The organism is Phycisphaerae bacterium, from assembly GCA_024102815.1.
Classification (GTDB): Bacteria; Planctomycetota; Phycisphaerae; order UBA1845; family UBA1845; genus JAGFJJ01.
The window spans coordinates 1-96,607 of the sequence record JAGFJJ010000007.1; the positions used below are offsets into that span (position 1 = coordinate 1).

Consider the following 96,607-nt stretch of genomic DNA (forward strand, 5'->3'; position numbering starts at 1 on the left):
AGGCACAGCGGAGGAGTTGGAGCGGCGTCGCCTGCGAGCCATGACGCTGCTGGACAAAGGAATGCCCGGTGTCGAGGTGGCCGAGGTCCTCGGCGTGACCCCGGGGGCCGTGTCCCAGTGGAAAAAGAAGTACCGGCGTGCCGGGCCGGACGCCTTGAAAGCCAAGCCGAATGTCGGCCCGAAATCCAAGTTGACGGACAGGCAACGCCAGCAACTCGGGCAGCTGCTGCTCCAGGGCGCCCGGACGCACGGCTACCGCACCGAACTATGGACGCTGAAACGCATCGGCGAACTGATCGAGCGGCACTTCGGCGTGACCTACGAGGCCTCCGCGGTGTGGCGTGTACTGCGGCGCATGGGCTGGTCCTGCCAGAAGCCCGAGCGCCGGGCCCGGGAGCGCGACGACGAGGCCATTGCCCAATGGCGGGCGAAGGACTGGCCGCGTATAAAAAAACGCCCGAAGAAGCGGCCGAACCGTGGTATTTCTGGATGAAACCGGCTTCATGTTGCAGCCGGTGGTGCGTCGCACCTGGGCCCCGGAGGGGCAGACGCCCATCCACTACAGCTGGGACCGGCGGGATCGATTGTCGGTCATCTCGGCGATCACGGTCTCGCCGACGCGGCGCCATCTGGGACTCTACTTCGACGTTCACGACCACAACATCGATACGGACACCTTCGAATCGTTCGTACGCTGGCTGCGACATCAGGTTCGCTGCGGAATCGTCCTGGTCGTGGATCGCTGGTCCGTCCATCGATCGGGCGTACGGCGACTCCTGGACCGGTTCGGTTCCAAAGTCCAGGTCGAGTGGCTTCCGCCCTACGCCCCCGAGCTCAACCCGGTGGAACAGGTCTGGTCGCATACGAAGTACGCCGATCTGGCCAACTACATTCCGGACGATGCCGGCGCCCTGGCCGAGGAAGTCATCGACTCCCTCGACCAAGCCGGCAAGAGCCAGAGTCTGCTGCACTCGTTCTTCCATCACGCGAAACTCAGACTGTGAGACATTTATTTGTCGAATCAAAGATCAATAGAAAGGGCACGTTTGACAGATGGATGAATTCCGGGGTCGATAAATGAGCCCACATTCGTGTGATCTCGATCTTCCCGGAATAAATCACAGGGTGTTCTCATTGGGCCTACTGCGAATGCGATCTCCGCCAGGATCCGTGCGGTTTCGCCTGAGCGCCAGGTGTCGTCGGCGCCCTTATTGTGGGCGCGAATTGTCCCCACGCGCCAAAGCCAAAACGACAACAGGATGAGGCTGGGCAATGGCACCAGGAGGAAGAAGCGTAGTCGAATCCGCATCTTGTTATCCATAACACACTCGAAAGTCGCAATTGCACAGGCCAATATACTCACTTACGCCAACGTGCATCGGTTGGTTCGTCTTCCCATCACGTTCCCAAATTGCGGGGAGAATGTAGCATTGTAGGGTGCGTCCCCTGACGCACCTCTTGCTCGATCGTTGCCCGTTTGCGACTGCCTACGGCTGGGTTAGGATGCTTTATCGTCATGCCAGAATACCGGCGAGCTTTCGTGCCCGGCGGCACGTTTTTCTTCACCGTCGTGACCTACGAGCGGCGGCCGATCCTGACTTCCGACGATGCCCTGGAGACGTTGCGGCAGGCATTTGATTGGACCCGCGTCATTCGGCCTTTCACCGTCGAAGCCATCGTCATCCTGCCCGACCACCTGCATTGCATCTGGACGTTGCCGGCCAACGATGCCGACTTCGCCGTCCGCTGGCGCTCCATCAAGAGCCGGTTTACCCGCAACATTGTATCTAAGATCGACGCAAGAAGTGAATCGCCAAGTCGGGTGGCCCGCCGCGAACGACCCGTCTGGCAACGTCGATATTGGGAACACAACGTGCGTGACGAGAGGGATTTTCGACGTCACGTCGAGTACATCCACGCTAACCCGGTCCGCCACGGGTTGGGCCTGCGCGCACGCCTGGCCCCATTCGAGCTTTGGGCGATGGGTGACCGATGGAATGTTCGAATCCGATTGGTGCTGTTCGTGTGATGGCCGGGCGCTTCCGAAGATCGAAGTCGTCCGTGACATGGATCGGTTCGGAGAATGATGTTGCGAGCACAAGAGGTGCGTCAGGGGACGCACCCTACGTCAATATCCCTTCGCGGCAATCGGCATGCGGCGGCCGGTGCCGAAGGCGCGGCTGGTGACCTTCAGTCCCACGGCCGATTGTTTGCGCTTGTACTCGTTGCGATCGACCATGCGGCCGATGCGCTCCACAAGCTGCCGATCAAAGCCGGCGGCGACGATTTCGTCCAATGATTCCTCGCGCTCCACGAGACGCTCCAGCACGGTGTCGAGCACGTCGTAGGGCGGGAGCGTGTCCTGGTCGGTCTGATCGGCTTTGAGCTCGGCCGAGGGTGGCTTGGTGATGGTCCGCCGAGGGATGAGGTCCCGACCGGCCGCGCGGTTCATCTCCTCCGCCAGCTTGTACACCATGGTCTTGGGCACATCGCTGATGACGGCCAGTCCCCCGCACATATCGCCGTAGAGCGTGCAATATCCCACGGCCAGTTCGCTCTTGTTGCCCGTGGTGAGCAGCAGCCAGTTGAACTTGTTGGAGAGGGCCATGAGCAGGTTGCCGCGCAGACGGGCCTGCACGTTCTCCTCGGTGACGTCGGATTCGCGCCCGGCGAAGAGCGGGGCGAGGGTGCGCTCCAGGGATTGATGGGCTTCCTCGATGGGCAGCACGCGGTAGTCGATGCCGAGGGATTCGCTCAAGCGGCGGGCGTCCTCCAGGCTGTGGTCGCTGCTGTAGCGCGAGGGCAGCGCCACGCCGTGGACGCGATCGGCGCCGAGTGCTTCCACGGCCAGCGCCGCGGTGACGGCCGAGTCGATCCCGCCGGAGAGGCCCAGGACGACCTCGCGGAAGCCGCACTTGCTGACGTAGTCGCGAATGCCGAGGACCAGGCCGCGGTGGACGCTGGCGACAGGCTCGGGGTAGGGGCACGCGGACTGCGGCTGGGGGTGGTCCAGGTCGACGACGCGGAAGTCCTCGACGAACGCGGGGGCGCGGTCGAGCACCCGGCCCTGGGCGTCGAGCACGAGGCTGGCGCCGTCGAAGAGGAGGTCGTCGTTGCCGCCGACGAGGTTGACGTAGACGAGCGGGAGAGCGTGCTCGCGAACCTGCTCGGAGAAGAGGCGCTCGCGACGGGCCTGCACGCCGATGCGAAACGGCGAGCCGGAGATGTTCACGAGCAACTGGGCGCCGGCGCGGCGGGTCATCTCGATGGGGTCGAGGCCGTAGACCTTGCGGCCTTCGTACTGCTGGTCGTTCCACAGATCCTCGCAGATGGTGAGGCCGACGGCGACGGTCGCACCGGATGGGGTTTTGACGGGGACCACGACGGGTCGGTCGCCGGTGTCGAAGTAGCGGGCCTCGTCGAATACGTCGTAGGTGGGCAGGAGCATCTTGGCGTAGGTTGCGACAATTTGTCCATCGGCGCAGAGGGCGGCGGCGTTGCGGATGCCCTTGCCCTCGCCGTTGGGTCCGGGCTGAACGAAGCCGAGGATGGCGGTGATGCCGTGGGTGGCTGCGGCGACCTGTCGCACGCCCTGGACGTTTTTCTCGACCAGCCCCCGGCGGAGGACGAGGTCCTTGGGCGGGTAGCCGAATGCGGCGAGCTCGGGGAATACGACCAGGGCGGCGCCGGCCTGCTTCGCCTTTTCGACGCCTGCGATCATCTTGCGGACGTTGCCGTCGATGTCCCCCACGGTGGTGTCAATCTGGGCAACGGCGATTTTCATGGGCGAGCTCGTTCGGTTCCAGAAACGAACAGGGCATCGGCACGTACGGTAGCGCCCAGCATTGTAGTGGGAATGGACAGAAACCCCAGATGGTGGGTTCCGTGGCTGGCGAGAGCAGGCGATTCGGGTCGAGCGTCAAGGCGGGAGAAAATGAACGAGGCCAGCGGTGCTCCTCCACGTTCGGGCCGGAGAGAGGAGAATGAGGTGGAAAAGCTTGGGTACCCGCTGGCCCCGTGTCCGTTGTGGCAACCGTCGCAGCAAGAGCTGCGCTCCTGGCATTCGGGCCGGAGAGAGAAGCGCCAGGAAGCGCCTAAGCAGCCCCGCAGGCAATTGCCACGCCTGTTAGAACCACCGACGAGCTGATTTGCCGACGCAGAATCACCGGGCGAAACCACCCTGCGGTATCTATCGGCCCAATCGATTGCGTCCCCGAGACCAGCCCGTCCGGTCGGTTACGTTTGTTCCCTAAACCAACTGGCATTTCGGGTGCCAATCCGGGACAGTATTCCGGTCGGATAAGACCCGGGCGTCTGCCAGCCCCAGCCGCTGGAGTGGTTGGGCAGTAAGCCGGTAGCGAGCGGCCGGCAGGTCGTCGGTGATCCCCCCCGGACGGCCTGCACATGCGGGTTTGTGCGATCCCGCCCACCGATGCGCCGGTTTCCACAAGTTCCGCCGGGAGATGCTCGGCTTCGGGTGCGGCGGTTTGCCGCAGATTGAGATCGCAGCGGCGCGGGATGCAGCGCCTGTACCGCGGGCTGTAGTTCTCGGTTCCGAGAGCGTCGTTCTCAACAATGGGTTTTCGTTCGCGCGGAATTCGCACGTGGCGGGGGCTTTCTTGAGGCAATGTCCGAGAACCGGCCGAGGAGGCGACGGGCGATAACGGTGTGAGTTGACCGGCCGGCCCGTTTCGCGTAAACGATTGAAAGTAGTATGCACGTCTCACCCGACTCGGGCTTTGGGTAAAAGAGGAAAGCGGCACGTCATGCGCTATCTTTTCGGCAAGCTTCCGTTCGACGGGTCGATCTTCTGGAAGGTGCTCGTTGCTGTCTTCGCCCTGGTCGCTATTGCCTGGTTTCTCGTGCTCCGCTTTACCGAGTACACGATGACCGGGGCCGACTACGGCGGTTCGTTCATTTGCAGCATCATTTTCGCCTACTGGGTGCACCTCTGGCTCCTGCCCATGGAGCACGCCGAATACGACGACGAGGACGAGTTCGGTTCAGAGAGCGACGAAAGACTTAACTCGTAACGGACACCGCGGGGCGATCTGAGGCGGCGTATTCTCAGGGTCCGTCCGGGGACGGAACCGGTGCGGGAAGTTCCCCTCCCGCTGATTCGCCCGTGGGGCGGTCCACGCTTGATCGATGGAGGCTCCGCCGATCCGCGTCAAACATCGCCACAATTAGCAGCATCGGCAGGAGGGGCACGCGGAAGCGCGGATCGAGCTGGGGAACTGTCCCGGCCAGGAGCGCGCAAGTTACGGCGAGCGGGAAGTACACCGCGGAACCGGACCACCGTCCGCGCAGCATCTGCACGACGATGACGATGACCAGTATTGCAAACGGGGCGCTCACGGCCGCATAGCGCAGACGACCCGCGGCATTTCCGGTCGCGGGACGAATGGCCAGACCCAAGGGAAAGGTCAACAGTTCTCCCGCGCGCGTCAGGTAGCACGTCAGGGTCGACCAGGGATGGGCGAGCAGTTCCTCCCGCCCGATGTCCCAAAGCGCGTCGGAGACAACGAAGTCATTCACGCCGGTACGGTTCCCCTGGGCGAGATTGCGCCAGGAGAGCGACTCGAGCGTTTCCTCGGGCAGGAAACTGAGCCGGCGGCGCAAACGGCGGTCGATTTCCTCCCATGCGGAATGGGGCCGATCGGCGAAGTCCGGGTTGAGGGACGTCTCGATGTACCGGTCGGCGGATCGCCCCTGCCGCCAGAGCATCACCTCCGTGGCCTTGAAATAGGCCATGACGATGCCGCTTTGGTGCGTCAGCGCAAACTGTCCGGCAACGTGCAGGTTTCGGGCGCACCAGGCGCCCGGAATCACGGCCGAGGAAAACGCCAGGCCCAGGGCTGCAGGCAGCGCCCAATCCCGGCGATGTCGCCGAACGGAGCGGCGCAGGTCGATCATCGCTGCCGCCGCGATGCCCATCAGAAGCACCACCGGCAGCAGGAGCGCCAGTGGACGGACCAGGACGGTCGTGCCGCAGAGCAATCCAAGGACGATGAAATCAGCAACGCGGCGCGAGCGCAACGCGCGGTCCCACGCCAGCCAGGTCAGAAGCACGAGCGCCGTGAACAGTGTCGTCGCCAGAAGCCATGTCGAGTAATAGAGACGATACGGGGCGAAGAGGAACAATGTCGTAGCGATCAGGGCGCGGCGCGTTCCCAGATGGCGGCGTGCGATCAGGAGAAACAGAGTCACACCTGCGGCTGCGAGCACCTGCTGAACGAGCAGGAGCGCGAGGGGAGAATCACCCACGAGCAGTAGGCACGCGGCCAGGAAGAGGGGATAGCCGGGTGTGCGCCAGGTGTCGGGGGCGAAGGGCGCGTTCTCGGCTTGGCTGAACGTGCCGTGATGGGCCAAGTTCACCGCCAGCCGGTAATACTCCTTCGCGTCCAGGGAAGCGAAGGCATAGCCGTCCGGTTTGCCGGTGCGCAAGGTGACGGCGATCAGGACGCAGCCCTGAACGAGCAGGGCGGCGATGGCGATGGCCAGAGTCGTGCGTCGAGGAAGTGACATGGCATGACAGTTTAGCGGGGGGCGGGGAGGTACGCATGCTTTCCCGGTGTGCGCGTGGGTTCGCGCCGGGAGGAGAAGATGGCGGCCGCAGCCCGCCCTACTTGCGTTCCAATCGGTGCATCGAGATGCACCCTACGATCACCCATCGGTGCATGGAGATGCACCCTTTGGGCGAATTACAGCAGCCCGCGTTCGGAGAGCATGCGGAGGTATCCCGGCGCTGGATCGGGGTAGGCTCCGGGCTCCGGCAGATTCCATTTCTCGAACAAGCGGCGATTGTCCTCGGCGCCGCGATCGAGGTCTCCCAACTTCCGCTCGTCGTGGTGTTCCTCGTGACGGATAAGCGCCCGCCGGCACCCGATGACCCTGAGATTCTCTCGGAGCTGAAGGGTCAGCGAGAGGTCGGGATCGAACCCGAAGAAATAGAAGCGCTCGTCGGCAAATCCGATGCGCTCGAGGAGGCTGCGGCGGAGCAGGCCGAAGTTGGCGTAGGGGTACCCGCGCACATGGCACAGCTCGAAGGACTCTCCTTCGTGCTCGACGCGATCGAGGACGTTGCGCGGGTTGTGCCAGTTGTGGTAGAAAGCGACCATACCGAGCTCGGGCAGGTCGGGACGCCGAATCATGGTCAGGGCCGCCTCGACCGCGCCCGGCAGCGGCCAGGCGTCGTCGTTGAGCCACATGACGAACGTTCCCCGCGCCGCTCGAAAGCCCTTGTTAAAGGCCCGCACGGCCCCCTCGCGCTCGGGTTCGAGAATGACCGCCAAGTCGGGCTGGGCGGCCAGCCAGTCCCGGGTGCCGTCCCGGGAGTCACCATCGACGACAACGATTTCCTTGTCCACCGACACGTTGCCGCGGGTTTGCTCCACGGAGCGGATGAGGCGATCGCGCCGGTTGCACGTGGGTATAACAATGGAGACAACGGGATCGGCCGACATGCTCAAATGACCTGCCGTGGTTATAGTAAATGATCGGCTTGGTGCATCGCACGACCCGCCGAAGGGACTATTCATGCAACCGGCTCGATTTCCGGCAATTGCTCTTATCGGCGCTTGGACGGCCTGCACTGCGGCGGACTTCTCCGCCGCACGGGCTCAGACGCCCGAGGAAGCTCCTTCTGCAAGCAGGTCGGCCGAGCGGGCTGACCGGGAAGGGCGAGCGGAGGCCGGGCGGTCCGCGGGGGATTCCGACGCGGACGCCGGACTCTGGCCTTCGCCCAAGCTGACGCGCCTGATGCTCACGCGCTGGGCCGACGACATCAGCGAGCAGTATGATCTCGATGCCGACCAGCGGACGGAAGTTCGCGAGATGGTCATTGATCGCTGGGGCTCCTTTCTGGAAGAGCACCGGGCCACGATCCGCCCGCTGCTGAACGAATATCTCGAACTGCGGATGGAGATCGAGCCACCGCCGAAGGAAAAGGTCCAGGATTGGGCCAAGCGGGCAATGCCGGTGTTCGAACAATTCCGCGAGCAGATTTCGGAAGGGTCCGGCGATTTCCGCAAGGTGCTCACGCCGATGCAGCGGGTGAAGTTCGAGGTGGACGCTTTGCAGTTCAACGTGGGGCTGACGTTCGCGGAGAAGCAACTTCGCGACTACGCCTCGGGCGAATTCAAGCCCGAGGATTTCTGGATCCCGCATGGTGAGCGCTTTCGCCGGGAGCGGTCGGAGCGGCGGCGAGAGGAGCGTGAGGAGTTTGCCGAGGCTGTGCAGAAGGCGCAGGCGGAGACTCCGCCACCCGATCAGATCGAGCTGGAGCTGGCCCGCTGGGACGAGTACGTGGCAACGTTCATTCGTGAACATCAACTTGATGAAGGGCAGCGCACGACCGTGCTGAGCATTCTCAGCGAGCTGAAGCGTCGGGCGCTCGATCACCGCGACCGGCGTAAGGACGAGATTGTCGAGTTGGAGCGGCGGATCGCCGCGGGTTCGGACAGTGAACCCGAGCGGGAAGAACTGAAACGGCGGCTCGTGGAACTCTACGGGCCGATCGACGCCCTTTTTGCCGAACTCCAGGAGCGCCTGCGGGCCGTACTCACCGCGGAGCAGCGGGCGAAGGAACAGGAAGCCAAGGCCGCTCCGGCATCCGAGTCCCTGCCACCGCCGGGCTGACATTCACAAAGAATGCAGTCTGTATCATTCGCGCCGCAAGAGCGATCGGTCGACGTGGCCAGTTGCGGGGGGCAAATCTATAACCCCTGCAGCGACGTCATTCGATTGCACGCTCAGGGGATCACGATGATTCAGATACGGCGAAGCGGCGACCGCGGTCATTTTGATCACGGCTGGCTGGACACCTACCACACGTTTTCATTCGCGGCGTACCACGATCCGCGGCATATGGGCTTCCGGACGCTGCGGGTGATGAATGAAGACCGCGTGCGCGGCGGGGCGGGATTCGGCGAGCACGGCCACCGCGACATGGAGATCATCACGTACGTTCTGGAGGGGGCGCTCGCCCATCGCGACAGCATGGGCAACGGGACGACGATTCGCGCGGGTGAAGTACAGCGGATGAGGGCCGGGCGCGGGGTGGTACACGCGGAGTTCAATGCGTCGGAGTCCGAGCCGGTCCACTTTTTCCAGATCTGGATAACACCGGACAGGCTCGGGCTTGATCCCGGATACGAACAACGCGGATTCGATCGGGCCGCGAAGCTCGATCGCTGGGCGCTGATCGCTTCGGCGGACGGCAGGGACGGCTCGCTGTCCATCGCGCAGGATGTTTCGCTTGAGGCGGCCATCCTGTCTCCAGGGAAAATCCTGTCCCGCCCGTTGCGCGCCGGGCGGCACGCGTGGGTGCAGGTCGCCGTGGGGAGAATCCATCTGAACGGCGAAGCGCTCGAGGCCGGGGACGGCGCGGCCGTGAGCGACGAGCATACGCTGGAACTGAGGGACGGCGGGGACAACGAGTCCGAAATCCTGTTGTTCGATCTTGCTTAGACGGAATTGTCCATATTGGTTAACATAGCAAACCACGCGGACGCGCGGTCCATCTAAACGAAGGGAGCTGACGATCATGGCGGGAAACAGCAAGCACGTGAAGTTTGCAACGAAGAACGACATACCGGAGTCGAATCGCGAGAAGCTCGTCGAGCTGCTCAACGCGCGGCTGGCTGATCTGCTCGACCTGCAGACGCAGGCCAAGCAGGCGCACTGGAACGTCAAGGGGCCGAATTTCATCGCCCTGCACGAGCTGTTCGACGAGGTGTCGGACGGCCTGCGCGGATACGTGGACGACGTGGCCGAGCGTGCGGTCCAGCTTGGCGGCGTGGCGATGGGTACGGCGCGGCTTGCCGCCAAGAGCAGCACGCTGAGCGAGTATCCGGCGGACATCGCGGACGGAGCGGCGCACGTGCGGGCACTGTCCGACGCCATGGCGCTGTGCGGCAAGCATGTACGCGCCGCCATCGACGCGTCCGACGAATTCGGCGACAAGGACACGGCCGATCTGTTTACGGAAATATCGCGGGGGCTCGACAAGCACCTGTGGTTCGTCGAGGCGCACTTGCAGAGCGGAAAGTGATTACGGAAACCGCCGAAGGGCTCTTCTGGAGTGGGCCCGGATAGTCCGAGCAGTGCATATGGAGCCCGGATCGGGAAGAGAATCTCGGTCCGGGCTCCTTGCGTACGTACGTCCGCGCAAGCTGTAGCCTGCGGCTCGCCACCGAAAGATGTTATCCGCGGACGATCCAGCGGAGCATCTGCTTCACGTCGGCGCCCTTGCCCTGCATGAGAATACCCACGCGGAAGATGCGTCCCGCCGCCAGCACGAAAAGCAGCGTGGTCATGATCACCAGCACCAGGCCCAGCAGCGGCTGCCAGATGGGAACGCCCGGTGGCACGGCCTGCCGCATGGGCATCAAGAACGGCGTGGCGGTGGGAATCAGGGACATCACCACGGCGAAGGAAGCCGTCGGCTCCTTCACCACATTGACCCAGACGAACAGCGGCATCATCACCACGAGCATGACCGGCGTGATGAGGCTCTGCGACTCGCGGATGTCGGTGACGGCCGCGCCGACGGCGGCGAACATCGAGCCGAACATGAGCACGGCCATGGCCTGGTACACGAGGAACCACCAGAGCTGCTGGGCGGGGAAGAACTGCTCGTAGCCGGCGTAGCGAATGGCGAAGAATCCGCCAAGGAGGTAGATGGTCGAGATGGTCAGGGCGACGCCGACCATGCCGATCAGCTTCCCGAGCATGAGCTGGAACGGCGGCACGGAGCCGAGGAGCACCTCGGCGATCCGTTGCATCTTCTCCTCGAGCACGCTGTTGACCAGCGGCGTGGCCCCGACCATGACGACCATGAGCATGAGCATCATCATGCCCATGGGCACGAGGAAATTGGCCAGCTCGTTGGCCCTTTCGGCCTTGACGATTTCGCCTTTCTCGTTGACCGAGAGGAGCCCGAGATTATCCACGCGGACAGGCTTCGTGGCCTGCGCGACCGTCTGGGGATTGAGCCCGAGGCGGTCGAAACGGTTTGCCTGAACAGCGTTGTTGACGACCGGAACGAGCCACTCAAGCAGGTCCTCGTACGTCGGGCTGTTGGAGTGGTAATCGATTCGGGCGCCGGCCATCGCGGGTACGCCGGCACCTTCGGCCGATTTGCCGTCGTCCTTCGCCGGCGACAGGTTCGTGGGTATTACCACGAACGCGAAATATTTGCCCTCGCGAACGGCCGCGGAGAGATCGACGAGTTGGCGATCCTCATCGTCGGCCGGGGCGATCTTTTCGAACAGAAACTTCGGCTTGGTCTGCTTGCGCTCGCCGCCCTCCCCCGGGTCCGAAAAGATCCGGTTTTCGTTGCGCTCGTTGGCGGCAGCGGCGACGGCGTCGAACAGCCATCCCGTGTGATCGACAACCGCCACCTTCCGGGTGGTCGTGTCCACGCGATCCTTGAGAAGGAACTGAAAGGCGAGGCTCCCGCCGAAGAGAACGGGCATAAGCACCAGGGAGATAATGAAGGCCTTGGTGCGAACGGCCGCCTGATACTCTCGAACGGCGACGACGATGGTCTTACGCATGGATCACCTCCTGCTGGCGGTCGCGGCGCGTGGCTTCCTCCGACTCCGGTCCGGCGATACGGACGAAGATGTCGTTCAGCGACGGTTTGCACAGCTCGAAATGGAGCACGCGACCGCGTCGCATCAATTCCGATAGGACTTCCTGCGTATCCGTGTCCGGGTGAATCCGCAATTCCTGGAGTCGCCCGAAATCGGTGACCCGTTCCACGCCGGGTATCTCGTCGAGCTCGCCGGAGAATTCCGCGAGGCGCACGCGCACGGTGTCCTGGCCGTATCGGTCCTGGATGGACTCCAGCGTACCGTCGAGGACTTTCTCGCCCTTGAAGATCATGAAGATGAAGTCGCACATGCGTTCGGCGACGGCCATGTCATGCGTGGAGAAGATGATCGTGGTCCCCTGCTTGCGGAGATCGAGCACGGCCTGGCGAAGTACTTCCATGTTTACGGGATCGAGCCCGGAGAAGGGTTCGTCGAGAATTACCAGTTCGGGATCGGCGATCACCGCGGAGATGAACTGGATTTTCTGGGCCATGCCCTTGGACAGGGTTTCCACCTTCTTGTCGGCCCAGTCGGAAAGACCCATGCACTCCAGCCAGGAATCGACCGGCCGGCGGAAGTCGCGAATGCCCTTCAGCTCGGCGTAGAAGCGGAGGATGTCGCGGACCTTCATTTTCTTGTACAGCCCGCGCTCTTCGGGAAGATAGCCGATGCGGTCGCTGGCGGCGGCATGGCGCTCCTCCCCGAAAATGCGGATGGGGCCGCTCCGGGCGTCGGCGTAGTAGATGCCCATGATCATGCGCAGCGTCGTGGTCTTGCCCGAACCGTTGGGGCCGATGAATCCGTAAATGGATCCTTCTGGCACAACCAGCGACAGGTCGTTGACCGCGATGTGGCGGCCGAACGTCTTGGTAACGTGCTCCAGCTCGATCACGTTCATGGGGAGTTCATCCGATTTGAAGCCGCAGGTTCGGCGGAGACGCGATTGGCCGCCCGACGACTGTCGATGTTACATTCCGAACATGAGCGACTCAATGCGCGCGGCGCGCGATCCTGTCGGAAGGCGTCCGCGTACGTCGCGGCAATCCGACGTTTGGTGACAGATTGTTGTCTCTTTCGGGGTTGCGGGGCACGATTTCCGCAACTGGAGGTTTGGAGGGACCGGGCGACGGGCTATTGTTCGAAGGGCGGACTTCCCAGAAAAAAAGGGCAAGACCCGCAGGCCTTGCCCTCTTCATTTTCTGATCGTGTACCCAACGTCGGCTAGGCGACGAGCTCCTTTCCGCGCTTGGTCAGCGCCGCGGCCATGATCGCCTGGTCCACGTCGTTGGTCAGCTTGCCCGCCCAAATCAGGCCGGCCTGCCGCAACTCCTCGAGCCACTGCGTCATGTGATCGCCACACTCTTCGACGTTGTATCCGGAGTGATCCGCAACCTGGCGGCAGAGCTCGAATTCAGTGAGAGGTCCGCCCCGCAAGCGGCGAAGGATAATCAACTGATGTTGCCTGAGGGCTTCCGTCGCTTCAATCATGCGTTGTCCCTCCAGTCGGACTTCCTCGACCGATCGCACGAAAGAGCGACCCGGCCGATGCCCGCGTCCGCTTCGCGAGCGTTGGATTCTAGGATCATTCCATAACGGACTTCAAGGGCTTCTGCGGGCGCGGACAAACTTCGACTTATCGACCCGCCTGATTTTTCCGACAGACCCGATCCGCCGCCTCATCAACGGAGACGTAAACAGGTTTCGCGGCTGAATTTGCCGGCTTGTCCGGATACGCGCCGCCGCTACACTTCGACTGAGCGTGATGTAACCCCGAACGAGACCCTGCGTCCCATACTCGGACGATTCATAACCATGAGCCAACCGAATCTGAACATTCACGTAACCAACGATCCGGTCTACATGCAAAACGGAATGGTCGTTTCGCTTCGCGAAAACGGACCTTGCTGGATCGTCGATCCGGGCCTGCCGCCGCAGGCCGAGCAGATGATCGAGCACATCGAGGCACGGAAACTTGTTCCCCAGGCCGTCGTGCTCACCCACGCCCATGCCGACCATATCGCCGGCATCGATGACGTCCGCGAATCACTGGGTTCGCTGCCCGTCTACCTTGCCCGGCCGGAGTGGGCGGCACTGACCGATCCCATGGAAAACCTGTCCGGCCTGATGGGTCCGGGTCTGGTCACCAACGTTACCGACCCGTGTGACCTCGCCCCCGGCGACACACTCGAACTCGACGGCACGAAGTGGCAGGTTTTTGACACATCCGGGCATTCTCCCGGAGGGCGAAGTCTGTACTGTGCGGCGCTCGGCGTGGTTATCGTGGGCGACGCCCTATTCGCGGGCAGCGTGGGGCGCGTCGACTTTCCCCACAGCGACGGTGAGAAGCTCATGCGTAACATCCGAGAAAACTTGATGACGCTCCCGGACGAAACGCGGGTACTCAGCGGGCACGGACCGGCCACGACCATCGGACGCGAGCGGCGAAGTAACCCATTCGTGCTTCATGGGATTTGATGCCGCCGGGATCCCGGCGGTTGCGGAACGCTTGCGCGACGCCTACGGATGCGGTTGATTGTTCAGCTCATCGACGTCGCGCGAGATTCGCTCCGCCAGCGGTGTGATCGCACGAGAAACGGAGGTGGACATGTCCAGCGAACGATCAAACTGCTCGCCGAAAACCACGTAGATCCAGATGCGCTTCGGAAGCGCTTGAAGCGTTTGGGCGAGTTCCAGTCCCTGGGCGATGCCGATGGAATGCGAATCACCGGACGTTTTGCGCCGCAGCCGCTGCGCGTCCCGGGGATACATCAACCTGAGGAAGGAACCAGACGGATGTGCGTTGTCCGCCGGCGCCGCATCGATGAGCACCAGCAGGTCCGCCGACGCGAAGCTCCCGTCGGCCAGGTCCGTTCCCGGTGATTCGGAGAGGCGTACGTCAGCTTGCGGCAAGGCGTGATCAGCAATGAGTTCGGCGACGCGCAGACCGGCCTGGTCGTCGCCCATCGACCACCGCCCGCAGCCGAGGATGCACACCGCGGGCGGCACGGGAACTACTCCCACTCGATGTCCAGAAAATGCGTAGCGCAGGAGATGCACGGGTCGTAGGCCCGCACGAGCATTTCCAGGCGAAGCGTCATTTCCTCCCGGGTCATGCCCGATTCCAGCAGTTGCGGCACCATGACGCGCATGTCCGCCTCGATGTTGGCGAGGTTCTGGCCGGTGGGAATGATGAGGTTGGCGTTCACGATCTTGCCGTCGCGGTCCAGTTCGTACTCGTGGAAGAGAATGCCGCGAGGAACATCGGCCGATCCCACGCCGAGACCGAAGCGACTCGGCTCGACGAGCGGCTCGTCATGCAGCCCGCGTGTGAGGAGTTCGTCGATCAGCTCAATGGAGTGTTCGGTGCAATGCACGCACTCGACGAGCTGTGCCGTGTTGTTGTGGAACGGGTTTGTGCAGATCGGCTTGATGCCCAGTGCGGCCGCAACCTCCTTCGCATTGGGATGCAGTTGGTCAAAGTTGTTGTTGAACCGCGCCAGCGATCCCACCATGTACGCGGGAGCGTTGGGCGACTTGCAGTGCTTGGCGGCGGAGTGCTGCACCACGTCTTCGATCACCCGGCGGCGATACTCGCTGACCTCGGTCGGCTCGGGCTGAAGGTTGGAGTAGAGCTTCCCGTCGTAGAACGCATATTCCGATCCGTCCATCACCTTGAGTGACAGAAACTCCATGTCGCGGCGGAAGTCGGGAATCGGCAGGCAGGAGTACAACTGCGCCATTTCACCCAGGTCACTGCGCGATTCCTCCAGTCGCCGCTTGAGGGCGACGAGTTCCTCGGGTCTGGGCACGTGGGTGAAGCCGCCCGCGTGGCACGCGACGGGGTGAATGTGCCGTCCGCCGACGGCCCCGCAAATGTCGTTGGCCAGGCGTTTGAGCTTCAGCGCCCGCTTGACCACGTCGGGATGCGTCGAGGCGAGTGGAATGACCGACCCGGCACCGAAGAAATCCGGCACGGCCAGGAAGCAGACGTGAAGCACGTGGCTCTGCAATTGCTCGCCGTTAAAGAGCAGCTTACGGAGCAGGACGGTCTGTTCGGTGGGGACGATGCCCGTCGCCGCCTCGATCGCCTTGACCGAGGCCGTGGTGTGACCCACGGAGCAAATGCCGCACACGCGGCAGGTGATGTGCGGCGCCTCGTACCACCGCCGCCCGCGCAGGAAGGCCTCGAAGAAGCGCGGACTCTCGACGATCTGAAGCTCGAGTTGCGTGATCGCGCCGTCACTGACGCGGACGACGATATTGCCGTGCCCCTCGACCCGGGTCACGTGCTTGACGTCGATGGTGACGTTCTTGACGGCCGCCCGACGGGGCGGCGCGCCGTCCGAACTCTTCGGCTTGTTCTGCTGTTTCACGTCGGCCATGATTGCCTTCCATCGACAGGAGAATGTGTCAACAAACGCCCGTCGTCTACTTCAAGGACCAATGTTGCAGAGCAGTGTCACACGCAAGGTCCGGTGCGCGAGAGGACGCACCTACGGCAGCTTTGCCTCCTGATACGCACCGAACAGCCGCAGGTCGGCCATCACGTCGTCCAGCGAGACGTTGTACTGCTCGCGCAAATTGACGCCCGCGGCGCGGACGGCCTCCTCCGTGACGATCCCGCGGCAGCCTTCGCACTTGGATCCGAAACTGGGGCAGATCGCGTCGCAACCGGCACGGGTCACCGGCCCAAGGCAGATCACGCCCTTTTCATACAGGCAGAGATTGCCCTTCCGCTTGCACTCCACGCAGACGGCATACTCGGGCAGGCGGAACGTCCGCCCGGCCAGCGTCAACTTGACGAATTCCAGGAATTCTTCCTTGATCATCGGGCAGCCGGGTAACTCGAAGTCCACCTTGACCACGGCCGAGAGCGGACGGGCGGGGATCGTGGGGAACCACCCCGCACGGTTGCCGTAGACATAGCTGCGGTAGTCGGCCTCGTTCTGGTAGTTCTTGAGCGTGTTGAGCCCGCCGAGGCAGGCGCACGCCCCGATGGCGACGAGCACCTTGCAGTGCTCGCGGAAGAGTCGGGCCTCTTTTTCGTCCTCCGGCGTGGAGACCGCCCCATCGACGAAACCGATGTCGATGTCCCAGCTTCGCTCGGTCATGCCTTCGCGGAAGTTCACAATCTCCACCGCGCCGAGGATATCGAGCAGCTCGTTTTCCAGTTCGAGGATCGCCAGCGAGCAGCCCTCGCAACTGGTCAGCGAGAAAATGCCGATCTTGGGTTTCATTCGATCGCCTCCCGGAGGGCCTTCAGCTCTCCGTAGCGGAACACCGGACCCTCTAGGCAGACGTAGACGTTGTTCGCCTGGCAATGTCCGCACTTGCCCACGCCGCATTTCATCCGCCGCTCCAGGGAGCAGAAGACGTTCTTCTGGGGAACGCGCCGGGCAAGCACCTCCAGCACGACGAATTTGAACATGATCGGCGGGCCGACGATGACCACCATGGTCTCAAGCGGATCGATGGGCGGCAGCTCTCCGAACAACGTCGTCACCACGCCGCTACGTCCCCGCCACTGCTCGTCGGGGCGATCCACCGTCATGTGGAAGTTGACGTCGGGCGACTCCCGCCAGATCGTCAGATCGTTGCGGAACAGCAGCTCCGCCGGCGAGCGCGCCCCGTAAAGCAGATGAAACGCCCCGAAGCGGCTGCGCTCGTCGAGGATGTACTGAATCAGCGACCGGACCGGAGCCAGCCCCAACCCACCGGCAACGATGAGCACGTCCCGCCCGTGCATGTCATGCACGTCGAACCCGTGCCCCAGCGGCCCGCGAATGCCGATCGTGTCGCCCTTCTTGAGGCCGTGGATATGGCCGGTTACCTCGCCCACGCGGCGGACGCAGAGCTCAAAGTAGTCGCCACGTGTCGGGGAGGAGCAGATCGAAATGGGGCATTCGCCGATTCCCAGCAGGGACATCTGCACAAACTGCCCGGGGCCGTGCCCCAGCGGCTCGCCGCTGGACAGGCGGAAGCGATAGAGATTCTCCAGATCCGTCAGTTTCTCGACCGCGACAACTTCCGCGGGCTGCGGCTCGTACAGCGTGCGGGCATGTTCCAGCGGTGCGGGAGCGATTGCGGTCATGTTATCCCTCCTCCGCAAGCTGATTGTAGATTTCCACCGAGTTGATCTTGGCGGTGCATGCTCGATCGCACCGCGCGCATCCCACGCAGCCCGGTATCCCCTCGCGTTCCAGGATCCACTTCCCCTTTCGGTAAATCCGATGTCGCAGGCGCGATGCCGCCTGCGGGCGGAAGTTGTGACCCCCCGCCACCGTCGCGAACTCGCGCAACTGGCACCCGTCCCACTCTCGAACGCGCTGACCGGAGGAAAGGGTCAGGTCCAGCTTGTCAAACGTGTTGAAACAGAAACACGTGGGACAACTGAGATTGCAGCTTCCGCAGGAGTAGCAGCGGCGGGCGGTCGCCTCCCAGAGAAGGGAGTCGTAGCTGCGATCCAGCAAGGCGGGCAGACCATCGACATCGAACGGGATGCGCCGCTGAAACGCCGCCCGTTTCTGGGCGCGGTAACGCTCAAATGCGCGCTCGTCTTCGACCGTCGGACGATCTCCGGCTTGCGCGTACAGCAGGAACTCCCGGCCGGCGTCCGTCCCGAATTTGATCCCGTAGCGCATATCCTCAGAGGCGCCATTGGCGCTGAGGGGATAGCACATCAGATCGAACCCCTCGTTGGCCTCGTTGGATTTCATGTCCTCGCAGAACACGCCGGCGGTGCACTCGGCGGGACAATCCACGCCGATGATGAAGAGCTGTCGGCGCCGCGCCAGATAATGATCGTCGCGATGGCTGTGCGAGAAGACCTGGTCAAGGAGGCGAATGGCGTTGATATCGCAGGGATGGACGCCGATCAGCGCCGTCGGTCGCTCGTCTAGCAGCGGCTTTGTGCGGAACGAACCGTTGTTCCGCTCAAACATGAACAGTTCTTCGCGTGCGGGAAACAGCACCTTCTTGGGGCTGTACACGCAGTAGTTGAATTCGAGGTCGATCTCCCGCGCCTTGGCCACCGGCTCATAAAAAAACCGTTCGCCGCGGCGAACGGGCCCGATGATGCGCCGCGTACGCGCCAGTTCGTCGACGAGTTCCACGAGTCGGCCGCGGGTGATGATGCGGTCCAGCATGGCTGCTCAACTCCTGTCTGCTCTGCTGTTGCCGGAGACGAACCTCGGCCTGATCCGCGCTGATCGCGTGGCGCGTATTCGCGCCGTGTCCCGCTCGGGTTCGTGGCGTGGAAACGTGACGATGAACTCCGAACCCTCCCCCACCGTGGAGCGGACTTCAATGCTCCCGTCGGCCTGTTCGACAACTTCGCGCACGATCGCCAGCCCCAAACCGGAACCCGGTATTCCCGCGGCCAGAGCCAGGTTTCCCCGCCGGAACGAATCGAAGATGTCGTCCGCCGATTCCTCTGCAATTCCCATTCCAGTGTCTTTTACCGAGACCGATATCGTGTCGGCGTCGCAATAACTGCGCACCTCCACCGAACCCCCTTCCGGCGTGTACTTAATGGCATTATCAATTAAGTTGCCGATACAATCGCGCAGGTCCCGTTCCGCCACGGCCGCCAGCGCCCCACGACAGCCTGCCGAGGTCACCGTGAGCTGAATCTTCCGGGCCGACGCCAACTCGCCGTACCGTTTCACGACTTCACCCACAACCGCCGGGATTTCCGTCGTGGAAGCGGTGTGTTCGGACGGATCGGCCTCCTGAATCCGTGCCAGGGTCAGAAGTTCCGTCACCTGCACGATCGCCTCGCGGCAGCGATTGACGATCCGTCCCACCGTTTCATCAATCCGGTTTGGCGGAACGACATGGTCGCGGATCAGCCGGGCCAGCATCTCGATGCCTGTCAGCGGACTCTTGAGCTGATGAGCCGCCGTCTGCATGAACCGCGAGCGGCGCGCCTGGAGGTCCCGGATTGCATTCTGGCTGTGTTGCAGGGCTAGATTCATCTGGTGCTGCTCGCGCTCCTGCTGATCGAGGCGCAGGGAGATCTGAAGCGTGAAGTACAGGGTGCCGAAGACACCGGCCGCGAGGACCACCACCCCCGCCGCCACGAGTGTCCAGTTCCTGTGGGCCGTTCCGGTCTCCGGGAGCGTGAGGAACGGATAATGCGGCTGAATCCAGCCGGCGACCTCGCCGAATCCAATCACACTGTACAGAAAGATGGCCCAGCACCCCTGCAGGAGCGCCTGTCGCGGACGGAGCAACAGTGCCGCAATGAGCATGTGAAACAAATAGAACACGGCCATCGGGTTCTCGATGCCACCCGAGTAGCGGAGGATGACCGTGAGAATCAACAGATCGATGGTCATCTGCAGTGCGGCAAAGCGCTCGACACTGCGTTCCCTGCCTTCGGTTACGTCTTCCTCCCCTTCGATGTTTCGCAGGATGCCCCGGCCCATGATGGTCCAGATGACGTTGGCGACAGCCAAGGCCCCCACACAACCCATGACTTGGGGGGGCCTGGCCCCGGTGGGGAATAGGAAGCGTTCCACGAGGAGAACGGCCATCACGGCGAATGCGATGACCCAGCGCAGGCGGATGAACCAGTGATGGCGCACCATCGCCAGCAGGACGCGCACACGAAACGTAGTGCGCGGGATGCGCAGACTGGAAGCAGGTGGCAGAGAGTCCATGTGAGGCCCGGACCGTCAGGATCGGCTGGCCGTGGAGGATTTGCCCAGTGTTTCCTTCACAGCCGAAAGTACCACTTCAGAGGTTAACGGCTTGTCCAGGAATTTCTCGACCGGAACGTAGTCGCTGCCCAACTCCCGGGCATAGTCCATGCCCATCGTGGCCCCGATCGAGGAGATCATGATAATGGGTATTCGCGACCGTCGCTCGTCGCGGCGCAGTTCATAGGCCAGATGGAATCCCTCGGAAGGGGATGCCAGCATGATGTCCAGCAGTATGAGATCGGGCGGATCGCGCTCAATCGCGGCCATGCCTTCCGGGCCCGTGGCGCAACAGGTCAGGCGATAGCCGACGGGCTCGAGCATCATGGTCAGCGCTTCCCGAACGTCGGGATCGTCATCGATCACCAATATGTGTTCCTGGGCCATTTTGGATCATCTCCCGGGCTTTTCAGCGGATGCGTCACGTCTGACGCGAAACTCGCGCACAATGCAGGCGCCACGTATAGCATACCGCCGACGAACTCGCTTGCATCCTTCGTGCCACTTTGTCCGGGCTCGGGGCGGAAACACGCAGTCGACCGTACGATCACCCGTGCCTCCAACCGGCCCCGGCCGGAAAAATCGAAGCCCGCGAAGGCGGGTCGGAGTCATCCTCGGGGAGGTGATTGAAGACGTTACCGCCCTTCCCCTCCAGCAGGAGGCTCTGACGACCTCCGCATGAAGCGCTCGGCCGTCGGCAAAAATCGTGTCAATTCGTTCAGGCCTCAGGGTTCCGTGGCAGTGAAATTTTCGCACATGAACCATTGAATCCGACTCAAACCGTGCACGCCACTGCCGTTCAACTGGCACTGCAAGCGATCGCCTCCCGCTTGGAATCCGACCGCAACTCTGAGCGGCGACTGAGGACTTCTTTGTCCCTGCTGGTGCCACATATGTTGCACCGGGGTTAGTACTCCACTGAGGTCTGCACGTACGCGTGCGCCTGAGATGCCATGAACATCCCGCACCTGCAACGAAGACGACAGTCAATACGGATCGATGGAGGAGAGCGACTTCCCAACAGTATTCTTGCCCAATAACAACAATTGTAATATGCTGTTCACTGGTTCATACCTATGATCCTCATGGTCTCGGGGCGCGCTGAGACCGAGGGTCTTGGTTCAGACGGGGCAAAGAGGCTTAGTATTTGTGTTCCAACCCGCTCTTGGGAGTGGGCTAAGAGGGCGTGTTTCGTAACCACCACCGCAGGAGAATAACAGATTATGGCCAAGGGAAAATTCAAATGTCCCATGTGTGATCGGAGTTTCTCGATGGCAGCGCATCTCGCCCGCCATCAGAGCACGACGCACGGGACGAGAACAAAGAAGGCCGGGCGCCCCGCGGGGCGCGGCGCGGCGTCTCGTGGATGGCCTGCCGGTCGATTGAGCTACGCGGAAGGCAATGGTGCCGCACAACTCCGTCAAGCCATGCAGAACTATTATGACGAGCTCAATGCCCGTCGTGATGCCATCGAGCACGAAATAACCAACATCGCCACCGCGATGCAGTCGATCGGCGGTACGGCAGCGGCTGCGCCGGCCAGGCGTGGACCGGGTCGTCCACCGGGTCGCCCCGCTGCGGCAGGCCGAGGTGGTCGTGCCGGTTCTCTGCGCGAGTACGTTGTCGGCGTCTTGAAGAGCAGTCCTGAACCGATGAGTCCTCGGGACATCGCCGGCGCCGTCCAGAAATCCGGCTACAAGACCAAGGCGAAGGATCTCACCAAGGCGGTGAGCAACCTTCTCCCACATCTCAGCGGGATCAAGAAGGTCGGGTTCGGCAAGTACAAGATGTAGTCGCCTGTCGGCGGTTCGCCAAGCCGTCGCATTCGGCATATAACGCGGGCGTGGGATAGCACGGTGGATGCCCCAATGGTGGGCGGACCGGGCTGTCCGACGCCCGTCTTGCCAGAGGGGCGGCGTTCACCGCTTGAGTGGTCTTCTGCTTGAAACCAGCCGATCCGGAGACAACTTATGGCACCCCCGCAACCCACGACTCCGCCCGAGGATCCCAACGCCTACCGCGCCAGGATGATCGAGCAGCTCGGCGGCCGCGATCCGATCACGGTGTTCTCCGAAACCGCGCACGCACTGGGACAACTGGTCAGCCGCTTTCCTGCCCGGCATTTCCATCGGCGTCCGTTTCCCGGCAAGTGGACGCCCTGCGAAGTTCTGGGCCACCTGGTCGACGTGGAATGGACGCTGGGGTATCGCACGCGGCTCATTCTCTGTCAGGACCGGCCGCGCATCCCCAGCATGGACCAGGAGCAATGGGCTTCAGGGCAGCGGCATGCCGAGCGTGAACCGACGGAACTCCTCGCCGAGTTCCGTGCGCTGCGCGGCATTAATCTCCGCCTCTGGCGATCGCTCACCGATCGCGACCTGGATCGTACGGGTAATCACGAAGAGCGGGGCCTGGAGTCGCTTCGGGACATTCTGCAAATGTACGCCGCGCATGATCTTTCCCACATCGACCAGCTGACGCGCTATCTCGAAGCTGCGCAAGAGGACTGAGTCGTCCACGAGGGCGCCCCGCTCGATCTTGCCCCCGCGCGCGAACTCGCCGACAATCTGATGAACCCAAGCCGACGCCCCGGCCACCGGCAAACCGGGGCGGCTTTCTTTCACCCAAGGCACGACATTGACCCGGCAATCTCAGCACACCGCGCCGCGCGAGACCGCCGCCGGATCCGCGGCACTCGAGTCGTCGCATTCCAGAGACGCAGCGGTCGGTGTCCTTTACGGCGCCGCCAGCTATGCGTGGTGGGGGCTGGTCCCCATCTACTTCAAGGCCGTTGCTCATGTGCCCGCCTTGGAGGTGCTTGCCTTTCGCGTCATGGGCGCCGTGGTGCTGCTGGGTCTGCTCATGGCCGCCTACCGCCGCTGGCCCGAGGTTCGCGGGCTGCTCATGCATCGTCGCACGATGCTCGCGCTCTTCGCCACGACCGTCCTGATTGCCACCAATTGGTTGACGTTCATCTGGTCGGTGGCTCACAACGTGGTCATGCAGGCCAGTCTCGGGTACTTCATCAACCCGCTGGTCAACGTGCTGCTGGGATTCGTTTTCCTGGGAGAGAGGCTGCGCCGGTGGCAGACGGTCAGCGTGATCCTGGCGACAGCCGGCGTGTCCTATCTGACGTGGGCGCACGGGGGGCCCCCGGGAATCGCCCTGATTCTCGCCTTCAGCTTCGGTCTTTACGGGCTCCTGCGCAAGACCGTCCGGGTCGATGCGCTCGTCGGGCTGACCGTGGAGACCTGCCTGCTCACACCGATCGCTTTGGGCTATCTGGCGGCGGTGGCCTGGTCGGGAACGATGGCCTTCGGGCACGAGGGCACCGGCACTGATATACTCCTTCTTTCCGCCGGAATCATCACCGCGGTGCCGCTCCTGTGGTTTACCAATGCGGCCCGCCGGCTACGCCTGGCCACGATCGGGTTCCTCCAGTACATCGCGCCAACCATGCAATTCCTGCTGGCGGTTCTGGCGTTCGGCGAGCCTTTCACGCACGATCAACTCATCAGCTTCGCACTGATCTGGAGCGCGCTCGCTATCTACTCGGCCGACACGCTGGCCTGGTCGCGTAAACTCAGCCGCCTGCGAAAATCGGCGACATGACGAATTCCGACATCCGGACTTGAACGGTTCCCCCTTTCCAGCGCAATCCGCGCCACGTGCCGACGAATCCACACGCCGGCCACTTTTCGCGGATGGGTTATGTCACTACGCTCCAACGCTGTTGATGTTGGGTTACTACGTTTTTTGGCTCGGAGTACTCACCATGCGTATTGCTCTGCTCATCGTCTCTGTGTTCCTGGCTTCTGCGTTTACGCCGGCGAGGGCGGGAGATACACACCCGTTCTCCGTTCATGACATGGTCGCCATGCAGCGGATTTCCGATCACCAGGTCTCTCCCGACGGTCGCCACGTCGCGTTCGTGCTCCGCACGACCGACCTCGAAGCCAACCGAGGCCGGCCCGACATCTGGCTGGTGGACGTGGATGGGACCAATCTCCGGCAACTCACCACCGATCCCGAAAGTGACTGGAACCCGCGCTGGTCTCCGGACGGCGCGGACATCTATTTCCTTTCGACCCGATCGGGTTCGGCCCAAGTCCACCGGATTCCTCTGGCGGGTGGTGAAGCGCGACAGATCACCAGTCTTCCGCTCGATGTGGGGATGGTCGCCGCATCACCCAACGGAAACCAACTGGCTATTTCTCTCGATGTCTACCCGGGGTTGTCCGTCAAGGAAACCGTCGCGCGACGCGACGAGATTACCTCGCGCAAGGCCACGGGGCGCGTCTACGATCAACTCTTCATTCGTCACTGGGACGAATGGAAGGATGGCCGTCGTTCGCATGTCTTCGTCATTCCCACTGACGGCAGCGGCGAACCGATGGACATCATGAAAGACATGAACGCCGACTGCCCGACCAAACCCTTCGGCGGCCCGGAGGACATGACCTTCACACCCGACGGCAAGTCGGTCGTTTTTTCCGCCCGCGACGTCGGCCGCACGGAGGCTTGGTCCACGGATTTCGACCTGTACGTCGCTCCGATCGACGGCTCGGCCGCGCCGCGCTGTCTCACCACTGATAACGAAGCCGTCGACACACAACCCGTGTTCTCTCCCGACGGCAAGACACTCGCTTACCTCGCCATGACGCGTCCGGGCTATGAAGCCGATCGCTTGCGTATCGTCCTGATGTCCTGGCCAGACGGTGCGAAACGCACGCTCACGGAGGACTGGGACCATTCTCCGCGATCGATCGCCTGGTCATCCGACAGCAAGGACATCTATGCCACCGCCGACCACCTCGGTCAGCATGCCCTGTTTGCCATCGATGCAAAGACGGGCGCTGCCCGCACGATCGTCGGGGAAGGCTCCGTCTACGGCGTCGCCTCCGCCGGGGATCGCATCGTATACGGGTTGCATCACTTGCGCTCGCCGGTGGAGCTGTACACCGTCCGCGGTGACGGCTCGGGCGTGAAGAAAATTACGGACATCAATGCGGAGCGGCTCGCGGCAGCGCGCATGGGCGAGCCGGAGCAGTTCACGTTCAAGGGCTGGAACGACGAGACCGTCTACGCCTACATCGTAAAGCCGGTGGACTTCGATCCCGGCCGGAAGTACCCGGTCGCCTTTCTGATTCACGGCGGACCGCAGGGATCATTCGGCAACGACTTCCACTATCGTTGGAACCCGCAGGCCTACGCCGGGGCCGGGTACGCCGCCGTCATGGTCGACTTCCACGGCTCGACCGGGTACGGCCAGGCCTTCTGCGACTCCATTCGCGGTGACTGGGGTGGCAAGCCGCTCGTTGATCTTCAAAAGGGCCTCGATGCGGCGCTGAAGAAGTACAATTGGATGGACGCCGATCGCGTTTCGGCGCTAGGCGCATCGTATGGCGGCTACATGATCAACTGGATCGCAGGCAACTGGCCGGATCGCTTCCGCTGCCTCGTCAGCCACGACGGCAATCTCGACGAGCGATTCGCCTACTACGACACTGAAGAGCTATGGTTCCCCGAGTGGGACCACATGGGCACCCCTTGGGACAATCCGGAGGGCTATAAGAAGCATAACCCGATCAACTTCGTCAAGAACTGGCAGACGCCCATGCTGGTCATTCACGGCGCCCGGGATTTCCGCGTGGTCGAGACGCAGGGCACGGCCACGTTCACGGCCCTCCAGCGCCGCGGCATCCCCAGCAAGTTCCTCTACTTCCCCGACGAAAACCACTGGGTCCTCAAACCGGCCAACAGCATCCTCTGGCACGAGACGGTGCTGGGCTGGCTGGATGAATGGACGAAGAAATAGGCGGAAGCGCGGCCGAGTCCGGAACAGCAACTTGTCCTTCCGCGCGTTCTGCGGCTAAACTGCCTGCGCTGGAAATGCGCAGCCACTTCAACCAAAGGCCGGAGACATGTCGTGTCAACGCAACACCCACGGGACGAGACCCAATCCCTGCGCCCCGACATTGCTTCAGCAGATGCAACGCTGAGCCTTCCTCAGGGGAACAGTCTCCCCAGCGCGCTCCCCGCGCAGATTGGCCAGTACCGCATCGTCCGGGCGATCGCCTCGGGCGGGATGGGCACGGTCTACGAGGCCGAGCAGCAGAGCCCCAAGCGGACCGTGGCCCTCAAGGTCATCCGTCACGGGCTGACCACGCCCGCATTGTTGCGACGTTTCGAGCTCGAATCGCAGGTCCTTGGGCGTTTGCAGCATCCCGGCATCGCCCAGATCTACGAGGCCGGATTCGCGGAGACCGAGTCCGGCACGCAGCCGTTTTTCGCCATGGAGTACGTTCGCGGGGAAGACCTGCGGAAGTACGTCAACCGCACCAACCTCAGCACTCGCCAGCGGCTCGACCTCATCGCCCGCATCTGCGACGCCGTCCACCACGCGCACCAGAAGGGCGTGATCCACCGCGATCTCAAGCCCGGCAACATCCTCGTGGATGCTTCAGGGCAGCCGAAGATCCTCGACTTCGGCGTGGCTCGGGCCACCGACTCGGACATGCAGGTCACGACCATGCAGACCGATGTCGGGCAGCTCATCGGCACAATTCAATACATGTCCCCCGAGCAGGTCGCGGCCGATCCCAACCAGCTCGACACCCGCAGCGACGTCTACTCGCTCGGCGTGATCGCCTTCGAGATCCTCACCGGCCGGCCGCCGTATGACCTCAAGAACAAGATGATCCACGAGGCGGCACGGATCATCCGCGAGGAAGAACTGACCCGCCTGAGCACCTTCAACCGCACGCTGCGCGGCGACGTCGAGACCATCGTCGGCAGGGCTCTCGAAAAGGAGAAGGAACGCCGCTACCCCTCGGCCGCGGGCCTGGCGGAAGACATCCGCCGCTACCTCGCCGATGAACCCATCCTCGCGAGGCCGCCCAGCGCCATCTACCAGCTCCAGAAATTCGCCAAGCGGAACAAAGCTCTGGCGACCGGTCTGGCCATCGCCATGGCCGCCCTGCTGGTGGGCATGTTTACGAGCACCGCACTCTACCTCCGCGCCGAGAACGCCCGCCGAAGCGAGCAGGAACAGCGCGAACGCGCTGAGAAAACGGCCAAGGAGCTCGAGGTAGTCACCGAGTTTCAACAGTCCATGCTGACCGGCATCGACGCCGAAGCGATGGGTCGCCGGATCGTCAATGCCCAGCGTGCCGAGATTCGCACGTCGATGGAAAATGAGCGCGCCGATGCGGCACAAATCGAAGCGGCCCTCGCTTCGTTTGACAAGTCTGTCAAAGGGATGAACGCAACAGACTTGGCCCTGAAGGTTGTAGATGAGAACGTTCTGGCCCGGGCAGTGGAAACCATCGACGAACAGTTCGCCGAACAGCCGATTACCCGTGCCTCCCTGCAACAAGTGGTCGCGGATACCTATCAGTTTCTCGGCCTTCATGATCCCGCCATACCCTTACAGGAGGCAGCCCTGCACACCCGTCGACGGGAGCTTGGCGACCGTCATCCGGACACGCTGACCTCGGTCAGCGCCTTGGGCGCCCTGCTCAAAGCGATGGGCAAACTTGACGAAGCCGAGACGTATCACCGGGAGGCGATGGTAGGCCGGCGCCGGACACTCGGCGAAGGCCATCCTAGCACGATCACTTCCATAACAAATATGGGCTCTCTGCTAAGCCAGATGGGCAAGTACTCGGAAGCTGAGCCGTACTACAAGGAGGCCCTGGAGGCTAGCCGCCATGTGCTGGGCAACGATCATCCAAGGACGCTTCTTTCGATCAACAACATGGGAAGCCTCCTGTTTCGTATGGGCAAGTACACTGAGGCCGAGCCGCTCTTGCGCGAAGCTGTTGAAGGAAGGCGCCGCGTACTGGGCAACGACCACCCACACACCATGATTTCGATCAACAACCTGGGTGGGCTACTCGCCAGGATGGGCAAGTTCGCCGAGGCCGAACCATACTTGCAGGAGACACTCGATGGCAGCCGCCGGGAGCTTGGCGACTATCACCCGAGCACACTGACTCTGGTCAATAATATGGGCTTCCTTTTCAAGAGGATGGGGCGGCTCGCCGATGCGGAGCTCTATTTCCGCAAGGCGCTGGAAGGCCGCCGACAGACCCTTGGCGATGCCCATCCAAGTACGCTTAACACGGTTAACAACATGGGCGCCCTGCTCAGCCAAATGGGCAAGGACAGTCAGGCCGAGCCGTACTACCGCGAGGCGCTGGACGGGTTTCGCCGTGTGCTTGGTGATGACCATCCGCAGACGCTGGAATCGACCACCAGCATGGCTACCTGGCTCACTAAAATGACCCGGTTTGCCGAGGCAGAGCCCCTCCTCCGCGAGGCGCTAAACCACTGCCGCCGGAAGTATGGAGACGACAACCCCCGCACGACAGAGGTCGTCAACCACTTAATCATGCTCTACGACGCCTGGCACGCCGCCGAGCCGGACCAAGGCTACGACGCCGAGGCCGCCGAGTGGCGGGCCAAACTGGAAGAGGTGGAAGCGAGTACAGACTCCGAATCAACTGAGGAGCCGTAACGTAGTCTCCGCGCCAGCGGATCAGCTTTGACGAAATGGCCGACCCCGCTACGGCGTCTGCCCGTACCTCTTGCGGAGCACGTCGCGCAGGCGGGCGGCTTCCTCGAAGTGTTCCATATCCAGCGCCTGGCGCAGGGCGCGCCGCGTCGCCAGCAGGGAATCTTCGGGAATCTGGTCGGCCAGTTCCTTGACGAGGTTGCGCAGCATGCGCAGTTCCTCGCTCTTGCGCATCGCCTCGTCGTCGCCGCGCTCTTCGTAATGGGCCTGGATGTTGAGGATACCGCGTTTGACGTGGGCGAGAGCGCTGGTCGGCTCGCCTTCCTGGAGGGCCTGATAGGCCTGAGCCCGGGCATTCATCATCATCACATAAGGCCGGTACCGTTCGAGGCACTCGCGGTCGTCGCGTTCCGCCCCGTAGTCCCGGCAGAGGTCGAATATGCACAGCGTATGCGCCGTGTCGCGGGCCACGGACTCGAACTCCTCGAGCACGAACAGCGCCACGTAGCGCCGGTAATAGACCGACGCCTCGTCGCGCAGGGCGCGACACTCGCGCGTGGACAATTCAAACTCACCCTGCCCATTGCCGTTGCCGTTTTCGCTCTCCTTGGGAAGTCGCCGCAGGTGGTAATCCACCAGCGACGGACAACCGTGGGGACGAACGCCGTCCGGCCGGCCCTCCGCCTCCATCTGGAGGACGCCGAGCTCGACGCGCATCTGGATGCGAATCTCCCCGTCCGCGCCGAGGATCTTCCGCACGGAGATCTGGTCCGGGTCGTAGGGCCATTCGCGCAGCGTGGTTTTCAGGTCGACGTACGACATAGCATCGGGCCATTGGGGGGAATTCGAAGCTCGGACCCTGGGGCAGGCCGTCGCTCCTTACCCGATGGAGTTTACGATTCCGATGCGCTCGCTCGTCGCCGGGGAGTTCCCGCAGACCGCGCGGATTCGACCCCGATAATCACGCCGCGCGAATCGCTCCGCGGGTGGTCGTATGCGCAGCGTTCGCGCCGTCCGATAACGCGATTGGTGGTCCGTGGATTGGCGGTGGTGTGGTGAGAGACAAGAGGCGGGGGGCGGCGCTGTTCGGTCGCCATGAATCCGGCGTGTTAGCCGAGGACGTTCAGCAGTTTCTCGGCGGTGCCGTTGATGCGCTCCGGTGTTTCGTAGGTGCCGGCCTGGATGGACTCGCGAATGGCGTTGACCCGCGCCTGCCGGAAAGTGGACTTGTCGAGCGATTCGGCAAGCTCGCGTCCGGCACTGGAGATTTCGACGCGATCACCGGACGCTTCGGATGGCGAAGCGGTTCCGCGGGCTTCCGGCGGCAAGTGCCGCATGGGATACGTCGGCGGAGGAAGGAAGCTCAAACTGTTGCTCACGATCTCGTACATGGCTCCGGTCCTTAGATTCTCACAACGATGACGCTGTCCGGTAATTCAGCCCCGACCGCCCCTTCATTGCTTGCCTGCGCGCGAAAAAAGCGAGCGGTCGAATCCGCCCCCCGTGGTTCATCCTCCGTGAATCGTGGGGTGGTTTAACGGCTGACAGCACTGGCAAGCCGCCCGATCCTCCGGCAGAGTGCCAAGCCTTGAAGTTATCAGTCGTAGTATCGTCCCGGTGGTGTTCGGCGCTTGAAGGATTATGCCTCCGCCCGACAAAAACTCACAGCACCCACAAGATGTACGAGAAGGGTAACAATTGCTTCACAATATCTCGCGTCATATCTGACGGACCTCTGACATTCGAAGCCTGTCAGAAAACCAACACTCAAATAAATGAAGCGTAATTAGGGCCGATAATAACCGCCGTTTCCGCGCTGGGAGTGCCGACGACTTCCGGCGCGCATACGGTTGAGGACGGCCGGTAACGCGCGCCGTTCGCTTCGAAACCGCACACCATCATTGGCTGGCATCATCGGCCTGGAGTGTCACTTTGGTTGTTTCCGAGCGCCCGTCGCGAACGTAGGTAACGGTCACTTCGTCACCGATCTCGTGGCGCTCCAGCGCGTCATACAGATCGTCCATCGTGCGGATGACCCGGTCATCGATCTTGGTGATGACATCACCGAGTTGAGCGATGCGGCCGCGCCGGTTGACGACGGTTCCGCGCAATCCGGCCTTGTCGGCCGCGGAACCCTTGGGAACGCTGGCGACGAACGGCCCCGGAAGGTCGAGTCGCCGGGAAAGCCAGTCGCCGGCGAGCTCCACGCCCAAGGCCGGTCGGATCACCCGGCCGTAACGGATCAACTGCGGAACAATACGATTGACCGTATCCACCGGGACCGCAAATCCCACTCCGGCGCTCGCGCCCGACGGACTGGCGATCTGCGTATTCACGCCGATCAGGCGCCCGTGGCTGTCCAGCAGCGGCCCGCCGGAATTGCCGGGATTGATGGCCGCGTCCGTCTGAATCACGTCGTGGATCTTTCGACCCTCGAGAATCATCGAATCGATTTCGCGGTTCAGCGCGCTGACGATGCCCGTGGTCAGCGTCTGGTCCCACCCGAACGGATTGCCAATGGCGAAGACCTTCTGGCCAACCTGCAAGTCGTTCGACATTCCCACCTTGATGGGCGTCAGCTTCTCCCCGGGAGCGTCGATCTTCACGACCGCGATATCCTTGTCGCGCTCGAATCCGACGACCTTTGCCGACCAGGTGGACTGATCGGCCAGCCGCACCTCCAGTTCTTCAGCGCCGGCGATCACGTGGAAGTTGGTCACGACGTAACCGTTCTCGTCCCAGATGAAACCCGAACCCGTTCCCTGAGGAATGCGGAAGACGTCGAAGCTGAACATCGGCCGGACATAATCGATGTTCGATATGTACACGACGGATGGTGACGCCTCGCGGAACAGGTTGATGTTAGCCTGCTCTTCCGGGAAAAGATCACCGCGCGGAGCGATGGGGCGAGGCTCGGCCGTGGCAGAGTGGACCCGCGAGCCGCGCAGTTGCCCGAGGACGGACCACGCCGCGAGAAAAACGAGTACCCAGACGCCGATCATCGTCCCCCACGTCGGACCTCTGCGAATCGACTCCGAACGAAATGTCACAGCCGATCGCTCCTGGTCTTGGGGCGTATTGGTCATCGGTACATCTCCCGTTCGTTTGCGAAGCCGTCCGTTGGATGCTCGCCCAAATCGTTCAAACCAACCTATCCGACTTCTTTGCGTATTCCACCCGGAGCAGCAAGTTCCAACAAGAAGGACGAAGCCCTTTCCGATTCGACGTCGTTCCCGCTCGTCGAATTGAACCCGCTCCGCTCTCCCTATACCATGCCGCCCGGATAACACGTTTGTAAGGAGATGTATCAATGTTCCCCATGTTCCTGGCCCAGGAAGCGGCGACCGGTGAAGCGGCGAAGAGTCCACTCCAGAATCCCACGCTCGACGGGTTGCGCGAATACGGCATTTACCTGCTCGAGGCGTACGGACCCAAGGTCCTTCAGGCCTTGGCTGTACTGATCGTCGGTTGGATCGCCTCCCGCATCATCCGCGGAGCGGTACGCCGCCTCATGGTCCGCGCAAAAGTGGATGCCACGCTCACGGGCTTTATCGCCCACCTCGCTTACATGTTGCTCCTCGCTCTGGTTGTGGTCACGGCGCTTCAGCAACTCGGCGTTCAGTCCACGTCCTTTGTCGCGATCATCGGCGCGGCCGGTCTGGCGGTTGGTTTCGCCCTGCAAGGATCGCTGGCCAACTTCGCCGCCGGCGTCATGCTTATTTTCTTCCGACCCTTCCGCGTGGGCGACTACATCCAGGCCGGTGGCATCGGCGCCACGGTGGAGGAAATCCAGATCTTCGCCACGACTTTTCGAACGCCCGACAACGTCAGGGTCATTGTGCCCAACTCCAGCATCACCAACGGCGTGATCACGAATTACTCGGCCAACCCTACGCGGCGCATTGACCTCGAGTTCGGCATCGGCTACGGCGATGACACGACCAAGGCCAAGGCCATCATCGAGGACATCCTCGCCAAGGACGCCCGCATCCTGAAGGACCCCGCGCCGACGGTCGCCGTTGCCGCGCTGGCCGACAGCAGCGTGAACATCGTCTGCCGCCCATGGGTAAATTCGCCGGAATACTGGGCGGTCCGATTCGACTTGCTGGAGACGGTCAAGCGGGCGTTTGACGACAACGGGATCACCATTCCGTTCCCGCAGCGCGACGTGCACGTGCATCAGGTGGCATAATGATCCCGCTCGCGCGATAGGCGGTACTTGCGCGGCACGATAAGGCCTAATCAAGCATCGCGTCGGCTTCGATCTCGATGAGCCAGTCGGGGTCGATAAAGCCCGAAACCTGTGCGAAGGTGCTGGCAGGGCGAACGTCGCGGAAGAACTCGCCGTGAACCTGCCCGACTGCTTTCCAGTCCTCGATGCGCGTCAGCAGGATTCGTGTCCGGTAGACATGGCGCAAATCCGCGTCCAATTCCCGAAGGGCGCTTCCAATGATGTCCAGGCACCGTCGCGCCTGAATCACCACGTCGCCCACGCCGACTGTTCGCCCTGCGGCATCGAGCGGGGCCGTTCCCGTAACAGCGATCATGTTCCCCGTACGGACAGCCCGGCAGATGCCGAACGCCGCCTCATAGGGCGATCCCGTGAACACGTGCTTTCGATGGTCCACAGGAGTCTGCCTTCAGTCGACGGAAATGGTGCGCTGGTATCCCTGCCCGGGGCTCTTCCACGCCTCGAAAACCTTCATGGCGTCCTCGGCGTCATCGCTGGCATAAACAATGGCCGTGTCCCCAAGGGTGAGGATGTCGCGGTCGTTGAGCAGGGTCTCCTCGGTCAACTTCTGGCCGTTCAGGAGGACGCCGTTCTTGCTCTGGTAGTCGATCGCAAAATGGCGGCCTTGTCCGGCGTCGTGGCGGACTTGCAGGTGCATTCGCGAGAGCTTGGGATCGGTAATCTGAAACGTGCAGCGGGCATCCCGGCCGACCATGGCCAGGTTGCAGCCGGCCAGCGAGAACTTCTGACCCTTACCCGGTCCGTCCGTCACGAAGAGCGTCGCCATGCCGGACTCCTCCCTCCCCCTTGTCCATGGCCTGGGCCAAGTCGCTCAGGCTGGAGCGGCAAGGCAACGATTTGGTGCGAGGCGGTCCCCCCGGCAGTCAGACCACACTACGCCGCGCTGGATTCGAACCAGCAACCTTCGGTTCCGTAGACCGATGCTCTATCCAATTGAGCTAGCGGCGCAACCCGGACCCGCCGGGTTCAGCCGGGCGGGTCCGCACGAACCGCACATGATAGGCCCCCGTCCGGCGGGAGCAAGGGTCCGGCACCCAGATCGATGAGGAACACGCCCGTATCTCACGCCAATCCGAAGAACGCCTGCGTGTTGGCCGTCATCTGCTCCGCAAGGGCTTCGAGCGATTCGCCGCGAAGCTCCGCCAGGAAGCGGGCGGTATGGGCCAAGAACGAAGGCTCGTTCGGCTTGCGCCCGCGCACCGGCTCCGGCGAAAGATACGGCGCATCCGTCTCGACCATCAGCCGGTCCGCCGGATACGTCCGCGCCACCTCCTGCGTCTCCTTCGATTTGCGAAACGTCACCGTGCCGGTGAACGAAACTCGCCAACCGTGCGCGCCGATCAGGTCTGCCTCCGCCGGGCCGCCTCCGAAGCAGTGAAACACGACGCGCCGGCCGGAGTAGCCTTCGTCAATCAGAATGGCGATCGTGTCGTCGAGCGCCTCCCGGCTGTGGATGATAATCGGGCGATCCAGCGGCAGCGCCCGTCGAAGCTGTTCGGCGAAGACCCGCTTTTGCACGGCGCGCTCCGCGAAGTCGTAGTGGTAGTCCAGGCCCATCTCGCCGAAGGCCACGATGGGCTCGTCCCGCCACAAGCGGGCGAGTTCCTCCAGGTCGGCGTCGGACACCTTGCCGGCCCCGTGCGGATGAATTCCCGCGGCGACCCGAACCACGTCAGGATATTTCCGAGCCAGACTCAGCGCAGCCGCCGCATCCGCCAGGTCCGTGGCCACGCTGATGATCCGCTCCACGCCAGCTTCCGCGGCGCGGGCGAGCACCGCCTCTAGCTGCTCCGAAAGCTCCGCGTAGGTCAGGTGGCAATGCGAATCGATGAGGTTCATGATGATTGGGGAGTGCCGCAATGATGGCACAGTTTGTTGATCGGGCGCCCCCGACCGGCATTACTCCCCACGGCGATACGCGTCCGGGAAATGCTCGATGACGGGCTTGCCGCCCGGGGGCCAGAGTACCAGCACGAGATCGAAACGACAGGGAACCGAGAGCAACCGGCGGTGGGCAAGGAACCAGCGGGCGGTGCGCTCCACCCGAAGCCACTTCTGCCGCGAGACGGTTTCATCCAGCGGCTGATGCTCTTCGGAGGCTCGTGTCTTGACTTCCACGAAGACGACGTTGTCGCCGTCGAGCGTGATCAGGTCGATTTCGCCGGCCGGGCAATGGAAATTCCGGGCCAAGACGCGATGCCCGCGCTCGGCGAGATACCGCCGGGCACGGCGCTCGCCACGACGCCCGAGGCGCAGATGTGGCGGACTACGCCGAAGCCGCAGCCAATTCAGGCTCGCGAGTCTTGCTCTTACTGACGCGAAGTTCACGCAGTCGCCGTGCCTTGCCGATGCGGTGCCGCAGGTAGTACAGCTTTGCCCGCCGCACTTTGCCGCGACGCTTGACCACCACGTCCACGACGTTCGGTGAGTGAACCAGGAAAGTCCGCTCCACGCCCTCGTCGCCGACGAACCGCCGAACCGTGAACGCTTCGTTCACGCCCGTGCTGCGGCGGGCGATGACCACGCCGGTGAACGTCTGAAGACGCTCCTTGTCGCCCTCCCGGATACGACAGCGAACGTCGACCGTATCGCCGATGTGAAACGTCGGTACACTCGACTTGAAGAACTTCTGTTCGACGATCTTGATCAGTGGCGAGGACATGCCCGAAAACTCCGCAATGCTAAACCGGCCGCTACGTCCGCCCGCTGACTTCCCGCATGGCGGAGATACCCAATCGCTCGCCCTCGATCGCACTCCCGCGATGGGCTCGCTGTAAACCCAATGCTCAACCGCCGATCCGATCGGCGTGCCCTAGTCCTCCGACTCGGCGTGTCCGCGTAACAGGTCGGGACGCCGCTCCGCCGTGATCCGCCGGGCCTGCTCTTCGCGCCAGGCGGCAACCGCCTGATGATCACCCGAAAGCAGAATCTCCGGAACGGTCATGCCCCGGAACTCGCGCGGCCGCGTGTACTGCGGATACTCCAGCATACCCATCGAGAACGAATCGCATCCCGCGGATTCGTCGTCTCCCAGGGCGCCCGGAAGCAGCCGGACGATCGCGTCAACGAGCACCATCGCGGCCGGCTCACCACCGGAGAGAACATAGTCTCCGATGGAAATCTCGCGGGAGCCGAGGCCCTCGTGGATACGCTCGTCGAACCCCTCGTAGTGCCCGCACAGAAACACCAGCCACGTTTCCCGGGCCAGGGTCTCAACGATCGACTGTGTGAGCGGTTCGCCTCGCGGACTGAGCAGTACGCGCGTCGACGTCTCCGCCCTACTGCCCTCGATGTGCTCCACGGCCTCGAAAACCGGACCGCACATCATCACCATTCCCGGGCCGCCGCCAAACGGGCGATCGTCCACGGTGCGGTGTTTGTCATGGGTGAAGTCGCGGATGTTGGTACAACCGATCGACACGAGCCCGGCTCGCCGGGCCCGACCCACGATGCTTGACTCCAGAAACGGTTCAAAAACCTCGGGAAACAGCGTGAGGATATCGATGCGCATTCCGCGCCGTCCCCGGCGCTACGATGCGCGCCCGGCCGCGCCGATCCCGTGCTTCGAAAGGAGATCGCGCACCGTTTCGCTCGGTTGAGCGCCCACGCTCAGCCAGTAGGCCACGCGCTCGCGATCGCAACTGAATTCCTGCTCGTTGCTTTCGCGGCGCGGGTCATAATGACCGAGTTCCTCGATCACGACGCTGTCCCGCGATCGGCGACGATCGACGGCGACCACCCGGTAGACCGGCACGAAACGCCGGCCGATTCGCTTGAGACGTAACCTCACAGCCACGAACGTCCTCCTGCCCGCGCCGCCTCGGCGCTTCCTATCCCTGCCACGCTGGCCAGAGTCGGGCAAGTATAGCGGAGAGCGCGGGTTCGGCAAGCCCCGCCGTGTCAGCGATCGGGCTTGGGATTTCACTCAGAAAAAGAAAGCACCGCTCGCCCGAAGGCGAAACGGTGCTTTCCGGAGGGGAAAGAAGCCAGGTAAAACGTACTGCTTAAACCGACCCCTTTATGATGTTTTCATCGGCGACATGGTTCCAAGACCTCGTCGCCAAGCGTTCTATCGTCGAACTTCCTGGGGCAACTTTTGTCGATCCTGAATTATTCTACGCACCATGTCCGAAAAGTCGCCTGTTACGCTCATTGTTACCGGACGAACGACAAATATCAACACCGGGAATAGCCGCAGGATTCACAGCTGATGCAGCCCTCCTTGTATCGGAGCGGCTGGCGGCATTCTGGGCAGACCACTTTGAACTGCGCCTCTTGTCCGGGCGCGCCGAGCGCATCGATCCGGTGCAGGGCTGAAGATAAAGTAGAAACTGATGAACGCGCCATTGTCTTTATCGCCCCCTCGCTCTGTGTTCCACGCAGCTTCGGGTCCGATGCGTTCACCCCTTTATTTCCGTTGCCGTTGCCGTGACCGTTTCCGTTCCCGTTGCCGCCGTTGCCCTCGTGCCCCGGCTTCTTGGGCGTGGGCGAGGACAGTTCGGCTTCACCAAGGAGCAGGGCTCGCAATCCGCGGTCTTCTTTGACCTTCAGGTAGCGCTTCAAAGCCCGGGCAAGACCATCACCCAGGCTCATGATTTTGCCCTCCTTGGTCTGTACCTGGAGGCTCGACCCGATCGAATGCAGCTGGCGGACCACGTGAATCAGGCTCCCGCCGGAACGCAGCCAGAGGCTGATAAGCCGGCAGATGGCCTCGAGATCACTGTTGGCCAGATCGCCACCCTTCCCGAGCTGGGCGAACACCTCCAACTCGCGCTCCGTGCGCGGATCGACGGTGATGTTGATATGCATGTTACCGAAAGGCGTAAGTTGCCGGACGCGCACGCTGCTTTGAATCTCGGGCAGGATGGCCGGCTCGAGTTCCTTGGGTGCCTCCGCCACGGCGGTCGCCTTCTGCTTGGCATGAGTCGCATCGCTGCTCTTGAGGGCCATGGGCTGGTGTTGTCGGCATCCGTTTCGGTACACGGTCACGCCCTTGCACTGCAATTCGTAGGCGAGGCGATAGATCTCATCCACCTGCTCGATACTGGCCTCTTCGGGAAAATTGATGGTCTTGGAGATGGAGGCATCGCAATGCCGCTGGAAACCGGCCTGCATGCGCATATGCCAGACGGGGGCGATGTCGTGCGCGCAGACGAACACGCGCTTCACTTCATCGGGAATGCCGTCCGCGCGGGCGAGGGTGCCGTCCGTGGCAATGCGCTCCATCAACCCCTCGCTCAAGAAGCCACGGTCACGCGCCACCTGCTCGAAGATCGGATTGATCTCGATCATCGGGGCCGCGCCCTCATCTTGCCCGCGCAATACGTTGCGGAAATACGCCAGGCTGTAGAGCGGCTCGATGCCGCCGGAACAGCCGGCAATGATGCTGATGGTGCCCGTCGGTGCCACGGTCGTGCACGTGGCGTTACGCATCGGGCGGTGGAACTTCGTGTCGTAAATGCTGCCCTTCCAGTTGGGGAACGATCCCCGCTCCCGCGCCAGTAGCTCGCTGTAGGCGTGCGATTCGTCATTGACGAACTGCATGAACCGCTCGCCCCAGGCCACGCCCTCCTCGCTGTTGTAAGGGACGTCCAGAAGATACAGGGCATCGGCAAATCCCATGATGCCTAAGCCGATCTTGCGATTGCCCTTGCAGATCGCGTCAATCTGTGGGAGGGGATAGCGGTTCGCGTCGATGACGTTGTCCAGGAAACGAACGCTCTCCTGAATCGTTTCCCGCAGGCCGTCCCAGTCCACCGCGGCTGATCCGTCTTCACCGCGGTGAACGAACAGGGCCAGGTTGACGCTGCCGAGATTGCACGCCTCGAATGGAAGCAGCGGCTGTTCCCCGCAGGGATTGGTCGCCTCGATGCGGCCGATGTGCGGCGTGGGATTGTCCTCGTTGATGCGGTCGATGAACACTACGCCCGGTTCGCCCGTCCGGTGGGCGTTGCGGACGATGAAGTCCCAGATGTCGCGCATCGTGTAGAACTCGCCCTCTGGCGCCGGTTCACCCGGCCGCAATTCCACCAGCGAGCGAATGTCGTACTCCCAGATCTTCAGCTCGCGCGGAAGCAGATAGGTGCGGCCGGTGCGCGGATTGCGCACGACGTGCGGCCCGTCGGGGTCGGTCTTGAAGGACTCCATCCAGGCGTCCGTGACTTTGACCGAGATGTTGTAATTCGTGAATTGAGAAAGATCCTCCTTGGCATGGAGGAACTTGAGAATGTCGGGATGATCGATGTACATCATCCCCATGTTGGCGCCACGGCGGAAAGCACCTTGTTGAATGGCATTGGTCGCCTCGCTGAACGCCCGCCAGAAGGAGATCGGGCCGCTCGTTGTTCCACCGGAACTCTTGATGTAGTCGCCGGTGGGGCGCAGCTCGTCGAAGGCGAAGCCCGTTCCACCCCCGGCCTTTTGAATCAGCGCGGTGTACTTGATTGCATCGAAGATCTCATCAATGCTGTCGCCGACGGGAAGCACGAAACAGGCGCTGAGCATGCCCATTTCACGCCCCGCGTTCATCAGCGTCGGGCTGTTGGGCATGAACCGCCGACTTGTCATCAGCGCATAAAAACGGTCTTCCCATTCGCTGCGAACGACCGGATCGGCGTCGTAGCTCAACTCGGCGTCGGCGATGGCCTTGGCCACGCGACGAAACAAGTCCTGCGGTGATTCCACGCACCGCCCCTGCTCATCCTTTTTCAGGTATCGCGCCTTGAGAACACGCTCCGCGTTGGGCGAGAACGCTACCGTCGCTCCGTGACCCGTCCGTCCAGGTTCCTTCCCGTTGGCCCGTACCATGTGATCTCATTCCCAAAAGTCGGCCCTGCTTGACCGAGATTATGGCGAAAACATACCCCCGGACCGCGCGCACGGCCGTTCCTTGGCACTTCAGAATCCGGGTTTAATTCGTTTGCCCCGATCCCCTGGCAAACCGCCGATCCGACCGGCCAGCGGCACATCCGATAACCGGTCCTGGTCCGCCCGGCGGGATGAAAAAGGAAGTTGCTGGCTCAAATCGGCAACCTGAAATCTACTCCACGAATGGTGTTCCGTCAAATAAAAACGCCAAGATATTGTATGCTCTTCTTCGGCATCCACTTGGGTTTCCGGTAACATTTTTCTTGCGCTAACCTTACCGCTGCAACGACCCCGAATTCACATTGCGAATTCTCCCGCCGCCCGCAAAGAAGCCCCCTAACATATTACGAATATCGAATGCCGCTGGCCCAAGAAAAATCGGTACCGATATGGGGGCATTTTGACGCAGGATCGGGCGAGAACGCTCTTGGAGCCGTCGCATTCCTGCTTTCATCTCGCGACAGCGGACTGATTGCAATTTGCGATGAATACAGTATCCTGCGGCGGCCGCGCCGGTCGATCCCCGGGGGCAGGAGGCTCCACCATGGGAAAAGCACGTCGGGGGCGAGCTCTGTTCGACCTCCTGGATCAGGAGCAGTCGGACGCAGCGGAAAAACTGAAGATTCCGGGCTGGTTTGATGGACACCGAACCGAGCGCGAGGCGCCCATCCGCATGGATCGGGAACGGGGCGCCTCAACTCGTGGCGCTGACGACGAGGGCGACGAGACAGCCCCGTTGATCGAATTTGACGGCGGATACGTGCGGCTCACCCTTTCGAGCCTGTTTGCTGCGGCCGCGGCATTTGCTTTGCTGGCGGTCCTGACGACGGTTTTTCAGGCCGGTCGGCACATGGGCTACCAGGCCGGTGCCCGCCGGGGCTTTGAGGAAGGGCGGGTTGCCGCGTTGCCGGATGGCGGTGACGAGATGGCAGCCGCCAGGAGCCAGGTGCCGGCGACGCATCTGATCGCGGCCTTGGCTCCGGAGGGCTCCAGTTCGGCGGGGGCACCGAATAGAGCCAGCGAAGCTGAGCCGGCGCTCGAGACCGCGGGGGCAACGTCGGCGTCCGGCCAGTGGGTACGAGATCACACGTACATCGTTGTCCAGGAGTTCCGCCCCGACCGGCAGCAGGATGTGGAGCCCGCCCGAGCGTTTCTGGAGGAGCGGGGCATCGGAACATCCCCGGTGACCTTCGATTCGGGGCGGATCCAGCTCATCACACGGACCGGGTTCGACCGCTCGGATGATGGGGGTCGGCGCCAGGCGGATGAGTTGCTTCAGCGGGTTCGTACCCTCGGTTCGGAGTATTACGCCTCAGGCGGCGGGTACAAGCTGGAAGGGTACTTCAAGACGTTAAAAGAAGACCATTGGTAATCGAAGCGGAGTAGGTCAGGATGTCGCTGGACAAGTCTCTCAGATCCAAGAACATGCTCGTGCGGCACCGGAATGTACTCACCCGGGCTGAGCGAATCGAAGTGCTGAAGGAAACCGGTCGCTGGTCGGAGGATTCGACGGCCCTTCACCTGCCCAAGGTGGGTCACCGCAAGGCGGCGGTGGGCAAGAAGACCAAGACCAAAGCCGCGGAGGGTGAAGGCGAGGCCAAGAAAGAGGCCTGATCCTCTGCCCCGCGGATTGGCTCCGGCGACGCCCATCGCCGATTGGAATGGTTCCAGTCGTATCAGGTCGCAATGAGCATTCATTCAGCTAAGCGGTCGAGCCGCCGGGATATGATCCACGGCGGCTCTTTGTTTGCGCATACCTGGAGGTAGCACCATGAACACGGAGCGGTTCGTCGCGGATCGCGTGAAACACATTGGCGCGTCCGGCATCCGCCGGGTGTTTGATCTCGGAGCCCAGCTCAAGGACCCCATCAATCTCTCCATCGGACAGCCCGATTTCCCTGTCCCCGCCGCAGCCAAAGACGCCATGATTTCCGCCATCCGCGCCGACCACAACGGGTACACGGTGACGCGCGGACTGCCGGCCTTGCGCCAGCGCATCGCGGGGCTGCTCAAGGAGGAACTCGGCTGGGAAGCCGACGTCTTCGTCACTTCGGGCGTTTCCGGCGGTCTCCTGTTGAGCATGCTGGCGTGCGTCAACCCGGGCGACGAGGTTATCTTTGGAGACCCTTGCTTCGTTTCCTACCCTTATCACGTCAGCCTGGCCGGCGGCGTCCCGGTACCGGTCGAGCTCTACGACGATTTCGGGCTGCATCCGGAACGCATCGCAAAAGCCATTACCTCGCGGACGAAGGTGCTGCTGTTGTGTTCACCGTCGAACCCCACGGGCGTGGTCTACCAGGAGGACGCCCTGCGGGAAGTGGTCCGGCTGGCGGAGCGGCACGACCTGCTGATCGTCATGGACGAGATCTACCACATGCTCTGCTACGACGGCCCGAGTCCGTGCCCGGTGCGATTGGCGCCGGACCGGACCCTTCTGCTTCGCGGGTTTGCCAAGTCCTACGCGATGACGGGGCTTCGGGTGGGATATGCAGCCGGACCGGAGCGGATTATCTCCGAGATGGCCAAGCTCCAGCAGTACACCTTCGTCTGCGCCCCCCATCCCGTTCAATACGGAGCCCTGGCAGCCCTGGATGTGGACATGAGCGAGCACGTGAAGTCGTACAAGGCGAAGCGCGATCTGGTGTGCCGGGAATTGAGCGGCTTCTTCGAGTTTGCACGGCCCTCCGGGGGTTTCTACGTCTTCCCGAAGGCGCCGACGAGATACCCGTCAGCGACGGCTTTCGTTGAAGAAGCAATCAAGCGGAACGTGCTGATTATTCCGGGAGAGGCGTTCAGCCGCAGGGATACCCATTTCCGCATCAGCTACGCGGCGCCGGACGAAAAAATCCGCCAGGGCTGCGCTGTCCTGCGCGCACTGGCGGAGGAGTCGTGAGATCTTGCGGCTCCAGGATCAGCCTGTGGGCGTCGCCTGCCCGGTGAGCAGGGCGAGGATGAGCTGAACCAGAAGCGGCAGAATGCTGTTGAGGATCGAGGAGATAAACAGGTTGATCATATGTCGATGCTCCCGGGGAACCGACTCCAAAGCGGTTGCCTGACACGCGACGTTGCGCCTCGACAACCGCAACTGATGTTCGGCGATCGGCTCGGGTTTCCTTTAGCGCAAGAAAATACCCGCCGAAGCGGGTATTTTTAAAAAGTGCGGCAATCACCTACTCTCGCCCGGAGACTACCATCGGCCGTGCAGGCTTAACGGCCGTGTTCGGAATGGGAACGGGTGTATCCCTGCACGTATCGTCACCGCAGCGGAAAGAATACGGAGGCCCTCGGTTTTGTCAAGCCCCCTTCTGGCACGGGAAATCGCCACAGGACGCTAACCGCCGGCGTCCGGCGGCACCTCGGCCAGGCGGAATTCGACGGGGACGGGGGGGTCGGCAAGGGTCAGGTTCGCGGGCAGTATGAATTCCGGCGTCCAGGCGCGGAAATCGCCGGGTTTCTCGAGTTCCGCTTCCTTGAGCTGAATCAGCCCGAAGGCCTTGGTCTCTCCGCGTTCGAGCTTGAGCACGTCCTCGGGCGGACCGGAGACGCGGATCGTCTGGGCGACGAGGTTGATCGGCGCCCCGTCACGGCCCACCGGTTGAAGGGGGCGCTTCAGCCCGGCGAAGCTGACCACCAGCTTGATGGGCACGGTCGGAATCTCCTTGACAACGCGCTGGTCCGCAACGATGGCCGTCCCCTCGAGCACGGGAGGCTCCACGGTTGCCCCGGGTCCAAACCGGCTGGCGTCAATGGGCACAGGAAACTCGATGCGTTTGCCGACCACGACGTCGCTTTTTTTGAGCTGTCTTTCGATTTCATCGCTCAAGTCGATGGCCGGTCTGCCGGCCTCCTGGACGATGCGATTCAGGGCCGACTCCCGCAAGCGGACTTCGACATTGGATCGATTGAGCTGCGGAGGCTGGTCGTAGTTCAAGCGCAATCGGCCCAGGGTCAACTCGAACGGCTGACGGACCCATCGATCCACCGTCAAGGGGACACTGGCGGGCGTGATCGCTCCGACATTCAGTCGGGGGTCTTCGCGCCATTGGGTCTGGATTTCGCGGCGGAGAAGTTCCTTGTTGTCGAGGGTAAGTTCCCCAGCACCGACGGGGCGATCGACGACGGGAACCCGCAGTTTGAGGGTCTCCCGGCTTGCAAGATCTTCGACAACCTTGCGGGGGCCGGCGATTTCCATCTCCACGTAGGCCTGTTCCGCCGGGGGGGGTATTTCCATGACCAAGTCGGGATTGCCCCGCGGGTACGGCTCGACGCGCACGCGCAGGTTCCGGGTGTCGTTGACCAGGCTGTCCGCCGTTGCCCAGATTAGCAGGGTCAGCACGGCGGTCATGCTAAGCAGTTTGACTTGCTCCATCGGAGGCAACTCCCGTCGGTGAGCGCCGCGCGAACCACCGGCGCCGCTTGGAGACCCGCGCCGCGGCGGGCGCTGTCAGCTCCTTGCGGAGAAACTCCCGGAGCGTTTCGGCGCTGAGCCCGCGTCGCAGCCGGCCACGATTGGCCACCGAGATCGTCCCCGTCTCCTCGGAAACGATGATCACGACGGCCTCGGCTTCGTGACTCATGCCCAGCCCGGCGCGATGGCGGCTGCCCAGCGTGCGGTCCACTTCTCCCGACTCGGCGAGCGGAAACTGACATCCGGCGGCGACAATTCGCCCCTGGTGGATGATCACCCCGAGGTCGTGAAGGCTCGTGCCGGGCCAGAAGATGGTCTCGAGCAACTCCGTGGAAACTTCGGCGTCGAGACGCACCCCGGTATCGACCAGCGCCCCCACCTCTCCGGTGCGGTCAAGGGCGATCAGCGCCCCGATCTTTTTCTTGCTCATGCGCTCGCAGGCCAGAACGATGGGTTCGATGGTCGCCTCGGTGCGCCCCACCCAGTGCTGAAGCCAGCCCACATCGCCCACCCGAAGGAGCATGCGGCGCAGCTCCACCTGGAACGCGACCAGCGCAACGAGAAAGACGCTTACGATGAAGTACGGGTAAAGGACCTTGATCCGCTCAGAATCGAAGTTCTCCGCGAGGAGCCAGACGATCGCGAAACTCACCGCCAGAATAAGCAGCACCGCCCGCACGAGCCGTGCGCCGCGTGTCCCGTGAAAGAAGCGCAGCACGGTGTAGACGGCCGCGCCGATCAGGAACCACTCGAGCAGCGTAAGCCAGGGACGATAGGCGATCTGTTCAAAGAAGGACCGCAGGGGTGCGAGGAAATTGGATTGCGCAAGCAGCGCATCGAGCTTCACGGAGACTTCCCGCGGTGGTTGAAGGCGACCGATTGCCGGACGCATCGTCCACCGAACATTAAGACATGCGCCGGGCGGCCGGCGTTGGTTTCGGCGGCTGCTCTCAAATTCCCGCCGCGTGACCCATCATATCGGCCAAGACCCTGTGAATTCCGCCCGTTTGCCGCCCGCAGCAGCGCGAGTATACGACCCGTGATCGAGGGACGCAAACGTCGTGGCAGTACTGGAAACCGCATACGATGGTAGCATCGACCGTTTGTCACGGACGACTTGCGTCGTGACGACATCGCGACAAATCGGGCGCCGCCAGATTGCAGGGTGAGTCATCCCCGTTTCGGTTGCGTGCGCGCCCTCCAGCGGGTCATGATGGTTGGCGCGACGCGGCGGGGTGTGCCGGAAAAGTTCTTGCCTCGGGGCGTGCGGCACCTTACAATAACCGAACTTCGTAGGCGAGCGGTTGCCGGAGTTCTTTGAGAGGAGCGTGAGTCGTGTCGAATTCGGATTGCATGCCGCAGGACGGCGTATCGGACCATCACAAGAAGCTCGAGCCATTCGTGGGAACCTTCAAAGCGCAGGTGAAGCTGTGGATGGGCCCGGGCGATCCCATGGTCAGCACCGGCGTGATGACCAACTCCTGGGTCCTGGGCGGACGTTTCCTCAAGCAGGATTACCGCGGCGACCAGCAGGGTCAGCCCATGCCCCCCTTCGAGGGACACGGCTACTGGGGCTTCAACAACACAACGGGAAAGTACGAGGGATTCTGGATCGACAACGCCTCGACCATGATGCAAACGGAAGTGGGGGCGATCGAATCGTCGGGTAAGGTCTGGACGATGGTCGGCGAGATGACCAATCCACAAACCAAGCAACCCTTGAGCAAACGCTCGGTCATCACGCTGCACGATGATGACCATCACGATCTGGAGATGTACTTCTCCGGCCCGGACGGAAAGGAGTCCAAGGCCATGGAGATCAAATACGAACGCGCGTAGGTGAATGCGGAATGGCGTATCGGCACCCGGTATACCGCCGATTTTGAACTTGAATGGAAATGCGCGGGCGAGAAGATCATCGGGCGTAGCGGGACCAGTCGTCCTTGGACTGTCTGATTGGCTGGCCGCATTCCGGGCAGTTCCCAGATGTGTTCCCGGTAAGGTCGTAATCACATTGCGAGCAGAATCCGCGCCGGCAGATCGGCTCCATCCTCCGAGAAATGATAAAGGCGCATGCCATGTAAGTGAGGACGCATAGAATGATCAGGGCAAGGTCCACCCTGATCGGTTGAAGTGCGCCTAGAAGGAAGCAAATCAGGACACCAGCCAGGAAGGCGATCGCCAGGGCCAAACAGAAACGTCGCGGGCGTCGGAAACATATTCCGATGGCCGGCGCGGACAGAAGTCCGAAGAAGGCGCCGATGACCGCAGTAGAAAGGTTAACATAGGGCAGGCCTAAAGGGAACAGCCGGCCCGTGTCGCCCACCAAAAAACCCACTCCCATCCCGTAAAGAAAGGCGTTGGCGTACTCGGCGCAGAACGGGATATTGAGCAATCCTGCCACGAACGACCGGCGTGCGATCCTTTGGCTGAGTGCAGGCATGAAGCGAAGTCTCCCGCCACATGAACGTCGTTATCACTCGGTGGGCGTACCAGAGAGCCTGTCGAGGACACGAGGCGGAATCGGCGTCCCGCATTCGGGACACCTGCCGGAGACATTGCCGCGAAGATTATACGAACATTTCGGGCATCGCAGGCTCTCTCGAATTGCGGAGAACTGGGTAAATGTATACCCGCAAGTGGTGCAAGGATACCGCACGGGTAGTTCTGCTGCAGCAAACGCACGGCGGACCTTCAGGATCAAGCCATTCTGCAGCGAGCACAGGAAGTTGGGCAAGGTTCGCACCCTCCGCACATCTTCTCGCGAATTGCACTTCGGGCAGGTAGGCCGGTCTGGGTTCATTGTGGGCTTCTCACTGGCCGCCGGGCGGCCCACCGTCTTGGCGGTTGGGAAGCAATACTTGCAGCGAGCAAATCATGCCACCATTCCGGAGAGATAGGCCACCAGGCCGTTGCCCCAGTTTACCCTGCGGCGGCTGAATCCGTGATTCCGGATTCAGGTTGCGAACCGGAGAGCAGGTTTTCGTACAGTCGCATGTGCTGCTCGACGCTGCGACGAACGCCGAAAATCTCGTACGCCTGTCCGCGGGCGGTCTCGCGAATGCTACGCTGGGCGGCGCTGTCCAGAATGAGTCGAGCGGCGGGCACCGCCGCGGATTCATGGCTGGGGCGCTTGAAGAGCAGGCCGTTGACCTTGGCGACGACGAGCTCGGTGACGGCGTAGTCGGCCACGGCCACCACGGCTGCGCCCGCCCCGAACGCCCACGCCACGGCGGTCATGGAGGCATCATCTTCGGGTGCCACGACCATGACATCCGCCAGCGCGAAGGCCACTTCGGCGGGAACGTCGTCACCCATAAAGATCGGTCGGCACAGGGCGGGCATGTTCCCGGCGAGCCGGCGGATGCGTCGGGTCTCCGGAGAATCGCCCGGAAGAATGAATCGGATACCCTCGCGCACGGCCGCCGCAAAGCAGGCCGCGAGGAACGCCTCACGCTGTCCGCCGCGCGGCACCGCCGGGACCGGCGCGGTCACAATGAGCTCGTTCGGCGACAATCCGAAGCACTCGCGGGGCCGTTCCCGGCGGGCACGATTGAGCAGGTTGAAGTCGACGCCGGGTCGAATCACGACGCAGCGGTCGTCGGGAACGCCACCCTCGACCAGTCGCCGCCGGACCATCTCCGCGGCGCATGCGAAAGCCGTCCGGCCCGATTGTGCGATGGTGCGCAGCAGATTCCGCTCGCGGGCGTCGATACGCGGATCGAATCGTTCCACCACGATGGGGCGATCCCCGGACGATCGCGCCGCCATCGCCGGGCGCGTTCCCCAGGCGTGGATGACATCAGCATGGCAATCGGTCGCCGCCCGGGCGACGAAGGGCGCCGCCAGGACGGGCCACCCGGCAAGCGCGGGTATCGTGCGAATCGGACCATCGAACTGATGGCGAAACGACTCGGCAGCGGGCCCGATGGAGATCACGCAATGACGGATTCGGGCTTGTTGAGCGTGATCGAGAAGCTGCCGCAGGGCGAGACGCTGTTCCCAGCTCGCGGAGGCATCCAGCACGTGCAGCACGGAGATCATTGCTGGGGACGCTCAAAGTCGCCGAGTCGGTGGTCATAGAACAGCTTGGCGATGTTCTCAGCCAAGTTGCGGGCGAGCTCCTCGGCGATGGCCTTGCGCGTCTTGAGCCGCGCGACGGTGGATCCGTCCAGCGAGGCGGTGATCACGCGGCCTTCGGGACTTTCCGGCCAGAGGCGGACCTTCGTGCGATCGCGCTCCTCCTTGGCGTTAATCACCTTCACCGAAACGCTGACATAGGCCGCGGCGGTGATGTCGGAAAACTCCTCTTCGGCGAGATAATCGCGGATTTGCAGCCACAGCACTTCAGTCGCGTCGGCCATGCGACCAATCTCCCGAGCGCCGCGCTTCTCAAAGTCAGGTTCTTCCTGGCGCAGCCGGTCGAGCGTCGAGGGCGGAATGACGCGCTGGGCCGCCTTGCGTCGCAGAAGCTCCTGGCCCAGTTCCTCGGTCAGGAAGGGTATCATCGGAGGATAATTGACGCGCGAGGTGGGATCATCGACGAGAACGAGCACGGGCTGATCCGTGAGCGTGTACTCCGCCTTGATTTTCTCTCCGCGACCGAACCCGGAGAGGAACAGAAGCTTCCCGCCGGTGTAGCCGCAGCCTGAAATGCACACGGCCGGAAGAATGCACAACGGTAGCAGGATCGCGGCGACACGCCGTACAACGGGCATGGACAGGCATTCGCGGCCGGTCATCGGATCTCAACCGTGTAGTTGTAGAACTTTCGCGCGACCATGTCGGCAAACGTCCGGTAGGTCATTTCGCGCACCAGCGGAGCGTTGGTGGCGCTGAGCACTACCGGCTGGCCCTCCGGATAGACCGCCTCGACCGGTGCGAGTTCGTAGCGATCGGCCGCGCCCGCGCCAGGACGAATATCGTACACGGCAACGGAGGCCCCGATGCGCCCCTGAAGAAATTGAGGCTGTCGCGGATCGCGAATCTGAAAAGCGATGACTTCGAGATAAAGCACGAAATCGGCATTGAACTGGCGGCCGACGGTCCGCGGATCGACGGCCACACCGGGATCGCGGCGCACGAAATCCTCCACCTCGCGGGCGTTGACCAAGTCGATCCGCTGATTGCGGGAACCGAATTCCGTGGTGAGCTTTTCCGTAACGTAGGACGCGAGCTCAAATCGGGCGTAAGGATAGTCGAAGAGCACAGCCGGGTCGGTCCAGACCAGCACGGCGACCCGGCTTCCGGGAAGCTTGTCGAACTCGGCCGTAACTTCCTTCTTGTGCTCCCCCACGAACACAAGCGGTGTCAGCCAGTTACAGCCGGAAGCGGCAACGGCCACGACGAGAACCACCAACGTGAGCGTTCGCATACCTCCGACTCCGCGACGGTAACTCAGGCGCCGCCTTCACCGTTCAGGACCAACATGGCAATCTTGACGCCCCAGCCCAGAAGGATCAACGCAACGATCAGCATGGGAACCAGGTCCCAGCGGGTCAGCCACAAGGGCAATCTGGGTGCGCGTCCCGTAACCAGCGCGCGGGCCGCCATGAGGACGGACGCAAGCGTCGCCAAGGCCAGGATCGCGCCCGCCGGTTGCGCGCCCAAGGCGGAGAGCAAATGTCCCCGCACGACGTGGGCAAATGCCGTGGTCATGCCGCAGGTCGGGCAGGGATGACCCGTGAGCACGACCATGCTGCACGGGGGCAATCCGAACTGGCGATGTGTGCCCATGCCGCTCGGGTCGGGGCGAACCGCCGCCGCGAGGGATAGGATTGCGGCGCCCCCGGCGAGAACGAGCGCCGCCACGAATCTCGTCCGCGTGGAGTCCGCCGAAGACGGCAGGACCAGGGCTCGGGCTTCCAGGCTGCATCGATCGGACGAGGGTTTGCGCTGCATGAGGGTTGCATCGCCCTGAGGGTCGGTTTGGCGCGGCGCCACCGGCACGAAAATTCGAGGATAGAAGGGCGACGGGCGCTGTCAAGCATGGGTGGCATTCCTTGACCGGGATCGAGTGCGTCATCGACGCTCGGCGGCGAATCGATTGAAACAGCCAGCCGCCGGAGAAGATGCGTGTTTCGGCGGTACGTCAATTGCTAGGGCACTGGGGAGCACTATAATCCGGGTCCCGTGCGCGACCGGCGGTGTCGCTCGGATGCCTTGCGGGGAGAGGCTGGGCTCGCCCACGAAGACGTTGGAGGTGTATCTCGTGTCGGACAGTTCCACGGCCTCGGTTTCCTTCGGACAGAAGTACTACTTCCTGATTCGCAGACTCCACTCGCTCACGGGGATCATCCCGATCGGCTTCTTCCTGATCTTCCATCTCGTGAGCAACAGCATGGTGCTGGCTCCGTCCGAGCCGCCGGGCGCGGAGTTCCAGCGGCAGGTGGAACGAATTCACGAGCTCGGGGCGCTGGTCGTCCCCCTGGAAGTCACCTTCATCTTTCTTCCGCTGCTGTTCCATGGAATACTGGGGATCCAGATCTGGCTGACCGGCAAATCGAACACGCAGTATTACGGCTACGGCGCGAATGTCCGCTATACGCTCCAGCGCGTCACGGGCATCATCGCGTTCGTCTTCATTTTCTACCACGTGTGGCAGATGCACTGGCTGGGCAAGCCGCTGGGCGGCGGGGTGTTTGATGCGCACGAGGCGGCCTCCACGACAGCGGGAGCGATTCAATCCGCCTGGTGGGTCGCCCCGTTCTACTTCGTGGGCATCCTTTGCGCGGTGTACCACTTCGCCAACGGCATCTGGACGGCGCTGATCACCTGGGGCGTTACCATTCGGCCCGCGTCGCAGCGGGTATCGGGATACATTTGCGCCACGATCGGCATTCTTCTGGGAGCCGTCGGACTGGGCGCGCTGGGCGGGTTCGTCACGTTCAAGACGTCGGACGACCATCGACCGACGTCGGTCGCCACGCAGGAGGTAAGTGCCACGCAGTCGTCGTTGGTGGATCATCCGGCAGCGCAGAGGACATCCACTCCGTAGGCAGGATCGAGGCGGAAGCCCGGTATCAGCAACGAGCGAAACAGGGTTTCATTCGAGAATCAGGTGAGCATCATGGCCAAGAAGCATGTAGTCGTCGTCGGCGGAGGGCTGGGAGGCCTGGCGGCCACGATGAAGTTGGCGGAGCAGGGTATCCACGTTTACCTGCTCAGCCTGGTTCCAGTGAAGCGCTCGCATAGCGTGTGCGCCCAGGGAGGGATCAACTCGGTCAACGACCTCACCCGCCAGCAGGGCGACACGGAGTGGCTGCACTTCGACGACTCGGTCTACGGCGGCGACTTCCTTCAGCATCAGCCGCCGGTCAAGGAGATGTGCGACTGGGCCCCCAGGGTCATCGATCTGCTCGATCGTCTGGGCGTTCCCTTCAACCGCACGGCCGAGGGGCTCCGCGATCAGCGGCGCTTCGGCGGAACCTTGTATAAGCGAACGGCTTTCGCCGGGGCCACGACCGGGCAGCAGCTTATCTACGCGCTGGACGAGCAGGTCCGCCGCTGGGAAACGGAGGGGCTGGTCGAGAAGTTCGAGTATTGGGATTTCCTCGGACCGATCCTCGACGACAACGGCGTATGCCGCGGCGTCGTCGCCCAGGACATGTTCAGCATGGAGATCCGCTCGTTCGCGGCCGATGCCGTGGTCATGGCCACCGGCGGGTGCGGGTTGATTTACGGCCGCAGCACGATGTCCATGATCTGCACGGGCGGCGCGGCCGGTCGCGTCTATCGGGCGGGCGTCAAGTACGCCAACGGCGAGTTCATCCAGGTCCATCCCACGGCAATCCCCGGGACGGACAAGCTCCGCTTGATGAGCGAGAGCGCCCGCGGCGAAGGCGGCCGAGTCTGGGTGCCGCGCAAGCCGCAGGACAACCGCGATCCCACCAGCATTCCCGCGAGTGAACGATACTATTTCCTCGAAGAGCGTTATCCGAAGTATGGCAACCTCGTTCCGCGTGACATCGCCACGCGGGAGATTTTCGACGTTTGCGTGAATCACGGGTTGAGCGTGGAGAAAGAGCGGCTTTGCGTCTATCTCGACGTGACCGAGCTGGAGCCGACCACGCAGAAGAAGCTCGACGGCATCCTGGAAATCTACGAGAAGTTTCAGGGCGCTGACCCGCGGCATGTGCCCATGAAGATCTTTCCCGCGGTGCACTACTCGATGGGCGGGCTGTGGATCGACTACGAGCGCGATGACAAGACCGGCGGTCTGGTGCCCGGCTCGCCGCGCAATCAGCACAGCAACATCCCCGGCATCTTCGTCGTCGGCGAGCAGGACTATCAATATCACGGGGCCAATCGACTGGGAGCCAACTCGCTTCTCAGTTGCATCTTCGCGGGATTGATTGTCGGGCCGTCCATCGAGAACTATCTCAAGTCGCGGAAGGACTCCGCCCAAGACCTTCCCGTTTCGCTTTTCGACGGCGCCGCAAAGCGCTGCCACGACGAGACGGACCGGCTCATTAAGAACCAGGGCAACGAGAATCCTTACAAGATTCATCAGGAACTTGGCGACTGGATGACGCGCAACGTCACTGTGGTGCGCTACAACAAAGAAATCCAGGCCACGCTGGACAAGATCGGTGAGCTCGAAGATCGCTATCAGAAAGTCGCGCTGTCCGACAAGGGGAACTGGACCAACCAGAATCTGAGCTTCACGCGGGCGTTGGGCGAGATGCTCATGCTTGCCCGGGTGATTGCCGAAGGCGCCTTGAAGCGGGACGAGTGTCGCGGAGCGCACTACAAGCCGGATTTCGCGATTCCCGCACCCGATGCGGATGACCCGGCCGAGCTGCGCCAGCAGGCCCGGAAATGGTGTGAGGCATTCAAGAAGCAAACCGATCAGTGGCTGAAGTCCACGATTGCGGAGTATTCGCCCGATGGACCGGTCTTCTCGTACGAGGAGGTCGATACCTCGCTGATTCCGCCGCGCCCGCGGACGTATGGCCTGAAAGGCGCCGAGGTCATCGAGGAAACCTGGCGGGAAATGATGAGGCCGCGCGAGTCGCGAGCCGCGGTCGGGGCGACGGCGAAGTAAGAAGCATCGGGTCCGCGCCCCCAGACTCTGGCGCGGTCCGGATATTTGAAAAAGGGCATGGGTATCATGGCCAAGACATTTCGCGTGAAAGTGCTGCGACAGGACGGCCCGCAAGACGGTTCCCATTGGGAGACGTTTGAGCTTCCCTACGAAGACGGGATGAACATTACCACGGTTCTGCTCCGCATCGCCGCCAACCCGGTTACGGTCGACGGCAAGGAGACGACGCCGGTGGCGTACGACTCATGCTGCCTGGAAGAGGTCTGCGGCGCCTGCACAATGGTCATCAACGGCCGGGTCCGCCAGGGCTGCTCGGCGCTGGTGGACGCTCTGCTCAAGGAATCGAGCGACGGCATCGAGCTGCGCCCGATGACCAAGTTTCCCGTCATCCGAGACCTGCTGGTGAACCGCAAGGCGATGTTCGAGTCGCTCAAGAAGGTCAAGGGATGGATCCATGTGGATGGCTACTACGACCTCGGACCGGGCCCGCGCGTGTCGCCCAAGGTTCAGGAGGAAGCCTACCCGCTGTCGCGTTGCATGACCTGCGGCTGCTGCGTGGAGGCCTGCCCGCAGTTCAACGAGCATTCGACGTTCATCGGCCCGGCGGCGATTTCCCAAGCCATTCTCTTCAACATGCATCCCACGGGAAAAGTGGACCGCGATGACCGCTTGGCCGTACTGGCAGGCGTCGGCGGCATTGCCGATTGCGGCAACAGCCAGAACTGCGTCAAGGTCTGCCCGAAGGAAATCCCGCTGACGGACTCCATCGCCGAGGCCGGCCGCGACACGACTTTGTACACCTTCCGCAAGTGGTTCGGGCGATAATCCAACAGGCCGGGCCTGACTTCCCTGTCGCGAGCAACGGACCTGTCGATGAGCGCGACAAAGGGCGCGTGCGCTGTTTCCATGAGCTCCGGGCCTGTCTGTACACATTCAAAGGGACGACTGCATGTCCATGAAACGATCTGAGCAATCCGGGCTTCCGTTCGGCCGTTGCCTGCTACCTGTTGCCTGTTGCCTTTTCTTCGCAATTCCCTCCGCCCGCGCGGAGGATCAGCGCATCGACCCGAACAACCCCCCGCAGGGTCGATTCGCCGACGATTGGGCCGTGATCTATCTCGCCGGACAGAAGATCGGTTACTCCCACTCATACATCACGCGCGAGGGCGACCAGATCCAGAGCTCCAGCCGCATGCACTTCTCCATCGATCGGGCCGATCAGCCCATCAAGATCGAACTGGAGCAGTCGTCGACGGAAACGATCATGGGCAGGCCGTTGGCATTTTCTTCAACAATGGACCTTTCACAATTTCGCAACACGACGAGCGGCACGGTTCAGAACGGCAGGCTGACGCTGATCACCTCGCAGTTCGGGGCCGAGACGAAACAAACGCTGGATTTTCCCGAAGGGGCCTTGATGAGCTGGGGGCTGCTCCGGGAATCGCTGGTGCGCGGATTCAAGCCCGGTACCAATTACACGGTAAAGACCTATGCACCCGAGTTGAGGACGAACGAGGCCATCCCCGCGGAGACCACGGTCGGCGAATGGGAGGAGTTTTCCGCCCAGGGGAAGACACATCGGGGGCAGCGCGTCACCGTGCGGATGAACGCACCCACGGGAACGATGGAGATGATCTCGTGGGTCGATGAGCGCGGCCTGCCCGTGCGCATGCTGGTTCCCGCGCCGGGCATCGGCGAACTGGAAGTGGTCGTCACGGACGAGAAGTCGGCGTTGGCCGACTTCGTTCCGCCCGAGCTGTTCATGAAAACGACGATCAAGGCCGATCGCCGCATCGACCGTTCCCGCGCCAACCGCATCCGCTACAAGGTGACGACGACCGTCCCGGATCTGAAGCTGGAGCCGTTCCCGGAAACGGATTCGCAGAAGGTGAAGATGCTGCCCGATGGATCGATGGAGGTGACGGTTATCCGCCAGGAGCACGCCGCAGCGGCAAGCCCCGCGCCGGGAATGTCACCAGAACAGCGCAAGGAGTATCTCGGCAGCAACCTGATGATGAACCTCGACGATCCGAAGTTGAAGAAACTCGCGGAGCAGGCCGTTGCGGGAGCTGACGTTTCCGACCCCTACAAGCTGGCCGATCAACTCCGGAAATTCGTCACTGATTATGTTGAGGAAAAGAGCCTCAACATCGGATTCGCCACGGCCAACGAGGTCTGCCGGACCAAGGAGGGCGATTGCAGCGAGCACGGCGTACTGCTGGCGGCGCTGGGTCGACTGCATGGGCTGCCCTCGCGCGTGGCGGTGGGCTTGGCCTACGTCCCCGTATTCGCCCGGCAGGACGACATTTTCGGCTACCACATGTGGACGCAGTTCTACATCGACGGCCAATGGCTGGACGTGGACGCCGCCTTGCGGGAGACGCAATGCAGCCCCACGCGACTCACCTTTGCCACCTCCTCGCTGCACAGCACGGGGCTGGCCGATCTGAGCCTGCCCCTATTGAACCGCATCGGGGCCATTAAGGTGGACATCGCCGAGGTTGATCCGCCGGAGGCGGCAACGAAGTAGCCCGGAGTTGCCACCCGGGACGACTTGGCCACCCCGGCATCCGCCGCTAGAATGCCCCCCTGCGCCAGGGGTTTCGGCGACAGAGACAGGCCGTCCCCCGGGCTGGGTGTGTTGTCTTGCCTGTTGACCTGCCTTGAGTGACCTGATCGGCAAGCCGGAGATGATCGTGAAGCCTTCCCCCCTCGCGGCCGTTGTGGCGATCGTAGCGGTTATCCTGTTCTCCGCCGGACTGTGGTTCATTTCGGCGCCGCCGTCCCGTCTTCGGGCCGAGGCGCAGATCGCCGACCACGTGGAGCGCGCCCGTCGCCTGCTCGAGCAATTCAACGTGTCGCTGGAACAATCGCAAACGATCGCCGATGAGCTGGCCCAGCGCGGCGTCGACGTCGACCTCGAGGATGTGGACGAACTGGCCGAAGAAGAGGATTTCGTCGACTACTTTCAGAAGCGACACGAGGAAGCCTGGACGACTTTCCAGCCCATGAACTGGCAGGCCGATCCCCCCCGCCCCGAACGCCCCCCCGGCTACGGGAATATCGCGGGGCTGGCTCGCAAGGGACTTTCCGAGCAGCACAGTCTTGATTCCCGCAATGGCAAGCTCCTCGACAGGGCGCTCCAGGAAATCAGCGCGGCCATGGCCGTTGGTGACGGCGACGTCAGTGGACGCAACGATGCCGAAGCCAATCGCCTCAAGGGTATCATCCTCTATCACCAGGGATTGACGGACGCACTCCGCGCGCGTCTGGTTCGAAACGATGCAACCCGGCTGCGCCAGCGACTTGTCGAGCTTTCCGACGAAGTCCTGGGGGCACAGGCTGCGATCCGCCGCGCAGAGGGCACGGAGCTGGCCGAGAAAACTGACGAGCTGAAAGACCGCATGCGGGAACGTTCCTCCGATCTCGATCGTCACAAGGGTGAGCTCGCCGCGCTGGACGAGGTGATTGGGCAGACCGAAGCGAAGCTCGCTTCGGCTCGCAGTCGGCTCGACGCTGCCCGCGCGGAAATGGATGCGCTTCGTGAGAAGGGGCTCGACTTCTCGCAGGAGAACGCTGCGGCCGTATTCGAAGAAAATCTCATGGCGCTGGACGCCAAACGACGCCAGGCGGAGCGTGACGTGCAGACGCTGCAATATGGCGACATCCCCGCGGCACGACTCGCTCCCGGTCAGGATTACCTCACGGGCCAATATGTTCAAGCCGGAACGGACCAACCGCAAACCGTACGTGGCCTGGAATCGCTCAAGGGGGACCGCGAGATCCTGGCCACTCGCGTTGCCGAACTCCAAGCCGAGCTGGACAACCTCGGCGAGGACATCGACCGCCTGGTCAAGCTGCGTCAGGCGCGCGACGGACTGCGCAGCGGGGCGGAGTCGGCGATCGCCGAGGCCCGAAGCCAGGCCAAGGACATTTACACGCTGCTCGATGACATCGAGTCGCAGGCACAAGAGATCGAAGACGCCGCTCTGGGCAAGTTGGATCAATCCGCGAAGGCGTCCGGCGCAGCCGCGCGGCTCGCTGGAGAATCGATCCGCCAGGCGCGCGAGCGCACCGAAGGCATCGCACCGGCCGCGCTGGAACGATCGCCGTTCAAGCCGCGCCTGGATGACAACGGCGTGGAGGCGGCCGCCGGGGCTCAGGAAGCTGATGCGCTGCTCGCCGCCGCCTGGGTCCGCCTTCATCAGTACCTGGGAAACAACGCCGACGCCACCTGCCTGGCGGTTACGAGAGAGCCGCTGATGTTGCCTGGCGCGGATGAAGCCGCCCGCCGGGCCGACGCCGACGAGGCACGCAGCGCCGGTGCCGAGCTCATCTCCGAGGCGATGAGGACTCTGGAGCAGGCCCACCGCAAGGGTCGCCGGCACTGGACCTATGTCGCCCAGCAGGCGGGGGCGGACTATCTCCTTGCCCTGTTCGGCTACACGGACTACCGCAAAGACGCCGTCGAAGCGTACCGCAGTGCTCTGAAGGGCCGTGAAAATGAGCCCTACACCGGTGTCTACAACGACGCCATCGCGGCATTGGGCTCGCCATAATCGAGTCTCCGGCCGTACCTGTTCGCGCCATATGGAAGACCAGCGATTGACTTTCGCGCAAAGCGATCGTGAAAAACGTACTCGGGCAGCGCAAACGCATTGTCGGATGTTGTAAGAACCGCCTCGATTCCGAGCGCCGTGGCCCCCCTCCGCGTTGACCTTGGAAAACTGCCGGGCGATAATCCACGGTGGGATACGAGCGGTTGCACCGGATTTCCGACCCCAAGCGTCGGCCCCGCCTTCCACAACACACCCGTTGGGACCGCCGCCGCATCGATCCGACGATTGGCCCGGCGTCATCGGCATGTTCCGCCGATGACCGCAAATGGGACCAGGGGGACAGGCCGTGCCCAAGTTCTACAACAAAGACATGGCCGAGCTGGCTCATCAGCTCACGCTCTCTCCGCGGAGATTGCGGATCAAGCAGATTCTGGGAGTGGAAGCGCTCCTCGATCTGGTTGAGCCTGATCGGGCCTATCCATTTGAATTCGTCTGCGCCAGGATCACGGGCTACCAGAAACGCGGACCCGAGATCAGCGCGTCCATTCCCGGACAGGCGCTTGTCAGCGACCTGGTCACCCTGGCCGAGCTCATCAGCCGCAAGGCGAGCCTGACCGTCGCGGAGGTTGGAGAGCCGTTCCAGACCCATCAGGAGCTGGCCGAGGGGCTTCGCGTCAGTACCAAGACCGTGCGTCGATGGCGCGATCGGGGCCTGATGGGCATTCGCCTCGTCTTCGAGGACGGTGTCAATCGCCTCGCGTTCCTCAAGCGAACCGTAGAGCGGTTCGTCCGCCACCACAAGAATCTCGTCGAGAAGGGCGCATCGTTCCGACAGCTCTCGGAACAGGAACGGGAGCAGATCGTCGCCCGGGCGAGAGAACTCCTGGCCAAGCGCCGCGTTCGCCTGCATGCCGCGGCGCGGACCATCGCGGAGGAGACCGGCCGGGCGGTGGAGACGGTGCGCTACACGCTCCGTCGATACGACGAGGCCAACCCCGCACGAGCGCTGTTCACGGGCCGCGCGGAGTCGATCCATACCGACAGCGATCTGGCCGTTTGGCGCGCCCATGAATCGGGCAAGGGTGCGGCCGCCATCGCCGCGACAATGGAGGTCTCGGAAGACGACATTTACGCCGCGCTGCGGCGCGTTCAACTTCAGCGATGGGTGGCATCGCCGCCACAGTACATCCACAACGAATTGTTCGACGCACCGCAGGCGGACAGCCTGATATTGGATGCGCCGGAGCCGCCACCTTCCGAGGCGGAGGCCTCCCCGCGCATCCCCAAGGATCTGCCGGGTTATCTCCAGTCGCTCTACCTGACACCGTTGCTCACCACGGAGCAGGAGCGCGACCTGTTCCGGCGCTTCAATTACCTGAAATACAAGGCCGCCATGCAGCTCCGGTCCGTGGACACACTGAGTGCGACAACGGAGGAATTCGGCGAGATCCAGGTGCTGTTGGCCCGCGCCGACGAAGTCCGCCAGCGCATCGTCCGGGCGAATCTGCGGCTGGTGGTGAGCATCGCCAAGAAGCACGTGGGCTGGTCACCGCAGTTCTTCGAGGTCATCAGCGATGGCAACGTCTCGCTGCTGCGGGCCGTGGAAAAATTCGACTACGCGCTGGGCAACAAGTTCAGCACCTACGCCTCCTGGGCGATCATGAAGAACTACGCCCGATCGATCCCGGCCGAGCAGTACCAGGCGGCGCGCTACGTAACCGGGCAGGAGGAACTGCTCGACGCGGCGCCCTGCACCGCGCCGTCGGGTGCTACTGGCGAGTCCAGCGACCGTCGCCGCGTGCAGGAACTCATCGGCGAGGGTCTCATGGCGCTCGAGGAGCGTGAACGGGAGATCGTCCGGGCACACTTCGGCCTGGGTGGTGACGGAACACCGCTTACCCTCGAGCAACTCGGCCAGCGCTTCGGCGTCACCAAAGAGCGCGTTCGCCAGATCGAGCAGCGGGCCATCGAGCGCCTGCGCGAAGTGCTCGCGCCGGAACTCGCGGATTCGCTGGTCTAGTTTCCATTCTTCCATCGAAAAAGCATCTGCTTCCGGGCATGCGTTATGCGCCATGGCAAATACGCCATGTGGCGTCTGCGCTGACGCAAACTGAATTCGGCCATCCCGTGTCCCCGAAGCGGTCAAGCCACGTTCCCGGCCAAGCCGATAATCTGCGGGACGGACATGACCGTACTCGGGATCATCCTCGCCCGGGCGGGAAGCAAGGGCCTGCCCGGGAAATGCATGCGCCCCCTTCGCGGCCGACCGCTGATCACCTATTCATTTGACCATGCTCTCGCGAGCCGTCGACTGACGGACCTCGTGCTTACCACGGACAGTGAGCCGGCCAAGGAACTGGCACGCCGAGCGAACATCGACGTGGTGGACCGCCCCGCCGAGTTGGCCACGGACACGGCCACGGTAGACGACGCGGCGCGACACGCTGTCCTCGACTGGGAGCGGCGGCACCGGCAGACCATCGACGCCGTGGTTCTGCTCTACGGCAATATTCCGATCCGCGCGAGAGGACTCATTGACCGGGCCATCGAGCATCTGCAACAAAGCGGCGCCGATTCCGTACGGAGCGTGGCTCCGGTCACCAAGCTTCATCCCGACTGGCTGCATCGCCTCGACGGCGACCGCATGTGTCAGTACCGAACCAACAGCATCTACAGGCGGCAGGATCTGGAACCGCTGTATTATCACGACGGCGCCGTTGCAGCGGTTACACGTGCTGCGTTGTTCGCCGCGCTAGAGATGCCGGACGACCATCAGGCGTTCCTGGGGCGCGACCGCCGGGCGATCGTCCAGCAGGCGGAAGACTCCGTGGATGTTGACGGGCCGATGGACCTCTATGTGGCAGAAGCGCTCCTGCGGGCGAAAGACGAGTTGCAACATGATTGAATTCCGAAATCCGCTCATCCCCGAAGGGGCGCCGAACATATCCGGCGGCAGAGCCGTGACGATCGGCAACGATCGCGTCGGGCCTGGACAACGCGCGTATCTCGTCGCCGAAGCCGGCGTCAACCACAACGGCGACGAGCGTATGGCACTCGCCCTTGTCGACGCGGCTGCGGACGGCTGCGCCGACGCCGTGAAGTTCCAGGTATTCCGGGCGGAAGACCTCGTCACACATAACGCGGCAACCGCAGGCTATCAGCGCGCCGCCGGCGGACCGGCGTCCCAGCGCGCCCTGCTTGCTCCTCTGGAACTGACCGACGAAAGCTACGGGCGCATCGTTGCACGGTGTCACGCGCGCGGCATCGCTTTTCTGGCGACGCCGTTCGGCATCGCCGATGTCGCCCGCGTGCAGCGGATGGGCAGCGTCGCCATCAAGATTGCCTCGACCGATTTGCCCAATCGGCCTCTTCTGGACGCAGCCGTAACCACGGGCTTGCCGATCGTTCTCTCCACGGGAGCCTCCACGCGTTGGGAAATCGGCGAGGCGGTGGGCTGGCTGCGCCAGCGCGGAGCCGGCGAGCGGCTCGTCCTGCTGCATTGCGTGAGTCGCTACCCCACGCCGCTGGAGGCGATCAACCTGGGTGCCATTACCGGATTGCACCGGGCGTTCGACTTGCCGGCGGGCCTGAGCGATCACACGACGTCCGCCCTGACCGGCTCCTGGGCAAGAGCGGCCGGTGCGTGTCTGCTGGAAAAGCACATCACCCTCGATCAATCACTCACCGGGCCCGATCACGCCATGTCCCTTACGCCGGCGCAGTGGCGCGACTATGTCTCGCACGTGCGGGCGGCGGAGGGGGCCCTTGGTAGCGGTGCCGTGGGGATGGCGGCGGAAGAAACCGAGGTGCGCAACGTGGCCCGCAAGAGCGTCGTCGCGGCAGCGGACATCGCCGAGGGCGATGCGCTGACTTTCGAGCTGCTCACGTTGAAGCGTCCCGGCACGGGCATTTCCCCGCGGGAGTTCGTCCAACTCATCGGTCGTCGCGCGAGCCGAGCCATTCCGCGTGACACCGTCTTGTCGTGGGATATGGTCCGGTGAAGTCACGCGGCCCGCGATTGAAACGGCGGCGCCGCATCGCCGTGGTCACCGGAACGCGCGCCGAGTACGGCCTGCTCACCTCCACGCTCGAAGCCATCCGCAATCATCCCGATCTCGAGCTCCAGCTCGTCGTTACCGGTATGCACCTGCTGCGTCGCTTCGGCCGAACGGTGGACGTGATTCGCCGTGACGGGTTCACCATCGCGGCAAGGGTACGGATGCAGCGCGGTGACGACTCGGCGCTGGACCAAGCCGACGGGCTCGCCGGCGGCGTGAAGGGCATCGCCGCGTTCCTGGAGGAGGCGCAATCGGACATCGTCGTGGTGCTCGGCGATCGGATCGAGGCATTCGCCGGAGCATTGGCGGCGACGACCACCGGGCGCATTCTCGCCCACATTCATGGCGGCGATCTGGCCCTCGGCGATCTGGACGATCGAATTCGCCATGCCATTACGCGGCTGGCACACGTTCACCTGGCCGCTAGCGCCGGGGCGAAGCGTCGGTTGCTTCGCATGAGGGAATCGCCCGAGCGCGTTCATCTCGTGGGAGCACCGGGTCTGGACCGGCTCCGAACGCTTCTTCGAGAAGTCCCGCGACCGACCAGCCGGTCCGATCGGGCATTGGTCATTCAGCACCCCATCGGACGCTCGGCACAGCGCGAGCGGGCGGTGATGGCGACGATCCTCCAGGCCATCCATGATCGCGGGTTACGATCGACGATCATCTATCCGAATACCGACCGCGGGCACGAGGGCATCATTGCCGCCGCGGAGTCATTTCAACGCCGGCGACCGCAAGCCGTGGAGCAGATGCATCGCTCCCTGGAGCGGGACAGGTTTCTGCGGCTGCTCATGAGCGCCGATGTTCTGGTGGGGAATTCTTCGAGCGGGGTGATCGAGGCGAACTTCGCAGGTACGCCGGTGGTCAACGTGGGTACGCGACAGGCCGGCCGGGAGCGTGGCGGCAGCGCCGTAGTCGATGTGGGCGAGTCGAAACCGTCGATTGCCGAAGGCCTCAAGCAGGCGCTGCGACTTCGCCCACGTGCCGGGCGATCGTCGGTCTATGGCACGAAACCCGTCGGCCCCCTGATTGCCGCGATTCTGGCGCGCGTGCCCCTCACGGACGAATTCCGGCGCAAATCGCTTGCGTTACGCTGAGTCCGATAATCGGTGCCACCTCCCGCAGACCTCGATCCTGGCCGATGATCGCAGAAGTGGAACTACTCATTCCCTCCCGGGTTGGTGTCGATAAACCCGAGAAGAAGCCACCGCGGCTTGGGGTCGTGGAGGAGGAACTGGGGACCATTATGTCGACGCAGATTGCCGATAACGCCAAGACCGTGGTCGACAAGGCGCTCGCATCGATCGGCGACATCGCGACGCTGCCTGAGATCACCATCAAGATCATTCAGATCGTGGAGGATCCCAAAAGCACTGCCCGCGATCTGCACGACATCATCAAGAACGATCCGGCTCTGTCCGTGAAGGTCCTGAAGGTCGTGAACTCGGCGTTCTACGGACTTCCCGGGCAGGTGGCCAGCGTGGACCGGGCCATTATCCTGCTGGGTCTTTCGGCCGTGAAGAACATCGCCATCGCCGCCTCGATCGCCCGTTTGTTCAAGGGTCGCCGGATCAGCGAGCACTTCAGCGCATCGGACCTGTGGCGGCATAGTGTGGGCGTCGCGGTCGTCGCGGCCGACATCGCCAAGGCCGCACCGCACGACGTGCTCGTCGACGAGGTATTCGTCGCGGGAATGATTCACGACATCGGCATGATGGTGGAGCGGCAGGCTTATGCCGACGCGTTCGCCAACGTGGTCAACCGCTGCATGGACGGAAAGACGAACATGCTCGAAGCCGAGCGGAAGCTGATCGGTGCGGACCATCAGGCCTTCGGCGTCGGGCTGACCACGAAGTGGAAGTTCCCCCGCCATCTGCGCGCCGCAGTCGGTTTCCATCACAACCCCGAGGCGCTCAGCCCCGAATTGCAGAACCTGGCGACGTTGATCCAACTGGCCGACGTGCTCTGCTGCCAGGAGAAGGTCGGGTTCTACCTGAGTGCTCAGAACGAAAACATCCGTCCCGAGATGCTGGAGCGCGTGGGCATCAGCAGCGCACACATCGAGGCGATCCGCACCAACCTGGCGGAAAAACTGGCCGAAGCCGAGCAGATGCTGTCCGCCTGAGAAAAGCGGACTCACCCGCTCATGATTCGATGTATTCCATTCAGGACGCGCCGCGGGGAGCGAGTTATTTCCCCATGCCCACGGCGAAGAGAGCGATCCGCTTCGACCCAACCGTGTTGGAAATGAAGATGTAGTACGCCGGCTGGAAGTCGGCGGGCACCAGACGGGCAATCGCCGTCGGGACGCTCTTGGCCACGGCCACGCTCACGGGCAGTGGCGTACCGGCCGGTCCACCCCGATCACCGCCGATGAGCATGAGCAACTGGCCGGCTTCGTTGAACAGGTGAACGTGCGCGAACGCCGCATCGGCGATGTACAGTACGCCGTCGGGACCTATATCGATATGCCGGGGCCGGCCAAGGTCGCCGTAACGATCACCGGGCCGGCCGATGGTCTTCAACACCTTGCCCTCGTCATCAATCTCCACGACACGTGAGCCCATACCGTCGCTGACCAGGAGGTTTCCGGTCGCGGAGAAGGCCAGCCCCACGGGGAAGACCTTCCGGTCATCCACGCTGGGCAGAGCGATGGAGCGCGCTGTAGTGCCCGACTCCGAGCCAAAAACGTCGATGGTCAGACCGGCGACGTCGGCGACGTAGAGCTGCCCCGCATGAACCGCCAGGGCGACGGGCTGAAACTTCTCCTTACCCTCGGGGCGGAATCGCTTGCCGGCTGATCCGTCGGGCGCAAAGCAAACAACTTCCTCCAAGCCGGTGTCCGCAACGTAGACCGTGCCGTCATCCCCGACTGCTACGTCAACCGGCTTGGCGAGAGCATTCGTGCCCGCATCGCCCAGCCGCACGGCAATCCCTTCTTCAAGATTCCATACATGAACGACGTTGGCATCGGTGTCGCAGATGTACAAAGAACTGCCGTGAAATGCGATACCGGCCGGTGTTCCCGCATACGGCGCGGCGCGACCGCCGCGAAGGACGTCGATCCAGTTCGCTCGCAGACGGACGACCTCATCCATGTGGTCGAACGAGAGCAGATGCACGGCACGCGGCGTCGCAGGTCGGGGAGGGAAATACACCAGCTCTTTGGATGGAGCATGCGCGGCACATCCCGAGAACAGGCCCGCTGACACGATGAGCAATACCGGGAGTAAATACCCCCGGCCCGGGGGGACGACCCGCATTTCTCCGGCATCGCACCGAAAATTGCGCCGGGGCACGAAGGATGAAATTCCCGCACGGACGTTGATCATTTCTTGTGGCATGTCAGACACAGTGCACTGCGCGCATTACTTACGACCAGCATATAGGGAAGTTCAGCCATGTTGTGCGGATCATGGCACGAGACGCACTCCACGCGACCGGCCGGTAGAATCACATCGCCGCGCGCGGTCACCGTCGTGATCATTTTGTAGCCGTCTTCAAACCGGGGGTATTTGACACCGACGGGGTGATTTCCCGTCCGGATGCCAGCCTTGAAGAAGCCCGGATGACTCGTGTACGGAGTCGGAATGCTGCGACGTCCGCCGTCGTCGCCGCCGAATGAATCCCGGGCAATGGTGCCGTCGTGACAGCGCAGGCACGACAGCGTCCCGCTGCCCGACTGGGCGTCAGACGTAATGGGCGTCCCGAAGACGCGGTTCAGATCGGCGTTGGGGTCCCAGAGGGGCGCGGCCGTCGGCGCCTTCTCGCGATGCGGAACGTGGCATGCGCTGCATTTATCGCCGCCCGACCACGGTTTGTCGCTGAAGTCGTGCTTGGAACCTTCAATCCCGGCGAACGCCCACCCGGTCAGTCCCGCGACCGCGGCGGCCGTGAATACCCAGAGCAGTCGTCGCATGATCATTGCCCGGTACCTCGCAAAGTGGTCTGAATCCGCGACGTTCCGCCTGCCCGCGGATTGGCATAGGGGAAGTTCACGTGGGTGAACCCGTGGCAGGTGAGCGTGCAGCTTCCCGAAAGACGGCCCGTGTCGCGGTATTCAATGCCCGCCCCGGCGACACCCGTCACAGGAAACACGACGGACAAGTCAAAATTAATCAAGTTGCTGTGATTGGTGCTGTTACCCTGCCCACGGTACACACCGTGGGCATCGTGACAAACGCTGCACGGCGTCCGCAAGTCGACGATATGCCGCCGATGCAGGGGGAAACTCTCGTTATTCAGAATGCTCTGGCGATCATGACACTCATAGCAAAGAGCGTAAGCCTGAGCGCTCTCCACGGTGAAGTCCGCCGTTTCATAATTGCGGACCAGTAGCGGCTCATAGATCGAACCGTGCGGGCCGTTCGCGCCGGTCCCGCCCGCAAAGCGCGAGTTGTCGCTGTTATGGCAGTCCATGCAGGACAGGATGCTGCCCACGCGGAGCGGAGCGATCAGGCTCACCACGTCGTCATTGCGCCGCGGTGCGGCAATCGGGTGGAACGAGGGGTTGGACGGCTGGAACTGCAGGCGCACGTTGGTCTGCACGACCTGCCGCTCGATATCGGGGCGGCGCGGACGGGCAACACCGTCGGCGTGGCACTTGAAGCAGATCTCGTACAGAAACTTGGCGTCGTCCGTCTCGCGACCCGTCAGCGTGATCCCCTTCACGTGCAGGTTTGGACCTTTCACCGTCTGCCCCATCGTCCCCCGCACCACCCCCAACCGATCCGGACCGCTGGCGTGGGGATTGTGGCAGTCGACGCACTCGGCGTGGCGACGCATGCCGAACGGTATCTCCGCGGCGTCATGCACCCCAGTGCGGAACCGGCCGTCGTGCGCGGATCGCTTGCCGATGTCCGCGGCAATGTTGAACGCCGCCACGGAACCGCTGTGGCAATTCAGGCAATTGTCCTCCTCCCGCTGGAAGCGCAGGAGGCGCTCGGGTTGATCAGCCGAGTGAATCTTGTGGCAGTTCGCGCAGGCATTGTCCCGCACGGTATGGTATTTGAGCCGCTCCGTGGGATCCACGATCCGCCCGGCCACGCGATTCGTGCTGACCGAGTGCGAGCCGAGCTCCCAGCCTTTCAGGTCATGACAGGAAAGGCAAATGGCGGACATCTGATCCGTGACCCGCAGAAACTCACCAAGTTCGTTATTGTGAGGATCGTGGCACGTCGTGCAGTGCATCTCCCCGTGGACGCCGAGCGGAAGATCCTGGCTGACCACCTCCGGAGCGCGGATCTGCGGATCGGCATTCGATAGCGCCCTGTCGTAGCGGAAGCCGATGGGATGGTCATCGGACAGGTCGTTGGTCAGATCGTTCTCGCCGGGCGGCATGGTCCGGGCGGTCATGACGATGGGTTCGGCCAGCGGCCGCGAGAGCACGTTTCCCAGGGCCATGGTGCCGTCGTGGCAGCTCAGGCACATCTTGGACGGGCCCGAAGGCTGATCGATCCGCGCGTCCGTCGTGGAGCTTTCATAGATGCGGTAGTACCTCCGCGGGTTTTCGCGGTTCCACAGCGGCGTCTGCGGCGCGGTGTTGTGCGGAGCGTGACAGAAGATGCAGATCTCCGTCTCCTGCACGGCGCGGATGGGACCGGGGCCACGCACGGAAAGATCGTGCTTGGAGTTGACCACGGACTCGTCGGCCATCGCGTGATGACAGAGCACGGCGACCATCAGGACGCCAAGCCCCGCGGTTGTCTTTCGGCCCGGGAACCTCATGAGGCTGCTCCCACAAAGTCGAAGACCTGTATGCGGCGATTCCCCGCGTCGGCAATCCAGATGCGATCCGCATTGTCGATCGCAATGCCGGCGGGGAGCGAAAACTCACCCATGCCGCTCCCCTCCTGCCCGAATGCCAGAAGCAGACGACCCCGGCGATCGAAAATCTGGACGTTTTCGAACTGGGCGTCAACCACGTACACGTGCCCGCCGCGATCGAAGGCAACCCCCTTGGGCAGCGAAAAATCACCCGCGCCGTCACCTTTTTGTCCGAATACGCTCAACGCGTTGCCCATCGGGTCGAGCAACTGGACACGAAAGCCTGCCGCGTCGGCCACCAGCAGGACTTCTCCCTGCGCGGCGACATGCGTGGGACGATTGAACTTGCCCGGCTCCACGCCCGGACCGCCGACGGTTCGCAGATATCGGCCGGCCTCGTCAAAGACGAGGATGGCATCGGCGCCGCCGTCCACGACAAAAAGCTCTCCGCGCGACGGCATCCATGTCACACCGACCGGACGCGACAGCTCAATCGATCCGATCGCGCGAACAAAGGAACCGTCGGCCGTCACTTCAACGACTTCGCCCCGGGCGGCATCGGCCACGAGGACCCGATCCCCCGCGAAGGTAACGCCGACCGGAACCTGAAAGTGCTGATCGGCCCAACCGGTCACGAGCGTGTGCGTTCGCTCATCCAGATTGATGAGATGGATGCCCGGAATACCGCCATCGGTAACCGCGAGCAGGCCATTCGGACCGCGGGCGACACCGTGCGGGCTCACGAAACGGATGGGTTGCCGCGGTCCGCGCAGGGCCGCCTGCAATACCTCCGCGCCGCTGCGCGAGGCCTTGAGATCGTCGCTGCCCGAGATGGCGCCCACGTAGCGGATGCGCGCCTGCTCGGGAGGCGCAGGCCAGACGCGCGGCGAAACGGGCGGCTCGAAGAGCACGCCGCGAGGCCGGGCGCAGCCGCCGATCGCCAGTGCCACAATCACGGCACTGATCGCCGGGGCGACCCCGAAAACGGACTTACCAGCGCGATACGACATTGGGTATATCCCGGCGAATCCGCAGATAGACGCCGACATCCTCCTGGTCCGAATCCGGCAGATTGAGTTGATCATACTCGACCGTCAGTTCGCCCGACAGGTTGCCGGAGACATATTCCATACCCGCCGATACGTCCCATCCTCGCGTATCGCCGGCCGTCGAATCCTGCTGGTACCGATACGCCACGCGCCCGACGGTGGACAACGCGTTCGTCATCCGCCAGCGGTGATCGGCCTCGATATCCAGCATGGTCACGTCCCGATCGAATGTCCCGCCGTCGAAGAACAGCCTCGACAGCCGCGCCGCCAGATCGAAGGAATGATCCGTCTGTTGGAGCACGTGAAGTCGCCCGTCCAGGTGAAAGGCGTCATAGGGATCGACGGTATCGTCGAATATCTCGTACTCCGCGCCGAGTGTATACCGCGGCTGGTCATACGTGACGCCGATGCGATGGTGATCCGTCCGGTCCGCGCGGCGGTCGAATCCCGTGCTGAGCTCGTCTTCCTGGTTGCGATAGGAAAGTCGATAGTACGGCGTCCACCCGCCCGTGAAGCGTTGCTCGACGCTCAAGTCGACGCGGATGGTGTCCAACTGGCCGTCGGCGGGCGTACGGTAGTTGTAGTCGATCAGCACCGTCTCCCCGTCGGCAATCTGCCCCGTGGGGATGCGCGTGATCTGGACGGCGTTGGCGATGTGGTAGACCGCGTAATCCAATCCGCGACGGTAGAATCGGCGGTTGGTGACGTCCGTCACCACGATACTGGCGTCGATCACATCGCGATTGCGAAGGGTGATCGCCACCGGATCACGCAGCGTGCCCGACTCGTTGAGCACCACGCGGGTGCCGTCACCACCGTCCACTTCCTCGGTATCGTATGACAGGTGCAGATTCGCATAGAAATGGCCGTAGGGATTGCGGCGATTGTACTGCCAGTCGGCGAATGCGCCGTATTGCGTCGTGCGGACATCATCCTCGATGTCCTCATAGAGCACGAAAAGGTCATACGTGGACGTCAGATTGGTATACATCTGATGGACCAACTGAAAATCGGCCCGGTGGGTGTCAATGTCCAGATTCTCATACTGCTCGCGATTGAATTGATACTTGTATATAGTCTGAAGATCATCCGTGTGCTGCAAGGTCAATTGCGGGCCGATCTCGAACAGGTCGCGTGCGAAATCGCCGCTTTCTTCCTGCCAGTGGAGGAGCGTTCGCAGGGAATGTTTGCCGCCCGGACCGAACTCCAGATCGTGCTCGACAATGAACAGGTCGCGATGCGTCTCGAACGGCTCGCGCAGACCCTGGTACTCCTGCTTCGTGTCCGCGTGCTCAAATGAGAACTGCAACTTGTGGCGCTGCGTGATCAGCCACTCCACCCCGTAATGCAGCGTGCTTTCCGTGTAGTGCTCGTCGTCGCGCTTGTCCCGGTTCCCCGTGCGGTCGGTCTCCAGGTATTCGTAGGATAGCTCCATGGGGAGCTTCTCGTCGCTGAAGACCCAACTCGTCCCGTACCCGATCCGCTCCTCGTTCAGGGTGGGCTGGAAGCGGCGGTCGATGCGCCGATCATTGCGGCGGGAGTAGATTGAACCCGAGATCTTCTTGCCCTGGAACAGGTCGATTCGCGTATCGTAGTGAACCAGGTACCCGTTGTCGTTGTCGACCCGATCGAAACCGTCAATCTTCTCTTCGAATCGCTCCTGCGTCAGGGCGAAGCTGAAATCGCTGCTGAGGATGATGAGGCTCGGATCGATGAGAGTCTGCTGCAGGGACAGGCCGATCCGCTCTTCGAAGATGTAATCTCGGTTGCGCTGCTGTCGGTCGCGGGAAAAAGGCCGGCGGGCGTCGGTGGACACGCGCGAGCGGTTGTATTCCCCTTCAAATTCCAGGTAGGCATCGAGTTGATTAAGGGTCAGGAAGCGCGGCGGCGCGTCGGAAGTGCCGTCGGCCTGGTCTGGTGTGTCCGCCGTCGCCGGCGCCGACAGCATGGCCGAGAAACCTGCGGCAAAGACCACCCGAAGCGTTCGACGCGGCGCACTCCTGAGCCTGGTGACTACCGCCCAACCGCGCCAACGTGAACAGGCCGCGCCATCCATACGATCACCTTCGGGCCGCTTCCACCCGGCCTCGGCGCGAGTCGACATTCAAGAATCGCCCGATGCGCCGCCGATGGCGGCTGGTATAGGCGATCGCACCACGCATGGCAACAGAAATCTGCCGCAGCACATCATCGACCTGCCGCGCCGATGAAGAACTCACACGAAAGCTCACCGCATCGGTGACGATTCCACGTCGCTGCGTATCACCCGCTGGACGCGCCGAATCCCCGGCCGCATCGATGCCGGGTGTGCAGCCCTTTTGCCACGACCGACCGAGCACCGAGCGGTTACCGCGCTTCGCGATTTTTTCGCGCTGCCCTATTGATCGGTGCGCCCCAGTGTTTATCGTTAGTGCGAACGTCCGGAGCGGCGTTTTCTTGAGGACCATGTCATGCGCGCCGTTATCGTGCTGTCGCCCCTGCTTGTCGCCCTGGTGATTTGGGGTTGCTCGGCCGGCAGCAGGGATCGTTTGCGGCACTTCTTCTTCGAGGTTCCCGAAGAAAAGCCGGCAGCGCAGGCGGAGACCGAAACACCAGCGGGCGAATCGCCGTCCAAGCCCGCCGTCCCCGCTCCGCCCGGACCCCGATTTGTCTCGCGCCACAGTCCGTACGTCGGCCGGCAGTGCGAAAGCTGCCACCAGCCCACGGCGCAGATGCAAGTCCGCGACGATTACGCCGAAGCCTGTCAATCCTGCCACCCACGCTTCTTCAGCGACGCCGTGGGTCATTCACCCGTGGTCGATGGCGACTGCGACCTCTGCCACGTACCGCATCAGAGCGAGAATCCGGCTCTGCTCATCCAGCCGGTCTACGAAACCTGCATTGACTGCCACGATCCGCCGTCCGACCTGAGTCAGGATGCTCACAGCGGCCCCGGCGTGGAGAATTGCACGAAGTGTCACGACCCGCATTTCGGCAAGCCGCCGCTGCTGAAGCAGAAGCACAGCGCGGCCGGGATTGGCCGAATCCTGTCAGGGCGGGCACTGGCGGCCCGAGCGCGAACTTCACCCAGCGCCGCCACCCGTTTCGTGGGACCGAAGGAAGTTCCCTGAGTCCGTCTTGTAGCGAGAAACCGCACATGTTCCAAAGAAAAGCCATTCCCGCGATCATCGTCCTGGCAATTGTGTCAATGCTTCCCGCCTCGGGATGCGGAACCAACTTCCAGGATGTCCTGCTGCAAAGCGGCGCGGCCTTTGGTCGGTCCGCACTGGATCTGTTCCTCACCGACCTTGCCAACGCCCTGGCCGACGCCCTCGACGAGGACAACGCCAACACCAACACCAACGAGAATGACAACGGGAACGACAACGGCAACACGAATGCAAACAACAACGGCAACGCGAACGACAACACAAACGACAACGGCACACCCGGGCCGGGTGACGTCGCCAGCGGAGAGACGATCGTCGGCAGTCGTTGCGCCGCATGCCACGGCGCCGACGGCGCCAGCGGTTTCGCGCCAGACATTCAGGGTGTTGATGAGGCAGCCATAGAGGCGATGGTCGGCGGGGCGGGCGGTCACATCATGGTCGATCTGAGCGCCCAGGATATCGCCGATGTCGCCGCGTTCCTTGCAAGCTTCTAGTGGCGTATGACAACGGGTCGAGATCAGGCCGCAAAGGGCCTTGCACTTGCGGGTCCGCCACGCGCGTCATAAAATCGGCAACTGGAGCGTGCGAAGTCTTCATGAGCAAATCGAACCAGGGTTAGAGGCACGCGCCCACCGTCAATTGCGAAACGGGCAGGAGGAAGCCACTGATAGTTAGGCGAAGCTGATGCGTTTAAACACGACTAAACTCTTGCTTGCGTCTGCTTGTGCATTTTCTGCGGGGTTTCCGGGCGCGCTGTTTGCCGACCAGAAACTCGTATCCTGCGCCGCCTGCCACAGCCAGGAACAGAACGTCTTGGCGACATCGATTCACCGGCACCTCAAATGCCAGGAATGTCACGGAGGACCGGAATCGTTCGCGATCGCGCCGGACCGGCTTCAGATATACAAAGGCGGATCCCATCTCGCCGACGCCCCTGCGTTTGACCACGGCGCGGATTTCAAGGGCAAGCTGGCGCGATCGGCGATACCGCACCTCTGCGGCGACTGCCACGCCGACGCCGAGCGGATGAATCCGTACGGTATACGAATCGATCAACTCGCCCGTTACTGGACCAGCGTTCATGGCAAGACATTGATGCAGGAGCATGACGACCGCGTAGCGGTATGCGTGGATTGCCACGGGGCGCATGACGTTTTGCCAGCGAAGGAACCCGCCAGCAAGACGTATCCATCAAATGTCCCCGGCACATGTGCCCAATGCCACGAAAACGCGCGCCTGATGGGGGATTTTGATCTGCCTACCGGGGTTGTCGAAGAGTACCGACGAAGCGTGCACGGGCGATTGTTGCTTGAGGACGGAGATCTTGGCGCGCCAACCTGCGCCACGTGCCACGGGAATCACTCGGCCGTACCTCCTGGTTTTGAGAACGTCGGTGCTGTGTGCGGGCAATGCCACCAGCACGCTTCCGAAGCGTTCGCTGAAAGCCCGCACGCGGGCATGGACGAGTTTAAGGGGTGTGTGCAGTGCCACGCCTATCGTGACGGAGGCCATTTCCATCTTATAGAGCGGATTACCAAGGACACGGGTGTTCTGATTGAACGGTATGAGCACCTGCTCGCCTCGGACGCATCACCGACTCCGGAACAGATCACGAACGCGATACACCCCGATCCCCAAACGATAATGAGGAGAGCTCTGCCGGGTTGCCTCTACTGCCATGATGATGTCGACGAGGATGCCGACCTCGCGAAGATGTTTACTTTGTTGGACGAAATCTCGGCCGCCGAGCGGCAATACGTTCGGACGGGATACAGGCTCGACGAAGTCGAAAGAGGTGTCCTGCTCGTGGATCGCCAGAGATTTCTCTTTTCGGACGCCAAGACTCAACTGATCGAACTGGCCCCGACGCAACATACCCTTGACAGCAAGCTCGTCACCGACAAGGTTGCTGAACTGAACGAGACTTGTAACCAGGTGGAAGCGGACCTCGACAAGCTCGAGCGCGACCTTCGGTTGCGCCATCTGGCGCTGATCCCAATCTGGATCTTCGCGCTGGGCTTCGCCGGTTTGTTGTACGCAAAGTACAAACGGCTTCGAACCGCCTATGTCAAGCCGGAGTCGGAGCTGGAATAAATGAGCACGGAGCCGCAAGAAAAACTGGGACGCCGCGATTTCCTCGATTGGCTCGTTGCCCTGGGCTCAACGGTTCTGGGGGCGGCAATGGGAATCCCTGCGCTGGCATACCTCTGGCCTGCGGCCCAGGGCGGCACTAGCCGTAGCGTTGAGGTGGATGGCGCAGCGAACATGGCCGTGGGCGACAGCAAGGTACTCCAAGTCGGGGGCAAGCCGGTGATCGTGGTCCGCGATCGCGCGGGATTCAAGGCCTTTTCGGCAGCTTGTACCCACTTGGGCTGCCTAGTACGATGGAGTGCTGCGAAACAGGAGTTTCTTTGCCCCTGCCACGCGGCTGTTTTTGATAAGAATGGCGACGTGGTTTCGGGCCCGCCGCCAGCACCGTTACCACCGTACGACGTCAAAGAAGCCGGCGGCAAGGTGTACGTTACTGTGACGTAGCATCCCGTGGCGCGTTTGCAAGGCAACGCTTCTGGTTGGGCTTGATCGTCTCAATTGCAGCCCGTCCCGTGCGGCAAAGTTGAGTCTGCTTACCCCTTCGAGGAGTCCCGACGGCTTACGACGGTCAGCCCAAGAAGTACCAGAAATGAAACGGCGAATTTCGAATTTCCTGGACGCTCGCTACGACACGGAAACCGCGCGCAATTTCCTCGACAAGCAGATCCACAAACGGCTGCCCCCGCATACCGGGTGGCTCCACGTGTTTGGAAGCCTCTCTTTATTTCTTTTTGTCAGTCAGACGATCACCGGCATCATGCTGCTCGTCTACTACCGACCAACCCCGGAGGCGGCACACCGATCGATCCAGTACATCACGGCTGAAGTGAATTTCGGCTGGCTGTACCGCCAGGTTCATGCCTGGGGCGCATCGTTGATGATTCTCGCGGTCGTCTTGCACATGATCCGAACGTACTTTTCAGGAGCATACAAGAAACCTCGTGAACTCACTTGGGTCACAGGCGCAATCCTTTTTGTCCTCACGATCATATTCGGGTTCACCGGTTATCTGCTCCCCTGGAACCAGATTGCGTTCTGGGCCACGACCGTCGGAACTGAGTCAGCCGACAAGGTGCCGCTGATCGGCGAGTGGCTGCGCTACTTTCTTCGCGGGGGCGACGCCGTGACGGGCGAGACCCTATCGCGGTTTTTCGTTGTCCACGTGATCATCCTACCATGGATATTGACGGGCTTGATCGTCGTGCATTTGTTCCTCATGCGCTTGAACAACCTAGCCACGATGAAACCGGTTGGCGAGGAAAAGCCTGTCGCGCCGGAATGTGGCATCCCCTTCTTCCCGGTTCACGTCGCCAAGGAAGGTGTTGTCCTGGTAATCTTGCTGGCTTCACTCGTAACCCTCTCCGTGATGATGCCTTGGGGCATCGGAGAACCCGCAGATCCGCTGAGCACTCCCGAGCATATCAAACCCGAGTGGTACTTCCTGCCTAGTTATCAGCTGTTGAAGTACTTCGAGGGACCCTACGGCGCGGTTCTGGGCATATTCGCCTGTTCAGTGCCGTTTGTTCTGCTGTTGCTTTGGCCATTCCTGGATCGTAGCAAGGAGCGCCACCCCAAGAAGCGCCCCGTCGCCGTAGGCATCGGCTTGTTCGCCCTGCTGGCGGCGGTGGCCCTTGGCATCCTTGGACACTACTCTGAGACGGACGTAAGTATCGCAGGGCGACGATACCATATTGATCTTCTCGGTCGACCGCATCGAATTACTGACGACGCCCCGGGCGTGCCACAACCTGGTGCTCCGCATTAGTAACATGTACTACCGAATCGCGAGGATCAGGAGGCGAAGGATTCGTGGACAACACGCCTGACGGTTCCAGACAAGCGGACAATCCCCTCAATCATCCGAAGACGAACACCGCGCCGGATGTTTCCTCGCCGGAGCCTGCCACAAGCCCGGAAGAGCCGCAAGCCGACCCTGGAACCCGGTCCGCAGGTCCTGCCCCATACCGGCCCAAGCATCCCCCTTACTGGGAGAACACGATTACGGTTATTGGAGCATTCCTTGCCGCGATGGCGGTTCTGCTCCTGGTGACTTTCGGACTGTTTACGCTTGTATCACCGGCCAAAAACCCTTACGTCGATATCGTTGGCTATATCATCTTGCCGGGCCTGATCCTCATTGGCCTGCTTCTCATGCCTCTCGGCATTCTGGTGAAAAGTTGGCGCATTCGTCGCAAGGACCCCACCCACAGGTTGGCCTTTCGATTCCCCCGGGTCGATCTGAACGATCCCGGCCAACGAAGAATGGCAAAAGTGTTCGTCTTCGGAACGTTCTTGCTCCTGCCGATCGTTGGAGTCAGCAGCTATCAAGGCTACCACTATACGGATTCCTCGGAATTCTGCGGAAAAGTATGCCATTCCGTGATGGAGCCTCAGGCGACGGCCTACGAGAACTCGCCGCATGCCCGTGTGTCCTGTGCGGAGTGCCACATCGGCTCGGGAGCAAGTTGGTTCGTCAAGAGCAAGCTCTCCGGCACACGTCAAGTGCTCGCTGTTTGGATGAACAGTTTTCCGCGCCCCATTCCGCCCGCCATCACAGAATTGCGTCCTGCCCGAGAAACTTGTGAGGAATGCCACTGGCCAAAGAAGTTTTTTGGAGCGCAGCTGAAATCCATCGAACATTTCTCGGCCGATGAGGAGAATACGAGGCACGCTGTAAACATGCTGATCAAGACCGGTGGAGGTGACGAGGAAACCGGTCGGGCCAGTGGCATCCATCGCCACATGGCCTTGGAGGGGCAGATTGAATACATCGCGACGGACGAATTCCTTCAGGAGGTCCCTTGGGTCCGGTACGTTACGAGAGCGGGCGAAGTACTTATTTACCGCTCCGATGGCCGTCCCAGCTCGGATCCCCCGCCATTGGGTACGGTCCGCAAAATCGACTGCATGGACTGCCACAATCGGGCGGCACACAAGTTCCAGTCACCCCAGGAGGCTGTCAACCTTCGTCTGGCAACCGGGAAGATCGATAGAACGCTGCCCTTCATCAAGCGCGAGGTGGTCGCAGCATTGGTCAGACCGTACCCGGACGAGGAATCGGCAATGCGACTGATCGCAGCCTCCCTGACGGACTACTACCGCGTTCAGCATCCCGACGTATGGAGCATGCGAAAGGCCTCCGTCAACAATGCCATCGACGTTGTGCGGGATATCTATCTGCGCAACTTTTTCCCCAAGATGCGTGTGGACTGGCGGACCTATCCGGATAATGTCGGACACTTTTACTCCCCCGGGTGTTTTCGCTGTCACGATGGCAAGCACGTTGATCATCGCGGCGAGGTAATCAGCCACCAATGCGACGTATGCCACACGTTCCTAAACGCCGCCTCCCAGAAGCAGGGCGGAAATCAAAAAGGCGCCGGAGCGGGGCTCCAGGACGAAGTTGCTTCGGCTTCGGGCAAGCAAGCCAACGAGTACATTATCGAAGGAAGTTTCATTCACCCCGTTGAGCTGGTCGGCATACACAAGGACCTCGCCTGTCACTTGTGTCACACGGGTGGCATCACGCCGGAGGCGACCTGCACCGGATGCCATTCCGGTACGCAGGCCCTTCGGGCCGGTACCGACAGCGATTTCTCGCGCTTCGATATCTCTCCTGAGCCCATGTTCGACGACCTCGGCTGCGAGGACTGCCACGACGTGTCCAAGCCGCTCAACCTCGCCGCGATGAACGACGTCTGCCTGTCGTGTCACGACGACGAGAAGGAGAAATTCGACGGACTGGTGAACAACTGGCGCGAGGAAGTCCATTCGCTGCGGAAGGACACGGCCGAGGCGCTCATGGCGGTCCAATCCGCCCTGAAATCAAGACCCGATTCCGCGACCGAGGAGTGGCTCGACAAGTCGTTCAAGACATTCAACGCGCTCAACGCCGCCATCCCGGAACACAACATGGACGCGTCCCGGAAGATCTACGAGGCGCTGCGGACGGAAGCCGAAGCCAAGCGGGCGGCGTTGCCGACTGCGCCCGCATCTGCGCCCAGCGCAAAAGTCCCCACGAAGCAGGACGCCAAGAAAGAGGCGCCGAAGGAGGGATAAGCCCTCGGTCCCGCGGCGTGGCGGTCTGCATTTGGGCGGCACCCCGTCGTCCGATAATCCTCCGAGCCGGTACCGCTTCAACCCATGCCCGCCCGCCTTTTGGTCGATAGACCAACGTCTATCGGCTGTGCCGATGCGGCGGGATGGCGAAAATGGGCGATCGCGGCTGGACAACCCTGGTTTGGGGATTGTGTTGCGTGAGCGGAGCGCTGCTGTTCCTGCGCATTGCCGCCGACGCAATCAGCCTGTCCCAGTTCCGCCTGCGAGCGCTCGATTGGCGACTGCAAACGGCGCAACGACAGCGCCTCGAGCGGGAGGAGGCCGCGCGGCGCGATGCCGAGAACGAAGCATCCCAGGAGGCGGCCTGACCGCCGCAGGGACCAGGCGCGGATTGTTATCGGACAAATCAGCCGTTAGATTACGCAGCAGCGCGGCACGAAGGGGAATCCCGAAGTGTTCGCGGTCTCGGGGTCGATGATGACCCTGGAATAACGCGGTTCCGATGCGCCGGGATCGCTGCAGCCGACCCTCGGACCCCCGACCGGCGGTCCCACGACGGGGAACGATAATGTCACCCGATCGCTTCTCTCAGCTTCGCTGGCTTTACAACATCGTCTGCATCGCGGCACTGATCGCCGCAGGCGCGGTCCTGATCCTGGGCATCACCGGCACGGAGGTATCCCCTCGCGGTTGGCTGGCCGTCGCCGGCGGCGCGTGGCTGTTCTTCGTGCTCATCGCCATGGTCATCACGCCCCTGCTGCTCAAGATCGAGGTCACCCTCGCTCGTCAGCTCGACGAGGTCCGCGAGCTCCAGGAACGCTCCGCGGCCCAATTGGAGAAACTCGACCTGATCTCCGAAACCGCCAGGCTCTCCGACGCCGCACGCTCCTTCGTTTTCCGCACAAAGGAACTGGAGCAGGTGCGGGAGGCGGTCCGAGCCGACATCGCCGCACAGCAATGGGACTCGGCTTCCGTGCTGATTGACGAGGTGGAGCGGCGCTTCGGGAACAAGCACGAGGCTGACCTCATGCGCAGCGAACTCGAAGCCACCCGCAGCCACGCGTTCGAGGAGCGCCTCAGCGAAGCGGTGAAACTGATCGAGGAACACTTCGGCGGGCATGCGTGGGAACGGGCCAAGGCCGAAATCGATCGACTCGCCCACGTCGTGCCGGGAAACGCCAAGGTCCGAGCGCTGTACGATCGCCTCACGGCCATGCGCGAGCAGCACAAGCTCGAACTCAAACGGGAATGGGACGAGGCTGTTCGGCGGAGCGACACGGACCATGCCATTGATGTTCTTCGAGCGCTGGACCAATACATGACGCCGGAGGAGGCGCAGCAACTTCAGGACGCCGCACGACACGTCTTCAAAGAAAAACTGTTACAGCTCGGTGTACAGTTCCGCTTTGCAGTCAATGAGCGCCGCTGGCAGGACGCCCTGACCATCGGGCTGGAGCTGATCCGGGATTTCCCCAACGCCCGGATGGCCAGCGAGGTACGGGAGGCCATGGACACCCTCCGCGAGCGCGCCCGCGCGGCGGCCGTCGAAACGGAAGCCGCCCGCCGTTGAGTCAATTGCCTTGTAGCCTCGCTTTAACTTCTTTCCCAAGCTTCAGTTAAGCTCGCAAAGTTCCGATAGCTCAAGGGCATCCTGGAGGGGATTGCCCTCGGCAGGTCACCGCGTACCGGCAACCCGGCCCGTTGCCACCGCCCGCCGGGATGGAATGCGGACTGGGCTTGAGCATGGCGCAACTCTCCGCGGAAAAACCTGACCCTGCAACGCAAGGCAGCCCAAGCTCGCTCCGCCGAAGCGTCGGGAGCCTCCAGTTCAAGGCCACGACCCTCGTCGTCGTCGTCACGCTGACCATCACTTGGCTGGCTTGCGCCTACCTCCTCCGGGGGAGCATGCTCATCCTGCGTCACCATCAGGAGGAACACCTCGTCGCCGTAACCTCCCTTCTGGCACGGGCGTCACAGCCGCTGGTGGAAAGAACGGACGGCCCGGGACTCGAGAGGCTCGCCGAGTACGGACTCCGCCGCGCCGCACTGGCCTATGTGGGGTTTGTCGATCAGCACGGGCGGGTCCTTGCCGAGGCCGTGGATCGCTCCGTTTGGCCGGGACCGATCCGTCGCGACGGGCCGCCAAGCGGTGTCATGGGCGAACCCGTAGCGCATCCGGCCCACGAAGCCTACCCGGCAGTGATCGAAATCGCCCGGCCGATCGGCATCGCCGAGTCCAGCCAGGATTGGACCGACGAACTTCAGCACGCCGGCGCCTACGTCATCGCGGCGATTCCCGCCCAGCGCTGGTGGCCGATGCTGTCTCAGAAGCTCGATACGCTGATCGGAGTCGGATTACTGGGCGCCGTCGCGGCCATTCCTCTCGGGTTCTTGGTCGTGCGCCGCATCATCGCGCCGATGGAACGCCTCGGCGAAGCCATGCGCCGTTTCTCCCTCGGGGAACTCAACGTGCGCAGCGGCGTGCAGCGCGGGGACGAAATCGGCGCCTTGGCGAACTCCTTCGACCGCATGGCGGACCAGCACGAGCAGACCATGCGGCACCTGGTAGCGCTGAATGAAGAGCTGGAGCACCGTGTTGAGGAGCGCACGGAACAACTGCGTGAACTCGCCAGCCGTGACTCCCTGACCGGGCTGTATAATCGCCGCCATCTCAACGAACTCCTCGATCGCTCCTTCCGGGAGGCGCTGCGTTACGAACACGACCTCTCGTGCATCATGCTCGACCTCGACGGGTTCAAGGAGGTCAACGACCTGCACGGCCACCTCGTCGGAGATGAAGTACTAATTCTCTTGGCGGATGTCATTCGCGAGCAGATGCGGGCGTCGGACATCCCCGCGCGGTTCGGTGGTGACGAATTCGTCATCCTGCTGCCCCAGACGGACGCCAAGAGCGCCCGCGTGCTGGGCGAGCGTATCGTCCGCCGATTCGAACAGGCCTTGGGCGAGCGCGACGACCACGTCGTGGCCGGAGTCAGCGTCGGGGTGGCGAGCCTGCACGGCAGGCGCCTGGAGAAGGCCGAGGACCTCGTCCGCGCCGCCGACAGCAAGCTCTACGACGCCAAGGCCCGCCTGAAGCACACGGCCTGAAAACCCCGTCAGTCTCCCGACACCCCGGCCCCGCTGCCCCTCCCAGACTCCCTTTTGAGGAAAAACCGCCCTTCCCGGTTGTGGATAATCGTCTCGCAGCGTCGAATTAGAGAGAGGCGGGCGGATTGGAATCGCCCGGCGCGGCCCGGTTGGATAGAGTGTGAAGAGGGAAGTGCCCTTTCCGCTTCGGGCAGCGTCCCGGCGGAAGACAGGGGGACGGATCCATGTTGACGGCCATCGGACAATACGTGGGCGGTCGAGTCGTAACCGGCGTGATCACGCTGGCGGTGATCGGCGGAGGCATCTGGTTCTGGCGCCATCCCGAACATCTCCAGTCCATCTGGCTGACGATCAAGTACGTTCTGGCGTGGATGGGCTTTGTCCTGGTGCTTCCCTGGGCAACGTTTTTCGTGACGTGGTGGGTCGTTTCGAAGGAATCGAACCTGGCCGCGGGGCTGATGCTCGCGGGCTATTCGCTCGCGGATGTCATCGTCGCCTGGTACGTTCGCGAAAGCGGATTCAGCGGTGTCAACGCACTCACCTGGGTGGTGCTCTTGCTTGGATTCCTTTCCGCAGCGGTTTATAATTTCAAGGTTTGCGAATTCCTCGCCACGCAGGCGGAAGAGGGGTACTGAGCAGGCTCGCGGAGGGCGGATCATGGCCACGGTGCGAGAGGGTGATCGAATCAGCAATTATCTGCTGGAAGCGCGCGTCGGCACCGGCAGCTTCGGGGACGTCTGGCGCGCCCGGCATCACGTGTTTCCGGAAACGGTCGCCATCAAGATCCCGACCGATCCACAATACGTGCGCAACCTCCAGCGGGAAGGCGTCGCGGTCCACGGCCTGCGACATCCCAACATCGTCCGGGCCATCGATGTCGACCCCTATGCCGATCCGGCTTACCTCGTGATGGAGTATGTCGACGGGCCCACGCTTCGGGCGGCGATCGACCATTATCGCGTGAAGTTCCCGATCAGCGCGGCCGAGGTCATTCTCCGCGGCCTGCTCAATGCACTGACGGCCGCACACGGCGCCGGCCTGCTGCACCGCGACATCAAGCCCGCCAACATCCTCCTGCACCATCCGCTGGAAGATCTGGCAACGATCAACGTGGCAGCCGTGAAAGTGACCGACTTCGGCCTGGGACAGGCGGGCGGAATGACCCGGCAGACGATCATGCAGAGCGGCAGCCTGGACTCCGAAGAGGGCCAGCGGATTTCGGGAACTCTGGCGTACATGTCGCCCGAACAGCGCGAGGGCAAGAACATCGACGGCCGGAGCGACTTGTACAGTTGCGGAATCGTGCTCTTCGAGATGCTGACGGGCGAGCGTCCCCAGGGAAACGAATCGCCGAGCGCGCTGCGGCCCGGGATTCCGCCGCACCTGGATAACGTCTTTCAGAGGGCGTACACGCGCCTCGACCGGCGATTCCAATCGGCGGAAGAGATGCTCAAGGCCCTGTCGCCGGCGGTAACACCGCCTCCGCCGCCCTCGATCGGACATGCGAAAGCGGCGACCGCGCCACCGATTCCGGCGCCCATGCAGGCGCGCTGCCCGGCTTGCGCCGGCGAGGTACACCGCGACGACCAGTTCTGCATCCACTGCGGGCATCAGTTGGCGGCCTCCGTACCGCGCTGTCCGTCCTGCGCGGCGTTTGTTCATTCGCGCGATCGCTTCTGCATTTTCTGCGGCGCCAATCTGCAGGTTCTGCAAGGCTGACGTGGCCGGCGACGAAGCACTGAAGCGGGTGTCCGAGGTCTGCGATAGAACGATTGGAGAGGAGAACAGGCCATGCCACTGGAACCACTAGCCCTGATGCTGCTGGTGGTGCTGGGTTGCGCCGCCTTCTTCTTCTGCGTGATTTATGCGACTATCCAGGTGATGATGGCGATGATCAACGGTGTGGCGAGGCTGTTTCGCCCGCGCTCGAAGCGCGCGACTCGGCGACCATACGTCAACCCTTTGTCGCTTCGCTATTGTCCCCGGCCGGAATGCCGCCGCGTGGAGGATCGCCCGGCTCGGTTCTGCAGCGTGTGCGGGGCGAAGCTGGAGGCACCCGGAGTCATTCCGATTCGAAATGACGGGACCCGGTCGACGAATACCCGGGACCGAATGAACGAATATGACCATTGACGCAGGAAAGGCACTGCAACTCGAGGCCGATTTCCTTGCCGGGGTCGAGGCGAATCTCGACGCCGCCAAGGGACGCCAGCTTCGCGGCTCGATCTGGGAACGCTCGCAGAACGACGAAGGCGACCGTCTGCGGGCGCTCATGGCCGAGCACCGCAACTACGACCGAGAACGACTGCGGTCGCTGCCGAGCAATCGCCGTGTGGCATTGCACGGGTTCGAGCGGCGCTTCCTGTTCGGCAAGCGGCGCACCGGTGTGGCGATCGCGTCGGTCCTCTCGCCGCTGAGTCACTACGCGTCGGGAGCCTCCGGCGAGGCCCCGCCGATCTCGCTCGGCGAATTGCAGGACCATGTGCGCCGGCTGGTGACCAATCCGCGCGTTCCGCACATCATCGGCGTGTGCAGTCCGACGGGCTTCACTGACGAGGCCCGGCACGCAAGGATCGAAGCGCCGAATCTGACGGTGGTGCTTGTCGAGCCGGATGATCGCGGCGGATGGCAGACCAGCGGTCCAGGAGGGGCCGTCGACTCTCGCCTGCTCCGCATGTTCGACCCGGAAAGCGCCCGCCAGAAGGTCGCCCGAGTGCGGAGCGTCATCGGGGAGCGGCACGCCGACCTGATCACCGGCGGCGTGTCGGTCGAAACGCTGGCGCGGGACGCCGGACTTGCCGAAAACGTGGTGCGGGAGGCGTGTGAGCAGGCGGTACGGGACGATCCGGAGCTGCGCTTGTCCAATGTTGAGGGCCAATGGCTGCTGTTTCGTGGAGCCTCGAGTCGGCAGGAGAACAGGACGATGAATGTCATCGATCGTATCCGGCAGTTGTTCTCCGGAGAGGGCGACGAAAACGCCAAGGTCAACCTCCTCGCCGAGCGACGCGCTTCCCTCAGCCAGCGCCGCGATCGCATGTACGAGGCCATCGTCCAGTTGGAGAAGAAAGAGGCCCAACTGCTCGCCGACGGAAAATCGACACCCTCGGCCGTGACTCGCCGCCGGATCGCCGCCCAGTTGGCACAGCTCCGCAAGGACATTGCCCGGCAGAACGCCGCCGCGGCCATGCTCAACCAGCAGATCAATATCATCAGCACGGACATTCACAACCTGACCTTGATTCAGCAGGGACGGGCGGCCAAGCTACCGGATACGGAGGAGCTGACCGAGCACGCCGTGGCCGCGGAGGAGATGCTCGAGACCCTTCGCGCGGACTCGGAGATGGTCGGCGGCCTGGAAACCGGGATGGAGGCGTCACTGGTCAGCGCCGAAGAGTTGGAGATTCTCAAGGAGCTGGAAGGCACGCCGCCGGTCGAGGAGACCGAACCCGAGCAAAAGACCCCCGCGCGGCAAGCCCCGACCAGGGAAGAGGTCGCGTCGATCGAAGCGGAATTCGAGTCGCCGCCCGCTGCGGAGGAAGAACCGCCGGCGCAGCCGAAAAAGTCGCGCCCGGCCGATCCGGAACCGTCGTAATTCGAGCACGTGTGGATCGTCTCGGCGTTTGAATCGCGCCTTTCGGAATCAGTGTCAATCGCGCGTCACCAGGGAAACCGTCACGCATGGCTGGATGGCTGAGCAGCATCATCGGACCGAAAGGCGTGACGGGAAGCTCGCTGTTGCAGTGGCTGACGCAGCGGAAGAAGCCGCTGTCACGCATGACCCGCTCGGAACTGCGCCGCCAGGAGCTGATGCTCGAGAAGGATCGCGCCCTGCTGCTCAAGAAGATCACCCGGCTCGCGGATGACAAGCAGAAGTTGTTCGAGCGCGGCTCGAAGGAGAAAACGCCGGAAGTCCGGCGGATGCTGGCCCAGGAGTTCGAGCTGCGAACCACCGAACAGCTCATGATCGCCCGGCAGCTCAACATCCGCACCAAGGAGTTGATGACCGTCGCCCGCCTGCGCATGCTGCGGGAGAACGCCGAGCGCACCGGCCGCGTGGGGGCGATGGGCCTTATCAGCCAGGGAGACATCCTCCGCCTCGGCAAGCTCATCGAATCGGACGCGGTGCGGACCGAAGTCTACCAGGAGCGACTCGATGAAATCCTCTCCGTCGGAGCCGGCGTGGACGAAGGCGCCGCGGGCCTGAGCGAGGCGGGCGAAGGCGTCATGAAGGTCTGGGAGCGGATGGACCAGGGAACGATCACGGACTCGGCCGAGGCGTTTGAAGAGGCCGACCGGACCGTTCGCGAACGCCAGCAGGCCTCACCGGAAGCAACGTAGGTCGGGCAATAGGCAATAGGCAATAGGCAATAGGCAATAGGCAATAGGAGAGGATAGCCCGTTTCACCGGCAGCGCAAGTTGCGTTTGTGAGGGTTTTGTGGGTGAGTTTCAGCGTAGATCATGACAGGAAACTACCGACCATTGCGGCGAAGCGTGCACAGCCGGGTAGTCGCCGGCGTCTGCGGCGGGCTGGGCGAATACCTGGGAATCGACCCGGTGGTCGTGAGGATTCTCTACGTGATCCTGTCCCTTGCATCCGCCGCATTTCCAGGGGCGCTGATCTACATCCTGCTCTGGATCCTGATCCCGGAGCGGGAGTATTACTGATCCCTTCGAGGTGGTAACCATGGCCCTGTTCAAATCCGCGGAAGAACGTCGCATCGAGCGGGATATCAAGATTCGCCAGGGCATCCGGCGGATCGAAAAAGCCATTCGCGAGCAGGGCAAGTTCCAGGAGGAGTTCATCCGCAACGCGCAGAACGCCCGCAAGATCGGCGACACCGCCCAATACGCCTTCATCCGTAATTCACTCCGCAAGACGGCCACCATCCGAAAGATGCTCGAAAGGCAGTTGCTCGCGGTGAAGAATGCCCTGCTCATCAAGCGCCAGGCGGAGGCCTCGGCCGACTTCGCCGGAGCGATGGGCATGATGGCCTCGGAGATCGGCAAGCTCTTCGGCGAAACCGACCTCATCAAAACCCAGGGCGACTGGGAGAAAGCCATGGCCCAGTCGCAAAGCATGGAAGAACGCATGAACATGTTCCTCGACTCGATCGAGGACATCGCCGCTCAGGATGTGGAAATGTCCGCCGCCGGAGAGGCCGTCACCGATGACGAAATCGACCGCCTTATTGAGGCGGAGGCCGAGGCCGAGCATCAGAAAGAGCTGGACAAGCTCGCCGGGCTCCGCGCTGAACTTGACTCCCTCAAGCGCGAAGGCGAAAAGCAGAAGTAGCGGCAATAGGCAACAGGAATCAGGAAGGCGCTGTTCGTGAGGCATGGCCAAGCAGGTCGGGTGAAGCCGACGAGCACCGCCATGCCCAAGGGTGCGAAGGGAATTGCATGGCCAAGAAGAAATCCACGCGAAACAAGACGACCGCCGCCGAGAAGTCATCGCCGGGACCCAAGGCAAAGGGCAGTGGCAAGACCTCGCGCGGCGGCGCGGCCGTGAAGTCACGCATGGAAGATCTCGCCCGATCGGTCGTCGCCACGGCCGAGCGCCAGCAGGACCCTTCCATCTCTATCCCCTCGCGAACGCTCTCTAACATCGCCTTCAACCAGAAAACCCGCCACATCGAAATGGGCGAAGGCCGGCAGAGCCGCAACTTCTTCAACTACGGCCAGGCCAAACGCTTCATGCAGACGATGCTCGTGGCCAGCAAGTGCAAGGAACTCATCGACCTGGGCAAGACAGCCAGCATCCGCCAGATCTACTACCTCGCCAAGCACACCATCAAGGGCACCAACGAAAAGACCTTTGACGACCAGTCCGAGTCCGACCCCATCATCGAAGACCTCGAAGTCGCCATCGACGCCCTGCGTGAAGAGCTGCACGTCTTCGCCAGCAACCGCGGCAACCTCGCCGGCCCGATCACCCTGGTCGATGCGGGCAATACGCTCGACTGTTCAGCAATGGGCAGCGCCGGCTACGCCGTGCCCAGCATCGTCGAGGCCGACGTGATCCAATTCAAGAAGTGCTCCGCCAAGTTCGTGCTGCACGTCGAAAAAGACACCGTCTGGCGCCGCTTCCACGAAGATCGCTTCTGGGAGCAGCACAACTGCATCGTCTCCCACGGCGGCGGTCAGCCCGCCCGCGGCATGCGCCGCCTGCTCCAGCGCTTTCACCAGGAACTCAAGCTCCCCGTCTTCGTGCTGCTCGACAACGACCCCTGGGGGTACTACATCTATTCCGTCATCAAGCACGGCTCGATCAACCTGGCCTACGAGTCGCGGCGCATGGCCATCCCCGACGCCAAGTTCATCGGCGTCTCCAGCTTCGACTACGACCGCTGCGACATGCGCGACGACGTGAAAATCGAACTCGACGCCACGGACATCAAGCGGGCCAAGCAGATCGCCGCCTATCCCTGGTTCGCCGACAACCGCCCCTGGCAGAAGGAAATCAAAAAGATGCTTTCCAACGGCTTCAAGATGGAAGTCGAAGCCATGATCTCCAAGGACCTCAGCTACCTCACCGAGGAATACGTCCCCATGAAGCTGAAGGACCGCAAGCAGTGGCTGGATTGATCAAGGTCGGACGCTTACGATAGGTTGGTCTCCGGGCTGCATGAAAGCTGTCGTAAAGAGCACAGGATGATTCGTCGCTACCACAATATCGATATTCCCCAGCAGGATATTGCAGAACTATGCCAAAGGTGGCACATCCGACGTCTGTCGCTCTTCGGCTCCGTTCTTCGCGATGACTTCCGGGCCGAAAGTGACATCGACATTCTGGTCGAATTCGAGTCGGGAGCACGAATCGGATTGGACTTCTTCGCCATTGAACGCGAACTCTCGCAAATCATCGGTCGGAAGATCGACCTGCACACGCCGGGATTTCTCAGCCGGCACTTTCGCGACCAGGTAATGGTCGAGGCAGAAGTCGTTTATGAGGCAACCTGACGACCTCCGCCGCCTTCGCGATATGCTCGACCACGCCCGCGAAGCCGTGGAGATGTCCGCTGATGCAAGCCGGGAGGACCTGGACTCCGATCGCAAGCTGTGCCTTGCGCTGATCAGGCTGGTCGAAATAATCGGAGAGGCTGCCGCTCGTGTTTCGCAGGACACGCGCGATGCACGTCCTGACGTCCGCTGGAGCGACATCATTGGTATGCGCAATCGAATGATCCATGCCTACGACGACGTTGATTTGGACATCCTCTGGGATGTCGCCGATTTACATCTTCCGCCGTTGATTATGCAGATCGAATCGATCATCGCCGAGCTATCGGATTGAGCATTCCCATTTCCCGCATTTCTTCGATGTTTCGGTCGCGGCCTCTTTGCTCCTCTTCCGCCGCCGCCGCGATCTTCTCCGTAAGTTTCACCCGGTCCACCGTTGCCTGCTCGAAGTCGAAGGGCTTGTCCGCCAGGATGAAAGGCCGGTGCTGCGCGACCGAAACCAGCATCGCCAGGCACAACATGCTCGACAGCAAGCTCGAACCTCCGTAAGAAACGAAGGGCAGCGTCAGCCCCGTGATGGGCATCAGCCCCACGCACATCCCCACGTTGATGAGTACCTGCAATCCGATCAGCGTCACGCTTCCCACCGCCAGCAGCCGCCCCACCGGCTCGTCCGTTGCCGACGCGATGCGCATCCCCGCCAGCAGGATCACCGCGTAGCATGCCAGCACGATGACACCGCCCACGATCCCCCACTGGTGGGCGATGATCGCGAATACGAAGTCGTTGTGCCGATCGGGGAGCAAATCCTGTTGTACGTACAACCCCTCTCCCCAGCCCTGACCCAGCACGCCCCCGCTGCCCACCGCATTCTTGGAGTGCACCAGTTGATAGCCCGAACTGGCCGCCCACTCGATCGCCTGCCGCCGCGATGCCAGATACCGATACCGCTCCGGCTCCTCCGCCACCGCACTTCGCAACGCATCCGATTGCAGCAGCACAGACGTCACCCGCAGCCGCTGGTAATCGTGCAACCGCCCCCACGCCAGGGGAATCGCCACCAGCCCCAGTCCGATCAGAATCGCCAGGTGACGAAGCCTCGCTCCCGCGGCAAAAAGCATGGCAAACAAAACCGGCAGCAGCAGCAGCACCGTGCCCAGGTCCGGCTGAACCAGAATCAGCCCCAATGGCACGATGGCGATCAGGAAGGGAACGAGCAAGCCCTGGAATCGACGGTAATTCCTGCGAAACCGAAGATACCACGCCAGCGTGAGAATGAACGCCACCTTGAAGAGTTCCGACGGCTGAAGCTGGTACCCCGGCAGATGAATCCAGCGATAGGCACCGTTGCGCGGCGCGGTCAGCCCGCCGAAGCTCGCATGAAGGAACTTCGCCGCGGCCAGCGGTAGCAGCGCCGCCACCGTAATGCCGAAAATCAGCCACGCGTGCGACGCAATTCGCTGATACCCCACCCGCAGCACCACACCCGCCGCAATCAACCCGGCCAGCACGTACAGAACCTGCCGCGCGGCATTACGCGGGCCGTCGTTCGCCGCGATGTAATGCGTGTCGGTAACATAAATGCTGGCCAGCCCGATGAGCACCAGCACCCCCACGGCCCCCGCCATCGCCCATCCCGGCGGTGTCAGATCGGTGGCACGACTGCTCACCGCGAACCCCTTTCCACGGCAACGCCGCCGGCGCGAAGATCCCGACCGAGCACATCGAGCAACGTGCTCGAAACCTCCATGGCCAGGGGCCCCGTCGTGCGCCCCCCGCTGCCGCCGAACTCCACCAGCAGCGCAAACGCCACCCGCGGCGTCTGCGAAAAGTCCGCCCCCCCTGTCACCGACTTCCGCTGCAGATACCCCCCGAACCACGCGTGCGAATGTCGCTCGCTGTCCGGCGGCGGCTCTTCCGGCCAGCGCGAGGCAATCTCGATCTCGTCCTCAATAGGCGTCGCCCCGGGATAGTCGAACTTGAATCGTTCGATTGCGTAGTCACGCGCCCCCGCCGGCACGATCGCCTCCCCCGGCATCCCGTCCGCATCAACGTACGGCACGCGATACGCCGTCGGCCAGGGATACGCCGTGGCGCTTCCTGTTTTGCCGCACAGCACGTAGTCAGGATCCAGGAAGTGTGCGTAGCGATACGCTGTGCCGGCCGGCTCGTTGACCACGCCGTAGATACCCTTGCGCACCGCCAGCCATTGCTCGCTGCTTACCGGCAGGCGCCAGCGCGGCTTCGCCTCGCCGCCGCGCAAGATGGTCACCGGTTGATAGTATCCGTCGGCGTACGTAGCCATCAGATTCGCCACCTGCACCGGCGTCAGCGCCAGCTCGCCCTGCCCGATGGCGAAGTTGCGGGCGTGCCCGGCGGTCACCGGCGTACCCTTCTCGTTGACCAGCCAACTCGGCCAGGGATTGATTCCCTCGTTGTCCTCTCCAAGCTCGATTCCACTGTGTCTGCCGATTCCCACCATGTCGTACACGCCGGTCAGATACTGCACCCCCAACTCCCCGCCCACCGTGTACATGAAGATGTTGCAACTGCCCATCAGCGCCTCGGTGACATTGACCGGACCATGGGCCATGCGCACGCCCTCGCCGTGAATCTCCCAGCAGCGCCAGCGATCGCGGTGCTCGGGAAACAGATACCCGCGGCAGTCGACCCGCGTCTCCGTGGTAATCTTCCCGCTCATCAGCCCCGCGAGGCACGTAAGCGGCTTGATCGTCGAACCCGGCGGATAGCGACTGGCGATCGCCCGGAACCACAACGGCAAATGCACCGTATCGTCGCGCAGTTGTGAGTAATCCTCGTTGAAGTGCGCGGGATCATACGACGGATACGAAACCAGCGCCAGCACCTCCCGCGAGGCCACGTCCAGCACCACGATCGCCCCCCCGGCCGAGTATGGCTCACCCTCCACCGTCTCGCCCAGCAGGTCGTACAGGCGATGTTGAAGCTCCGCGTTGATGGTGATCGTGACGTTCCCGCCGTGCTGCGCCTCGATGATGTCCTCCACGAGGTTGCCCGACCGATCCCGCGCCTCGCGCCCCCGCCGCCCGCGAAGCTGCGACTCCGCCGCGGCTTCCACGCCGGTGATGCCGATGTCCTCGTCCGCCAGATAACGGACAAAGGGGTCGTCGGGATTCGGATCGTGAGCCACCGCCTCTGCATCCACCCGACCGGTGCGACCCAACACGTGGGCCATGGCCGCCGCGTACGGGTGATACGCCCGCCGCGATGCGGGCTCGATGTGCAGCCAGGGATATTCGGACAAGCGCTCGCGGGCGACGATCTGCCCGGACCCGTCCAGCGCGGGAATGATCGCGTGCGGCTGGCGCTCCTCGGCCACGGGACTGTCAAAGCCTCGCCGCTCCGCCACCGCCTCCCGGATGCGCTGGATGCGCTCGTGAATCTCCCGGGCATGATCGCGGAGCTGCTCCGGCGTGAGCGGCGCCTTCTCCGTGGAAAACGTCCCCGCCAGCTCGACCCACATCGTCGCCAGGGCGTCATGCATCGCCGTGCGAAACGACTCGGGATCGGCCGCCTCAGGGAAATGAGACTTCCATCGGCGGCGGAGGCGGTTCAATGATTCCGAATCATCGTCGGCGTCGAACGCGATTGCGTCGTAGTCGAGGCACAGGTCCCAACACGGCTCGTCGCTGACCAGCACCAGCCCCGTGCGATCCAGAATCGATCCGCGAACAAATGGTAACGCATGCGGTTTGAGCAGCAGGCTCCTCTCGGCGCGCTCGCGATAGTACGACCCCTGCACCACCTGAAGCTGAACCAGCCGCGTGAGAATGGCCGCCATCGCCAGCCCGAACATCACGAGGATAGCCCGCAGTCGGCGATCAAACATCGGCGGACTCCAGCTTCTCCAGCCCCGCCCACGTGTAACGCCGCCTCGCGACGCCGAACACGTCACGCATCCGCCAGAGCACGGCCAGCATGGGGATCGACCACAGCGCCGTGTACACCGCCGACCAGAACCCATCGACCGCCAGCACCCGCCAAGCCGGATCGAACCAGCCGTACAGCGCCGCGCGGTAGATCAACCAGATTCCCCGCACCAGGAAACCCGCCCCCAGCACGACCACCGCCTGCACCGCCAGGCTCTCGCGAAACAGCCCCTCGCGCACCACCAGAACCGCGCCGGCGGCCAGCGCGTAGCTTGTTGCCATCAGCCCCATCCGTTCAATGGTCATCAGGTCCGCGAGAATCCCAACGATCCACGCTGCGACCAGCGCATCGCCCGGCACCGCATGCAGTGCGAAATAAACCACGAGGATCAGCAGCGCATCCGGCCAGGCTCCCCCAAGCTCCAGGCGCGGTGCAAACGCCACCTGCCCCGTCATGGTGATGAGCAACGCTAATATGAAGGGAAACCAGCGCATGAGCCGTCGCCTGCGTACCGCGCCGTTCGCGGAACATGAAAACTCGAATGGCCCGATACCCCGGAAGTCAGCCGCGCTCGCCCGCTGAACGTGTCGCCCCCGTATTCCCGGCAAACAATCCCGGATCGCGGTTCACGATCCGCAGCATCGCCAGCGCCGCCCCGACACGCACCCGCGCATCGTCCGACTCCTCCAGCAGCCGATCCAGAAGCGGCAGCGCATCCGCCCGACCGATGGTCCCCAGGACCTTGCACGCCAGAAGCCGCATGCGCAGCATCTGACCCGCCGCCGGATCGTTCGGATCGCCGGAAGTCGCCCGCGGCGCACGAGCCGTCTCCATCGCCAGCTCGTACCCGTCCTGGATGCCGAACCGCGCCAGACCATTCGCCGCCGCGAGCCGCGTCTCAACGTGGTCGGCCGCGCCCAGCTTGTACCGGAACGTGTCGATAAACGCCGGATCGCCCGCGCGGTCCAGCGCCTGAAGAGCGAACACCTCGTCCGCGCCCACTCCGGCGTTCGTCATGAACACCAGCTCCTGCCGCGCGTCCACGTTTCCCAACCGGGCCATCGCCTCCAGCGCCTGCTGGCGAACACCCGGATCGCGATCGGCCATCGCCCGTGCCAGAATCGGCACCGAACCCGGCTCGCCCAGCATGCCCAGCAGCATCGTTGCATTGCGCCGCACAAGCGGGTCCTTGTCTTGCAGCAGCATCGTGCCGAGCTGCGCCGTAGGCCGCTTATCGCCAAGACGATGCAACGCGAAGATCGCGGCCGCGCGAACGCTGTCCTCCGAGTCGTCCAGCAGGCGGGCGACACGACTCCGCGCGGCCTCATCACGAAGCTCCCCGACAGCCACCGCGCCCGCGAAACGCACGCCCGGGTGCGGATCGGCCAGCGCCGTTCGAATCCACGGCAGGCTCTCCGGATCATCGGACCAGCGCAGCGATTCAACCGCCGCCACGCGGACCGCCGGATTGGACCCGTCCCCCACCGCCTGGCGAAGATACTCCAGCGCCCGATGCTTCAGCCCTGCGCGATCGATACGCATCCCGGCCGTGGGACGCCCCGGAGCGGCGCATCCCGCGCCGATGACCAGACCGGCCAGCGCCACTGAAACAACGCATCCCCTCATGCATGATCCTCCGCGGCTTCCGCCCGCGCCGCACGCACACGGACCACCCAGTAGTCCAGGAAGATCACCACCCAGACGATCACGCAGATCACCGCAAACCAGTCTCCGTAGCGCGAATAGATCGAATAGCGCGAATCGACCATCAGCGTCGCCACGGAGAAGCCCGCATTGGGCCGCACCATCGTCGCCGATGCGCTCGGCACCAGCCCGTATTGCCTCCCGGTGGGCTGAATGAACCCGCTGATGCCCGTGTTCACCGCCCGGGCAATGCCCACCCGATTCTCCACCGCGCGAAACGTGCAGATCGCCAGGTGCTGCGGCTGCTGCACGCCGAGCGTGAACCATCCGTCGTTGCTCATGTTCAGCAGGAAATCGGCCTGTTTCGTCGGCTTGCCCCCGGAGACGAACCGCCGACTCACATAGGGCATCACGTCCTCGTAGCAGATGGGAATGCCGAAATGCAGCGTGCGCCCCGGCTCGGACCGCGGCTTCATCGCGAACGTGCGGAACGCCTTCCCCGGGAACATCGAGTATTCACCCGTGCCGTCCGGACCGCTCCAGGGCATGAACGAATTCAGCCACAAATACAGAAACCGCAATCGACCGAACCGGAACGGAACGAACTCCCCGAAAGGCACGAGGTGAACCTTATCGTATCGATCCGGCTCGCTTCCATCCGGCTTGAACACCATCGCCGAGTTGTATATCCGCTGATCCGTCACAAGATCGTTGGGCGTCCGCATGAGCGACGCCGCCCCCGTCACGATGTACGCGCCCAGCCGCGAGGCACGATCCTGAAACGCCTGGAAGCACTGCCGGAAAAAGCGGTTGAAATCCCGCACTTCCGGATTCAGGTACATGTACCAGGGCGACTCCGGCAGCAGAAACAGGTCGGGCTTCTGTTCCGCGGCCCGATCCAGAAGATCGAGATAAAGCCGCATCTTTTCCGTGTCCGGGACATCCTCGTTCGGATCGAGATAAACCCGATTCACATAGTCGCCCTGAAGCACCGCGACCTTCGGCCCCGGCGTCAGCGTGCCCCGATGGAGCTGCACCTGCCCGTAGACAAACGTCGCCACGAGCACGACCCCCACCGCGATCCCCGCCATTCGCAACCGCGGCCGCGCGCGAACCACCTCACCAAAGCGCAGGCCCGGTGCCCCCCAACGCGCGATCAACACATCCGCCACCAGCGCATTCACCGCCGCCACCACGAAGCTGACGCCGTAGGCGCCGAACACATCGCTGATCTGAATCAGGCTGAGCACCTTCGCCTGGCTGTGGCTCAGAAAAAACCAGGGGAACCCGGACATCACCACCGCCCGGGCATACTCCCCTCCCACCCAGACGAACGGAAATGCCGTCGTCAACGGCCAGCGCCGACGCCGAACCACCGAACGCACCGCCACCGCCATCAGCGGAAAATACAGCGCGAGGTACAGGCACAGCGCCACATAACCGTAACCGGTCGTGGGATGTAGCCAGCGCAGATTGATCAGAAAGAACGCCGCGCCGAGCACATAACTGTATAGATAAACCCACGGAGCGCGATCCGCGCATCCCACCAGCAACAGCCACGGCACAAGGCACACATAAGCCAGCGGCCAGAGCCCGATCGGAGCGAAGATCAGACTCTTCAGCACGATCGTCGCCGCGACCAGCAGGAGCATCGTGCGATGCCGCCACAGCGATGGAACCCCGGGAACGCGGGTCGGCTCGGGATCAGCCGCCATGGCCTTCGTCGACGCGCGCACGCCGCGCACCGACCCGTGGCGGCGCTTGCTTCGCTTGCGGTGCTCATCCTGAACGGTCGTGGTCAAAGATTGCGTTCTCCGGAGGCCTCGCGGACCTCACCCCGCATCCGCCCGTCTTGCCTTGTTATCACGGCAGCGGCAGGAATTGTCGAGCACGCCCGATCGAATTGTACGGCCGAACGCCCAACCCTATAATCCTTGACGGAATTCGCCGGTGTGTCAGCCGAGCGGCGCCCTGTTACGCGCGAGCCGCGGGCTTCAGTTCGCGTGGAGGTGCACTGACAAGGGGCCGCGATTTGCCCGGAATGCCTCGTGCTCGTGTGCCACTGCTCTGGAGCGGTGCTTGATGAATGGTCGTCGCAGGGTCCGCCGTGCGGGCCGTCTTCGGAACAACCCGTAAAGCGGGATCTGGCGCACCAGGCCCAAACGCGAAATTCACCCGACCCAGCCATGAACGTCACCCTCAACGGCCATTCCCATTCGCTCGACGAACCCCTGACCGTCGCCGATCTGCTCCGGCAACTCGATCTGGAGCCCGTCCGCGTGGCCGTCGAGGTCAATGAGGATCTGGTCCCCCGCAAGCGCTTCGGCGAAGCGCCCATCCGCGACGGCGACCGGATCGAAATCGTCACTCTTGTCGGAGGCGGCTGATACCATGTCCACCGATCGCTACCGCGTCGGATCGTTCACCTTCTCGTCCCGCTTGTTCGTCGGAACCGGAAAATACGCCAATTTCGACCTCATGCGCGCCGCCATCGACGCCGCCCGCTGCGAAGTCGTCACCGTGGCCGTCCGCCGTGATGTCCTCAGCCCCGAAGGCGCCAAGAAGCAGGACAGCATCCTCGATCACCTCGACCTCAAGCGCATCACCATCCTGCCCAACACCGCTGGGTGCTTCAACGCCAAAGACGCCATTCGCTCCGCCCGCCTCAGCCGAGAACTGCTCGAAGGCCTCGACAACCCCGGCGCCAAGTGGGTCAAAATCGAAGTGCTCGCCGACAAGAAAACCCTTCTGCCCGATCCCGTCGGCACGCTCGAAGCCACCGTCGAACTCGTCAAGGACGGCTTCGAAGTCCTCGCCTACACCAATGACGACCCCATCATGGCCCGTCGGCTCAAGGA

The 96,607-nt window shown here is 62.8% G+C and carries 89 protein-coding genes, 1 tRNA gene, 1 rRNA gene and 1 pseudogene; 49 read left to right on the plus strand and 43 right to left on the minus strand.

Annotation, left to right across the window (positions count from 1 at the left end):
* The 3 genes and pseudogenes from J5J06_02145 to J5J06_02155 all read left to right on the plus strand — a co-directional run.
* A partial coding sequence (locus J5J06_02145; protein ID MCO6435871.1) for an IS630 family transposase occupies positions 1-493 on the plus strand: 493 nt, incomplete at its 5' end.
* The gene (locus tag J5J06_02150) at positions 477-1,004 is read left to right on the plus strand and encodes a transposase (protein MCO6435872.1); all 528 of its coding nucleotides are present in this window, start codon (positions 477-479) and stop codon (positions 1,002-1,004) included. The genes J5J06_02145 and J5J06_02150, both read left to right, overlap by 17 nt.
* 512 nt (positions 1,005-1,516) lie before the next feature.
* A pseudogene (locus tag J5J06_02155) lies at positions 1,517-2,015 on the plus strand (transposase).
* A 113-nt stretch (positions 2,016-2,128) separates the two neighbouring features.
* Here J5J06_02155 and J5J06_02160 read toward each other — a convergent pair.
* The gene (locus tag J5J06_02160) at positions 2,129-3,784 is read right to left on the minus strand and encodes an NAD+ synthase (protein MCO6435873.1); all 1,656 of its coding nucleotides are present in this window, start codon (positions 3,782-3,784) and stop codon (positions 2,129-2,131) included.
* A 982-nt stretch (positions 3,785-4,766) separates the two neighbouring features.
* Here J5J06_02160 and J5J06_02165 point away from each other — a divergent pair.
* The gene (locus tag J5J06_02165; protein MCO6435874.1) at positions 4,767-5,033 is read left to right on the plus strand and encodes a hypothetical protein; all 267 of its coding nucleotides are present in this window, start codon (positions 4,767-4,769) and stop codon (positions 5,031-5,033) included.
* Between the two features lie 34 nt (positions 5,034-5,067).
* On the opposite strand, the gene J5J06_02170 is transcribed toward J5J06_02165, so the two are convergent.
* On the minus strand, positions 5,068-6,528 hold the full coding sequence (locus J5J06_02170) for a glycosyltransferase family 39 protein (GenBank protein MCO6435875.1): 1,461 nt from the start codon (positions 6,526-6,528) through the stop codon (positions 5,068-5,070).
* 176 nt (positions 6,529-6,704) lie between these two features.
* Positions 6,705-7,541: a glycosyltransferase family 2 protein gene (locus J5J06_02175; protein MCO6435876.1), complete on the minus strand. Its 837-nt coding sequence runs from the start codon at positions 7,539-7,541 to the stop codon at positions 6,705-6,707.
* On the opposite strand from J5J06_02175, the gene J5J06_02180 reads away from it, so the two are divergent.
* The 3 genes from J5J06_02180 (at position 7,540) to dps (ending at position 10,054) form a co-directional block, all read left to right on the plus strand.
* Entirely contained in the window at positions 7,540-8,640 is a 1,101-nt protein-coding gene (locus tag J5J06_02180; GenBank protein MCO6435877.1) for a hypothetical protein, read from the plus strand. The genes J5J06_02175 and J5J06_02180 overlap by 2 nt on opposite strands.
* A gap of 126 nt (positions 8,641-8,766) precedes the next feature.
* Entirely contained in the window at positions 8,767-9,471 is a 705-nt protein-coding gene (locus J5J06_02185; protein MCO6435878.1) for a pirin family protein, read from the plus strand.
* Between the two features lie 76 nt (positions 9,472-9,547).
* Positions 9,548-10,054, plus strand: a complete 507-nt coding sequence (gene dps, locus J5J06_02190; GenBank protein ID MCO6435879.1) for a DNA starvation/stationary phase protection protein Dps — start codon at positions 9,548-9,550, stop codon at positions 10,052-10,054.
* A 151-nt stretch (positions 10,055-10,205) separates the two neighbouring features.
* Here dps and J5J06_02195 read toward each other — a convergent pair whose 3' ends face one another.
* The 3 genes from J5J06_02195 to J5J06_02205 form a co-directional block, all read right to left on the minus strand.
* The gene (locus J5J06_02195; GenBank protein ID MCO6435880.1) at positions 10,206-11,561 is read right to left on the minus strand and encodes an ABC transporter permease; all 1,356 of its coding nucleotides are present in this window, start codon (positions 11,559-11,561) and stop codon (positions 10,206-10,208) included.
* Positions 11,554-12,498, minus strand: a complete 945-nt coding sequence (locus tag J5J06_02200; GenBank protein MCO6435881.1) for an ATP-binding cassette domain-containing protein — start codon at positions 12,496-12,498, stop codon at positions 11,554-11,556. Before J5J06_02200 ends, J5J06_02195 begins: the two co-directional genes overlap by 8 nt.
* 323 nt (positions 12,499-12,821) lie before the next feature.
* Positions 12,822-13,088 carry a hypothetical protein gene (locus J5J06_02205; GenBank protein ID MCO6435882.1) on the minus strand — a complete coding sequence of 89 codons (267 nt, stop codon included), beginning with the start codon at positions 13,086-13,088 and terminating at the stop codon, positions 12,822-12,824.
* Positions 13,089-13,412: 324 nt separating this feature from the next.
* Here J5J06_02205 and J5J06_02210 point away from each other — a divergent pair, with 324 nt between their 5' ends.
* Positions 13,413-14,075 carry an MBL fold metallo-hydrolase gene (locus tag J5J06_02210; protein ID MCO6435883.1) on the plus strand — a complete coding sequence of 221 codons (663 nt, stop codon included), beginning with the start codon at positions 13,413-13,415 and terminating at the stop codon, positions 14,073-14,075.
* Positions 14,076-14,117: 42 nt separating this feature from the next.
* Here J5J06_02210 and J5J06_02215 read toward each other — a convergent pair whose 3' ends face one another.
* The 7 genes from J5J06_02215 to J5J06_02245 all read right to left on the minus strand — a co-directional run bounded on the left by J5J06_02215 (position 14,118) and on the right by J5J06_02245 (position 20,689).
* Positions 14,118-14,606, minus strand: coding sequence for a hydrogenase maturation protease (locus J5J06_02215; GenBank protein ID MCO6435884.1), 489 nt, complete (start codon positions 14,604-14,606; stop codon positions 14,118-14,120).
* A gap of 5 nt (positions 14,607-14,611) precedes the next feature.
* Positions 14,612-15,982, minus strand: a complete 1,371-nt coding sequence (locus tag J5J06_02220; GenBank protein MCO6435885.1) for a Ni/Fe hydrogenase subunit alpha — start codon at positions 15,980-15,982, stop codon at positions 14,612-14,614.
* 111 nt (positions 15,983-16,093) lie between these two features.
* The gene (locus tag J5J06_02225) at positions 16,094-16,837 is read right to left on the minus strand and encodes an NADH:ubiquinone oxidoreductase (protein ID MCO6435886.1); all 744 of its coding nucleotides are present in this window, start codon (positions 16,835-16,837) and stop codon (positions 16,094-16,096) included.
* Positions 16,834-17,691: an FAD/NAD(P)-binding protein gene (locus J5J06_02230; GenBank protein ID MCO6435887.1), complete on the minus strand. Its 858-nt coding sequence runs from the start codon at positions 17,689-17,691 to the stop codon at positions 16,834-16,836. Before J5J06_02230 ends, J5J06_02225 begins: the two co-directional genes overlap by 4 nt.
* Before the next feature lies 1 nt (position 17,692).
* Positions 17,693-18,745, minus strand: a complete 1,053-nt coding sequence (locus J5J06_02235) for a 4Fe-4S dicluster domain-containing protein (protein MCO6435888.1) — start codon at positions 18,743-18,745, stop codon at positions 17,693-17,695.
* Between the two features lie 6 nt (positions 18,746-18,751).
* Positions 18,752-20,263, minus strand: coding sequence for a HAMP domain-containing histidine kinase (locus J5J06_02240; GenBank protein MCO6435889.1), 1,512 nt, complete (start codon positions 20,261-20,263; stop codon positions 18,752-18,754).
* Positions 20,264-20,278: 15 nt separating this feature from the next.
* On the minus strand, positions 20,279-20,689 hold the full coding sequence (locus J5J06_02245; GenBank protein ID MCO6435890.1) for a response regulator: 411 nt from the start codon (positions 20,687-20,689) through the stop codon (positions 20,279-20,281).
* An 884-nt stretch (positions 20,690-21,573) separates the two neighbouring features.
* Between J5J06_02245 and J5J06_02250 the strand changes: the two genes are divergently transcribed.
* From J5J06_02250 to J5J06_02270, 5 genes are all read left to right on the plus strand, one after another.
* Positions 21,574-22,095, plus strand: a complete 522-nt coding sequence (locus J5J06_02250) for a hypothetical protein (GenBank protein ID MCO6435891.1) — start codon at positions 21,574-21,576, stop codon at positions 22,093-22,095.
* 177 nt (positions 22,096-22,272) lie between these two features.
* Positions 22,273-22,812, plus strand: coding sequence for a DinB family protein (locus tag J5J06_02255; GenBank protein ID MCO6435892.1), 540 nt, complete (start codon positions 22,273-22,275; stop codon positions 22,810-22,812).
* Positions 22,813-22,939: 127 nt separating this feature from the next.
* Positions 22,940-23,914, plus strand: a complete 975-nt coding sequence (rarD, locus tag J5J06_02260) for an EamA family transporter RarD (GenBank protein ID MCO6435893.1) — start codon at positions 22,940-22,942, stop codon at positions 23,912-23,914.
* A gap of 163 nt (positions 23,915-24,077) precedes the next feature.
* Positions 24,078-26,120, plus strand: a complete 2,043-nt coding sequence (locus J5J06_02265; protein ID MCO6435894.1) for a S9 family peptidase — start codon at positions 24,078-24,080, stop codon at positions 26,118-26,120.
* Between the two features lie 111 nt (positions 26,121-26,231).
* Positions 26,232-28,823, plus strand: a complete 2,592-nt coding sequence (locus J5J06_02270) for a serine/threonine protein kinase (protein MCO6435895.1) — start codon at positions 26,232-26,234, stop codon at positions 28,821-28,823.
* Between the two features lie 48 nt (positions 28,824-28,871).
* Here the strand turns inward: J5J06_02270 and J5J06_02275 are convergent, their stop codons facing one another.
* The 3 genes from J5J06_02275 to J5J06_02285 form a co-directional block, all read right to left on the minus strand.
* On the minus strand, positions 28,872-29,642 hold the full coding sequence (locus J5J06_02275) for a hypothetical protein (GenBank protein MCO6435896.1): 771 nt from the start codon (positions 29,640-29,642) through the stop codon (positions 28,872-28,874).
* A 287-nt stretch (positions 29,643-29,929) separates the two neighbouring features.
* The gene (locus J5J06_02280) at positions 29,930-30,211 is read right to left on the minus strand and encodes a flagellar biosynthesis anti-sigma factor FlgM (GenBank protein MCO6435897.1); all 282 of its coding nucleotides are present in this window, start codon (positions 30,209-30,211) and stop codon (positions 29,930-29,932) included.
* A gap of 507 nt (positions 30,212-30,718) precedes the next feature.
* Complete coding sequence (locus tag J5J06_02285; protein MCO6435898.1) at positions 30,719-31,822, minus strand: trypsin-like peptidase domain-containing protein; 1,104 nt, start codon at positions 31,820-31,822, stop codon at positions 30,719-30,721.
* Positions 31,823-32,139: 317 nt separating this feature from the next.
* On the opposite strand from J5J06_02285, the gene J5J06_02290 reads away from it, so the two are divergent.
* On the plus strand, positions 32,140-33,012 hold the full coding sequence (locus J5J06_02290; GenBank protein MCO6435899.1) for a mechanosensitive ion channel: 873 nt from the start codon (positions 32,140-32,142) through the stop codon (positions 33,010-33,012).
* A gap of 46 nt (positions 33,013-33,058) precedes the next feature.
* Here J5J06_02290 and J5J06_02295 read toward each other — a convergent pair whose 3' ends face one another.
* From J5J06_02295 to J5J06_02335, 9 genes are all read right to left on the minus strand, one after another.
* Complete coding sequence (locus J5J06_02295; protein ID MCO6435900.1) at positions 33,059-33,367, minus strand: RidA family protein; 309 nt, start codon at positions 33,365-33,367, stop codon at positions 33,059-33,061.
* Positions 33,368-33,460: 93 nt separating this feature from the next.
* Entirely contained in the window at positions 33,461-33,838 is a 378-nt protein-coding gene (locus tag J5J06_02300) for an FHA domain-containing protein (GenBank protein MCO6435901.1), read from the minus strand.
* Between the two features lie 108 nt (positions 33,839-33,946).
* Positions 33,947-34,020 (minus strand) — tRNA-Arg (locus J5J06_02305).
* A 114-nt stretch (positions 34,021-34,134) separates the two neighbouring features.
* Positions 34,135-34,911 carry a TatD family hydrolase gene (locus J5J06_02310; GenBank protein MCO6435902.1) on the minus strand — a complete coding sequence of 259 codons (777 nt, stop codon included), beginning with the start codon at positions 34,909-34,911 and terminating at the stop codon, positions 34,135-34,137.
* 60 nt (positions 34,912-34,971) lie between these two features.
* Positions 34,972-35,364: a YraN family protein gene (locus J5J06_02315; protein ID MCO6435903.1), complete on the minus strand. Its 393-nt coding sequence runs from the start codon at positions 35,362-35,364 to the stop codon at positions 34,972-34,974.
* A complete protein-coding gene (gene rplS, locus J5J06_02320; GenBank protein ID MCO6435904.1) occupies positions 35,339-35,734 on the minus strand; it encodes a 50S ribosomal protein L19 in 396 nt (131 codons plus the stop codon). The genes J5J06_02315 and rplS overlap by 26 nt, the downstream gene beginning before the upstream one ends.
* 150 nt (positions 35,735-35,884) lie before the next feature.
* The gene (gene trmD / locus J5J06_02325) at positions 35,885-36,583 is read right to left on the minus strand and encodes a tRNA (guanosine(37)-N1)-methyltransferase TrmD (protein ID MCO6435905.1); all 699 of its coding nucleotides are present in this window, start codon (positions 36,581-36,583) and stop codon (positions 35,885-35,887) included.
* Between the two features lie 18 nt (positions 36,584-36,601).
* A complete protein-coding gene (gene rpsP, locus J5J06_02330; GenBank protein MCO6435906.1) occupies positions 36,602-36,868 on the minus strand; it encodes a 30S ribosomal protein S16 in 267 nt (88 codons plus the stop codon).
* A 380-nt stretch (positions 36,869-37,248) separates the two neighbouring features.
* Positions 37,249-39,879 carry a vitamin B12-dependent ribonucleotide reductase gene (locus tag J5J06_02335; protein ID MCO6435907.1) on the minus strand — a complete coding sequence of 877 codons (2,631 nt, stop codon included), beginning with the start codon at positions 39,877-39,879 and terminating at the stop codon, positions 37,249-37,251.
* 604 nt (positions 39,880-40,483) lie between these two features.
* On the opposite strand from J5J06_02335, the gene J5J06_02340 reads away from it, so the two are divergent.
* The 3 genes from J5J06_02340 (at position 40,484) to J5J06_02350 (ending at position 42,832) form a co-directional block, all read left to right on the plus strand.
* Positions 40,484-41,311, plus strand: a complete 828-nt coding sequence (locus J5J06_02340; GenBank protein ID MCO6435908.1) for a hypothetical protein — start codon at positions 40,484-40,486, stop codon at positions 41,309-41,311.
* Positions 41,312-41,331: 20 nt separating this feature from the next.
* Positions 41,332-41,553, plus strand: coding sequence for a small basic protein (locus J5J06_02345; GenBank protein MCO6435909.1), 222 nt, complete (start codon positions 41,332-41,334; stop codon positions 41,551-41,553).
* 157 nt (positions 41,554-41,710) lie between these two features.
* A complete protein-coding gene (locus tag J5J06_02350) occupies positions 41,711-42,832 on the plus strand; it encodes an aminotransferase class I/II-fold pyridoxal phosphate-dependent enzyme (GenBank protein ID MCO6435910.1) in 1,122 nt (373 codons plus the stop codon).
* A gap of 264 nt (positions 42,833-43,096) precedes the next feature.
* Here the strand turns inward: J5J06_02350 and rrf are convergent.
* The 3 genes from rrf to cdaA all read right to left on the minus strand — a co-directional run bounded on the left by rrf (position 43,097) and on the right by cdaA (position 45,194).
* Positions 43,097-43,202 (minus strand): 5S ribosomal RNA (rrf, locus tag J5J06_02355).
* 68 nt (positions 43,203-43,270) lie between these two features.
* Complete coding sequence (locus tag J5J06_02360) at positions 43,271-44,308, minus strand: hypothetical protein (protein ID MCO6435911.1); 1,038 nt, start codon at positions 44,306-44,308, stop codon at positions 43,271-43,273.
* Entirely contained in the window at positions 44,286-45,194 is a 909-nt protein-coding gene (gene cdaA, locus J5J06_02365) for a diadenylate cyclase CdaA (protein MCO6435912.1), read from the minus strand. The genes J5J06_02360 and cdaA overlap by 23 nt, the downstream gene beginning before the upstream one ends.
* Positions 45,195-45,682: 488 nt before the next feature.
* Here cdaA and J5J06_02370 point away from each other — a divergent pair, with 488 nt between their 5' ends.
* Positions 45,683-46,186 carry a DUF1579 domain-containing protein gene (locus tag J5J06_02370; GenBank protein MCO6435913.1) on the plus strand — a complete coding sequence of 168 codons (504 nt, stop codon included), beginning with the start codon at positions 45,683-45,685 and terminating at the stop codon, positions 46,184-46,186.
* A 76-nt stretch (positions 46,187-46,262) separates the two neighbouring features.
* Here the strand turns inward: J5J06_02370 and J5J06_02375 are convergent, their stop codons facing one another.
* The 5 genes from J5J06_02375 to J5J06_02395 all read right to left on the minus strand — a co-directional run bounded on the left by J5J06_02375 (position 46,263) and on the right by J5J06_02395 (position 50,248).
* Positions 46,263-46,790 carry a hypothetical protein gene (locus J5J06_02375; GenBank protein ID MCO6435914.1) on the minus strand — a complete coding sequence of 176 codons (528 nt, stop codon included), beginning with the start codon at positions 46,788-46,790 and terminating at the stop codon, positions 46,263-46,265.
* A 479-nt stretch (positions 46,791-47,269) separates the two neighbouring features.
* Positions 47,270-48,391 (minus strand): glycosyltransferase, encoded by a 1,122-nt coding sequence (locus J5J06_02380; protein ID MCO6435915.1) that lies wholly within the window; start codon positions 48,389-48,391, stop codon positions 47,270-47,272.
* Positions 48,388-49,089: a hypothetical protein gene (locus tag J5J06_02385; GenBank protein ID MCO6435916.1), complete on the minus strand. Its 702-nt coding sequence runs from the start codon at positions 49,087-49,089 to the stop codon at positions 48,388-48,390. The genes J5J06_02380 and J5J06_02385 overlap by 4 nt, the downstream gene beginning before the upstream one ends.
* A complete protein-coding gene (locus tag J5J06_02390) occupies positions 49,086-49,721 on the minus strand; it encodes a hypothetical protein (GenBank protein MCO6435917.1) in 636 nt (211 codons plus the stop codon). The genes J5J06_02385 and J5J06_02390 overlap by 4 nt, the downstream gene beginning before the upstream one ends.
* 23 nt (positions 49,722-49,744) lie before the next feature.
* Positions 49,745-50,248 carry a DUF2752 domain-containing protein gene (locus J5J06_02395; protein MCO6435918.1) on the minus strand — a complete coding sequence of 168 codons (504 nt, stop codon included), beginning with the start codon at positions 50,246-50,248 and terminating at the stop codon, positions 49,745-49,747.
* 310 nt (positions 50,249-50,558) lie between these two features.
* Between J5J06_02395 and J5J06_02400 the strand changes: the two genes are divergently transcribed.
* The 10 genes from J5J06_02400 (at position 50,559) to J5J06_02445 (ending at position 64,138) form a co-directional block, all read left to right on the plus strand.
* Positions 50,559-51,344, plus strand: a complete 786-nt coding sequence (locus J5J06_02400) for a succinate dehydrogenase (GenBank protein MCO6435919.1) — start codon at positions 50,559-50,561, stop codon at positions 51,342-51,344.
* 72 nt (positions 51,345-51,416) lie between these two features.
* Positions 51,417-53,393 carry a succinate dehydrogenase flavoprotein subunit gene (gene sdhA / locus J5J06_02405; GenBank protein ID MCO6435920.1) on the plus strand — a complete coding sequence of 659 codons (1,977 nt, stop codon included), beginning with the start codon at positions 51,417-51,419 and terminating at the stop codon, positions 53,391-53,393.
* A gap of 66 nt (positions 53,394-53,459) precedes the next feature.
* Positions 53,460-54,218 (plus strand): succinate dehydrogenase iron-sulfur subunit, encoded by a 759-nt coding sequence (gene sdhB, locus J5J06_02410; protein ID MCO6435921.1) that lies wholly within the window; start codon positions 53,460-53,462, stop codon positions 54,216-54,218.
* Positions 54,219-54,342: 124 nt separating this feature from the next.
* Complete coding sequence (locus tag J5J06_02415) at positions 54,343-55,923, plus strand: transglutaminase domain-containing protein (protein ID MCO6435922.1); 1,581 nt, start codon at positions 54,343-54,345, stop codon at positions 55,921-55,923.
* A 166-nt stretch (positions 55,924-56,089) separates the two neighbouring features.
* Entirely contained in the window at positions 56,090-57,952 is a 1,863-nt protein-coding gene (locus J5J06_02420) for a hypothetical protein (protein ID MCO6435923.1), read from the plus strand.
* 346 nt (positions 57,953-58,298) lie between these two features.
* Positions 58,299-59,972, plus strand: a complete 1,674-nt coding sequence (locus tag J5J06_02425; GenBank protein ID MCO6435924.1) for a sigma-70 family RNA polymerase sigma factor — start codon at positions 58,299-58,301, stop codon at positions 59,970-59,972.
* A gap of 165 nt (positions 59,973-60,137) precedes the next feature.
* Positions 60,138-60,857, plus strand: coding sequence for an acylneuraminate cytidylyltransferase family protein (locus J5J06_02430; GenBank protein ID MCO6435925.1), 720 nt, complete (start codon positions 60,138-60,140; stop codon positions 60,855-60,857).
* Positions 60,850-61,953: an N-acetylneuraminate synthase family protein gene (locus J5J06_02435; protein ID MCO6435926.1), complete on the plus strand. Its 1,104-nt coding sequence runs from the start codon at positions 60,850-60,852 to the stop codon at positions 61,951-61,953. The genes J5J06_02430 and J5J06_02435 overlap by 8 nt, the downstream gene beginning before the upstream one ends.
* Positions 61,950-63,110, plus strand: a complete 1,161-nt coding sequence (gene neuC, locus J5J06_02440) for a UDP-N-acetylglucosamine 2-epimerase (hydrolyzing) (GenBank protein MCO6435927.1) — start codon at positions 61,950-61,952, stop codon at positions 63,108-63,110. The genes J5J06_02435 and neuC overlap by 4 nt, the downstream gene beginning before the upstream one ends.
* Positions 63,111-63,154: 44 nt before the next feature.
* The gene (locus J5J06_02445) at positions 63,155-64,138 is read left to right on the plus strand and encodes an HDOD domain-containing protein (protein ID MCO6435928.1); all 984 of its coding nucleotides are present in this window, start codon (positions 63,155-63,157) and stop codon (positions 64,136-64,138) included.
* Between the two features lie 64 nt (positions 64,139-64,202).
* On the opposite strand, the gene J5J06_02450 is transcribed toward J5J06_02445, so the two are convergent.
* The 5 genes from J5J06_02450 to J5J06_02470 all read right to left on the minus strand — a co-directional run bounded on the left by J5J06_02450 (position 64,203) and on the right by J5J06_02470 (position 70,803).
* Positions 64,203-65,276 (minus strand): hypothetical protein, encoded by a 1,074-nt coding sequence (locus J5J06_02450; protein ID MCO6435929.1) that lies wholly within the window; start codon positions 65,274-65,276, stop codon positions 64,203-64,205.
* A gap of 65 nt (positions 65,277-65,341) precedes the next feature.
* Entirely contained in the window at positions 65,342-65,938 is a 597-nt protein-coding gene (locus tag J5J06_02455; GenBank protein MCO6435930.1) for a cytochrome C, read from the minus strand.
* On the minus strand, positions 65,935-67,740 hold the full coding sequence (locus J5J06_02460; GenBank protein ID MCO6435931.1) for a hypothetical protein: 1,806 nt from the start codon (positions 67,738-67,740) through the stop codon (positions 65,935-65,937). Before J5J06_02460 ends, J5J06_02455 begins: the two co-directional genes overlap by 4 nt.
* Positions 67,737-68,789 carry a 6-bladed beta-propeller gene (locus J5J06_02465; GenBank protein ID MCO6435932.1) on the minus strand — a complete coding sequence of 351 codons (1,053 nt, stop codon included), beginning with the start codon at positions 68,787-68,789 and terminating at the stop codon, positions 67,737-67,739. Before J5J06_02465 ends, J5J06_02460 begins: the two co-directional genes overlap by 4 nt.
* Complete coding sequence (locus J5J06_02470) at positions 68,770-70,803, minus strand: hypothetical protein (protein MCO6435933.1); 2,034 nt, start codon at positions 70,801-70,803, stop codon at positions 68,770-68,772. Before J5J06_02470 ends, J5J06_02465 begins: the two co-directional genes overlap by 20 nt.
* Positions 70,804-71,278: 475 nt before the next feature.
* Here J5J06_02470 and J5J06_02475 point away from each other — a divergent pair, with 475 nt between their 5' ends.
* From J5J06_02475 to J5J06_02565, 19 genes are all read left to right on the plus strand, one after another.
* Positions 71,279-71,938 carry a hypothetical protein gene (locus tag J5J06_02475; protein ID MCO6435934.1) on the plus strand — a complete coding sequence of 220 codons (660 nt, stop codon included), beginning with the start codon at positions 71,279-71,281 and terminating at the stop codon, positions 71,936-71,938.
* A gap of 26 nt (positions 71,939-71,964) precedes the next feature.
* On the plus strand, positions 71,965-72,471 hold the full coding sequence (locus J5J06_02480; protein MCO6435935.1) for a hypothetical protein: 507 nt from the start codon (positions 71,965-71,967) through the stop codon (positions 72,469-72,471).
* A gap of 319 nt (positions 72,472-72,790) precedes the next feature.
* Positions 72,791-74,071 (plus strand): hypothetical protein, encoded by a 1,281-nt coding sequence (locus tag J5J06_02485; protein ID MCO6435936.1) that lies wholly within the window; start codon positions 72,791-72,793, stop codon positions 74,069-74,071.
* 87 nt (positions 74,072-74,158) lie between these two features.
* On the plus strand, positions 74,159-74,512 hold the full coding sequence (locus tag J5J06_02490; GenBank protein ID MCO6435937.1) for a Rieske 2Fe-2S domain-containing protein: 354 nt from the start codon (positions 74,159-74,161) through the stop codon (positions 74,510-74,512).
* A gap of 145 nt (positions 74,513-74,657) precedes the next feature.
* On the plus strand, positions 74,658-75,833 hold the full coding sequence (locus J5J06_02495) for a cytochrome bc complex cytochrome b subunit (protein ID MCO6435938.1): 1,176 nt from the start codon (positions 74,658-74,660) through the stop codon (positions 75,831-75,833).
* A 44-nt stretch (positions 75,834-75,877) separates the two neighbouring features.
* Complete coding sequence (locus J5J06_02500) at positions 75,878-78,127, plus strand: NapC/NirT family cytochrome c (protein ID MCO6435939.1); 2,250 nt, start codon at positions 75,878-75,880, stop codon at positions 78,125-78,127.
* 197 nt (positions 78,128-78,324) lie between these two features.
* Positions 78,325-78,495, plus strand: coding sequence for a hypothetical protein (locus J5J06_02505; protein MCO6435940.1), 171 nt, complete (start codon positions 78,325-78,327; stop codon positions 78,493-78,495).
* A 200-nt stretch (positions 78,496-78,695) separates the two neighbouring features.
* Positions 78,696-79,697: a hypothetical protein gene (locus J5J06_02510; GenBank protein ID MCO6435941.1), complete on the plus strand. Its 1,002-nt coding sequence runs from the start codon at positions 78,696-78,698 to the stop codon at positions 79,695-79,697.
* 173 nt (positions 79,698-79,870) lie between these two features.
* A complete protein-coding gene (locus J5J06_02515) occupies positions 79,871-81,235 on the plus strand; it encodes a diguanylate cyclase (GenBank protein MCO6435942.1) in 1,365 nt (454 codons plus the stop codon).
* Positions 81,236-81,459: 224 nt separating this feature from the next.
* Positions 81,460-81,870: a hypothetical protein gene (locus J5J06_02520; GenBank protein ID MCO6435943.1), complete on the plus strand. Its 411-nt coding sequence runs from the start codon at positions 81,460-81,462 to the stop codon at positions 81,868-81,870.
* A gap of 22 nt (positions 81,871-81,892) precedes the next feature.
* Positions 81,893-82,954 carry a protein kinase gene (locus tag J5J06_02525; protein ID MCO6435944.1) on the plus strand — a complete coding sequence of 354 codons (1,062 nt, stop codon included), beginning with the start codon at positions 81,893-81,895 and terminating at the stop codon, positions 82,952-82,954.
* A 72-nt stretch (positions 82,955-83,026) separates the two neighbouring features.
* The gene (locus tag J5J06_02530) at positions 83,027-83,368 is read left to right on the plus strand and encodes a hypothetical protein (protein ID MCO6435945.1); all 342 of its coding nucleotides are present in this window, start codon (positions 83,027-83,029) and stop codon (positions 83,366-83,368) included.
* The gene (locus J5J06_02535) at positions 83,358-84,827 is read left to right on the plus strand and encodes a hypothetical protein (GenBank protein ID MCO6435946.1); all 1,470 of its coding nucleotides are present in this window, start codon (positions 83,358-83,360) and stop codon (positions 84,825-84,827) included. The genes J5J06_02530 and J5J06_02535 overlap by 11 nt, the downstream gene beginning before the upstream one ends.
* 86 nt (positions 84,828-84,913) lie before the next feature.
* Positions 84,914-85,573 (plus strand): hypothetical protein, encoded by a 660-nt coding sequence (locus tag J5J06_02540; protein MCO6435947.1) that lies wholly within the window; start codon positions 84,914-84,916, stop codon positions 85,571-85,573.
* A 121-nt stretch (positions 85,574-85,694) separates the two neighbouring features.
* On the plus strand, positions 85,695-85,901 hold the full coding sequence (locus tag J5J06_02545; protein ID MCO6435948.1) for a PspC domain-containing protein: 207 nt from the start codon (positions 85,695-85,697) through the stop codon (positions 85,899-85,901).
* Between the two features lie 19 nt (positions 85,902-85,920).
* Positions 85,921-86,529, plus strand: a complete 609-nt coding sequence (locus J5J06_02550; protein MCO6435949.1) for a hypothetical protein — start codon at positions 85,921-85,923, stop codon at positions 86,527-86,529.
* A 107-nt stretch (positions 86,530-86,636) separates the two neighbouring features.
* The gene (locus J5J06_02555) at positions 86,637-87,821 is read left to right on the plus strand and encodes a DNA topoisomerase IV subunit A (protein ID MCO6435950.1); all 1,185 of its coding nucleotides are present in this window, start codon (positions 86,637-86,639) and stop codon (positions 87,819-87,821) included.
* A gap of 66 nt (positions 87,822-87,887) precedes the next feature.
* On the plus strand, positions 87,888-88,196 hold the full coding sequence (locus tag J5J06_02560; protein MCO6435951.1) for a nucleotidyltransferase family protein: 309 nt from the start codon (positions 87,888-87,890) through the stop codon (positions 88,194-88,196).
* Complete coding sequence (locus J5J06_02565; GenBank protein ID MCO6435952.1) at positions 88,183-88,530, plus strand: DUF86 domain-containing protein; 348 nt, start codon at positions 88,183-88,185, stop codon at positions 88,528-88,530. Before J5J06_02560 ends, J5J06_02565 begins: the two co-directional genes overlap by 14 nt.
* Here the strand turns inward: J5J06_02565 and J5J06_02570 are convergent.
* The 5 genes from J5J06_02570 to lnt form a co-directional block, all read right to left on the minus strand.
* Complete coding sequence (locus tag J5J06_02570; protein MCO6435953.1) at positions 88,508-89,866, minus strand: rod shape-determining protein RodA; 1,359 nt, start codon at positions 89,864-89,866, stop codon at positions 88,508-88,510. The two genes, J5J06_02565 and J5J06_02570, sit on opposite strands and share 23 nt — an antisense overlap.
* Complete coding sequence (locus J5J06_02575) at positions 89,863-92,064, minus strand: hypothetical protein (GenBank protein ID MCO6435954.1); 2,202 nt, start codon at positions 92,062-92,064, stop codon at positions 89,863-89,865. The genes J5J06_02570 and J5J06_02575 overlap by 4 nt, the downstream gene beginning before the upstream one ends.
* On the minus strand, positions 92,057-92,599 hold the full coding sequence (gene mreD, locus J5J06_02580; GenBank protein MCO6435955.1) for a rod shape-determining protein MreD: 543 nt from the start codon (positions 92,597-92,599) through the stop codon (positions 92,057-92,059). The genes J5J06_02575 and mreD overlap by 8 nt, the downstream gene beginning before the upstream one ends.
* 67 nt (positions 92,600-92,666) lie before the next feature.
* Positions 92,667-93,731, minus strand: coding sequence for a HEAT repeat domain-containing protein (locus J5J06_02585; protein MCO6435956.1), 1,065 nt, complete (start codon positions 93,729-93,731; stop codon positions 92,667-92,669).
* A complete protein-coding gene (gene lnt / locus J5J06_02590; GenBank protein ID MCO6435957.1) occupies positions 93,728-95,551 on the minus strand; it encodes an apolipoprotein N-acyltransferase in 1,824 nt (607 codons plus the stop codon). The genes J5J06_02585 and lnt overlap by 4 nt, the downstream gene beginning before the upstream one ends.
* A 384-nt stretch (positions 95,552-95,935) precedes the next feature.
* Between lnt and thiS the strand changes: the two genes are divergently transcribed.
* Together thiS and J5J06_02600 are read left to right on the plus strand one after the other, a co-directional pair.
* Positions 95,936-96,136: a sulfur carrier protein ThiS gene (thiS, locus tag J5J06_02595; GenBank protein ID MCO6435958.1), complete on the plus strand. Its 201-nt coding sequence runs from the start codon at positions 95,936-95,938 to the stop codon at positions 96,134-96,136.
* 4 nt (positions 96,137-96,140) lie between these two features.
* Positions 96,141-96,607: thiazole synthase (locus J5J06_02600; protein MCO6435959.1), on the plus strand; the 467-nt coding region annotated here is incomplete at its 3' end.

Bases quoted from the DNA above. Each gene is read 5' to 3' on its own strand.
- J5J06_02160 (MCO6435873.1), bottom strand. From the start codon at position 3,784: ATGAAAATCGCCGTTGCCCAGATTGACACCACCGTGGGGGACATCGAC.
- J5J06_02165 (MCO6435874.1), top strand. From the start codon at position 4,767: ATGCGCTATCTTTTCGGCAAGCTTCCGTTCGACGGGTCGATCTTCTGG.
- J5J06_02170 (MCO6435875.1), bottom strand. From the start codon at position 6,528: ATGTCACTTCCTCGACGCACGACTCTGGCCATCGCCATCGCCGCCCTG.
- J5J06_02180 (MCO6435877.1), top strand. From the start codon at position 7,540: ATGCAACCGGCTCGATTTCCGGCAATTGCTCTTATCGGCGCTTGGACG.
- J5J06_02175 (MCO6435876.1), bottom strand. From the start codon at position 7,541: ATGAATAGTCCCTTCGGCGGGTCGTGCGATGCACCAAGCCGATCATTT.
- J5J06_02185 (MCO6435878.1), top strand. From the start codon at position 8,767: ATGATTCAGATACGGCGAAGCGGCGACCGCGGTCATTTTGATCACGGC.
- dps (MCO6435879.1), top strand. From the start codon at position 9,548: ATGGCGGGAAACAGCAAGCACGTGAAGTTTGCAACGAAGAACGACATA.
- J5J06_02195 (MCO6435880.1), bottom strand. From the start codon at position 11,561: ATGCGTAAGACCATCGTCGTCGCCGTTCGAGAGTATCAGGCGGCCGTT.
- J5J06_02200 (MCO6435881.1), bottom strand. From the start codon at position 12,498: ATGAACGTGATCGAGCTGGAGCACGTTACCAAGACGTTCGGCCGCCAC.
- J5J06_02205 (MCO6435882.1), bottom strand. From the start codon at position 13,088: ATGATTGAAGCGACGGAAGCCCTCAGGCAACATCAGTTGATTATCCTT.
- J5J06_02210 (MCO6435883.1), top strand. From the start codon at position 13,413: ATGAGCCAACCGAATCTGAACATTCACGTAACCAACGATCCGGTCTAC.
- J5J06_02220 (MCO6435885.1), bottom strand. From the start codon at position 15,982: ATGGCCGACGTGAAACAGCAGAACAAGCCGAAGAGTTCGGACGGCGCG.
- J5J06_02225 (MCO6435886.1), bottom strand. From the start codon at position 16,837: ATGAAACCCAAGATCGGCATTTTCTCGCTGACCAGTTGCGAGGGCTGC.
- J5J06_02230 (MCO6435887.1), bottom strand. From the start codon at position 17,691: ATGACCGCAATCGCTCCCGCACCGCTGGAACATGCCCGCACGCTGTAC.
- J5J06_02235 (MCO6435888.1), bottom strand. From the start codon at position 18,745: ATGCTGGACCGCATCATCACCCGCGGCCGACTCGTGGAACTCGTCGAC.
- J5J06_02240 (MCO6435889.1), bottom strand. From the start codon at position 20,263: ATGGACTCTCTGCCACCTGCTTCCAGTCTGCGCATCCCGCGCACTACG.
- J5J06_02245 (MCO6435890.1), bottom strand. From the start codon at position 20,689: ATGGCCCAGGAACACATATTGGTGATCGATGACGATCCCGACGTTCGG.
- J5J06_02250 (MCO6435891.1), top strand. From the start codon at position 21,574: ATGGCAGCGCATCTCGCCCGCCATCAGAGCACGACGCACGGGACGAGA.
- J5J06_02255 (MCO6435892.1), top strand. From the start codon at position 22,273: ATGGCACCCCCGCAACCCACGACTCCGCCCGAGGATCCCAACGCCTAC.
- J5J06_02265 (MCO6435894.1), top strand. From the start codon at position 24,078: ATGCGTATTGCTCTGCTCATCGTCTCTGTGTTCCTGGCTTCTGCGTTT.
- J5J06_02275 (MCO6435896.1), bottom strand. From the start codon at position 29,642: ATGTCGTACGTCGACCTGAAAACCACGCTGCGCGAATGGCCCTACGAC.
- J5J06_02280 (MCO6435897.1), bottom strand. From the start codon at position 30,211: ATGTACGAGATCGTGAGCAACAGTTTGAGCTTCCTTCCTCCGCCGACG.
- J5J06_02285 (MCO6435898.1), bottom strand. From the start codon at position 31,822: ATGATCGGCGTCTGGGTACTCGTTTTTCTCGCGGCGTGGTCCGTCCTC.
- J5J06_02290 (MCO6435899.1), top strand. From the start codon at position 32,140: ATGTTCCTGGCCCAGGAAGCGGCGACCGGTGAAGCGGCGAAGAGTCCA.
- J5J06_02295 (MCO6435900.1), bottom strand. From the start codon at position 33,367: ATGATCGCTGTTACGGGAACGGCCCCGCTCGATGCCGCAGGGCGAACA.
- J5J06_02300 (MCO6435901.1), bottom strand. From the start codon at position 33,838: ATGGCGACGCTCTTCGTGACGGACGGACCGGGTAAGGGTCAGAAGTTC.
- J5J06_02310 (MCO6435902.1), bottom strand. From the start codon at position 34,911: ATGAACCTCATCGATTCGCATTGCCACCTGACCTACGCGGAGCTTTCG.
- rplS (MCO6435904.1), bottom strand. From the start codon at position 35,734: ATGTCCTCGCCACTGATCAAGATCGTCGAACAGAAGTTCTTCAAGTCG.
- trmD (MCO6435905.1), bottom strand. From the start codon at position 36,583: ATGCGCATCGATATCCTCACGCTGTTTCCCGAGGTTTTTGAACCGTTT.
- J5J06_02335 (MCO6435907.1), bottom strand. From the start codon at position 39,879: ATGGTACGGGCCAACGGGAAGGAACCTGGACGGACGGGTCACGGAGCG.
- J5J06_02340 (MCO6435908.1), top strand. From the start codon at position 40,484: ATGGGAAAAGCACGTCGGGGGCGAGCTCTGTTCGACCTCCTGGATCAG.
- J5J06_02345 (MCO6435909.1), top strand. From the start codon at position 41,332: ATGTCGCTGGACAAGTCTCTCAGATCCAAGAACATGCTCGTGCGGCAC.
- J5J06_02350 (MCO6435910.1), top strand. From the start codon at position 41,711: ATGAACACGGAGCGGTTCGTCGCGGATCGCGTGAAACACATTGGCGCG.
- J5J06_02360 (MCO6435911.1), bottom strand. From the start codon at position 44,308: ATGGAGCAAGTCAAACTGCTTAGCATGACCGCCGTGCTGACCCTGCTA.
- J5J06_02375 (MCO6435914.1), bottom strand. From the start codon at position 46,790: ATGCCTGCACTCAGCCAAAGGATCGCACGCCGGTCGTTCGTGGCAGGA.
- J5J06_02380 (MCO6435915.1), bottom strand. From the start codon at position 48,391: ATGATCTCCGTGCTGCACGTGCTGGATGCCTCCGCGAGCTGGGAACAG.
- J5J06_02385 (MCO6435916.1), bottom strand. From the start codon at position 49,089: ATGACCGGCCGCGAATGCCTGTCCATGCCCGTTGTACGGCGTGTCGCC.
- J5J06_02390 (MCO6435917.1), bottom strand. From the start codon at position 49,721: ATGCGAACGCTCACGTTGGTGGTTCTCGTCGTGGCCGTTGCCGCTTCC.
- J5J06_02395 (MCO6435918.1), bottom strand. From the start codon at position 50,248: ATGCAGCGCAAACCCTCGTCCGATCGATGCAGCCTGGAAGCCCGAGCC.
- sdhA (MCO6435920.1), top strand. From the start codon at position 51,417: ATGGCCAAGAAGCATGTAGTCGTCGTCGGCGGAGGGCTGGGAGGCCTG.
- sdhB (MCO6435921.1), top strand. From the start codon at position 53,460: ATGGCCAAGACATTTCGCGTGAAAGTGCTGCGACAGGACGGCCCGCAA.
- J5J06_02415 (MCO6435922.1), top strand. From the start codon at position 54,343: ATGTCCATGAAACGATCTGAGCAATCCGGGCTTCCGTTCGGCCGTTGC.
- J5J06_02430 (MCO6435925.1), top strand. From the start codon at position 60,138: ATGACCGTACTCGGGATCATCCTCGCCCGGGCGGGAAGCAAGGGCCTG.
- J5J06_02435 (MCO6435926.1), top strand. From the start codon at position 60,850: ATGATTGAATTCCGAAATCCGCTCATCCCCGAAGGGGCGCCGAACATA.
- J5J06_02445 (MCO6435928.1), top strand. From the start codon at position 63,155: ATGATCGCAGAAGTGGAACTACTCATTCCCTCCCGGGTTGGTGTCGAT.
- J5J06_02450 (MCO6435929.1), bottom strand. From the start codon at position 65,276: ATGCGGGTCGTCCCCCCGGGCCGGGGGTATTTACTCCCGGTATTGCTC.
- J5J06_02455 (MCO6435930.1), bottom strand. From the start codon at position 65,938: ATGATCATGCGACGACTGCTCTGGGTATTCACGGCCGCCGCGGTCGCG.
- J5J06_02460 (MCO6435931.1), bottom strand. From the start codon at position 67,740: ATGAGGTTCCCGGGCCGAAAGACAACCGCGGGGCTTGGCGTCCTGATG.
- J5J06_02465 (MCO6435932.1), bottom strand. From the start codon at position 68,789: ATGTCGTATCGCGCTGGTAAGTCCGTTTTCGGGGTCGCCCCGGCGATC.
- J5J06_02475 (MCO6435934.1), top strand. From the start codon at position 71,279: ATGCGCGCCGTTATCGTGCTGTCGCCCCTGCTTGTCGCCCTGGTGATT.
- J5J06_02480 (MCO6435935.1), top strand. From the start codon at position 71,965: ATGTTCCAAAGAAAAGCCATTCCCGCGATCATCGTCCTGGCAATTGTG.
- J5J06_02490 (MCO6435937.1), top strand. From the start codon at position 74,159: ATGGGAATCCCTGCGCTGGCATACCTCTGGCCTGCGGCCCAGGGCGGC.
- J5J06_02495 (MCO6435938.1), top strand. From the start codon at position 74,658: ATGAAACGGCGAATTTCGAATTTCCTGGACGCTCGCTACGACACGGAA.
- J5J06_02510 (MCO6435941.1), top strand. From the start codon at position 78,696: ATGTCACCCGATCGCTTCTCTCAGCTTCGCTGGCTTTACAACATCGTC.
- J5J06_02515 (MCO6435942.1), top strand. From the start codon at position 79,871: ATGGCGCAACTCTCCGCGGAAAAACCTGACCCTGCAACGCAAGGCAGC.
- J5J06_02520 (MCO6435943.1), top strand. From the start codon at position 81,460: ATGTTGACGGCCATCGGACAATACGTGGGCGGTCGAGTCGTAACCGGC.
- J5J06_02525 (MCO6435944.1), top strand. From the start codon at position 81,893: ATGGCCACGGTGCGAGAGGGTGATCGAATCAGCAATTATCTGCTGGAA.
- J5J06_02530 (MCO6435945.1), top strand. From the start codon at position 83,027: ATGCCACTGGAACCACTAGCCCTGATGCTGCTGGTGGTGCTGGGTTGC.
- J5J06_02535 (MCO6435946.1), top strand. From the start codon at position 83,358: ATGACCATTGACGCAGGAAAGGCACTGCAACTCGAGGCCGATTTCCTT.
- J5J06_02540 (MCO6435947.1), top strand. From the start codon at position 84,914: ATGGCTGGATGGCTGAGCAGCATCATCGGACCGAAAGGCGTGACGGGA.
- J5J06_02545 (MCO6435948.1), top strand. From the start codon at position 85,695: ATGACAGGAAACTACCGACCATTGCGGCGAAGCGTGCACAGCCGGGTA.
- J5J06_02550 (MCO6435949.1), top strand. From the start codon at position 85,921: ATGGCCCTGTTCAAATCCGCGGAAGAACGTCGCATCGAGCGGGATATC.
- J5J06_02555 (MCO6435950.1), top strand. From the start codon at position 86,637: ATGGCCAAGAAGAAATCCACGCGAAACAAGACGACCGCCGCCGAGAAG.
- J5J06_02560 (MCO6435951.1), top strand. From the start codon at position 87,888: ATGATTCGTCGCTACCACAATATCGATATTCCCCAGCAGGATATTGCA.
- J5J06_02565 (MCO6435952.1), top strand. From the start codon at position 88,183: ATGAGGCAACCTGACGACCTCCGCCGCCTTCGCGATATGCTCGACCAC.
- J5J06_02575 (MCO6435954.1), bottom strand. From the start codon at position 92,064: ATGTTTGATCGCCGACTGCGGGCTATCCTCGTGATGTTCGGGCTGGCG.
- mreD (MCO6435955.1), bottom strand. From the start codon at position 92,599: ATGCGCTGGTTTCCCTTCATATTAGCGTTGCTCATCACCATGACGGGG.
- J5J06_02585 (MCO6435956.1), bottom strand. From the start codon at position 93,731: ATGAGGGGATGCGTTGTTTCAGTGGCGCTGGCCGGTCTGGTCATCGGC.
- thiS (MCO6435958.1), top strand. From the start codon at position 95,936: ATGAACGTCACCCTCAACGGCCATTCCCATTCGCTCGACGAACCCCTG.